At 60.6% G+C, this 115,343-nt stretch carries 99 protein-coding genes, 1 tRNA gene and 2 pseudogenes (1 of these 102 running past the window's edge); 56 read left to right on the forward strand and 46 right to left on the reverse strand.

The window, feature by feature from the left end; translation table 11 throughout:
- From C0V97_RS11195 to bdcA, 4 genes are all read right to left on the reverse strand, one after another.
- Positions 1 to 540 (reverse strand): NAD(P)-dependent oxidoreductase (locus tag C0V97_RS11195; RefSeq protein ID WP_148114936.1); only part of this gene is annotated, 540 nt, incomplete at its 3' end.
- Complete coding sequence (locus C0V97_RS11200) at positions 537 to 1,538, reverse strand: alpha/beta hydrolase (protein ID WP_127102682.1); 1,002 nt, start codon at positions 1,536 to 1,538, stop codon at positions 537 to 539. The genes C0V97_RS11200 and C0V97_RS11195, both read right to left, overlap by 4 nt.
- Before the next feature lie 9 nt (positions 1,539 to 1,547).
- Positions 1,548 to 1,853, reverse strand: coding sequence for an EthD family reductase (locus tag C0V97_RS11205; protein WP_127102683.1), 306 nt, complete (start codon positions 1,851 to 1,853; stop codon positions 1,548 to 1,550).
- Positions 1,850 to 2,563: an SDR family oxidoreductase gene (gene bdcA, locus C0V97_RS11210; protein WP_127102684.1), complete on the reverse strand. Its 714-nt coding sequence runs from the start codon at positions 2,561 to 2,563 to the stop codon at positions 1,850 to 1,852. The genes C0V97_RS11205 and bdcA overlap by 4 nt, the downstream gene beginning before the upstream one ends.
- 70 nt (positions 2,564 to 2,633) lie before the next feature.
- On the opposite strand from bdcA, the gene C0V97_RS11215 reads away from it, so the two are divergent.
- Positions 2,634 to 3,266, forward strand: a complete 633-nt coding sequence (locus C0V97_RS11215; RefSeq protein ID WP_127102685.1) for a TetR/AcrR family transcriptional regulator — start codon at positions 2,634 to 2,636, stop codon at positions 3,264 to 3,266.
- Positions 3,267 to 3,642: 376 nt separating this feature from the next.
- On the opposite strand, the gene C0V97_RS11220 is transcribed toward C0V97_RS11215, so the two are convergent.
- Positions 3,643 to 4,416: a class I SAM-dependent methyltransferase gene (locus C0V97_RS11220; protein WP_127102686.1), complete on the reverse strand. Its 774-nt coding sequence runs from the start codon at positions 4,414 to 4,416 to the stop codon at positions 3,643 to 3,645.
- Positions 4,417 to 4,505: 89 nt separating this feature from the next.
- Here C0V97_RS11220 and C0V97_RS11225 point away from each other — a divergent pair, with 89 nt between their 5' ends.
- Positions 4,506 to 5,354 carry an AraC family transcriptional regulator gene (locus C0V97_RS11225; RefSeq protein ID WP_127102687.1) on the forward strand — a complete coding sequence of 283 codons (849 nt, stop codon included), beginning with the start codon at positions 4,506 to 4,508 and terminating at the stop codon, positions 5,352 to 5,354.
- Between the two features lie 100 nt (positions 5,355 to 5,454).
- On the opposite strand, the gene C0V97_RS11230 is transcribed toward C0V97_RS11225, so the two are convergent.
- From C0V97_RS11230 to C0V97_RS11240, 3 genes are all read right to left on the reverse strand, one after another.
- Complete coding sequence (locus tag C0V97_RS11230) at positions 5,455 to 6,561, reverse strand: purine nucleoside permease (RefSeq protein ID WP_127102688.1); 1,107 nt, start codon at positions 6,559 to 6,561, stop codon at positions 5,455 to 5,457.
- Between the two features lie 14 nt (positions 6,562 to 6,575).
- Positions 6,576 to 8,087, reverse strand: coding sequence for an adenosine deaminase (locus tag C0V97_RS11235; RefSeq protein WP_127102689.1), 1,512 nt, complete (start codon positions 8,085 to 8,087; stop codon positions 6,576 to 6,578).
- A gap of 361 nt (positions 8,088 to 8,448) precedes the next feature.
- Positions 8,449 to 8,727, reverse strand: a complete 279-nt coding sequence (locus C0V97_RS11240; protein WP_025884597.1) for an HU family DNA-binding protein — start codon at positions 8,725 to 8,727, stop codon at positions 8,449 to 8,451.
- A gap of 188 nt (positions 8,728 to 8,915) precedes the next feature.
- Between C0V97_RS11240 and xdhA the strand changes: the two genes are divergently transcribed.
- From xdhA to C0V97_RS11260, 4 genes are all read left to right on the forward strand, one after another.
- Positions 8,916 to 10,427 (forward strand): xanthine dehydrogenase small subunit, encoded by a 1,512-nt coding sequence (gene xdhA, locus C0V97_RS11245; protein ID WP_127102690.1) that lies wholly within the window; start codon positions 8,916 to 8,918, stop codon positions 10,425 to 10,427.
- Positions 10,428 to 10,551: 124 nt separating this feature from the next.
- The gene (gene xdhB / locus C0V97_RS11250) at positions 10,552 to 12,846 is read left to right on the forward strand and encodes a xanthine dehydrogenase molybdopterin binding subunit (RefSeq protein ID WP_233582134.1); all 2,295 of its coding nucleotides are present in this window, start codon (positions 10,552 to 10,554) and stop codon (positions 12,844 to 12,846) included.
- A 38-nt stretch (positions 12,847 to 12,884) separates the two neighbouring features.
- The gene (gene xdhC / locus C0V97_RS11255) at positions 12,885 to 13,721 is read left to right on the forward strand and encodes a xanthine dehydrogenase accessory protein XdhC (RefSeq protein ID WP_233582114.1); all 837 of its coding nucleotides are present in this window, start codon (positions 12,885 to 12,887) and stop codon (positions 13,719 to 13,721) included.
- Positions 13,718 to 14,395: an HAD family phosphatase gene (locus C0V97_RS11260; protein ID WP_127102693.1), complete on the forward strand. Its 678-nt coding sequence runs from the start codon at positions 13,718 to 13,720 to the stop codon at positions 14,393 to 14,395. The genes xdhC and C0V97_RS11260 overlap by 4 nt, the downstream gene beginning before the upstream one ends.
- A 48-nt stretch (positions 14,396 to 14,443) precedes the next feature.
- Here C0V97_RS11260 and C0V97_RS11265 read toward each other — a convergent pair whose 3' ends face one another.
- From C0V97_RS11265 to C0V97_RS11280, 4 genes are all read right to left on the reverse strand, one after another.
- A complete protein-coding gene (locus C0V97_RS11265) occupies positions 14,444 to 14,629 on the reverse strand; it encodes a hypothetical protein (protein ID WP_127102694.1) in 186 nt (61 codons plus the stop codon).
- A gap of 5 nt (positions 14,630 to 14,634) precedes the next feature.
- Entirely contained in the window at positions 14,635 to 16,497 is a 1,863-nt protein-coding gene (locus C0V97_RS11270) for a ferrous iron transporter B (protein ID WP_127102695.1), read from the reverse strand.
- Between the two features lie 7 nt (positions 16,498 to 16,504).
- Positions 16,505 to 16,744, reverse strand: a complete 240-nt coding sequence (locus C0V97_RS11275) for a FeoA family protein (protein WP_127102696.1) — start codon at positions 16,742 to 16,744, stop codon at positions 16,505 to 16,507.
- A gap of 145 nt (positions 16,745 to 16,889) precedes the next feature.
- Positions 16,890 to 17,204 (reverse strand): helix-hairpin-helix domain-containing protein, encoded by a 315-nt coding sequence (locus C0V97_RS11280; protein WP_127102697.1) that lies wholly within the window; start codon positions 17,202 to 17,204, stop codon positions 16,890 to 16,892.
- A gap of 321 nt (positions 17,205 to 17,525) precedes the next feature.
- Here C0V97_RS11280 and C0V97_RS11285 point away from each other — a divergent pair, with 321 nt between their 5' ends.
- A complete protein-coding gene (locus C0V97_RS11285; protein WP_158625406.1) occupies positions 17,526 to 19,070 on the forward strand; it encodes an NAD(P)/FAD-dependent oxidoreductase in 1,545 nt (514 codons plus the stop codon).
- A 190-nt stretch (positions 19,071 to 19,260) separates the two neighbouring features.
- Positions 19,261 to 20,961 (forward strand): adenine deaminase, encoded by a 1,701-nt coding sequence (ade, locus tag C0V97_RS11290; protein ID WP_127102699.1) that lies wholly within the window; start codon positions 19,261 to 19,263, stop codon positions 20,959 to 20,961.
- An 89-nt stretch (positions 20,962 to 21,050) separates the two neighbouring features.
- On the opposite strand, the gene C0V97_RS11295 is transcribed toward ade, so the two are convergent.
- The 3 genes from C0V97_RS11295 to gluP form a co-directional block, all read right to left on the reverse strand.
- A complete protein-coding gene (locus C0V97_RS11295; RefSeq protein ID WP_233582115.1) occupies positions 21,051 to 22,568 on the reverse strand; it encodes a carbohydrate porin in 1,518 nt (505 codons plus the stop codon).
- A gap of 146 nt (positions 22,569 to 22,714) precedes the next feature.
- Positions 22,715 to 23,845, reverse strand: coding sequence for an N-acetylglucosamine-6-phosphate deacetylase (gene nagA, locus C0V97_RS11300; RefSeq protein ID WP_127102700.1), 1,131 nt, complete (start codon positions 23,843 to 23,845; stop codon positions 22,715 to 22,717).
- A 4-nt stretch (positions 23,846 to 23,849) separates the two neighbouring features.
- Positions 23,850 to 25,130 carry a glucose/galactose MFS transporter gene (gene gluP / locus C0V97_RS11305; protein ID WP_127102701.1) on the reverse strand — a complete coding sequence of 427 codons (1,281 nt, stop codon included), beginning with the start codon at positions 25,128 to 25,130 and terminating at the stop codon, positions 23,850 to 23,852.
- Between the two features lie 716 nt (positions 25,131 to 25,846).
- Here gluP and C0V97_RS11310 point away from each other — a divergent pair.
- The 3 genes from C0V97_RS11310 to C0V97_RS11320 all read left to right on the forward strand — a co-directional run bounded on the left by C0V97_RS11310 (position 25,847) and on the right by C0V97_RS11320 (position 30,050).
- Positions 25,847 to 26,983, forward strand: a complete 1,137-nt coding sequence (locus C0V97_RS11310; RefSeq protein WP_127102702.1) for an ROK family transcriptional regulator — start codon at positions 25,847 to 25,849, stop codon at positions 26,981 to 26,983.
- Between the two features lie 95 nt (positions 26,984 to 27,078).
- Complete coding sequence (locus C0V97_RS11315) at positions 27,079 to 27,831, forward strand: copper homeostasis protein CutC (RefSeq protein WP_233582116.1); 753 nt, start codon at positions 27,079 to 27,081, stop codon at positions 27,829 to 27,831.
- Between the two features lie 26 nt (positions 27,832 to 27,857).
- On the forward strand, positions 27,858 to 30,050 hold the full coding sequence (locus C0V97_RS11320; protein ID WP_233582117.1) for a beta-N-acetylhexosaminidase: 2,193 nt from the start codon (positions 27,858 to 27,860) through the stop codon (positions 30,048 to 30,050).
- Between the two features lie 74 nt (positions 30,051 to 30,124).
- Here C0V97_RS11320 and nagB read toward each other — a convergent pair whose 3' ends face one another.
- Positions 30,125 to 30,892 carry a glucosamine-6-phosphate deaminase gene (nagB, locus tag C0V97_RS11325; protein WP_127102703.1) on the reverse strand — a complete coding sequence of 256 codons (768 nt, stop codon included), beginning with the start codon at positions 30,890 to 30,892 and terminating at the stop codon, positions 30,125 to 30,127.
- A 326-nt stretch (positions 30,893 to 31,218) separates the two neighbouring features.
- Here nagB and C0V97_RS11330 point away from each other — a divergent pair, with 326 nt between their 5' ends.
- From C0V97_RS11330 to C0V97_RS11345, 4 genes are all read left to right on the forward strand, one after another.
- Positions 31,219 to 33,726: a TonB-dependent receptor gene (locus C0V97_RS11330; RefSeq protein ID WP_233582118.1), complete on the forward strand. Its 2,508-nt coding sequence runs from the start codon at positions 31,219 to 31,221 to the stop codon at positions 33,724 to 33,726.
- 94 nt (positions 33,727 to 33,820) lie between these two features.
- Entirely contained in the window at positions 33,821 to 34,774 is a 954-nt protein-coding gene (locus tag C0V97_RS11335) for an N-acetylglucosamine kinase (protein WP_127102704.1), read from the forward strand.
- 146 nt (positions 34,775 to 34,920) lie between these two features.
- The gene (locus C0V97_RS11340; protein ID WP_127102705.1) at positions 34,921 to 35,709 is read left to right on the forward strand and encodes a deaminated glutathione amidase; all 789 of its coding nucleotides are present in this window, start codon (positions 34,921 to 34,923) and stop codon (positions 35,707 to 35,709) included.
- 225 nt (positions 35,710 to 35,934) lie between these two features.
- Positions 35,935 to 37,440: an aldehyde dehydrogenase family protein gene (locus C0V97_RS11345; RefSeq protein ID WP_127102706.1), complete on the forward strand. Its 1,506-nt coding sequence runs from the start codon at positions 35,935 to 35,937 to the stop codon at positions 37,438 to 37,440.
- Between the two features lie 90 nt (positions 37,441 to 37,530).
- On the opposite strand, the gene C0V97_RS11350 is transcribed toward C0V97_RS11345, so the two are convergent.
- The 6 genes from C0V97_RS11350 to C0V97_RS11375 form a co-directional block, all read right to left on the reverse strand.
- Entirely contained in the window at positions 37,531 to 39,030 is a 1,500-nt protein-coding gene (locus tag C0V97_RS11350) for a S10 family peptidase (RefSeq protein ID WP_127102707.1), read from the reverse strand.
- Positions 39,031 to 39,316: 286 nt separating this feature from the next.
- Positions 39,317 to 39,961: an MAE_28990/MAE_18760 family HEPN-like nuclease gene (locus C0V97_RS11355; RefSeq protein WP_127102708.1), complete on the reverse strand. Its 645-nt coding sequence runs from the start codon at positions 39,959 to 39,961 to the stop codon at positions 39,317 to 39,319.
- A gap of 5 nt (positions 39,962 to 39,966) precedes the next feature.
- Entirely contained in the window at positions 39,967 to 41,073 is a 1,107-nt protein-coding gene (locus tag C0V97_RS11360) for a DUF262 domain-containing protein (RefSeq protein WP_127102709.1), read from the reverse strand.
- 312 nt (positions 41,074 to 41,385) lie between these two features.
- Entirely contained in the window at positions 41,386 to 42,789 is a 1,404-nt protein-coding gene (locus tag C0V97_RS11365) for a lyase family protein (protein ID WP_127102710.1), read from the reverse strand.
- 1 nt (position 42,790) lies between these two features.
- Positions 42,791 to 44,443 (reverse strand): NAD-dependent malic enzyme, encoded by a 1,653-nt coding sequence (locus tag C0V97_RS11370; protein ID WP_127102711.1) that lies wholly within the window; start codon positions 44,441 to 44,443, stop codon positions 42,791 to 42,793.
- Positions 44,444 to 44,603: 160 nt separating this feature from the next.
- Entirely contained in the window at positions 44,604 to 44,963 is a 360-nt protein-coding gene (locus C0V97_RS11375) for an L-rhamnose mutarotase (protein ID WP_127102712.1), read from the reverse strand.
- Positions 44,964 to 45,086: 123 nt separating this feature from the next.
- Between C0V97_RS11375 and C0V97_RS11380 the strand changes: the two genes are divergently transcribed.
- From C0V97_RS11380 to C0V97_RS11405, 6 genes are read left to right on the forward strand one after another with little or no spacing between them, the layout of a single operon-like run.
- The gene (locus C0V97_RS11380; protein ID WP_127102713.1) at positions 45,087 to 46,391 is read left to right on the forward strand and encodes an L-fuconate dehydratase; all 1,305 of its coding nucleotides are present in this window, start codon (positions 45,087 to 45,089) and stop codon (positions 46,389 to 46,391) included.
- A complete protein-coding gene (locus C0V97_RS11385) occupies positions 46,388 to 47,164 on the forward strand; it encodes an SDR family oxidoreductase (RefSeq protein ID WP_127102714.1) in 777 nt (258 codons plus the stop codon). Before C0V97_RS11380 ends, C0V97_RS11385 begins: the two co-directional genes overlap by 4 nt.
- A 39-nt stretch (positions 47,165 to 47,203) precedes the next feature.
- Positions 47,204 to 48,526: an L-fucose:H+ symporter permease gene (fucP, locus tag C0V97_RS11390; RefSeq protein ID WP_127102715.1), complete on the forward strand. Its 1,323-nt coding sequence runs from the start codon at positions 47,204 to 47,206 to the stop codon at positions 48,524 to 48,526.
- A 15-nt stretch (positions 48,527 to 48,541) separates the two neighbouring features.
- On the forward strand, positions 48,542 to 49,405 hold the full coding sequence (locus tag C0V97_RS11395) for a fumarylacetoacetate hydrolase family protein (RefSeq protein ID WP_127102716.1): 864 nt from the start codon (positions 48,542 to 48,544) through the stop codon (positions 49,403 to 49,405).
- Positions 49,402 to 50,130: an SDR family oxidoreductase gene (locus tag C0V97_RS11400; RefSeq protein WP_127102717.1), complete on the forward strand. Its 729-nt coding sequence runs from the start codon at positions 49,402 to 49,404 to the stop codon at positions 50,128 to 50,130. The genes C0V97_RS11395 and C0V97_RS11400 overlap by 4 nt, the downstream gene beginning before the upstream one ends.
- Positions 50,127 to 51,035 carry an amidohydrolase gene (locus tag C0V97_RS11405; protein ID WP_127102718.1) on the forward strand — a complete coding sequence of 303 codons (909 nt, stop codon included), beginning with the start codon at positions 50,127 to 50,129 and terminating at the stop codon, positions 51,033 to 51,035. The genes C0V97_RS11400 and C0V97_RS11405 overlap by 4 nt, the downstream gene beginning before the upstream one ends.
- 7 nt (positions 51,036 to 51,042) lie before the next feature.
- Here C0V97_RS11405 and C0V97_RS11410 read toward each other — a convergent pair whose 3' ends face one another.
- Both C0V97_RS11410 and C0V97_RS11415 read right to left on the reverse strand, forming a co-directional pair.
- Entirely contained in the window at positions 51,043 to 52,101 is a 1,059-nt protein-coding gene (locus C0V97_RS11410) for a P1 family peptidase (protein WP_233582120.1), read from the reverse strand.
- Between the two features lie 307 nt (positions 52,102 to 52,408).
- Positions 52,409 to 53,542, reverse strand: a complete 1,134-nt coding sequence (locus tag C0V97_RS11415) for a type III PLP-dependent enzyme (protein WP_127102720.1) — start codon at positions 53,540 to 53,542, stop codon at positions 52,409 to 52,411.
- A 564-nt stretch (positions 53,543 to 54,106) separates the two neighbouring features.
- Here C0V97_RS11415 and C0V97_RS11420 point away from each other — a divergent pair.
- Positions 54,107 to 55,123, forward strand: coding sequence for a YihY/virulence factor BrkB family protein (locus tag C0V97_RS11420; protein ID WP_127102900.1), 1,017 nt, complete (start codon positions 54,107 to 54,109; stop codon positions 55,121 to 55,123).
- Between the two features lie 103 nt (positions 55,124 to 55,226).
- Here the strand turns inward: C0V97_RS11420 and C0V97_RS11425 are convergent, their stop codons facing one another.
- Positions 55,227 to 55,880, reverse strand: coding sequence for a septal ring lytic transglycosylase RlpA family protein (locus C0V97_RS11425; protein ID WP_127102721.1), 654 nt, complete (start codon positions 55,878 to 55,880; stop codon positions 55,227 to 55,229).
- A gap of 327 nt (positions 55,881 to 56,207) precedes the next feature.
- Between C0V97_RS11425 and aroQ the strand changes: the two genes are divergently transcribed.
- From aroQ to C0V97_RS11445, 4 genes are read left to right on the forward strand one after another with little or no spacing between them, the layout of a single operon-like run.
- Positions 56,208 to 56,663: a type II 3-dehydroquinate dehydratase gene (gene aroQ, locus C0V97_RS11430; RefSeq protein WP_023979560.1), complete on the forward strand. Its 456-nt coding sequence runs from the start codon at positions 56,208 to 56,210 to the stop codon at positions 56,661 to 56,663.
- A complete protein-coding gene (locus C0V97_RS11435) occupies positions 56,660 to 57,115 on the forward strand; it encodes an acetyl-CoA carboxylase biotin carboxyl carrier protein subunit (RefSeq protein ID WP_127102722.1) in 456 nt (151 codons plus the stop codon). The genes aroQ and C0V97_RS11435 overlap by 4 nt, the downstream gene beginning before the upstream one ends.
- Positions 57,116 to 57,141: 26 nt before the next feature.
- A complete protein-coding gene (gene accC / locus C0V97_RS11440; RefSeq protein WP_127102723.1) occupies positions 57,142 to 58,488 on the forward strand; it encodes an acetyl-CoA carboxylase biotin carboxylase subunit in 1,347 nt (448 codons plus the stop codon).
- Between the two features lie 26 nt (positions 58,489 to 58,514).
- Positions 58,515 to 59,084 carry an NIPSNAP family protein gene (locus C0V97_RS11445; RefSeq protein ID WP_127102724.1) on the forward strand — a complete coding sequence of 190 codons (570 nt, stop codon included), beginning with the start codon at positions 58,515 to 58,517 and terminating at the stop codon, positions 59,082 to 59,084.
- A gap of 171 nt (positions 59,085 to 59,255) precedes the next feature.
- Here C0V97_RS11445 and C0V97_RS11450 read toward each other — a convergent pair whose 3' ends face one another.
- From C0V97_RS11450 to ccmA, 3 genes are all read right to left on the reverse strand, one after another.
- A complete protein-coding gene (locus C0V97_RS11450; protein ID WP_127102725.1) occupies positions 59,256 to 62,549 on the reverse strand; it encodes a S41 family peptidase in 3,294 nt (1,097 codons plus the stop codon).
- 170 nt (positions 62,550 to 62,719) lie between these two features.
- The gene (gene ccmB, locus C0V97_RS11455; protein WP_127102726.1) at positions 62,720 to 63,391 is read right to left on the reverse strand and encodes a heme exporter protein CcmB; all 672 of its coding nucleotides are present in this window, start codon (positions 63,389 to 63,391) and stop codon (positions 62,720 to 62,722) included.
- Positions 63,388 to 64,023 (reverse strand): heme ABC exporter ATP-binding protein CcmA, encoded by a 636-nt coding sequence (ccmA, locus tag C0V97_RS11460; protein ID WP_127102727.1) that lies wholly within the window; start codon positions 64,021 to 64,023, stop codon positions 63,388 to 63,390. Before ccmA ends, ccmB begins: the two co-directional genes overlap by 4 nt.
- 132 nt (positions 64,024 to 64,155) lie before the next feature.
- Between ccmA and acnA the strand changes: the two genes are divergently transcribed.
- The 3 genes from acnA (at position 64,156) to C0V97_RS11475 (ending at position 69,150) form a co-directional block, all read left to right on the forward strand.
- A complete protein-coding gene (gene acnA / locus C0V97_RS11465) occupies positions 64,156 to 66,849 on the forward strand; it encodes an aconitate hydratase AcnA (protein WP_127102728.1) in 2,694 nt (897 codons plus the stop codon).
- 70 nt (positions 66,850 to 66,919) lie between these two features.
- Entirely contained in the window at positions 66,920 to 67,612 is a 693-nt protein-coding gene (locus C0V97_RS11470) for an amino acid ABC transporter ATP-binding protein (RefSeq protein ID WP_127102729.1), read from the forward strand.
- 20 nt (positions 67,613 to 67,632) lie between these two features.
- Positions 67,633 to 69,150 (forward strand): ABC transporter substrate-binding protein/permease, encoded by a 1,518-nt coding sequence (locus tag C0V97_RS11475; RefSeq protein ID WP_127102901.1) that lies wholly within the window; start codon positions 67,633 to 67,635, stop codon positions 69,148 to 69,150.
- A gap of 79 nt (positions 69,151 to 69,229) precedes the next feature.
- On the opposite strand, the gene C0V97_RS11480 is transcribed toward C0V97_RS11475, so the two are convergent.
- The 4 genes from C0V97_RS11480 to C0V97_RS11495 form a co-directional block, all read right to left on the reverse strand.
- A complete protein-coding gene (locus tag C0V97_RS11480; RefSeq protein ID WP_127102730.1) occupies positions 69,230 to 69,817 on the reverse strand; it encodes a DUF7010 family protein in 588 nt (195 codons plus the stop codon).
- Between the two features lie 207 nt (positions 69,818 to 70,024).
- Complete coding sequence (locus tag C0V97_RS11485) at positions 70,025 to 70,852, reverse strand: hypothetical protein (RefSeq protein ID WP_127102731.1); 828 nt, start codon at positions 70,850 to 70,852, stop codon at positions 70,025 to 70,027.
- A 167-nt stretch (positions 70,853 to 71,019) separates the two neighbouring features.
- On the reverse strand, positions 71,020 to 72,288 hold the full coding sequence (locus tag C0V97_RS11490; RefSeq protein ID WP_127102732.1) for an AAA family ATPase: 1,269 nt from the start codon (positions 72,286 to 72,288) through the stop codon (positions 71,020 to 71,022).
- Positions 72,285 to 72,932 carry a hypothetical protein gene (locus C0V97_RS11495; RefSeq protein WP_127102733.1) on the reverse strand — a complete coding sequence of 216 codons (648 nt, stop codon included), beginning with the start codon at positions 72,930 to 72,932 and terminating at the stop codon, positions 72,285 to 72,287. Before C0V97_RS11495 ends, C0V97_RS11490 begins: the two co-directional genes overlap by 4 nt.
- 228 nt (positions 72,933 to 73,160) lie before the next feature.
- On the opposite strand from C0V97_RS11495, the gene rimP reads away from it, so the two are divergent.
- The 11 genes and pseudogenes from rimP to C0V97_RS11545 all read left to right on the forward strand — a co-directional run bounded on the left by rimP (position 73,161) and on the right by C0V97_RS11545 (position 86,520).
- Positions 73,161 to 73,787, forward strand: a complete 627-nt coding sequence (gene rimP / locus C0V97_RS11500; protein WP_127102734.1) for a ribosome maturation factor RimP — start codon at positions 73,161 to 73,163, stop codon at positions 73,785 to 73,787.
- 111 nt (positions 73,788 to 73,898) lie between these two features.
- On the forward strand, positions 73,899 to 75,443 hold the full coding sequence (gene nusA, locus C0V97_RS11505) for a transcription termination factor NusA (RefSeq protein ID WP_127102735.1): 1,545 nt from the start codon (positions 73,899 to 73,901) through the stop codon (positions 75,441 to 75,443).
- Positions 75,355 to 76,125 (forward strand): RNA-binding protein, encoded by a 771-nt coding sequence (locus C0V97_RS11510; RefSeq protein ID WP_127102736.1) that lies wholly within the window; start codon positions 75,355 to 75,357, stop codon positions 76,123 to 76,125. Before nusA ends, C0V97_RS11510 begins: the two co-directional genes overlap by 89 nt.
- Positions 76,122 to 76,560 (forward strand): annotated as a pseudogene (locus C0V97_RS18945) (translation initiation factor IF-2 associated domain-containing protein); the annotation flags it as partial. The gene C0V97_RS11510 and the pseudogene C0V97_RS18945, both read left to right, overlap by 4 nt.
- Before the next feature lie 206 nt (positions 76,561 to 76,766).
- Positions 76,767 to 78,932: pseudogene (infB, locus tag C0V97_RS11515) on the forward strand (translation initiation factor IF-2); the annotation flags it as partial.
- Complete coding sequence (rbfA, locus tag C0V97_RS11520) at positions 78,929 to 79,354, forward strand: 30S ribosome-binding factor RbfA (RefSeq protein WP_127102738.1); 426 nt, start codon at positions 78,929 to 78,931, stop codon at positions 79,352 to 79,354. The pseudogene infB and the gene rbfA, both read left to right, overlap by 4 nt.
- A 15-nt stretch (positions 79,355 to 79,369) precedes the next feature.
- On the forward strand, positions 79,370 to 80,323 hold the full coding sequence (gene truB / locus C0V97_RS11525) for a tRNA pseudouridine(55) synthase TruB (RefSeq protein WP_127102739.1): 954 nt from the start codon (positions 79,370 to 79,372) through the stop codon (positions 80,321 to 80,323).
- Positions 80,307 to 80,576, forward strand: a complete 270-nt coding sequence (gene rpsO, locus C0V97_RS11530) for a 30S ribosomal protein S15 (protein WP_127102740.1) — start codon at positions 80,307 to 80,309, stop codon at positions 80,574 to 80,576. Before truB ends, rpsO begins: the two co-directional genes overlap by 17 nt.
- Before the next feature lie 249 nt (positions 80,577 to 80,825).
- Positions 80,826 to 82,979, forward strand: coding sequence for a polyribonucleotide nucleotidyltransferase (gene pnp, locus C0V97_RS11535; RefSeq protein WP_127102902.1), 2,154 nt, complete (start codon positions 80,826 to 80,828; stop codon positions 82,977 to 82,979).
- A gap of 60 nt (positions 82,980 to 83,039) precedes the next feature.
- A complete protein-coding gene (locus C0V97_RS11540; protein ID WP_127102741.1) occupies positions 83,040 to 84,470 on the forward strand; it encodes a nitronate monooxygenase family protein in 1,431 nt (476 codons plus the stop codon).
- A gap of 34 nt (positions 84,471 to 84,504) precedes the next feature.
- Positions 84,505 to 86,520 (forward strand): FUSC family protein, encoded by a 2,016-nt coding sequence (locus C0V97_RS11545; RefSeq protein WP_127102742.1) that lies wholly within the window; start codon positions 84,505 to 84,507, stop codon positions 86,518 to 86,520.
- On the opposite strand, the gene C0V97_RS11550 is transcribed toward C0V97_RS11545, so the two are convergent.
- The 5 genes from C0V97_RS11550 to C0V97_RS11570 form a co-directional block, all read right to left on the reverse strand.
- Entirely contained in the window at positions 86,458 to 86,880 is a 423-nt protein-coding gene (locus C0V97_RS11550) for a DUF1489 family protein (RefSeq protein WP_127102743.1), read from the reverse strand. The genes C0V97_RS11545 and C0V97_RS11550 overlap by 63 nt on opposite strands.
- A gap of 3 nt (positions 86,881 to 86,883) precedes the next feature.
- Positions 86,884 to 87,969: a nucleoside hydrolase gene (locus C0V97_RS11555; RefSeq protein ID WP_127102744.1), complete on the reverse strand. Its 1,086-nt coding sequence runs from the start codon at positions 87,967 to 87,969 to the stop codon at positions 86,884 to 86,886.
- Positions 87,970 to 88,316: 347 nt separating this feature from the next.
- Positions 88,317 to 89,474, reverse strand: coding sequence for a radical SAM family heme chaperone HemW (gene hemW / locus C0V97_RS11560; protein ID WP_127102745.1), 1,158 nt, complete (start codon positions 89,472 to 89,474; stop codon positions 88,317 to 88,319).
- The gene (locus tag C0V97_RS11565) at positions 89,471 to 91,459 is read right to left on the reverse strand and encodes a potassium transporter Kup (RefSeq protein WP_127102746.1); all 1,989 of its coding nucleotides are present in this window, start codon (positions 91,457 to 91,459) and stop codon (positions 89,471 to 89,473) included. The genes hemW and C0V97_RS11565 overlap by 4 nt, the downstream gene beginning before the upstream one ends.
- Before the next feature lie 156 nt (positions 91,460 to 91,615).
- On the reverse strand, positions 91,616 to 92,293 hold the full coding sequence (locus C0V97_RS11570; protein ID WP_127102747.1) for a YggS family pyridoxal phosphate-dependent enzyme: 678 nt from the start codon (positions 92,291 to 92,293) through the stop codon (positions 91,616 to 91,618).
- A 78-nt stretch (positions 92,294 to 92,371) separates the two neighbouring features.
- Between C0V97_RS11570 and C0V97_RS11575 the strand changes: the two genes are divergently transcribed.
- From C0V97_RS11575 to C0V97_RS11590, 4 genes are all read left to right on the forward strand, one after another.
- Complete coding sequence (locus tag C0V97_RS11575) at positions 92,372 to 93,634, forward strand: RsmB/NOP family class I SAM-dependent RNA methyltransferase (protein ID WP_127102748.1); 1,263 nt, start codon at positions 92,372 to 92,374, stop codon at positions 93,632 to 93,634.
- Positions 93,635 to 93,667: 33 nt separating this feature from the next.
- Complete coding sequence (gene rpe / locus C0V97_RS11580) at positions 93,668 to 94,342, forward strand: ribulose-phosphate 3-epimerase (protein WP_127102749.1); 675 nt, start codon at positions 93,668 to 93,670, stop codon at positions 94,340 to 94,342.
- A gap of 27 nt (positions 94,343 to 94,369) precedes the next feature.
- Positions 94,370 to 96,226, forward strand: coding sequence for a heparinase II/III family protein (locus C0V97_RS11585; protein ID WP_127102750.1), 1,857 nt, complete (start codon positions 94,370 to 94,372; stop codon positions 96,224 to 96,226).
- Positions 96,227 to 96,327: 101 nt separating this feature from the next.
- Positions 96,328 to 97,398, forward strand: coding sequence for a glycosyltransferase family 4 protein (locus C0V97_RS11590; RefSeq protein ID WP_233582137.1), 1,071 nt, complete (start codon positions 96,328 to 96,330; stop codon positions 97,396 to 97,398).
- Here the strand turns inward: C0V97_RS11590 and C0V97_RS11595 are convergent, their stop codons facing one another.
- The 5 genes from C0V97_RS11595 to C0V97_RS11615 form a co-directional block, all read right to left on the reverse strand.
- The gene (locus tag C0V97_RS11595; protein ID WP_127102752.1) at positions 97,399 to 98,013 is read right to left on the reverse strand and encodes a response regulator transcription factor; all 615 of its coding nucleotides are present in this window, start codon (positions 98,011 to 98,013) and stop codon (positions 97,399 to 97,401) included.
- Positions 98,010 to 99,089, reverse strand: a complete 1,080-nt coding sequence (locus tag C0V97_RS11600) for a sensor histidine kinase (RefSeq protein ID WP_127102753.1) — start codon at positions 99,087 to 99,089, stop codon at positions 98,010 to 98,012. The genes C0V97_RS11595 and C0V97_RS11600 overlap by 4 nt, the downstream gene beginning before the upstream one ends.
- A complete protein-coding gene (locus C0V97_RS11605; RefSeq protein WP_127102754.1) occupies positions 99,086 to 99,691 on the reverse strand; it encodes a hypothetical protein in 606 nt (201 codons plus the stop codon). The genes C0V97_RS11600 and C0V97_RS11605 overlap by 4 nt, the downstream gene beginning before the upstream one ends.
- A 283-nt stretch (positions 99,692 to 99,974) precedes the next feature.
- Positions 99,975 to 101,231 (reverse strand): tyrosine--tRNA ligase, encoded by a 1,257-nt coding sequence (gene tyrS, locus C0V97_RS11610; RefSeq protein WP_127102755.1) that lies wholly within the window; start codon positions 101,229 to 101,231, stop codon positions 99,975 to 99,977.
- 302 nt (positions 101,232 to 101,533) lie between these two features.
- Positions 101,534 to 102,199, reverse strand: coding sequence for an alpha/beta hydrolase (locus tag C0V97_RS11615; RefSeq protein ID WP_127102756.1), 666 nt, complete (start codon positions 102,197 to 102,199; stop codon positions 101,534 to 101,536).
- Between the two features lie 473 nt (positions 102,200 to 102,672).
- Here C0V97_RS11615 and C0V97_RS11620 point away from each other — a divergent pair, with 473 nt between their 5' ends.
- From C0V97_RS11620 to C0V97_RS11650, 7 genes are all read left to right on the forward strand, one after another.
- A complete protein-coding gene (locus tag C0V97_RS11620; protein ID WP_127102757.1) occupies positions 102,673 to 103,761 on the forward strand; it encodes a cysteine desulfurase family protein in 1,089 nt (362 codons plus the stop codon).
- Positions 103,758 to 104,906 (forward strand): cysteine desulfurase family protein, encoded by a 1,149-nt coding sequence (locus C0V97_RS11625; RefSeq protein ID WP_127102758.1) that lies wholly within the window; start codon positions 103,758 to 103,760, stop codon positions 104,904 to 104,906. The genes C0V97_RS11620 and C0V97_RS11625 overlap by 4 nt, the downstream gene beginning before the upstream one ends.
- A 23-nt stretch (positions 104,907 to 104,929) precedes the next feature.
- A complete protein-coding gene (locus tag C0V97_RS11630; protein WP_127102759.1) occupies positions 104,930 to 105,244 on the forward strand; it encodes a ferredoxin family 2Fe-2S iron-sulfur cluster binding protein in 315 nt (104 codons plus the stop codon).
- Positions 105,245 to 105,282: 38 nt separating this feature from the next.
- Positions 105,283 to 106,347 carry a tRNA 2-thiouridine(34) synthase MnmA gene (gene mnmA, locus C0V97_RS11635; RefSeq protein ID WP_127102760.1) on the forward strand — a complete coding sequence of 355 codons (1,065 nt, stop codon included), beginning with the start codon at positions 105,283 to 105,285 and terminating at the stop codon, positions 106,345 to 106,347.
- Between the two features lie 15 nt (positions 106,348 to 106,362).
- The gene (locus C0V97_RS11640; RefSeq protein ID WP_127102761.1) at positions 106,363 to 107,022 is read left to right on the forward strand and encodes a glutathione S-transferase family protein; all 660 of its coding nucleotides are present in this window, start codon (positions 106,363 to 106,365) and stop codon (positions 107,020 to 107,022) included.
- Positions 107,023 to 107,475: 453 nt separating this feature from the next.
- Entirely contained in the window at positions 107,476 to 107,889 is a 414-nt protein-coding gene (gene dksA, locus C0V97_RS11645; protein WP_127102762.1) for an RNA polymerase-binding protein DksA, read from the forward strand.
- A 69-nt stretch (positions 107,890 to 107,958) separates the two neighbouring features.
- Positions 107,959 to 108,033: transfer RNA gene (locus C0V97_RS11650), tRNA-Thr, on the forward strand.
- Between the two features lie 159 nt (positions 108,034 to 108,192).
- Here C0V97_RS11650 and C0V97_RS11655 read toward each other — a convergent pair.
- Both C0V97_RS11655 and C0V97_RS11660 read right to left on the reverse strand, forming a co-directional pair.
- Positions 108,193 to 108,567 (reverse strand): type II toxin-antitoxin system HicB family antitoxin, encoded by a 375-nt coding sequence (locus tag C0V97_RS11655; RefSeq protein ID WP_370265615.1) that lies wholly within the window; start codon positions 108,565 to 108,567, stop codon positions 108,193 to 108,195.
- 130 nt (positions 108,568 to 108,697) lie between these two features.
- Positions 108,698 to 109,255, reverse strand: coding sequence for a hypothetical protein (locus tag C0V97_RS11660; RefSeq protein WP_127102763.1), 558 nt, complete (start codon positions 109,253 to 109,255; stop codon positions 108,698 to 108,700).
- Between the two features lie 510 nt (positions 109,256 to 109,765).
- Between C0V97_RS11660 and C0V97_RS11665 the strand changes: the two genes are divergently transcribed.
- Together C0V97_RS11665 and C0V97_RS11670 are read left to right on the forward strand one after the other, a co-directional pair.
- Positions 109,766 to 110,869 (forward strand): histidine kinase dimerization/phosphoacceptor domain -containing protein, encoded by a 1,104-nt coding sequence (locus C0V97_RS11665; protein ID WP_127102764.1) that lies wholly within the window; start codon positions 109,766 to 109,768, stop codon positions 110,867 to 110,869.
- Complete coding sequence (locus C0V97_RS11670) at positions 110,869 to 111,315, forward strand: response regulator (RefSeq protein WP_127102765.1); 447 nt, start codon at positions 110,869 to 110,871, stop codon at positions 111,313 to 111,315. The genes C0V97_RS11665 and C0V97_RS11670 overlap by 1 nt, the downstream gene beginning before the upstream one ends.
- A gap of 58 nt (positions 111,316 to 111,373) precedes the next feature.
- On the opposite strand, the gene C0V97_RS11675 is transcribed toward C0V97_RS11670, so the two are convergent.
- Together C0V97_RS11675 and C0V97_RS11680 are read right to left on the reverse strand one after the other, a co-directional pair.
- The gene (locus tag C0V97_RS11675; protein ID WP_127102766.1) at positions 111,374 to 112,174 is read right to left on the reverse strand and encodes an SDR family NAD(P)-dependent oxidoreductase; all 801 of its coding nucleotides are present in this window, start codon (positions 112,172 to 112,174) and stop codon (positions 111,374 to 111,376) included.
- A 134-nt stretch (positions 112,175 to 112,308) separates the two neighbouring features.
- A complete protein-coding gene (locus C0V97_RS11680; protein WP_127102767.1) occupies positions 112,309 to 113,100 on the reverse strand; it encodes an SDR family NAD(P)-dependent oxidoreductase in 792 nt (263 codons plus the stop codon).
- Between the two features lie 317 nt (positions 113,101 to 113,417).
- On the opposite strand from C0V97_RS11680, the gene C0V97_RS18695 reads away from it, so the two are divergent.
- From C0V97_RS18695 to C0V97_RS11695, 3 genes are all read left to right on the forward strand, one after another.
- Entirely contained in the window at positions 113,418 to 113,693 is a 276-nt protein-coding gene (locus C0V97_RS18695; RefSeq protein WP_127102768.1) for a DUF333 domain-containing protein, read from the forward strand.
- 217 nt (positions 113,694 to 113,910) lie between these two features.
- Entirely contained in the window at positions 113,911 to 114,495 is a 585-nt protein-coding gene (locus tag C0V97_RS11690) for a hypothetical protein (protein ID WP_127102769.1), read from the forward strand.
- A gap of 538 nt (positions 114,496 to 115,033) precedes the next feature.
- Positions 115,034 to 115,343, forward strand: the 5' portion of a protein-coding gene (locus C0V97_RS11695; protein WP_127102770.1) for an HAD family phosphatase. Its footprint extends 431 nt past the window's final position; only the first 310 of its 741 coding nucleotides appear in the window; it begins with the start codon at positions 115,034 to 115,036; its stop codon lies beyond the right edge, outside the window.

The following is a 115,343-nucleotide window of genomic DNA, read 5'->3' on the forward strand; positions in this document are numbered from 1 at the left end:
CTCGGCCATTGCCTGGATGGCCATGGTAATCATCATATTGCAGGCGATCTTGGCCGCGTAAGCTCCGGAGGGATCTTCCCCCATTGGCCAGACACGCCTGCCCAGAACCGCAAATACGGGTGCAAGCCTGTCCAGATGGACTGCGCCGCCAGCCGCAAGTATCTGCAATGCGCCTGCTGCCGCAACATCGGGCCTGCCAAGGACAGGGCTCGCTACGTAGGCCATTCCATATAGGGCGTGAAGCTCTGTCAGTTCGCGTGCAAATGCGACCGATATCGTGGACATGACGACATGGATCACACCGGAGGGGGCGCGTGACACCAAACCCGGATCGACGATCACCGAGCGGATGGCCGCATCATCCGACAGGAGCGTCAGAACGACATCGGCGTTGAACGCCTCCTCCGGTGTCTGCAACGCAGCCACGCCTTCAACCGTGCGGCCCGAGCGCGTCCAGGCACAAACGTCATGGCCGTCATGCACCAGATTGGTGGCGATGGCGCGACCCATCGCACCAAGGCCGATCAGGGCAATTTTCATGCTGACACCTCTAAATTCGATGCAAGCCATGCCAGCACAGGAGCCAGCGCCGCGTCGGAGTTTTTCTCGTAGATCAGCCCATGCCCGTTACCATGCACCCCATGATCCGGAAGATGCATCACTGTGGCAGAGGCCCCCGCGTCATTGAGGAATGCGGCGGTCGGCGGGCTTGCCGCTGCAAACGCGCTGGCCTCGGCGGTGACGATCAGGATCGGCTTCCCGGCCAGAGATGGTAGACGATATGTTCCGGGCTCTGATGCGTGCAGCATTGCCGCATCCTGTACGGGCGGTTCGAAGGCGAGCGGCGCTGCGGCGATGCCCCAGCTCATCGGACCAATATTGGGGATGGTTGCGAAGGGCGGTCCCATCGGCTCGATGGCGATGATGCCCTGTACGAGATCGGGCCTTCTATCGGCGACGAGCCAGCCATCCGGGCCCGAGGCTGAATGTGTCAGCAGGATCGCGGGACCGATCCTGTCCAAAAGCGCCGCGATCCGGTCGGCGTCCATCGTCTGGGAGGTACAGAGATCAGCAGGCAACGGCCCGTAGCCTGCAACGAATGCGTCGAGCGCGCCCTCATCATCCGCGTCAAACGGCCATTGCGTATGGCGCGGGTCGGCTTGGGGAAAATAGATCTGACGCGCGGCTTCATAGGAAAACGGCGGTCCCATCGCACCGGTGATTTCCGTATGCAGGGGAGAGCGCCCATGTCCCGGCCGGTCGATCACGAGGGCGACGTAGCCTGCCTCGACCAGACGCTGCGCCCATCCCGGCCGACCATCAGGCGTGTCGAACCACTCCGTGCCCTGAAACCCGCCTCCATGCATCAGGATGATCGGATAGGGGTGAATGACGTGTTCGGGTGCCTCCCACTCCACATACATGGGCGCGCGCTGATAGCGCCGCCCGGAATGGGTCACGCGCTCTCCCGGGATCCAGAAATGCCCCCGGCGAATATTGCGCAATGGCGCATGCGACCATGGTTTCTCATCACTCATGTCAGGTCCTCAGAGAGGGATTGCGCGCAGGCGGGACGGTAGGAGATCAGTAAACCGCGGAATATCGGCCATGACGGCCGAAGCCTCCGGACTGCCGAATGCGCGCTCCATGCTCGACGCATCTGCGAAGCGACATTCGCACAGGGCGATCGTCCCGGGATTATCCTGCGCCGGATAGAATGCGGCGAGCGACACGAGCCCATGGGGCGCAAAGGCGCCCCTCACCAGAGGCAGGTGATGAGCGCCGTAATATTCTCGGTCGAAACGATCATCTGAAGCACCGCGATAGATTACAAAGAGCACCGCCTCGCTCATGCGCCGAAACCGCCATCGATCGTGTGCATGGCGCCCGTTATCCCGCGCGCATGCGGACCCGCGAGATAGGCGACCAGATGGGCTACGTCCTCTGCTGTGCCGTGGCGCTTGAGCGCCATTTCGTCATGCATTGCTTGTGCGAGGAGGCCATCATGGGGGTTCATATCCGTGTTCGTTGGCCCGGGCTGCACCACGTTTACCGTAATATCGCGCGCGCCAAGATCCCGGGCGAGACCGCGCGCAAGGCCCTGCAATGCCGATTTGCTCATTCCATACGCTGTGATCCCCTCGAATGGCATACGGTCCCCGTGCACCGAGCCGATCAGTATGATCCGTCCGCCCTTCTTCATCTGCCGCGCCGCCTCGACGGAGGCGAAATACGGGCCGCGGATATTCACGTCGAACAGATGGTCGACGGAATTGGGCTCCAGGGTCAGTGGATCGCCCGGCAGCAGTACGGCGGAATTATAGACGAGAACATCGAGCGGGCCCGTATCGCGCAACAGGGTGATCGTTGCATCACGGTCCGAGGCATCGCTGCGGATGGCGCGTGCGCCGGTTCGGGCCGCGACTGCTTCTGCCGCTTCCCGCGAGCCCGACCAGGTGAACGAGACGTCGTCGCCTTCCGCCGCAAACCTCCCGACGATTGCTGCCCCGATCCCTCGACTACCGCCGGTGATCAGGACTTTTCGTGCTGTCGAACCTGACATGAGGCGCTCCTTGAATTTATTGATCGAACGCTACATAATTAATGCAGGATTATCGTCAAGGGTTTTTTGAGTGACCGATCAATTATCGTCGAAGGCCGTACGAGGTCGTCCCCGCCGGTTCGACCCGCAAGAGGCTCTCTCCGCTGGGCGCGCGCTGTTCCACACGCATGGCTATGAGGCGCTGGGCATTGCCGCCATCACTGAGGCAATCGGTATCAGACCGGCCAGCTTCTACGCCGCGTTTGGCAGCAAGGCCGCCTATTTCGAGAGGATCGCTGAGGCCTATGCCGCTGAGATCTTGCCTCTCGACATCTTCTTCCGCGACGACCGTCCGGTCATCGACAGTATTGCCGAGTTGCTGGGGGACGCTGCGCGTACTTACACAGCCTGCAGCGATCGGGCCGGGTGCCTGATCCTTGAGGCCTTACGTGCCGATCGCAGCGATGAGGGGAGAGGCATCGCCCTGCGTATCGCCCGGGCTCGTCGTGAAAAGCTTGAGGCCCTGATCGCCCGCACGGCGCCACAGGTAGCGTCGATGGTAACCGATGTCCTGACCGTGACGATGGCTGGTATGTCGGCTGCGGCCCGTGATGGCGCGAGCTGCTCAAGCCTGGAACAGGTCGCGGCGGTTGTCATGGTCGGGCTGCGCTCACTCATTGGGGGGAACACCTCGGCGAGAGCGCTCCACGGCCACGCGCCGTGACCGACACACCCTTCCAGCCAGGCAGGTTTTTCGCGCAAGCAGGCCCGATCATATGGATGACCAGCGAGGCTTGTTCGTCACCGCATGCCGATACGTGTGCCATCCCTCTCCGACAAAGCCGATCATATGACCCGCAGCCCCCTCTTCCGTGCGCTGGCGTAGGTCATTGCGGTTCGCGAAGATGATCCCGCTCCTCTGGCAGGGGGCGATATATCGTAGTGAGATGTTTGAGAGAGGCCACCAGACGCGCCATGAGCAGGTGCGGCAGTCGACGCAGATCAACTCAATGCCAGTTATTGCCCAGCACCTCTGTCAAGGTGCCCATGCCGAAGCAACAAGGTTCGAGCCTCAGGGGCCGCCCTCTGTTCCGTCCGCTTCAGAGTGGCGCAGGTTTCTTCCATGCGACGATCGACAGGGGAAAAGTAAAGCGAATGACGTTATCGATCTCACTGGCACGCATACCAGACCGGTCTTGACCGCTTGCAATTTCCTCTCTGAATAACGCGGTCAGAGCCGGCAGATCTTCCTGTGCCACCTGATCGGTCAGTTGCGACTCCAGGCGGTATTGATGAACCATCAAAGCCGACAGCCCCGCCTCGTTTCCGAGAGCTTCGAGCTCAGCCAGCGTTAGGGCGCGGGTATGAGAGGCGTCACGCAGTTTCTCGGCTTCGTCATAGCGCTCCCGACATTCGGGCGTGGGCGTGGCGTCGATCACGATCACCCGCCCACCGGGACGACAGACCCGAACCATCTCCTGCAGGCAGAGCGCCGGGGTCTCCATGTGATGGAAACTGTAGCGCGTCACGACACGATGGAACGCGCCGTCAGCGAAGGGGAGGGCGCGTGCATTGCCAATCTGGAAGCAGGCAGTCGTGCCGGTTTGCCGGGCACGCTGTTGGGCCTGGTCGATCATGGCGGGTGTGAGATCGATGCCGGTCACGACCCCGCCTTCTCTCGCCAGGGCACAGGCGACAATCCCGGGGCCGCATGCCACATCGAGCACGCTCATCCCCGGTTCAACAGCGCAGGCGGCTATCGTGTGCGCCATGCTCTCGGCCTCGGCATGGAGAGGGAGCGCAGCAAACGGGGAGGCCCAGCGCGTGAACTGGTCGATTATCCGTGTGTCATGAGGGGATGCCGCATCGGTCATGATTGTTCCTTTCCTTACCCCGGCAGGTTAAGGCACAGAACCCTGGCCGACTAACGATGCGCGGTCATAAAATAGCGGGAAACGGCCAGATGAAGACCCTGACAGACGAGGAGACGCGCGTCATTCTGGCCGAGACTGGTCTGGATGCGCCGTGCAATGCAGCTTTCGCCCTGCGCAAGGTGACGGAGCCGGTGGCTTATGGCTGGCATGAACACCCCTACCACCAGATCATCTATGCACGGAAAGGGACGACTCAGGTCGAGGGGCGGGACGGGGTGCATCTTCTGCCTGCGGGGCACGCCGTCTGGATATCAGCCCATGTCCCGCACAGGACGATGATCCGCGATCTCGATGGCGTATCCCTTTTTTTCAGGGTCTCTCAGGGGGATGAGAAGAGTGGCAGGATCGAGATTTTTCCCGTCGCGCCCGTACTGCGCGAGATGGTGTTCTATGCCCTGCGCTGGCCTGGGGGCGAAAGGGAGGAATGCCCGATCGCAGCGGTTTTTTTCAGGACCTTGCTGCTTCTGGTGCGGGAGCAGTGCGACGCGGTCCGCGCCGGCAATTTTGTCCTGCCTCGGGCGCGTCACTCCGGGCTCGTCAGGGCCATGGATGCAGCGCGCGCTGATCCCGGCTCGGTTGGACTGGACGCAGTTTTGCGGGTGGCAGGGATGTCGGAACGCAGCTTTCGAAGGCATTTCCGAGAGGAAACCGGCATGAGCTGGCAGCACTGGATCACGCAGGCGCGGTTATTTCACGCGGCGATTCTGCTCGGTCAGGGGGAAAGGGTGACGTATGTCGCGGCTGAAGCCGGCTATGCGTCCATGAGCGCTTTCGCCAAATCCTTCACGCGAGTCATCGGCCTTGCTCCGCTGCAGTATCAGAAGCGAAGCCGGGGAATGGATGATGAGCCGCCTCCGGGAGGAGGGGAGTCATTCTGACGCCCGGACCAGCCAATTTCGCGGAGTTTAGGTCCGGGATGGGGTTTTCAGAGGGCGACGCCCTCTCGCCTAGCCCGCATCCCGGCCTCTCCTGTTCGGCTTACTTCCCTGCAGAGGGAATCGTATTCTCGTAGCGGTCCCAATGGGTGGCAAGTTCACGCACGACGACGCTGCCGATCTGATAGGCGGCGTTTACCGAGGGGATGAACGCTGAATAGCCCTTCTCATTCGCTTCATCCGAGAGAAGCTGCGCGGCGGTCTGACCCGGAGGCGGCATGTCGAAATTGCTTGCGGTGCGCAGAAGCAGGGCGCGATCGGGATCGACGCGTCCGGCCTTGGCCTGAAGCGCCAGGGCCTGACAGAAAGCGATATCCTCTTCGGCGGTCGTGGCCATGACGCCCTTGTTATCGGTCCAGTAGCGCACCCAGCGTTCGGCCCAGCGGTTCATGAGCTTGCCAACCCAGAAGGTTTCTCCCGAGATCGTGTCGCCGATCACAACAGAAGGGGGCTTCTGGGCGGGGGCATAGCCGCGATAGCGGGCGCGGCTCTGTTTCATGCCATCGCTGTCGGGCAGGGAAATCGATCTGGTGAGGGCATAGGCCCAGTTCGTAAGGCCGGGATTGAGCGTGTAGACCATGTCGCCTGACAGCGAGTGCAGGGGCGGGCGGGGCGACTGATCGGGGCGGCTGCCCTGTACGGGTGTAAAGCCATCCGGCCAGTCTTTCGGGATCTCGCGTGGGTCGACCAGATGCGCGAGGCCGCCATTGATCACTCGGGGGGCCCAGACGGCAGAGCCGATCGTTCCGAAATCGGGGTCGATCCCTGCAATGCCGGCGAGGACGAAATAGCTGTGACGCAGGTCGAAGCGAGGGTCGAGAATGAGTGCCGTCATGGCAGAGGCCATGTGCTGTGGACCTTCACCGGAAGCGATGGCGAGGACCTGCAACTCCGGGTTGTAGTGCATCACCTCATGATCGGTGCCCGGTGCGGGTAGCGTCTGGCTCAAGGGGAGCTTTTCGATCCAGTTCTGATACTCGCCCGGGGTGTCGCCCGTGTCCTTGCCAATCTCGAACGTGGTTACAACCACAACGCGAACTGGAATTCTGGCGGGGCTGGACTCGGCGGCGGCTGGGAGGGAAAAAGCGGGCGCGATGAGCGCCGTGCCGCAAAGGGAGAGGGCCGAGAGGGCAAGAAGGCGCTTGAGCATCGGGCGAAGGGTCCTCACTGGAAAAGGGGCTCGTGGCTGACAGTGTTTTCAAAAGCGGCGAAGTTCTGCTCGAGCTGAAGCTGGAGGCGGGCTTTCTGGCTTTTTTTCAGGAAATCCGCACAGGCGAAGCTCTGCGGCGCCTTGCAGAGTGTGGTCACATGATCCCCGTCCCAGAGCGATGTGCCGGGAATGAAGGCGTAGGTCAGACTGTTGCGAGACAGGGTTTTCAGATCGGCATAGCTCAGTGATGTGGTGGTAAGCGCCCTGAGGTAGTCTTCGGTCAGATTGCTGCGCGATACGCCTTCATCGTCGGTCGAAAGCACGACGGGTACATGGGCGCGGCGATAGAGACTGAGCGGATGCTCTGCGCCGCTCACTCCCAGGATCTGGGCATTGCTGACCAGATTGACCTCAACCGCGATACGGCGCTGCGCCATCTCGTTGAGAAGGCGTATGGCGTCTTTCTCCCAGGTGATATCCACGCCATGGCCGATGCGCTCGGCACCCGCGATCTCGACCGCGTCACGAATGTGGCTTTGCAGGCCGCTGGCGGGAACGAGGGAGGGGGTCAGTTCGCCTGCGTGAAGGCTGAGCCGGACATCGGGGTAGAGCGCGCCCAGCTTGGCGAACATCTGCATATGCAGTTCGTAATCGGCCATGGCGGTACTGTTGTCTTCGGGGGCGACGAAATTGAGCCCGACAAAGCGCGGATCTTCATGGGCAAGAGCATAGCCTGCATCGAGCTGGGCAAAGACCTGGGCCGGGGTCATCGTGCGGATGGCCTGGAACAGATACCGCACCGTCACCGAGCACCCAGGATGCGCGGCAGGGGTATCGCATTGCAGGATGTCGCGGGCCTGATGCTCCATGTCGTCCGTATCGCGTCTGGCTTCAGCCACCAGACGGGGACGCTCGTCCTTGAGTGCCTGATGCGCGGCGTCAAGGTCGAGATCATGCAGGGGGTGCTGGTCGCCCGTCTTGACCATGCTGCCCAGAGCCGGGGAGATCATCAGTTCGAGATAGACCACGTGATCGGCGGCAGCCTGATCGCGAGCCTGGGCGAGCATCTCGCCCTGGTGGGCTGCGAGCACAGGAGCGAAGCGTCCGAAACTCGAGAAAAAGTGATCGTGACCGGAGTGATCGGCGGGCGTCGGAACGAAATCATGCATCGATAAGGAATCGATCATGACCGCGCGGGCGTCGTCACGCGCATGCAACTGGGCGGCGGGAATATCGCCGGGCGTTGCCAGACGGCACTTTGTTGGCAGGATGCGTCCCTGCGAAAGCGAGACGCATAATCCGTCTCCTGACGCCCATTCGAGAAAGCTTTCGGCCGAGATGGCCCCTGCGAGATGGTTATGAAGATCCCCACCTTTGGGAAAATTGCGCATGAACAGGGTCATGCGCGCGGGGTCGCTGCGCAGATGATCGAAGATGCGGGCCGTCGCCTGTCCCTCCGGCGTTTCGGCCTGGGCGGAGAAGAGCGGAATAGCGAGGGCTAGGGCGGGCAGGAGGCGAGGCAACATGCCGCGAAACGTGACGAAACCTGTTTGCTTTTGCAAGCGGGCGGGCGAGAGCCGAGAACGTTTTTTAACGGAGAAGGCGCCGCATGATCGCGGGGAGGTGCAGGTCGGGCGCAAGCTTTGGCGACGAGTGCGAGCCGGATGGGCAGGACTGCCCCGGATCCGCCAGGGAAGATGGCCGTGCCAGGAGAGTTTTGGGTGAGGCGGGATTATATTTCCATGCACGGGGGCATGGGCGGCCTCGGGTCGGACGGATGGTCCGGAGGGAGGGGCACCTGACGATTACGCTAGGGCAGAAGTCAGGGCATCCCATGACAGGCCATGCCACTGCGGGATCCCGCAGTGGCATGGCCTGTTGATCGGCTTACTTGCCGGCCAGAGCGTCCTTGACGTTCTTGGCAGGGGAGTAGCTGAGCTTCTTGGACGCAGCGATTTCGATCGTTTCGCCGGTCTTGGGGTTGCGGCCTTGGCGAGCAGCGGTGGAACGCACCTGGAACTTGCCGAAGCCCGGGATAGACACTTCGTCACCCTTGGTGGCGGCGTCGATGATGCTGGCCCAGACGGTGTCGAGGGCGGTCTTGGCGTCGGCCTTGGTGCCACCGGTGGCGGCGGCGATGCGGTCGATCAGATCAGTGGACTTCATGGTGATCCTCTTGCGTTTGAAATGGCCGTGGAGCCTTAGGCGCAGTTCGAAGCGATAACAAGGCAGGAAATGCAATATTCCTGATTGTTCTCTGCCGTCGAATCTCCCAATCATACAAGAGTTTCCGGAAATGGCGAAGGGGCCACCCCCATTCATTCAACCAGTTTCCATCATGCGGGGGGTCATTCATGCGCGAGACGATACGCTTCTTTCTGGGGGACCGCCTCGTCACGCTCGATGATGTTGCTCCTGATCGGACCCTGCTGGACTGGCTGCGTCATGAGGGGCGCACCGGCACCAAGGAGGGCTGTAACGAAGGGGATTGCGGCGCGTGCATGGTGATCGTGGCGCGACGCCGCTCCAGCAGCGAAATCTCTGGCGCGGGAGGGGAAACGGGCCGTGGACGCGCCATGCCATCCGGGGTGAGCCTGCGCGCGGTCAATGCCTGTATCCAGCTTCTGCCCATGCTCGATGGCGCGGCAGTTTTCACCATTGAGGATGTCGGCTCCGCAGAGGCATTGCACCCGGTCCAGCAGGCCATGATTGCTCTCAATGGCGCGCAATGCGGCTTCTGCACGCCGGGATTTGTGATGTCGATGGTGGCGTATCGCAATACCGATACCCCTTCAGATGACGATAGCGCGATCGATTCCGCTCTTGCGGGCAATCTGTGTCGCTGCACCGGCTACGCGCCCATCGTAAGGGCCATGAAGCAGGCGCTTGCGGCCCCGGATTCAGCTTTCGAAGAGCGTGTCCAAGCGCTGGACGATCGGCTGGCGGCGCTTGAGGATAGGGCAGATGTTGAAATCGAGACCGCACAGGGCAACGTGTTTCTGCCAGCCTCGGCGGAGTCTCTGGCGCATCGGCTCATGGCATATCCCCAGACGCTCATCGTCGCCGGGGCGACGGATGTTGGGCTGTGGGTGACCAAGGCGATGCGCTCCCTGCCGCGTGTGGCCTTCATCGGGCAGTGCGCCGACCTCGCGACGATCGAGGAGACAGAGGATGGGCTGCGTATCGGGGCAGCGGTCACCTATGAGGCTGCGCGTGCAGCACTGGCGCGCATCCTGCCCGATTTCGGCGTCCTGATCGGTCGTATCGGCTCGACGCCGATACGCAACAGCGCCACGCTCTGCGGCAATATCGCCAATGGCTCGCCTATTGGCGATGGGCCGCCAGCCCTGATTGCGGCTGGAGCGACGCTCCATCTGCGTCGGGGTGAAACACGGCGGAGTCTGCCTCTGGAGCAGTATTTCCTCGCCTATGGAAAGCAGGATCGTCGGGAAGGAGAGTTTGTCGAAGCGGTGAGCGTGCCTCGTCAGAAGGAGGGGACATTCTACCGCAGCTACAAGATCTCCAAACGCTTCGACCAGGATATCTCCGCGGTTCTTGCGGCCTTCGCCCTTTGCCGCGATGGCTCCGGGCGGATCATCGAGGCGCGTCTCGCCTTTGGCGGTATGGCGGCGACACCGTGTCGTGCGCCCAGAGCAGAGCAGGCGCTGCTGGGTCAGCTATGGAACGAGACGACGCTCGAAGCCGCCCGAGATGCCCTGGCCGAGGATTTTACGCCTCTGAGCGATATGCGGGCCAGTGCCTGGTATCGGCAGACAGTGGCTGCCAATCTGCTGACGCGATTTTATGAGGAAAGCCAGGGGGAAACCATGCGCCTCGCCGAGGCCGGGAGCCTCACCCATGTCTGACCGCATCAACACGTCTGACTGCATCGGGACCCTTCCGACCGAGACAGAGAGCGCCGGAGACGGGAAGGGCCGCCCGGAAGTGGCGGCTGACGCCTCAGCGTTCAAGGCTGGGAAAACCCGGTCCATGAAGCATGAGAGCGCAATGCTGCATGTGACCGGGCGCGCGCTCTATATTGACGACATACCTGAGCCCAAAGGCTTGTTGCATGTCGTGCCGGGGCTCAGCGCAAAGCCGCATGCGCGTCTGATCTCGATTGATCTCGATGCGGTCCGCGCCGTGCCCGGTGTGGTCCGGGTGATCACCGCTCAGGACATTCCGGGCGAGAATCAGACAAGTCCCGTTCATGCCCATGATGAGCCGCTTCTTGCGACCGATCTCGTGCAGCATGTCGGCCAGCCGATCTTTGCCGTTGTCGCGACCGAGCGCGCGATTGCCCGGCGCGCCGTGCGTCTGGCACGTATCGTTTATGAGGAACTCCCGGCGGTTCTCGATATCGACTCTGCAATCGAGAATGGCGGCGCGCTGGTATGGCGCCCCCTCACCATGGAGCGTGGCGCAGTAGAACCTGCGCTCGAGGCCGCGCCGCGCCGCCTCAAAGGACGCGTGACCATAGGCGGGCAGGAGCATTTTTACCTGGAGGGTCAGGTCGCCATGGCCCAGCCTGGCGAGGCGGGGGAGATGCGTGTCTGGTCCTCCACCCAGCATCCTTCCGAAACGCAGCATCTTGTCGCGAGCGTGCTGGGGCGCCCGCATCACCTCGTCACGACCGAGATCAGGCGTATGGGGGGCGGCTTTGGCGGCAAGGAGTCCCAGGCCAATGGATGTGCCTGTCTTGCGGCGCTCGCGGCGGAACTGACCGGTCAGGCAGCCAAGATGCGCCTTGATCGCGATGATGACATGGTCATCACGGGCAAGCGTCATGATTTCAGGGTTGATTATGAGGTCGGTTTTACCGATCAGGGCGATATCCTTGCCGTGGACATGCAGCTTGCGGCGCGTTGCGGCTGGTCGGCCGATCTCTCGGGCCCGGTGACCGATCGCGCCCTGTTTCACGCAGATAACGCCTATTTCTACCCTGACGTGCGGTTTCGTTCTCTCGCCCTGAAGACCAACACCCAGTCCAATACGGCCTTTCGTGGTTTTGGCGGCCCTCAGGGGATCGTGGCGGCAGAGCGTGTCGTCGAGGAAATCGCTTTCGCGACCGGGCGTGATCCGCTCGATATCCGTCTGCGCAATGTGTATGGCACAGGCACACGAGACGTGACGCCCTATCACATGGTGGTTGAGGATTCGATCAGCGATCTCGTCATGACCCAGCTGGCCGAACGCTGTGCGTACCGCGCCCGGCGCGACGCGCTGCGTGCGTTCAACGCGACCAGCCGCACCTTGCGCAAGGGCATTGCGCTCACGCCGGTCAAGTTCGGTATTTCGTTTACCGCAACCCACTATAATCAGGCCGGTGCCTTGGTTCATGTCTATACCGACGGTTCGGTACAGGTGAATCACGGCGGCACGGAAATGGGTCAGGGTCTGCACACGAAGATGGTGCAGATCGTGATGAACGAGTTTGGTCTCGACGCGCAGAATGTGCGTATCACGGCCACCACAACCGGCAAGGTGCCCAATACCTCGGCCACCGCTGCCTCATCGGGGGCCGATCTGAACGGCATGGCGGTACTCGACGCGGTCAGTCAGATCAAGGCGCGTATGGTCACCTTCGCTGCCGAGAAATGGCAGGTTGCACCAGAAGCGATCCGCTTTACCTCGGAAGGGGTACGCATGGGCGAGGCCCTCGTACCATTCCGTGATCTGGTCTGGCAGGTCTATTTCGCCCGCATCTCGCTCTCGGCCAGCGGGTTTTACAAGACGCCCAAGATCTCCTGGGATGCGGCAACCGGGCGCGGCCGGCCCTTTTATTATTTCGCCTACGGCGCCGCCTGCGCTGAAGTCACGCTGGATCTGCTGACTGGCGAAAACAGCATCGACCGGGTCGATATCCTGCATGATGCTGGGCAATCCCTGAATGCGGATATCGATATCGGCCAGATCGAGGGGGCCTTCGTTCAGGGCGCAGGCTGGCTCACCACCGAGGAACTGGTCTGGGACAAGGAGGGCAGGCTGCGTACTCATGCCCCGAGCACGTACAAGATCCCTGCCTGCTCAGACCGCCCTGCTATTTTCAACGTGACCCTGCTCGACGACGCCCCCAATCGCGAGGCGACCATTTACCGCTCCAAGGCGGTCGGAGAGCCGCCTCTCGTTCACGGCGTGGCCGTACTGCACGCGTTGTCCGATGCCATCGCCAGTCTGGACGGGTATCGGCGCTGCCCCGGGCTCGACGCCCCGGCAACCCCTGAACGGCTGTTGCGCACGATCATGCAGGTGCAGGCCCGCGCCGCGCAGGGAGAGCCCTCCTGATCGACCTGGATCTGGTCCGAAGCTGGCAAGGCTCGGCCGTGGCGGTACTGCGCGTGGTGGTGGCCGAGACAAGAGGCTCGACCCCCCGCGAGACAGGCGCCTTCATGCTCGTGACCGAGACTACCCAGACTGGCACGATCGGCGGCGGAGATCTGGAATTCCAGTGTCTGGAACATGCCCGGCTGATTCTGAGGGGAGAGGCTGTGCGCGAGGATCGTCGCTTCACTTTGGGGCCTGAATCGGGGCAGTGTTGCGGCGGCGTTGTCCTGATCCGGTACGAGCCCGTCTTTGATCTCGATGAGGAACTGCGCCGACTTGAGCAACGTCGCCTCGATTGGCCGACGCTAAGTGTTTTCGGCGCGGGGCATGTGGGACGTGCTCTGGTCAGGGCGGCCGCGCTCCTGCCCCTGTCACTCCGCTGGATCGACCCGAGGCCGGAGGAGTTCGGCCCGGTCCCCGAAGGCGTCATGGTGCAGGTCAGCACAGCCTGGGAGAGCGAGATTGCCTCATTGCGTCCGGGGGATGGCGTTCTGGTCATGACACCGAGCCATGCTCTGGATGCGCTGATCACCGGGGCAGCACTCGAGCGGGGCGATCTGGCCTATGTCGGGTTGATTGGATCACACACCAAGAGACGGCGTTTCGAGTCCGGGTTCAGAGAGATCGGTCTCGCCCAGAGCAGGATCGATGCCCTGGTCTGTCCGATCGGAGATCAAGGCCTGCGCGACAAGCGACCCGAGATCATCGCGGCTCTGGTGGCGTCGGAGCTGGCAAGGCGATTGGTGCCGCGCATTGATCATGGCAGACAGACAAGCGACAGCAATGACGCGCAGCATGATGCGGCTGCAGCACTGGATCAAGGAGAGAGACGATGACGGGACCTGGGCCCATCAAGGGTATTCTGTTCGACATGGATGGCGTGTTGCTCGATAGCGAGACCCTGTCTCTCGAGGCGTTCGTTAGCGCGGCGCGTGAACTGGGGCATGATATGCCTCTCGACTTTGCCCGCCAGATGATCGGTTTGCCGGGCGATGCCTGTGCGAAGCTGGTGACGGATACCTATGGTCCCGATATCGATCTGGGTCGCCTGTTCCGGACCCAGGATGTGCACATGCACAAGCTGGTTGAGGCAGGCGGTCTGGTGATGAAGGAGGGGGTGGTCCCCCTGCTCGATTATCTTGACGCACGCGGCTTGCCACGTGCCATAGCGACATCGTCAGGACGGTCCCGCACCGAGACCCATCTGCGCCATGTCGGTATTTATGATCGCTTCGATACGATCATCACGCGGGATGATGTCAGCCGCGGCAAGCCCGACCCCGAACCCTATCTCAAAGCGGCACAGGCGATCGGCGTCGAGCCCGCATTCTGCCTGGCGATCGAGGATTCCCATAACGGCGCGCGCGCTGCCCATGCGGCAGGGATCAGGGTGATTGTGGTGCCCGATCTGATGACGCCCAACGAAGAGATCATCGGCAAGGCGCATGAAATCATGAACGACCTGCATCAGGTGCGTGAATTCATCGAGCGTGCGGATCATACCACCTGACTCTCGCTCGAGTGCGGGGTCGTTACCCCGCGCTCCTATCGGCTGGCGTCAGTGGCAGCCGCCGCCCTTACAGCCCGAGCAACCGTTGCAGCCCTTCTTTTCTCCTGAGGCAGGAAGGGCCTTGGCGAGGCCAAGCCGTGCCTTGAAAGAAGCCGCATGGGCTGGGAACAGCCTGTTCAGCCAGAACAGGAGGGCAACGGTCACAAGGGCGATGACGATAAGACTCTGCATCATGGCGATCATCCGGTCAGGGCGCGTGTCACATGATAGGTAAGAAAGGCCGCGGCATAAGCAAGGCCGAAGAGATAGGCCGCAGCTCCCAGAACCACTTTGAGCGAGCGGGTCTCGCGACGCATGACTGCAAGAGTCGAGATGCATTGCGGCGCGTACACATACCAGGCCAGCAACGCAAAGGCGGTTGCCATGCTCCAATGCGCGCTGAGAAGCGGCATGAGCTGGTTCGCGGCATTGTCATCCGAGGCTCCCAGAGCATAGACCGTGGCCAATGCGCTGACGGCAACCTCGCGTGCGGCCAGACCAGGAATGAGCGAGACGCAGATCTGCCAGTTGAAGCCCAGCGGCGCAAAGATGGGCAGCATGAAATGGCCGATATGGCCAGCGAGACTGTAATCGATTGCGGCGCCCGTAGCATTGGCCGGCGGCGCAGGGAAGCTGGAAAGTGCCCAGAGAAGCACATTGAGCGAGACGATGATCGTGCCGACGCGCGACAGGAACATGATGGCCCGCTGCCAGAGCCCCAGCGCCACGCTTTTCAGATTGGGGGTGCGATAGGGAGGCAATTCGAGCATCAGGGGATGCTCGTCTGATGCAACGCCACGCGTCATGAGTCGGGCTGCGATGATGCCGCTGATAATTGCAACCAGATACAGCCCGAACAGGACCAGCCCCTGGAGCCCGAGAAAGCCGAGCACGGTGCGATGAGGCACGAAAGCCGCGATCAGCAGCGTGTAGACGGGAAGCCGCGCCGAGCACGTCATGAGCGGTGCGATCAGGATCGTCACCAGCCGGTCGCGGGGATTCTGGATCGTGCGCGCTGCCATGATGCCTGGAATGGCGCAGGCAAAGCTCGAGAGCAGCGGAATGAAGGAGCGCCCGCTCAACCCTGCAAGCGCCATGATCCTGTCGAGCAGGAAGGCTGCGCGTGGCAGGTACCCTGTTTCCTCCAGGGTGAGGATCCACAGGAACAGGATCAGGATCTGGGGCAGGAAGACGATGACCGTTCCTGCACCCGCGATCACGCCGTCGGCCAGAAGGCTGCGCAGCAGCCCCGGAGGAAGCGGAGAGACGACGATCTGCCCGAGCGAGGTGATGCCCGCTTCCAGCGCGTCCATGATGGGCTGGGCCCAGGCGAAGACCGTCTGGAACATGAAGAAGAGAACGACCAGAAGGATGATCGGGCCCCAGACCGGATGGAGGAACCAGCGATCGAGGCGATCGGCCATCCGGTCGCCCCTGAGCGTGCCTTCATTGGTGAAGCGGGTGATGAGCTGGCCGACTTCACCATGGACGTCGAGGTCCGTCTTCATGGCAGGTGGCGGCAGGAATTCGGGCTGATCGAGCGCGTTCAGCAGATTGGCAATGCCGCTCTTGCGCAGGCTGATGGCGGGAATGATAGGTAGGCCAAGCGCTGCGGCGAGGCCCGGTACGTCAATGGTGAGCCCGAGTCGTTCGGCCTCGTCCATCATGTTGAGCACCACGATCATGGGGCGGCCGAGTTGCATGAGTTCCAGCAGGAAGCGCAGATGCAGCCGCAGATTGCTGGCCGAGACGACACAGATGATCAGATCCGGCTGCTTTTCGACCGGATGCTGCCCCATGCAGACGTCACGGGTGACGTCTTCATCCGGGCTTGTGGCACTCAGACTGTAAGCACCGGGCAGGTCGAGCAGGCGAATGGCTCTGCCATTGGGGGTCGTGAGATACCCCTCCTTGCGCTCGACCGTGACGCCCGCATAGTTCGCGACTTTCTGGCGACTACCTGTCAGCTGGTTGAACAACGAGGTCTTGCCGCAATTGGGATTGCCCACGAGGGCGGCGCGCAAGGGTCTGGTGGCCGTCTCCGGCAGTGTGACGGCGTCCATATACAGATCAGAGATCGTGTTTGAGCGTGATACGCGAGGCCTCACCACGGCGGAGGGCAAAACAGGTCGAGCCCAGCCGCACGGCAATGGGATCGTGGCCCACGGGGCCTGTCGCCACGATTTCGACCGGAGCACCCGGAATGAACCCCAACTCGCCCAGTCGCGTCGCGATCGGATCATTGGCCATACGCGCGACGACCTGGCTGATGACCGCGTGAGCGCCTTTGGGCAGGGTGTCGAGTGTCATGAGGAAAGCCCATCTATAGCCGGAAAATGGCGTTCTGTGAGAACGCTTCTCAATTGCCTAGATAGTCCTTCATGTTTTCTTAGGGAAGGGGGCGGGGGTGAAATCCTTTGTGACAGAACCCCGTCATGGGCAGGAGGCCGTTCCATCAGGAGGTCTCGTCGGGTTTCTCACTGCTGATAAAGGGAAACGGGCTGGGGGGCGAACTCTCCTTCCGCGCAATCGTGATGGCGGCCACGATGGCATCGCGCGCGCGAGGGCTGTTGTGCCAGCAACGTGACCCGAGATGTGCTGCGATGCGCAGGCATAAATCTTCCGGCTCATGGCGGGAAAGGGCGGACAGAGAAGCGATACCAACCTGCTCAAGACGCAGGATAACCGTGGGACCAATATGCTTTCCCCGCAGGAGTTTCAGTCTCTCGTCTGCGCTGAACTGCGGTGCGGATGGTGTATCACTGCTCACGATGATTCTCCCCTATGCCTGCAAAGCCAATGGACCATTCGGGAAAACCACAAAAGAAGCCATCTACCTTGCGAAATTGATGCTTTTGAGCGGCTTGCCAAGAAGGATTTCTGGTTTGTGGACGTAAAACAATACGTTTGGAGAATAACATGGCGATGATCGCGAAATACAGGAGCTGTGTCGTCGATTATATCAATGTGTTGTGACGTTGATTTGATGTTGATTAACGGTGTTTGGTCAATTAGGTACCCATGATCCGAACCTGGCACGGTTTTCGTGCTTGCGCATCGCAATTCACCTTTGAAATCGAGTAGATGTGTCTTGTCTGAACACGCACCGCACGATGTCCTGATCATTGGCGCAGGACTGGCTGGCCTCACTCTGGCGAAGCAGTTGCTCGACGCCGATCCGGCGCTTGGGATCTGTATCGTTCACAACCGCAAATTCCCGTACCCCGAGCGTATCCACAAGGTGGGAGAGTCTACCGTGGAAATCGGGGCCTATTATCTGGCGGAAATCGTGGGGTGCAAAAGACATCTCGAGACTGAGCATCTGCGCAAAATGGGGCTGCGCTTCATCCAGACGCAGGGCCTGACCGGCGATGCCCCGTATCGCGAGATCGGGCTCGGCTATTATCCGCATCAGCCAACCTATCAGATCGATCGCGGCAAGCTGGAAAACCACCTGCGCGACGCGTTGGGGGAGCGTGTCACCCTGATCGAAAACAGCCGCGTCATGGAAATCGAGCGCGAAGGCGACCTGAATAATGTGGCGGTGCGTGACCATGACGGTGTCGTGGCACCGGTCGCAGCGCGCTGGGTCGTGGACGCCTCGGGGCGCGGGCGTGTGCTGATGAAGAAATTCGAATTGCAGCGCCCTGCGGGGATCAATCACTCAGCCATCTGGTTCCGTGTTGCGGGCAAGGTGGATATCAACGAGTTCCTGAGTTCGCAGGATGAGGCTAACCCGTTCGGTCATGCGCGCGAGCGTGGGCGGAGCACGACCCATCTGATCGGGCGAGGCTATTGGGTCTGGATCATTCCCATCAGCGAACAGACCACCAGCATCGGCATTGTTTTCGATAATGGCATCCACAGTCTTTCAGAACTGAGTTCGCATCCCCTCGCGACTTCCTGGCTCGCCAGGCATGAGCCGCGTTTCCATGCTTATATGCAGCGTGAGGCATTCGAAGTGATCGACTTCGTGATGCTGCGCAATTACTCCTATCTGTCTGCACAGTTTCTGTCGAAAGAGGGATGGGCGCTGACCGGAGAGGCCGCAGGATTCGTTGATCCCATGTATTCCAACGGCACGGATATGATCGGGCTGGCGAATACCATGATCACCAACGCGATTACCCAGCCCGACGGGCTGGAGCAGATCGAGCGGATGAACGGCGTCATGGCGGAGGCCTATGCCGGTTTTGTCGATACCCACAGGGAGTCCTATGCAGGTTTCGACGACTGGAACTATGTGTTCGTGAAGACGAACTGGGATGCGACCTTCTATTTCCTTTTCATGAGTGTGCTCTTTATGAACGGCAAATTCGCCGATATCGGGTTTATCGAGAGCATCCACAGCGAGATCTCGGCTTTCTACAAGCTGCATCATCAGGTCATGACCTATCTCAGGCAGCCGGGCGCCGTTTCCGATGATTATGCATTGCCGGAATTCATCAATCTTGTCGGTTCGATACAGGACTATGCCAATCGCTCGATTTTCCTTGCCGACAAATCGAATGACGCGGTCAGGGCCCTGCTTGAGAAAAACATGGTGATTCTGCGCGAACTGGCTGACTCGATCATGCAGAACAAGAGCTTCGACGAGAAGTTCTTCACCATGGCGGCGAGACTCGACGCTGCCTGATACCTCCCGAGGTCTGTCTGCCGGCGCTTTCCGGCATCGCGAGCCCAGGCGGGCGCGTTGAAAGGCGCGCTCGCTTCGTTTCGCCCTGGGGCCTCCCGATATCGGCCCGTTCCATCCTGAGGCCTATCCTATATAGTGAGCTCATGATGCCGGGCCGGATCGGTCGGCCTGTGCCGTCGGGGAGACAAGGATGCGGGATGAAATCGTGCGGCGCGTGCGTCAGGGAGCCGGAGCCGAGCCTGCTGATCTCGTCATACGCAATGTCAGACTTTTCGATCTGGTCACGGGGGAGCTGATCCCGACCGATATCGCCATCACGGGTGACCGGGTGGTGGGCGTTCTGGATTGCTATGAGGGGCGTGAAGTCATTGACGGTCAGGGCCGCATTGCGGTGCCTGGCTTCATCGATACGCATCTGCATGTCGAATCCTCGTTGATCACGCCCTTCGAGTTCGATCGCTGTGTGCTGCCGCATGGCGTGACCACGGCTATTTGCGACCCGCATGAAATGGCCAATGTCCTGGGGCGGGCGGCGTTCGATTATTTCCTGAACTGCGCCAATCGGACGGTGATGGATCTGCGCATCAATCTCTCGAGTTGCGTGCCCGCTACGGGGCTCGAAACCTCGGGCGCCGTACTGGATGCTGCCACGCTGGAGATCTACCGCCATAATCCGAAAGTCATCGGCCTTGCCGAGTTCATGAATTTCCCCGGTGTCCTGTCAGGGCAGCCGGATTGCCTCGACAAGCTCGTGGCGTTCGCCAATGGGCATATCGATGGTCATGCGCCTCTGCTGCGTGGCAAGAGACTGAGCGGCTATATTGCCGCCGGTATTCATACCGATCATGAGGCGACCACCGCAGCAGAGGCGCTTGAGAAGATCCGCAAGGGGATGACGATCCTTATCCGCGAGGGGTCGGTATGCAAGGATCTGACGGCGCTTGCGCCTCTCCTTACGCCGGAAACCTCGGCTTTTCTGGCATTTTGCACCGATGACCGGAATCCGATGGAAATTGCCCATGAAGGGCATATCGACTTCCTCATTCGCAAGGCCATCTCGCTCGGAGTTGCGCCGCTCGCAGCGTATCGGGCGGCGTCCCTTACGGCAGCAAGGGCCTTTGGCCTGCGTGATCGGGGTCAGATCGCCCCGGGGCTTCGCGCCGATATCGTGCTGCTTGATGATCTGGAGCGCTGTGCCGTTGCTCAGGTCTTTTCGGCCGGGCGTCTCGTGAATGATGCGCTGTTTGCCAGCCGGGATATCGTACCACCGCAAGGCTATGGTTCTGTGAAGCTCGCCGCCCCGATCGCGGCCACGGATTTTCATGTGCCGGGGACCGGGCAGAACCAGGCTGTGATCGGTATCATTCCGGATCAGATCATCACGGAGTTTCGCCGGGCGACTCTCGACGTGACAGAGAACGGCGTCCAGCCAGACCCGCAACGTGATATTGCCAAGATCTGCGTGGTCGCGCGCCATGGCAAGAACGGCAATATCGGGCGCGGTTTCGTGCAGGGCTTCGGTCTTTCCACGGGTGCGCTCGCCTCTTCCGTCGGCCATGACAGCCACAATCTTTGCGTGGTGGGCATGAATGATGTCGATATGGCTCTGGCGATCGCACGATTGACCGAAATGGGGGGTGGGTTCGTCGCTGTTCGGCAAGGCAAGATCGTGGCTGAGCTGGCGCTGCCCATAGCAGGGCTGATGAGCGATCAGCCCTTCGAGACTGTCAGACGAAATCTGGAATCCCTTCGTGAAGCGGTGCGTGACATGGGCGGAAGCCTGGAAGAACCTTTCCTGCAACTGGCTTTCCTGCCGTTGCCGGTCATTCCCCATCTGAAGATCACCGATCTCGGGATGATTGATGTGGACACGATGAGCCTCGTTTCCTGACGCGCCTCACAGGAAGCGTATCGGGGCCGTCTCTGTGAGCGCCCAAAGCGGAACACGACCCCGCGCCCGAGAGGCGCGGGGATATGGGCTCAGAAATTGGTTGTGAACTGCCCGCCGATGATGGCAGCATCGTTGAAGGTGGTTGTGGCTCCGGGATGTTGCAGATACTGGAAGTCGAATTGCAGCGCTGTCGCCGCGGCCAGATGCAGGCTGTAGAAGGCTTCATAGACCTGCTCCCAACGCTGCACCCCGTAGACATTCCCCCATTGATTGGAGACGAAAGGCAGACCGAGCGCGACGGAGGATTCCTGTTGCAGACGCACGGAGCGGCTCATGGTCATATGCTGGAACATGACACCAATCTGGTCGAGCGGGCGATGCCAGGGCGTGCCACTCTGCAACAAGCCGATCCATTCATGATCACGCATGGCAACGACATTGCCTTGTGCGTAGCCGAGTCCGCCGATCACGATCAGACCATCCGCCAGGCCCTTGCCGCTGCGTACCAGCATCTGGTCGAACATGAGCCAGCTGGACCACATGCCCGAGGCATTGCGGGCGGGCAGACCGCTCGCCTGGTAGGAGCCGCCATAACGATCCTCGTAAAGATGAGGATAGCGCGAATTGTCGTAATAAAAGCCGATCTTGTAATGGCCGAGCAGCTTGTCCTTGCCGAAAGCCGGGTCCCAGCCTGCCTCGAATTGCGAGCTCAGCTTCCCTAACCCGTCCTGCGCGAGTGCCCAGCCTGACACGCCGCCATTGAAGGCGTGGGGGCTGACGGCAAAGAGCCCGCCCATCAGATAGGTGCGCTCGGTGGGGCGGACACGCAGCACGGCGCCAATATTGGCAGACGGCCAGTCGCGGCCGCCAGGCGCATATTTGCCGGGTGCAAAATTACCGCAAACGCTGACATTCATGAAGGAGCAGGCGAGCGCATCGAAATCGAAGAATGTTCCGGTCGGGATGACACCGGCCGAGACCACGATCCGATCATGCAGAAAGGTCTTGTCGGCATACATCGAGACGAGATGCGCGACGACATTGCCGCGCGAGCCGTAGATCTGCTCAGGGTTTGAGACATAATCTCCCAGGGAATAGCTGAAATTCCGCCCATGGCCGTTCACGACCAGAAGATGGGTCCAGAAGCCCTGAAAGCCTGCGAGCTTCTGCCAGTCGATGTCCAGTTCTGCGGCGACCTGACCGGCCAGGACATTGTCGCGTGTCCGCCCGCCTGTGACATTGCCCATATATTCCTCGTTAAGGGCAATATTGAGGAAGATACCGCGGTTTTGCATCCAGCTCTGGGCGCCGCCCCAATCACCGAAAAGATGCGGATTGCCGTAGAGCGACGGCACGAGAGGGCCGATGGGCACAGCGCCCTGGCCCGCGATCGGAAAACCGATGGCCTTATAGTCATCGCCCTCAAGCGTCTTGGCGGTTTCGGACTGAGCCTGAGCGTAGGACGTTATGGTCCCGCCGCAAAAGGCGGCAAGGGCGAGGGCGGTCCACACCCCGCGCCCACCGCCCTTGCGCGGAATTCTTCCCGCTCGGGTTTTGGGGCGGCGGGCGGAATGCAGGTCCCGATCGTTGGCGATCTCTCTTGTCACTATCGTTTCGTCCAGATTTCTTGCGTGAGTGCCCGGATGGGCCAGTGACAGAGGGATTAACAGAAAGTCATAATGGAGCAACACCACGGGCAACTACAAAACTACGTGTGATATTGTTACAAAAGGGTGATAGGATTGAGCCCTATTTAACGAGACTGCGGCGTTCTCTCATGGACCTTGCGCCCGTTCACCCATACTTGCTCGATATCCAGATCCCGATTGAGGACGACGAGATCGGCCAGACGCCCCGGCGTCAGGCTGCCGCGATCGGCGAGGCCGAGATAGCGGGCCGGGTTGGTGCTCACCAGCTTGCTGGCCTCGCTCAGCGACGCACCATGCGTCACCGCGTTGCGCACTGCCTGGTCGAGGGTGAGGATGCTGCCCGCCAGCGAGCCATTGGGCAGGCGTACGACGCCCTCACGAATGAGGACCTCCTGGCCGCCGAGTGTGCTTGGCCCGTCGGGTTGCCCGGCCCCCCTCATGGCATCGGTCACAAAGAGCAGCCGCTCCCTCATGATACGTGAAGCGAGCCGAAAACTGGCCGGATGCACGTGATGTGTATCGAAGATCATCTCGGCATAGCTGGTGTCATGGCACATCAGCGCGGTCACGGGGCCGGGATTGCGGCCTTCGATGGCCGACATGGCATTGAACAGATGGGTGCCCCCCGCCACGCCACCACAGCTACAGATGCGATTCAGGGCGGCCCAACTCACCTCGAAATCGGCGGTGGTATGGCCGATACTGACCCGGACGCCCGCGTCCGCAAAAATCCTCATGGCTTCGTCGGCGTGATCGATCTCGGGGGCGAGGGTGACGACACGGACGCAGTCACGCGCCAGAATTTCGGCAAGGCGCTCTGGTGTGGGGGCGATCGTGAATGGCGGCTGGGCGCCGAGTTTATGCGGGCTGACGAAGGGGCCCTCAAGATGCACCCCATGGATGCGGGAGCCATCCTCATCGGGGGTATTCATCACTGAGGCGGCGCTGTCGAGCGCGTAAAGCACGTCCTCCCAGGGGCGGGTGATGGTCGTGGGCAGAATGGTCGTGGTCCCGTGCTTCATGTGGAACCGCGCCATGTGGCGTATGGCTTCGGGTCCATCCATTGTGTCGGCGTCATCGCCGCCATGCACATGTCCGTCGATGAAGCCAGGGAGAATGAAGAAGGGGGCATCGGCCCCGTTCTTGTCGATGGCCCTGACATGCGTATCGAAATGAAGCGTGCCGGCCACGATCCGATCAGGGAGTACGATCTGGCCAGCAAGTTTTTCGGTCATGAATTCAGTCCTGCGTTGTCAGTCCGACCCGACCGTAGCGACGGGCATAAGCCAGGATTACCAGATAGGCCGGAATGACGATCATGGCGAACATGCCCTGAAAGCCGAAGACCGGCTTGAGCCACACATAGAACTGCGGAACGATCGCCCCCCCGCTATAGGACATGACCATAATGGCCGAGGCCATGGCGGTCATATGTGCCGCACCACGAATGGCGATCGGGAAGATGGTGGGCATGATCATGGCATTGGTCACGCCAAGCAGGGCAACACAGAACACGGAGGTGTAGCCTTGCGTCAGCACGGCCATGATTGTCAGTGCGCATCCGACCAGGCAGGAAATCTGGATGTAATTCTCCTGACTGATGAAGCGCGGTACGATGATGAAACCCATGATATAACCGATGAGCATGCCGGTCAGTGTCAGGGCCGTGAAGAACTTGGTTTCATCGAGAGGAAGACCGAATCCCTGGCCGTAAGTGCCGATGGCGTCACCCGCAATGACCTCGATTCCAACATAGAGAAACATCGCGACGAAGCCGAAGACGAGATGCGGCTTGAAAAAGCTTGGCTGCGAGCCTTCGCCCGTCGTGATCGCGGGAGCTTCCAGATTGGGAAGCGGGGCGAGGGCGACAATCACGGCAATCAATACAAGGATGCCGGCCATGCCCATATAGGGCGCATACAGGGCCTGGACGAAATTATTGAGCAGCGTCTCACGCACGGCGGGGTCGGTTGCCGATTGGGCTTTTTCTGCTACGGCGCCGATATTGCGCATGACGAGCAGCCCCAGCACGATCGGGGCGAGAATTCCGGCCGTCTTGTTGCAGATCCCCATGATGGAGATACGCTGTGCGGCGCGATCAGCCGGACCGAGCAGGCTTACGAGCGGGTTGATGACAACCTGCATGAGGGAAATGCCCGCACCCAGGATGAGCAGCCCGGTCAGCGCGCCAGGATAGATCCGCCATGAGACGAATTGCCCGAAAACGGCGACGCCGAGCGCAGAGACCAGCACAGAGAGGGTGAGGCCGGTCTTGAGACCAAGCCGTCTGGCGATCAGAGAGGTCGGGATGGAAAACAGGAAAAACGAGAAATAGAACGCAAGCGGAATGAAGAACGCGCTGAACTCGCTCAGGGAAAAAGCGACGCGTACGAAGGAAATCAGCGGGCCATTGAGCCAGGTGACAAATCCCATGGCAAAAAAGATGAGCGCTGCGACAGCCAGCGCGCCATAACCGTAAGAACCAACCAGCCTGTCCTGGGGGGAGGGGACCTTGGTCATTTTCTGGGATATCCTCAAAGGGATTCGGGGAATTGTTTATTTCAATTTCTGAACTATGTGGATTATAAGCTGGGTTTCCGCGTCGAAGCCAGCGGGATTTTGAAGTTTCGCTTTCACAATAATCGGAACCCCTCCCAGGCGCAGGCGTGGCCCTTCACCGACGGGTGTACCCTTGGCCACGATGACAGATGGTCATGGGGGTGACCAGGTCACCTCGGGGCGCGAGGGGTAGTTGTTTTTGCGCCAACCAATCGGACTCAGTGGCGCCGGTTGCGGTCAGGCGCTGCGCGTTGCAGCGACCTCATTACTCTGATTTTTCAACCGGTGGTCGTGGGTTGTCTGGTGCAGAACCGGTCCATCTCGATGGCGTGACAATGTTTGCCAATATCCAACATTGAGGACGCCTACCACATTCGCAGAAATCGTCATCGATGGCTATAGGCTCTATTTAGTTTATAGATATGTATTATTGGGTATAATCTCGATATATTATTGATTGCGAAAACTAAGCAACGAGTCTCAGAAAACATTCACTATTTTTTCAAAAATTAGTAGAATTTTAATACCTGAGGTAGACAATCGGATAGACTTGTCGCTACTATGATTTCTGTCCGTAAAGTCAAAAAGGAGGCGCGTGAGTGAGCGTCATTCCTTCTCTTTGGCGTTGTGAGTTCAATAAGCAAAATTATACAATTACTTCAGAGAATGAATAAAGAATGTTCTCGACAGGTCATCATCGCATTCTGAGTGCGCTCAGTCGTTCCGGGCCGCAAAGCCGTACCGATCTTGCCCGCGCGCTCAATCTCAGCAAGGCAAGCGTTACGGCGCTGGTTCGCGAGCTGATCGAACAGAATATCCTCGACGAGCGCGAACGTGTATTCGGTTTCGGTCGTCCGGCAGTCATGCTGGGCCTCAGGCAGGACGCAGCCAGTTTCATCGGGGTTTCCCTCCAGTCCGATCCGGCCCATGTGGTCCTGACCGATCCGCATGGCCACGTGCATATCGAGATGACCATTCCGCTCATCTCCGATGTCGACGCCTGTATTGCGGCCATCGTCGATGCCGTCGGGGCTATCCGCCGGGACTATCCATCGGGCATCGGCGCTCTGGCTGGTATCGGGGTCGTGATCGCCGGGATCGTGTCCGGAGACGGCCAGACCTGTCTGGCCTCCGCCACGCTCGGCTGGCATGGGGTCAATATCGGACAGCGCCTTGCGGATATGACGGGGCTGCCGGTTTTCGTCGAGAACGATGCCAATGCCCTGATCATCGGTGAACAGCTTTTTGGCGATTCCGGCGATCTGAGCGATTTCAGCCTGGTATTCGTGAGCGAGGGGATTGGCGGAGCGCATATGGTCAACGGGCGTCTGCACAGGGGGCGGCATGGCGGGGCAGGTGAATTATCGCATGCACCGATCGCCATTGACGGTGAAGCCCTGCCTTGTCGATGCGGCAATCGGGGCTGTCTCGAGACGCTCGCGGCTTTGCCGGCCATTCTGGGGGCGGCCCGACGCGCCGGTCTCCCGGATGAAATCGGGCGGGTAGTAGAAATGGCCGGGGACGGACAACCCGAAGCGCTCTCCATTCTGCATCGCGCAGGCACGGCGCTTGGACTGGCGCTCTCCCAGGTCATCCAGTTCGTCGATCCGTCGCGCATTGTTGTGAGGCTCGACCCCAATCTGGTGGAAAGTGTCTTCGCGCGTGCGCTCCGTCAGGCCGTTGAGGCTCATGTGCTTCGCCGTGACAGTTATCAGACGGAACTCGTCCTCGGTTCACTGCACCCGCGCGATTTCGCGACGGGCGCGGCAAGCCTTGCTGCGCAACATTTCCTGTTCGGTAATTCCAGTCTGTAACTCCCGGTTTGTGTTATCCGAGGGGCATCAGGTCAGGAGACAAGCATGGGTGTTCTCGCGCGTTATCGCATGACACGTCGTCCTGACGGCACGATATGAACCCTATCATCGGGATGCACGGCATGCCGACGCTCGAGATCTGCGTCGACGATGCGGAAGGTCTGCATAGCGCCGCGATGACAGGGCTGGCCCGTATCGAGTTATGCAGCGCGCTTGATCTGGGTGGGCTGACGCCTGGATACGGGCTTGTTCAGCAGGCGCGCTCATGCGCGGTGCCAGTCTTCGCGATGATCCGACCGCGGCCGGGCAATTTTTGCTTCACCGCGCGTGAGGAAGCGCAAATGCTGGCCGATATCGCATTGATGCGTGATTCCGGGCTGGCTGGCGTTGTTCTCGGCGCCGCCCACCCGGATCACACCCTCGATCTCCGCATGCTGGAGCGGCTCTCTGCTGCCTGCTGGCCGATGCGCCGACAACTCCATCGTGTTGTCGATCTCGCGCCCGATCCTTTCGCTGCACTCGATGCGGCGATTGCGCTCGGTTTCGAGCGTGTGCTCAGCTCAGGGCAGGCCTCTGATGCGGTCAAAGGCGCGGCGCGGCTCAAGGCTATGCATGACTATGCTGAGGAACGCATCGAAATCATGGCCGGGAGTGGGGTTCGGCCTGGTAACGTTGTCGCTCTGATGCGGGAAACAGGAGTGAGAGCCGTTCATGCCTCTTGCCGGAAACAAATTGCGATGCAGGATGAAAGACTCGTTCATTTCGGATTCGCAGCGTCGAATGCTGTGACATCCGCTGCGGAGATCAACCAGTTGCTTGTGGCGATGGCGTCTATGCAGCGGGGGTGAGCCGTTACAGAAAAGGATTGGGCCCGATGTTTCTTCCCAGAAGGGCGATGAGCTGTGGCGTGGCGCTGGCTGCGCTCTCGCTCGGTCTCGCCGATGCAAGGCAGGCCCAGGCCGCTGCGCTTGTTCCCGTTTTCATGCCGCAGCCGGCTCAGATGGCGTTGAACGGTCAGTCCCTGGCGCTCACCGGACTCCCCAGAATTGTGTGGTCGCAGCCGCCTTCGCCGTTGCTCAAGCGCGCGCTCGCGCGTTTCGAGGCCCGTTTGCGTCAGGCGGGCGTATCGCCGCGTCGCGGCGCTGGACCGGTTTTGACCATACGCACCGGGCGTGACCCCAATTATCTTACGCTGGACGCCAAGGAGTCCTACAGCCTGGATGTTTCATCCAGAGGCATAGCGCTCGAGGCTGATGGCCCGGCGGGCGTGCTGCATGGATTGGCGACCCTGTTGCAGATGCTGGATACACGAGAGGCCGTCCCGGCGCTTGAACAGGGACAGGTGCATGATGCGCCACGCTTCAAGTGGCGCGGGCTGATGTTCGATGTCTCCCGGCATTTTCAGTCAACGGACACGATCAAGCGGCAGCTTGATGCAATGGAACTGACCAAGCTCAATGTGATGCATTGGCATCTGAGCGATGGGACGGGCTTCAGGGTCGAAAGTAAGCGCCTGCCGCGCCTGCAGGAGGTCGGCGGCCATAGTCGCTACTACACGCAGGCGCAGATACGGGAGATCGTGGCCTATGCCGCCGATCGTGGCATACGCGTCGTGCCGGAATTTGATGTGCCCGGCCACACCCTGGCCATTCTCACAGCCTATCCCGCTCTGGCCGCGCGTCAGCCAGTGCCGACGGTCAAGGACTGGCAGCAGGATTGCCAGGTCGCTTCGAGCAATGGCGAAACCACCACGCATTGCACCAAGCATCCCGATCTGAATACCCCGGCCATGGATCCGACAAATCCGAACGTCCTGGCCTTTGCGAAAGTGCTGTTTGCTGAAATGGCCGAGCTCTTTCCGGATCGCTATTTCCATACGGGCGGGGATGAAGTCGTCTCAGCGCAATGGAACGATAATCCGCAGATCGCCAACTATATGAAGGCACATGGCTACAAGGATGCGCCCGCCCTTCAGGCGGCCTTCACAGCGGAAATCGAGAAGGTGCTCGCTGCGAATGGCAAGGTCATGATGGGATGGGACGAGGTGAGCGAAGCGCCGATCCCGAAGAATGTGGTGGTGGAGGCCTGGCGCGGCTCCAAATGGGTTGGCACGGCAACGGCGCTCGGCCATCCGGTCGTAGTCTCCTCCGGCTATTATCTGGATCTGCTGAACCCGTCAGCCACGCATTATGCGGTTGATCCGTTCGATACACGGGCCGATGGGCTTGACCCCAACCCGCCCGGTCAGGCGCCCAGGCCGCTCGATAATGCCTTCACGCGCGATCCGAATGCTCCACCGCTCAGCGCGGCGCAGGAGGCGCTCGTCCTGGGGGGAGAGGCGCCGCTCTGGACCGAGATCGTGTCTGATGAGATGGTCGATTCCCGCCTGTGGCCGCGCTCTGCGGCCCTCGCTGAGCGGTACTGGTCGTCCCAATCGGTCAGGGATATCGCAGGGCTCAATAAGCGCTTGCCAGGGGTTCAGAATTTTCTCGAAACCTTCGGGCTCAAGGCCTCTGACCATCAGGCACGCATGATTGCCCGACTGACGCCCGAAAATGTGGCCCCACTTACCCAGTTGGTCGCCATTACCGTTCCGGTAAGGAATTACGCGATCAATCGTCTTGCCGAGCGCAAGGGGGAAGATATCCTTCTTTCTCCCGCGGCCATAGCGGCTCCAGACAGTTTCGAGGCCAATGAGTTCAATGCTCAGGCCGCGCGCTATGCGGCGGGGGATCGAAGCCTGCTCGTACCGCTGCAACAGCGTCTCGTGCGGTATATCGGCAATGACGAAGCATTCCAGAAACTGGCAGCGCCGCCCTGTGTGGAGGAGGTCAAACCCGTTTCAGCCCAGATTGCGGCGCTGTCACGTGCCGGGCTGGACGCTCTTCAGGGCCGGCCTCTGGGCAAGAGCTGGCATGATCACGCTTCCATGCTCCTGACCGAGCAGGATCAGGCCTTTGCAGCGAGCGCCGATCATGATGCGTCCAACCATATGAAGCAGCCCGCAGGTGGGTTGCTGATCGCCATCCTGCCCGGACTAAAATCCCTGATCGCTACCGCACGGTGATGGGCATGGCTCCGGGCCTGAAAACCCGGAGCCGCCATACCGATTGCCCCTGAACCCGGGACGTCGGGGGGCTATCAGCCCCGCGTATAATCCGCTTTCTCCCTCGTTTCCGCACTGAGCAGGGCCGCGCTCTCTTCATCGAGAATGACAGTGCATCGATCGTGCAGGCGGATGGCTGACGCGCTGACTTCAGGGCCTACCTCTCCCTCGAGCGCCTTTGCGATGATACTGGCCTTGGCGTCTCCCAGCGCCAGAAGCAGCAATTCCCGGGCCTCGAGGATCGTTCCCACGCCCATCGTCAGGGCTTCGGCTGGAACCTGCGCCGGATCTCCACCAAACATGGCCGCATTCTGCTGCCGGGTTCTCTCATTGAGGGATACGCAGCGTGTGCGCGTATCGAAGGGCGAAGGAGGCTCATTGAAGCCGATATGACCGGTATCGCCAATCCCGAGCAGTTGCAGGTCGATTCCGTCATGCTGCTGAATGGCATTTTCATATGCAACGCATTCGGCCGCGAGATCAGAGGCCACGCCGTCAGGCAGGTAGGTTGAACGGGGGTCGATATTGATGTGCGAGAAGAGCAGGTCGCGCATGTAGTAGTGATAGGAGCGCGTGTCCTCGGCACGGAGGCCAACATATTCATCGAGATTGAAGGTTGTCGTTCGCGAGAAGTCCAGCCCCTGATTGTCGTGCAGGTGGCGAAGATGCCCATACACGCCCTCCATGGTGCGACCAGTGGCAAGGCCGAGTACAGGCTTGGGGAGGGCATTCATCAACGTGGCGATTTCGTTCGCGGCGAGTCTCGTGGCGGAATGCTGGTCCGGCATGATGATAAGGCGCATGGGCAGGCGTAATCCCGTCAGGTTCGAGTCATGATCCGGCTTCAAAAAAGCGGTGTTGATCCTGCACTTAGAAACTCAGACTTAGTTTTTCGACATAAATTAAGGGTATATTGCATTCAGATAATATTTTCGTTCGTTAACAATGACTTGAGTCGATAAACTGCCCTTGAGTCGGACAGGGCAATTAGTTTTTAGAATAAACTATTGCGCCAGTGTAATCACCCGTCTAACGTCCGGGAAATACGATAGATCGATGCGATACAAAAACGAAAATCACTGTATCCATCATTCTATACAACCTTAAATCTGTCCGGCAGGAGTAGACCATGCGGCATCTGAGACGTGATCTCCTTCTTTTCTGTTCCGCTATCGCAACGAACTATGCCCTGTCGGCCCCTGCTGCTGAGGCGGCGTCACCGCATCAGCGCCTTGCTGGGCATCATGGCGCACAAACGCATACAGGTTCTTCCCCCTCGCAGGGTTCGGTGCAGAGCAAACCAGGTATGGGAGCCCCTACGCCTCGGAAGGCGAATAGCGCTACCGAGGGCTCAGTACTTGGTCCGAACCCCCAGGCCGAGGAAATTTCGGTACGTTCTGCCGGTCGTCACGCGGATGGCACCAGTAACACGACAGCGGGCGGCGGCTTGATGCCCCGTCAGACGGCGCCGCGATCACAGAGTGGCGTGACGCGTGATTTCATCGCCAAGCAGGCACCGACTGGCAATATCTCTTCGATGATCGCCACTCTGCCGGGCGTCGTCTACGCCAATCAAAGCCCGCTCGCGACAGCGGGCGATAACATCACCATGCGTGGCATGAACCAGAGTCAGATCGGGTATCTGTTCGAGGGGGCCCCTCTGGCAGATCCGATCAATTACGAGCCTTATACGGCCATGCTGGTCGATACGGAGAATCTGGGCTCTGTCACGGTCTCCCAGGGCTCACCCGATCTGAATGCGCCCACGTTCAACGCGGTAGGTGGCCAGATATCGGCGACCGCGATGAACCCCGCCCATAAATATGGCGGCTTCATCAATCTGATGGGGGGCAATAAGAGCGCGAACAAGGAATTCTTGCGTCTGGATACCGGAGATATCGGGAATACCGGCATACGCGGTTTCATGTCCTTTTCCCATCAGTCCAATAACAACTGGCGTGGCCCCGGTGGTCTCAAGCGCTACCATGTCGATTCGAAATTCGTGAAAGAATGGGGCGATGCCAATTCGGTCACAGCGGTCTTTGGATATAATCGTCAGGAGCAGACCCCTTTTCGAGCACCAAGCGCTGCGCAGTGGAAGCAATGGGGAGAGGGACTAAGTTACAGCGATCATTACACGCCGGGCGATGCCAATTACTACAAGCTCCAATTGAGCAATCTGAATTCGCTCGATGTCGTGGTCCCGACCCATTTCACGCTCGCCCGTGGGCTGAAGCTGAGCGTTACCCCCTATTATGTGCATCAATACGGCCCGGCTGTGGGGGGCGAGAATATTCCTGCGTCTGGCGGTACGTTCGGCACTCAGGTTTATGGCGATCTGAACCAGCCCTATGTTACCAATGGCAAGGTCACGACCGTGGCTGTCGATCCGTGGAACCAGAAGGTGGGGGCGGTCAATACATCGCTGGACTGGACCTCGGGGCATAACACCCTCTCAGGCGGCTACTGGTATTCCTACGCCATGCACGAGGAGCACTCCACCTTCGCGACGGTCGATTTTTCAGGCAAGGCAGCCAATTCCTATGGGGCTTATGGCATTCGCGTACCGGGGGGCGATCTGCTGAGCGGGTATAACCTGAACTTCATGCAGCAGATCAATGCCCTCTTCATTGCCGATACGCTCAAGCTTCTGAATAACAAACTGACCCTGAGCGCCGGGTTCCGAACGGTCATGGTCTCGCGTCAGGGGACGAATGACGTGCCGGGCGCCGATCCCTACAAGACCGTGCGCAATTATTTCGCGCCGCTTCCGCAGCTTGCGGTCAGCTACGCCCTGACCTCCAAGGATCAGATCTATATCAATGGCACGACGTCCTTTCGGGCGCCCGCTTCGGTACAGGCCTATAGCCAGATTTTCGATCCGAATGCAGTGGGTGCCACCTCACAGCCCGGCAACCTGAATGGCGAATATGGCATTGGAGAGGAAATTGGCTACCGCCATAACGGGACGCTCATTCATTTCCAGGTTTCGGCCTTTAATATGAACCTGACAAATCATCAGGTCAGTTCGACCGCCTATATCCCGGGGACCAATACGCTCGTCTCGATGCCGATCAATGTGGGGGGGGAAACGATCCGGGGTATTCAGGGCGAGTTCGGGCTGAAGCCCTGGCACCATATCAGCCCCTATGTGTCGGCCCAGTATCTGCATGCCACGACGGATAACAATCTGCCTGTTTCGGCTACCAATGCGGCGGGGCAATCGGTGATCGATTATCTGCCAACTTCGGGCAAGACGATGGTGGCGAGCCCCCATGTTACAGCCTCGGTGGGGCTGGCCTATGACGATAACAAGCAATTCTTCGGCAATTTCAGCCTGCGTTATATCAGCTCGCAGTTCTCGACCTTCATGAATGACGAGCGCATCCCGGGTTATGTTCTGTCTGACATCACTCTGGGCTACAGGCTGCCGCGTGTGCCGCATCTGAGCGGGCCGAAAATCCAGCTGAATCTGGTCAATATCGGCAATAACATCTATCGTTCCGCCCCGGCCAGTTTCGTGACGAGCGCCAAGACACGGACCGGGATTTACGGCAACAAGACGAGTGCGGGGGCGCCGCTCTATCTGGTGGGCGGTAATTTTGCCGCGCTGGTTTCCGTATCTACCGGGTTCTGACCCATTCCGGGCGCCATGCCCGGCAGAGCTTGACTCATGGCGGGCGCCCGGAGAATGTCCGGGCGCGTTTCAACGGCTTGAAGACGGGAACAACGTGCAGAAAACCGATATTGTCGCGATCGATGGCGGCGGCACGAAAACACTTCTCCTGCGCGTCCGCCCGGACGGCAGTATTGCCGAGATGCGCAAGGCAGGCGGCTCCAATCCATTCGATGTTCCCGAATGGCGCAGCGTTGTCACGTCACTTCTGCAGGATCAGTCGTCGCATATGTGTGCCGCTGCTCTGGGCATGGCGGGTTATGGAGAGAGCCGCCGCCTGAGCCAGGAACTCGCGGCTCTCGTGGCTGGTTTGTGCCCTGTGCCGCATGTCATTCATAATGACGTGGATATGGCCTGCCGTGGCGCATTTCTGAATCAGCCCGGCGTGCTCCTTCTGTCCGGCACGGGCTCGATGGCCTGGGGCCAGGGGAAAGACGGGCAAACGGCGCGCGTGGGCGGTTGGGGCAGTCTTTTTGGTGATGAAGGCAGTGCCTATGCGATCGGTCGCGCCGCGTTGTTTCATCTCGCGCGCGCGCTGGACGGGCGCGAAACCGACGAGAGCGATTATGTCACCCGTTTTGCTGCGCTCAGGGGGTGGCCTGAGGATCATGAGGAATGCGGTGCGGCGCTACTGGAATGGTATGCGACCCTCGGTGAGGCCCGCCCGGCCGTGGCGGCACTGGCCATCGACACCGGGAAGCTTGCGGAAATGGGCTGTCCTGTTTCTCTCGGGATCATGGAGCGCGCCGCGCATGATCTTGCCCTGCATGTCGAGGCTTTGCGGAATCGTCTCGCTTTTCCCGATCTCCCCTGGAGCTATGCGGGGGGCACCATGCGCAGCGCGGTCTTGCGCGATGCCATTGCGCATCGATGCGGATTGCCGGTTGATCCTTGCTTGCCGCCTATTGGGGGAGCGGTCATCACCGCTGCTGCTCTGGCCGGTTGGTCCGTCGATTCAGGCTTCGTGGACCGTTTGGGGACCAGCTTTCGGGCTGCCAGCCTGATCTGATTGCGTTCCGGATTTTCGTCCTGTTCCTGCGCCCTTTTCTCTGGAGCGAGGCCACTGGCCGCGCTAGCCTTTACGCCGCTTTGGAGCGGACAGGATAAACCTGCCAGCGCCACCCGAAGCGCCTCGGGCAGGAGTGGAACACCATCATGCGTATGGCTGCGGGGCAATTTGCCGTCTCTGCCGATTGGGAAGATAATCTGGCGCGGGCGACTGCGCTTATTGGGCAGGCGCGCTCCGAGGGCGCGAGGCTGCTCGTGCTTCCGGAGGGTATTCTCGCCCGGGATGCGCAGGATCCCGATCATGTGCTGCGCACGGCGCAGCCTCTGGATGGTCCCTTCATAACCCGGCTCTGCGCAGCGGCGCAGGGGATCATGGTCGCCTTTTGCGTCAATGTGCCGGACGGTGAGGGACGATTTTTCAACACGCTTGTCGTGGCGCAGGACGGGCAGCGTCTGGCCTGCTATCGCAAGCTGCATCTTTACGATGCCTTTGCGATGCAGGAATCCCGACTGATCGCGCCGGGTCATGACCTGCCACCCGTTCTTACGCTCGACGGTGTGAGGATCGGCTTCATGACCTGTTACGACGTGCGCTTCCCGGAGGTGGCGCGGTCTCTCGCGCTGCAAGGGGCCGAGGTGATTGTGGTGCCGGCCGCCTGGTTGAAAGGCCCCGGCAAGGAGCGGCACTGGGAAATCATGCTGGCTGCCCGCGCGCTGGAAAATACCTGCTACGTGATCGGGGCGGGGGAATGCGGGACGCAGAATATCGGCAACAGCCTGATGATCGATCCGCTTGGCACCGTGATTGCCGCGAAGGGGTATGCAGCGGGGCTGATCTCTGCCGTATTCGATCCGGCGCATCTGGGCCAGACCCGGCAGGCTCTGCCTGTTTTGCAAAACCGCCGGTTTGCGCCGCCTGTCCTTATTACGCCCTGACTGCCTATGCTCGGGGCACAATTTGACTTCACGCTTATATTTCACGAAGCGGTGACCTCGCGTTGGCTTGAGCCCTGATGCGAGGCAAACCATGCTCTTATCACCCTGAGTGTGAGACATCACAGAAAATGTGTTTTGTGGGGTCGCACAGGTCTGGCGATGCAGTGCCTGCGGCTTCTATGACAGGCAGGAAAAACTGCCGCCTTGTCTGGAAGGGTCGGTATCATGACGGGTTCGAAGGCAGCACCTCCTTTTCGCGAGCGCTATGGCAATTTCATCGGCGGGAAGTGGCGTGAGCCGGTTGCCGGGCAATATGTCGATAATCATTCCCCCGTTGATGGGCGGGTGCTGTGTCAGGTCCCGCATTCCACCCCCGCCGATATCGAACTGGCCCTGGATGCTGCCCATGAGGCGCGTGAAGCCTGGGGCAAGACCTCGGTGGCCGATCGTGCGCTGCTTCTGCTCAAGGCAGCGGATCGCATGGAGGCAAATCTCGACCTGATTGCGCGTGCCGAGACTTGGGATAATGGCAAGCCCATCCGCGAGACGCTGAATGCCGATATCCCGCTTGCCATCGATCACTTCCGCTATTTTGCCGGCTGTATCCGCGCGCAGGAGGGAAGCCTTGGCGAGATCAATGACAGCACGGTAGCCTATCACTTTCATGAGCCTCTGGGTGTGGTCGCGCAGATCATCCCGTGGAATTTCCCGATCCTGATGGCGGCCTGGAAGCTCGCCCCCGCGCTTGCTGCCGGCAATTGCGTGGTCATGAAGCCGGCCCAGACAACGCCCGCCAGTATTCTGGTCGTGCTCGATATCATCGGCGATCTGTTTCCGCCCGGTGTGCTGAATATCGTCAATGGTACGGGACGCGATGTGGGAGATGCGCTGGCCAAGAGCCCGCGCATTGCCAAGGTGGCCTTTACCGGCTCGACCGGCGTGGGCAAGACCATCGCCCATGCAGCCGCCGAAAGCCTGATTCCGGCAACGCTGGAACTGGGCGGCAAGTCGCCCAATATCTTCTTCGCCGATGTGATGGACCGCGATGACGGGTTCCTGGACAAGGCGATTGAGGGGTTTGCCATGTTCGCGCTCAATCAGGGGCAGATCTGTTCCTGCCCGAGCCGCGCTCTGGTGCATGAGTCCATCTATGAGCGCTTCATAGAGAAGGTGTTGCCGCGTGTGCGCGCCATCAAGCAGGGAGATCCGCTCGACCCGTCAACGATGATGGGGGCTCAGAACTCACAGATGCAGCAGGACAAGATCCTGTCCTATATTGCCATCGGCAAGGAGGAGGGCGCGCAGCTGCTGACAGGCGGTCACGAGGCGCAGTTGGGGAGCGATCTGAAGGACGGTTTCTACATCGAGCCGACCGTGTTTCGCGGCAATAACAAGATGCGCATTTTCCAGGAAGAGATTTTCGGCCCGGTTCTGGCCGTGACGACCTTCAAGACCGAGGAAGAAGCCCTGGCTATTGCCAATGACACGGAATTCGGTCTGGGTGCGGGCGTATGGAGCCGTGACGCGAATATCTGCTACCGCATGGGGCGCGGTATTCAGGCGGGGCGTGTGTGGATCAATTGCTACCACGCCTATCCTGCCCATGCGGCCTTCGGTGGCTACAAGAAATCCGGCATCGGCCGCGAGACGCATAAAATGCTGCTCGACCACTACCAGCAAACAAAAAACCTGCTGGTCAGCTACAGCGAAACGAAACTCGGTTTTTTTTGAAGTAGGAGGGAAGGGGCTTCCGCCCCTTTCCGGGGGGCGGAGCAATGCCCCGCCAGGGCACGGGGCATATAAACCCCGCGCCCGACCGCCTTACTTAGACGTGTCGTTATAAAATGCCGAAACGTCATGCGTGAGCGCAGCGCGGCTGGCTGGGCGGGTATAGAGCATATGCCCGCCTTCATAGAGATGTAGCGCAATGCGATCGGCCCCGACCGGGATATGGTCCTTGGTCCAGCGCGTGGTGCCGAACGGGCAGGCCATATCGAAATAGCCATTGGCGATGAAGATATGCAGGCTGGGGTCAAGCGCCAGCATCTTGCGCAGAATACCGACCTGATCGGTCAGCTGTGAGCCGGAGCTGGTGAATTTCCAGGCGCCGTTCACTTCCATGCTCAGCAGATCATAGGTGAGGTCGGTCTTGTAGCCGAGTTCATTGGCCAGATAGCCGCTATAGGCATTGCCATAGGCACGACCGAAGCCGGACAGCGTCATTTCCGGGCTCTGACCGTTCTCGATGCCATCGGCATAAGGGTCAGGGATCGACTGGGTGAAGTCGTAAATGCCATACAGGCGGCCATCGCGGCTGCGCACGTCATGCGCGAACGGGTTAGGCTCGCCCATTTCCTTGGTGATGACATCCACCGGCAGGCCCGTGCGGGCGGCGAGATCGGTATAGAATTTCTTCGCGTCATCTCCCTTCGGCGGGGCATTGGCGATGGTGGTCAGATACGGGCCGAGCGCATAGTGATAGGCCTCATCCACCGCCTGCGGCGTCAGCTTGCCGGTTTGGGACAGATGCGAGGCGATAAAGGTGGGCAGCGCCATGGCCGAGGCCATCGGGTTATTCGTGTTGTCCAGGAACTGCATCTGGATGGCGGGTGAGATCATCACGATGCCATTGACGATGAGGTTCTGCTGCTGCTGTAAGGCATCGGCTACCTGTGCCGAGCGAATGCCGCCATAGCTCTCGCCCACCAGATAATGCGGCGAGCCCTGACGCCCGTTTTCACCCACCCAGAGCGCAATGGCCTTGGCGAAAGCCTCGCCATCCTTGGTCACGCTATAGAACTGCTCGGCGGCCTTTTTTGGGTCGGTCGGCTGCGAATACCCCGTGCCCACGGCATCGATGAACACCATGTCGGTGGCAGGCAGCCAGCTATCCGGGTTGTCGGCCAGATGGGCGCGCGCACCATCTTCCGGGTGATCCGCCGGGAATTGCAGCACGCGCGGGCCAGCCGCACCGAGATTCAGATAGGCCGTGCCGGCGCCGGGGCCGCCATTGAAGAAGAACGACACCGGGCGCGTCTGGGCATTCGCCCCGTCCTTCGTATAGGCCACATAGAAGACCTTGGCGGAGGGCTTGCCCTCCTTGTCACGCAGCGTGACCGTGCCCGCATGGGCGGTATAGGCAATGCTCTGCCCGCCTGCGGTCAGGTGATGCTTGGTGATGGAATCCGCAGGCAGCAGCGCGGCCAATCCCTCCTTCGGCGCCTCGCTCTTGGCAGGCTCAGCCGCGTAGGCGGCGGGGAGAAGGGGCAGGGCGAGGCAGGCCGAAGCCAGCAACGCCGCAACAAGAGTCTTGCGCGACATGCAAAGTCCTTTCGAGTTTGGAACAGTATAACAATCTCGGAAGGGGGTGCAATGAGGAGAGGCTTCAGGGCGCTGCCCTGAAACCCGCCAAAGGGCCGTCGCCCTTTGGAAACCCGTTCCACGCATGATCTTGGGAAGTTAGTTGTCGCCTCTCGGTGGTAATCTGTGGCCTATAAAAGCCTCCCCTATCGCGGACACGACCACCCCACCCACCTACCAGCAAGTTGGTCTGATTGTGGGCGGGTGAGTCGTTCATTGAGAGCCGGAAAACCGGACACTCTCACTCTTAGATTGATCGCCTGTAGGACTCCAGACTTGCCGCATTTTCAAGGTCGGTTTTGTATTGTCGCATCAATTCGAGCACTTCTGTGACTAGAGTGCTAAAATCGGCTCCACTGAGAATGAGGTACTCGCCGTGTGCGATGGCATTGCGTTGCTCTACAAGCTTTTTGTCGATCAGATTGAAGCGAGTATCGTACGGCGTAGTGTCTATAGCCAAAGAATTCGCAATGTTGCAGAAAACTTTTGAGGACAGGTTCGATTGGGTGTCAACTGCTGATGCCAAGTCAAGCTTGGCGGTATTATAGATTTCTTTAATAAGAAATTCAAAAGCATCAATATTGGAAACTGATTTCTTTGAGTTTACGAGGGTAGTCAGGCGACTCTTAAGTCCGAACACTGCGAAGCAGGTTTTTAGATCTCGGTAAGAGAGGTTTTTGTGGTCCACATATTTGATATATATTTCGGACGATTTTTTGATAAATCCCTCCCAGTGCGCATAGGTAAGCGCAACACCTGCACGAATAAAAGGCTTATTTTCTGGACTATTTCTCCGGGAGGCAACTTTGAACACTCCGATTTCCTTTACCCTCCAACTCATTTCTTTGTCGAGGGCATCCTGGAATTGACCCAAAGTCCTCACATCCGCCATGTCTGTTAGGGCTTCATAAGATCGGCTGCGATAGGGAGCAATTTAGACAGCCTGGTGGTACCCCGGACTCCTGCACCAGAATTCTGGGTAAAGGCAGGGTTTTTCCACAAACACTGAGCTTTTTCTTGAATGAAGCTTTTTTGGCGATCTTGTTGCATTGACTCGATTGCCGCCAAGTTGCGCGAGACGCCAGTGGACATTACTTCGTAGACGGACATCAAAAACATGCCTTTGAAGGCGTTCCCATCCCATTTCTTGAAGGCTGCAGTGCCGAGGGCGTTATTGAGAATCTTGAAGGTTCGCTCGAAGACCAAGCCCTCCGATATCATATCGAATTTAGGATCGCTGGCGAGAGTCATGAGAGCTTCATCAAGGTACTCGTGAACGTCAAGCCCGGGTTGATATGCAACATTTCTAAATGCCAAAAATCGTAGAGCAAGCTCAACACCCTCTTGAGCATCTAGCGCTACAGGAGTCTGAGACGTAGCGTTCTTGAAATCCTGATTGTTAGACTGTGCTATGATCCAATCATAGAACGATCTATTAATTGATACGGCTATGCTATTGCGCACTTCTTGCTCTGATAGCTTGGCACCCCCAGTATTTAATCTTTGGAACAGTTCGAATTTAGCTGACACATCGCTCTCAGCCTTCAGGATTTCAACGCGGATTCTGGAGCGTTTTATTTCAATCTGCAGGGCTTGGCCTAAACCATCTCCGGCACCCTGAGCGGATTCGTTCCAGCGTTTGCCATCAAGGCTAGGAAGAAATCGGGTGCCATTCAGGACCAATGCGCCGAGTTCTTGGGCGCGAACTCCCTGGAGATCTCCAGTTAGTTGTAGAATAGTCGAAACCCTTTGTAAGCCATCCACTAGTTCCCATATCCCATCCTTGTCTTGGTAGACGAAAATAGGAGGAATCGGGATGCCGAGAATAACAGACTCTATGAATCGCGTCTTGCGCTCATCACCCCAGCGAAAGAGGCGTTGAAAAACTGGATCTATGACGAGTTCCTTGTCTCGGTAAAGATTGACCACTTCACCTAGTGACATCTCATACCCGTCAGTAACGACTCTTTTTCTGGCTTTCCCTATTTCATCTGCCAGTGTCATGCACATTCCCGCTTTCGAAGATCCATAAGAGCCTAAAGTGGCACATCCTATGTTGATCGCTCAACGGAAATGTTGGAGGAAAAGGAGAAATCGTGTTTATCTCAAAATATTCTCATATCATTACTCAATGACTGTATGGGGCGTATTGCGCTCTTTACATGCCTTTAATGAAAGGCAGGGTATTCTTTATGTGAGCTGAAAGACGACCATACTGTTTCCCTTCGAAAAGGAGATTCACAGTTGCGCTAATCCTAGCGGGATGAAAGGGGCTTCCGCCCCTTTCCGGGGGGCGGGGCAGAGCCCCGCTTTCCCTTACTTCCCCTTCAAATTCGGTGTCAGCATGGTGCGCGGGTCGACCAGGCGGTCGAAATCGGCCTCGCTGACGGCATTCAGGGCTAGGGCGGCCTCTTTCAGCGTGCAGTCATGATCCATGGCGTGATGCGCGACCTTCGAGGCCGTGTCGTAGCCGATGGTGGGGGCGAGGGCCGTTACCAGCATGACGGATTCTGCCACATAGCGCTCGATGCGGGCGAGGTTCGGCTTGGTGCCTTCAATCAGGAAGGTGCGGAAGTTCTCGCTGCCGTCATGCAACAGGGTGATGCTCTGCATGATGTTCTGAATGATGAGCGGCTTGTAGACGTTCATTTCCAGCAGGCCACCGGCGCCGCCGAACCCAACCGCCACGTCATTGGCCATCACCTGCACGGCCAGCATGGCCAGTGCCTCGGCCTGGGTCGGGTTGACCTTGCCAGGCATGATGGACGAGCCGGGTTCGTTCTCGGGCAGATGCAGCTCGGCGAAGCCCGCGCGCGGGCCGCAGGAGAGCAGGCGGATATCGTTCGCGATCTTGTAAAGCGCGCCTGCCGTGGTGCGCAGCGCGCCAGAGAAATGCACGAGCGCATCATGCGCGCCTTGCAGGGCGAACTTGTTCTCGCCGCTGATGAAGGCCGCATCGCTCAGGCGGGCGATTTCGGCGCAGGCGCGACCGGCAAAGGGGGCGTCGGTGTTAATACCTGTTCCAAGCGCTGTGCCGCCAAGGGCGAGGGGGTAGAGACCCTTCTCGGCTTCCTGAATACGGGCGATATTCTCGCGCAGCATTCCGGCATAGCCGTGGAACTCCTGCCCCAGCGTGACCGGCACGGCATCCTGCATATGGGTGCGGCCAATCTTGACGATGTCCTTCCACTCTTCGGCCTTGGCCTCGATGGATTCCGCCAGACGGGTCAGGGCAGGGATCAGCCTGCGACGGCTGCCCAGCACCACCGCCACATGCATGGCGGTGGGGAAATTGTCGTTGGAGGACTGCGACATGTTGACGTGGTCGTTGGGATGAACCGGGCGCTTGCTGCCCAGAGCCTCGCCGGAAAGCTGGCAGGCGCGGTTCGAGATAACCTCGTTGATGTTCATGTTGAACTGGGTGCCTGAGCCGGTCATCCAGACATGAAGCGGGAACATGTCAGCGTGCTGACCGGCAAGGATTTCATCGCAGACTGTGGTGATCAGCTTGTACTGCGTCTCACCCAGACGGCCGCTCTGATGATTGGCACTCGCGCAGGCACGCTTGACGATGGCATAGGCCTCGATCATCTCGCGCGGCATCAGCTCGCGGCCGATGCTGAAATAGTGAAGCGAGCGCTGCGTTTGCGCGCCCCAGAGCTTGTCGGCCTGGATTTCGATTTCGCCGAGGCCGTCGCTCTCGATCCGTGTATCGCTCATGTCAGATCTTCTCATAAGTACAATAATCGGGCGTCCAGACGATGGACTGGATGCGCTCATGCAGTTCATCGTCGCTGAACGCATGACATACGCCATCTTCGCGCGCCTGTCTGGCCGCGGCTTCCGCCACGGCAAGGGCGACCTTGCGCAATTGCGTGACCGGGGGCAGCAGATTGCCATCCGGGTTGCTGCGCAGCGGCGAGAGCGAGGCAAGGCCGCGCGCGGCAGCCATGAACATGGAGTCCGTCACGCGGGTGGCGCCGGTGGCAAGCAGGCAGAGCCCCAGACCGGGGAAGATATAGGCGTTATTGGTCTGGTCCACCCGGTGGGTACGGCCATGCAGGTCCAGCGGGGGGAAGGGGCTGCCCGTGCTGACCAATGCGCGCTCATCCGACCAGGTCATGATGTCCTCGGGCGTCGCTTCGGAATGTGAGGTGGGATTAGAGAGCGGGAAGATGATCGGGCGTTTACAGTTCTTGGCCATCTCCCGCACGATTTTCTCGCTGAAGAGCCCTTTCACACCGGACACGCCAATCAAGATACTCGCTTTGGTCTCACGCATGACGCTCTCGAAATCGGTCGCGCGATCCTTCCAGTCCTTCCGGGCAAAGAGCGCCTGACCCTCATTCAGCCCTTCGCGTCCATCCAGCAGCAATCCATCCTGATCAAGCATGTAAAAGCGTGAGAGAGCCTCTTCCTCACCGGCGCCCTCATCAAGCATGACCTGAAGCAGGAGCCGCGCAATGCCGACGCCAGCCGAGCCGGCACCCAGCATGACGATCGTTTCGTCCTTGAGCTTCCCGTCATGGGCAGCATTGGCGCTTAGAATGGCGGCAGTGGTGACGGCGGCTGTTCCCTGAATATCGTCATTGAACGTGCAAAGCCGGTCGCGATAACGCTCCAGAATGGGCGCGGCATTCGCCCCGCTGAAATCTTCCCAATGCAGCACGACATGGGGCCAGCGTGTCTGGACGGCGGTGACGAAACGCTCGATGAACGCGTCGTATTCCGCACCACGAACGCGCTCATGACGCCAGCCGATATAGGCCGGATTTTGCAACAGGTCCTGGTTGTTGGTGCCGGTATCGAGCACGATCGGCAGGGTGTGATCGGGTGAGATCCCCGCACAGGTCGTGTAAAGCGAAAGCTTGCCGATGGGGATGCCCATACCGCCCGCGCCCTGATCCCCGAGGCCAAGAATACGCTCGCCATCGGTTACGACGATCACGCGCACATCGTCATAGGCGGGGTTGGCAAGCACGTCTTCCAGAGAGTCGCGCTCCGGATAACTCAGGAAGAGGCCGCGCGGGCGACGCCAGATCTCGGAAAAACGCTGGCAGGCCTCGCCGACGGTGGGCGTGTAGACCAGAGGCAGCATGGCGTCGATCTTGCGGGTGAGCAGGGCATAGAACAATGTTTCATTTGTGTCCTGCAATTCCCGCAGATGCACATGGCGTGCAAAGGGCGAGGGAAGGGCATCAAGGAATTTCAGCGCCGCCTCAACCTGTTGGTCGAGGGTCTGTATGGCTCGCGGCAGGAGGCCATGAAGCTCGAACGCGTCGCGCTCTTCGGCAGAAAACGCCAGTCCTTTATTGAGAAAAGGATGGTCGAGCAGATCCTGCCCGGTCAGGGCAACGGATAGCGACTTGTTCATGAATGGTCTCCCGGCAGGGTTATGCACACATTCGTGCCAGTCATCCTGGGCGGGGAGTGAAACACAAGCCCAACCGACGCGCGAGCCCCCCTGACCCGGATGTGACCAACCCGGATGTGATCACGGCCGTTAACGCCTGAGGCGGGGCGCGGGATTTGCATCAGCCATGATCGGTATGTGCCGCACGCTGCCCGGCCAGATCGAAAATGCGCGTCATGGCACGCCACTTTGTTCCTTCCGGCGTGCCGGGCAGGTGGCGCTGATAGCGGTCCATTTCCGCCTCCCACTTCCGTACGATAGGGGGAATGACGTCCGGCCCGGAATGGTCGCTCTCGATTTCCGCAATCATGAAAAGGCGGTCCGCGCAGCGCCAGATCTCCATGGCCGCAATGCCGCGATCACGCATATCGGCAAGAATTTCCGGCCAGACCGCGCCTGGGGCATGCCGAGCCTCGTATTCGGCAATCAGCCTTGAATCGGACACGAGGTCCAGTGCGAAGCAGCGGCGTTCAAGGGGCATATCGAGTCTCTCCGGGAGGGTTGCTCTCGGTTATGTGTCATATCACGCCAAGATAACAATGTTAGTGAGACAATCAACAAAGAATAACAGCGAGTCGTCAGTGCGGCTCTTGTGGAGTTCGATGTGACCAAAATTACCTCACTCACCGTCAGGGACATCCGTTTTCCGACCTCAGCCGGTCTTCACGGGTCGGATGCCATGAATCCCGATCCCGATTACTCCGCTGCCTATGTGACTCTGGGCACCGACCGTCCCGATCTTGCTGGCTATGGGCTGACCTTCACCATCGGGCGGGGCAACGATCTGTGCTGCGCGGCCATCAGGGCCCTGGCGCCTCTGGTGATCGGGCTGGAGCTGGAGGCGATCAAACGCGATGCAGCTGCCTTCTGGCGCCATGTAACCTCCGACAGCCAGCTACGGTGGGTCGGGCCTGATAAAGGGATCATGCATCTCGCTACAGGCGCGGTGGTCAACGCGGTATGGGACCTCTGGGCGCGTGACGAAGGCAAGCCGCTCTGGGCCCTGATCGCGGACATGACCCCCGAGCAACTGCTGAGCACTATCGACTTTCGCTATCTCACGGATGTGGTGACCCGGCAGGAGGCGCTCGCTTTGCTGCAGCAGCGGGCGAGAGGGAAAGAGGCACGTCGCACGACACTGATGCAGGGCGGTTACCCCTGTTACACCACCTCGGCCGGATGGCTCGGTTATGACGATGAGCGGCTGCGAACGCTCTGCCAGCAGGCCATGGCGGAGGGATTTTCTCACATCAAGCTCAAGGTCGGGCGGGATCTGCAGGACGATATCCGGCGCGTCACCATCGCGCGTGAGGTGATCGGTCCCGAGCGCCAGCTGATGCTCGATGCCAACCAGGTATGGGAAGTCGACGATGCCATCGCCTGGATGAAGCATCTCGCTTTTGCCAGACCCTGGTTCATCGAGGAGCCAACGAGTCCGGATGATGTTCTGGGTCACGCCAAGATCAGGCGCGGACTGGACGGTATCGCGGTGGCGACGGGCGAGATGTGCCAGAATCGTATTGTGTTCAAACAGTTCATGGAAGCCGGGGCGATCGACGTGGTGCAGATCGATGCCTGCCGCGTCGGCGGGGTCAACGAGGTTCTGGCCATCCTGCTTCTGGCCGCGAAATTCGATCTGCCAGTCTGCCCGCATGCAGGCGGGGTGGGGCTGTGCGAATATGTGCAGCATCTGGCGATGGTCGATTTTCTCTGTTTCTCGGGCACGACGGAAGGGCGGGTGGCCGAGTTCGTCGATCATCTGCACGAGCATTTCGTCACGCCTTGCGTGGTGCGAGGGGGCGCTTATCGCGCGCCAGCGGCGCCGGGATATTCCATCGAGATGCATGCGGAGAGTCTCGCTGCCCATGAATTCGACGCTTGTGTTTCCGCGCAGGGAGGGCGGCCATGAATCTCGATCTGCTGGGCAAGACTTTCCTCGTCACGGGCGGGGGGCAGGGTATCGGCGGGGCGATCACCCATTCTCTTGCCAAGGAGGGGGCTTGCGTTGCCATCATCGCCCGGCGCCCTCCCAGCGCCGGGCTGACAGAGACGCTCCAGGCGATGGGCGCGCGTTATCTCTACGTCCCTTGCGAGCTGCGCGATGATCAGGCCTGCCATGATGCCGTGGCCCATGTGCTTCATGAGTGCGGGGCCATTCACGGGCTCGTCAATAATGCCGGTGCCAATGACAGCGTGGGGCTTGAGGCCAGCACGGCAGAGTTCCTGCGCTCCGTCCAGAACAATCTGGGGCATTATTTCTCGATGGCGCATCATGCTCTGCCTGCGCTCAGAGCGACGCGCGGGGCTATTGTGAATATCTCCTCCAAGACTGCGGTGACAGGGCAGGGCAACACAAGTGGTTATGTGGCTGCCAAGGGTGCGCAGCTTGCGCTGACACGCGAATGGGCCGTGGCCCTGCGTGAGGACGGTATTCGTGTGAATGCCGTCATCCCGGCAGAGGTCATGACGCCCCTTTACGAGAACTGGCTTGCCCAGTGCGATGACCCGCAGACCCGCAAACAGGAAATCGAGGCACGCATCCCGCTTGGCAGGCGTTTCACCGAACCCGAGGAGATAGCGGACACGGTCGTGTTTCTCCTTTCTGAGCGCGCCGCGCACACCACGGGCCAGTTCCTGTTTGTGGATGGGGGCTATGTGCATCTCGATCGGGCGATCGATTGAGTTCTGGCAACGTCCCGCTAGCGGGGAGGACCCTTCTTCATGACCACCAAGCCGCATAACGGCCAATCCCCAACGCCCCCGTCATCCACAAGCCAGACGCCAGCCAGCCAGAACGCCTATCGTGTTGCTATCGCCTTTGTGGTGCTGCTGTTTTTCCTCTGGGGAATGGCGAATAATCTCAATGACATTCTGATTGCCCAGTTCAAGAAAGCCTTCGCCCTGTCTGATTTCGGCACGAGCTTCGTGCAGCAGGTTTTTTATTTCGGCTACTTCCTGTTCTCGCTTCCCGCCGCGCTGCTCATGCAGGGGCGCGGCTACAAGAGCGCCATCATGACCGGGCTGGGATGCTATGGCATCGGCGCGCTCTTGTTCTATCCTGCAGCAGAATTCGGGCGGTATGAGTTTTTCCTCGTCGCCCTGTTCATCATTGCCGGGGGCCTCGCCTTTCTGGAGACGGCCGCCAATCCGCTCATGACCGAGATAGGCGATCCTGCAGGCGCGGCACGGCGCCTCAACTGGGCACAGGTTGCCAATCCGATCGGCACACTCTTTGGCATTCTGGTCGGAAAATATTTCATTCTCTCCGGCAGGACGCTCGACCCGACAGATCCCGGTTTGACCGAGGCTGCCAAAGCCCTGTTTTACCGGCAGGAGATTCTTTCGGTACGCGGCCCCTATATCGCACTGGGCCTGGTCGTGCTGGGGCTGGCTGTGCTGGCGGCGTTCATACGCTTTCCTCAGGGGCAGCATCATGCGGGAGAGGCGCCGGAGATGAGGCATTTCTGGGGTCTGTTCCGGCGCGCAAGACTCCGCTTTGCCGTGATTGCACAGTTTTTCTATGTGGGCGCGCAGATCGGTGTCTGGAGCTACACCATCCGCTATGCCGAGGCGAACGCCCATATGAACGAGGCCGCAGGGGCCAATGCGTTGCTGATCAGCCTTGTGCTGTTCGCGCTCGGGCGCTTTTGCGGCACATCGCTCATGGCGCGCATCAGACCCAATACGATGCTGACATCATTTTCGGCGATGAGCCTGCTACTTGTCTTCTGCGCTTCGGCCCTTTCGGGACATGCCGGGCTCTATTGCCTCGTTCTGGCGAGTTTTTTCCTCTCCATCCAGTTCCCGACGATCTTCGCGCTCGGGGTGGAGGGGCTGGGGCGGGAGCGTCGGCTCGGCGCATCGCTCATCATCATGGCCATTATTGGCGGCGCATTTCTGACCGGGCTGATGGGGCATGTTTCCGATCTGCTGGGCATACGTCTCGCCATGCTCGTGCCGTGCCTGTGCTTTGCCGTGGTCCTGTCCTTCAGCCTGTACGTTCGGAAGGCCGACGTCAGAAGCGCTCACGAACCAACCCTCTGACTTAGGGAGACCCTCATGAAACTCGCCAGACTCGGCCCGATCGGGCAGGAAAAACCAGCGCTCATCGACAGCCACGGGCTTGCGCGCGATCTGTCCTCGATCACGCCAGATATTTCGGGTGAGGCCCTGGCAAACGGGCTGACAGCGCGTCTTTCCACCATCGATCCGGCCTCTCTTCCCCTTATTCCTGAGGGAACGCGCATCGGAGCCGCGATATCGGGTGTGGGGAAGTTCATCTGTGTCGGGCTCAACTATCGCGACCACGCCGAAGAATCCGGGATCGCCCCGCCCGATGAACCGGTGCTGTTCATGAAGGCGACGAGCGCGCTTTGCGGCCCGAATGACGCCATCATCATCCCGCTCGGTGCGCAGAAAACCGACTGGGAGGTCGAACTTGGTGTGGTGATCGGCCAGACGGCGCGCCACGTGCCGGTCGAGACGGCGCTCGATCATGTGGCGGGCTATATGGTGATCAATGATCTGTCTGAGCGTGCCTTCCAGCTCGAGCGGGGCGGTCAGTGGGTCAAGGGCAAGAGCTGCGATACTTTCGGCCCGGTCGGGCCCTGGCTCGTCACGACCGATGAAATTCCCGACCCGCAGGCGCTCTCGCTCTGGCTGGAGGTCAACGGGACGCGTCATCAGAACGGGCACACACGCAACATGGTGTTCGATGTGGCTTATCTGGTGAGCTATATCAGCCGGTTCATGACCCTCTGCCCCGGCGATATCATCTCGACCGGTACGCCAGCCGGTGTGGGGCTGGGGTTCAACCCTCCCGTATACCTCAAGCCGGGTGACCGTATGGTGCTTGGTATCGAGAGCGATACAGGCGTGTCGCTCGGGCGTCAGACACAGACCTGTCGGGCCTATGAATCATGAGCCGCCTCGCAGGAAAACGCGCGATCGTTACAGGAGCGGCGCAGGGTATCGGTCGCGCCGCAGCGGAACTCTTTGCTCGTGAAGGGGCCGTTGTTTTCGCGGTAGACAGAAACGGTGAGGCGCTGGCCTCCCTCGCTTCCTGCCAGCCGATCGTGCTCGATCTGCTGCAAGCAGAGGCGATCGCGACAGGCCTGAGCGCGGTCGGGGCGGTCGATATCCTGTTCAACTGCGCGGGGTACGTCGACTCCGGCACGGTGCTCGACACGAGCGATGAAGGGTATCGCCTGTCCTTCGCGCTCAACGTCCACGCCATGGTCGATGTCATTCGCGCCGTTATGCCCCGGATGCTGGAAAATGGCGGATCGATCATCAACATGGCCTCGGTCGCGAGCTCTGTCATCGGCGTGCCCAATCGTTTTGCCTACGGTGCTTCCAAGGCCGCCGTGATCGGGCTGAGCAAATCCATCGCTGTGGATTACGTGTCGCGCGGGATACGCTGCAATGTCATCTGTCCCGGAACAGTGCAATCACCCTCTCTCGATGAGCGGCTTGTCGCGACAGGCGATGCAGAGGCTGCGCGCAAAGCGTTCATCGGTCGTCAGCCAATGGGGCGTATCGGCACAGCGGAGGAAATAGCCGAACTTGCACTCTATCTCGCGAGTGATGCCTCCGCCTACACCACGGGCAGTGTACATGTGATCGATGGGGGCTGGACCGCAGCATGAGCGCGATCGCGCATGGGGAGATTCCTGGTTCGGTCCCGATCAGGCGCGACATTGTCGACGCGCATCAGCATGTATGGTCCCTTTCCAATCCCTTCCATCACTGGCCCGGCGCAGGACAGGGGACGCTCTATCGCGATTATGGCGTGCAGGACTGGGCATCGGTTGCGGAACCGTCGGGCGTTACGTGCAGTGTTCTGGTGCAGGCACAGGAAGACTGGCGTGAAACACTCTGGTTGCTCTCTCTTGCGGCGCATACGCCGACGATTGCCGGGGTGGTTGTCTGGGTCGATCTGGCTGATGCGGAAGCACCGGCGCGCATTGCATGGCTGGCGGCTCAGCCGAAGCTCAAAGGGGTGCGCCCCATGTTGCAGGACATGGCAGATGAGGATTGGCTTTTGTCGTCAGATCTGCGCCCAGCCCTGAACGCCCTCTGCGGTCACGGGCTGCGTCTGGACGCCCTTATCCGCCCGAGACATCTGGATATGCTGCAGCGCTTTCGTCGTGAATGGCCCACATTGAGCCTGGTGATCGATCACGGGGCGAAGCCTGACATGACAGGGAGCGGCTTCGCTTTCTGGCGGGATGCAATGGCGCGGCTCTCGGACCTGGGTGTGGCCTGCAAGCTCTCGGGACTCCACACGGAACTTCCGCCAGGGAGTGATGATTCACGTCTTGCGCCGTTCATCGAGACGCTTTTGACCCTCTTCCCCGATCGTCTTCTCTGGGGCAGCGACTGGCCAGTATGCCTCCTCGCGGGCAAAACCTATGGCGAGACCCTCGCTCATGCGCGCGCCATCGTGGGCAGGCTGGCTCCGGTGCGAGCGGGATCGATCTTTTCTGAAGCAGCTCGGCGCTTCTATGGGCTCGATGGGCCGGGAATTCTGCCCGGCTTCATCAGGATGTGAGCCCGGATCAGGGCGAAGCGGGCAGGTTGGACCAGAGCGTTGCGTTGCCACCGGGGGGCTGGGTAGCCTGATACACACCGCGCGCTACAGCGCGGGACAGGACATCGGCGGCGACGCTGCCCAGATGCGCCACGAGCAAGGCGCGTCCGTCTGAAGCGACGGACCGGGTGCCGGTGGCGAGAGCGAAGATCGTATCGCCGTCAAAGGGTGAGTGGATCGGGCGAATGGCCCGGGCGAGCCCGTCCTGCGCCATCATCGCGACACGCTTGAGTTCATCCTGATCGAGAGCAGCGTCGGTAGCGATGCAGGCGAGGGTGGTATTGGCGCGTGGATTCGGGTCGAGCTTGGTCCCTGTCCAGTCGTCCGGCGCGACGAGGGAGGGTGAAACGCCCAGTCCACCGAATTCCTGTCCCTGCTCGAAAGGCGCAGCCCAAAAACGCCGGTCGTGAGGGGGCGTGACGGCGCCAAGACTGTTCGTGGCCACAATTGCGCCGATCGTATACCCTTCGGGGGTGACCCAGGAGGCAGAGCCGATCCCGCCTTTCAGTCTTCCCGCCATTGCCCCGTATCCGGCTCCTTGCGTGCCTAACGCGACATTTGGTCCCGCCTGACTGACGGCCTCCATGCCGAGTGCGCGGTAAGGCGGTGTCTCACCCCATCTCTTATCACCTCCATTGTCGAGATCGTAGAGGATCGCGGCAGGGACGATGGGAGATGGCGGAACATCCTTCACGCTGCGCATGGCAAAGCCCCTGCCGCGTGCCCCAAGCCAGGCCGCTACGCCGTCAGCGGCGGCCAGCCCATAGACAGAGCCGCCGGAAAGAGTGAGTGCATCGATACGGTGCACCAGATTCCAGCTGTTGAGCGCGTCGGTTTCACGGGTTCCGGGGCCGCCGCCGCGCACGTCGACAGCACAGGGACAGGGTGAGGCTGGCAGGATGACCGTCACGCCGGTTCGTACCTGGCTGTCTTGCGCCTGACCCACGCGAAGTCCGCTTACGTCGGTCAGGCTGTTTTTGTCTCCTACGCGTCCTCTTGCCGTCGCAAAAGCAGGGCTGCGTATCATGCCCAACGCGGCCCCCGTCATCAGACTTGAGCGAATAAAGCTACGACGAAGCATGGGGCGTCCAGTCTTGGAGGGGAACGACGCAGGCAGCATGCCATAAAGGCGGTGCAGACGGGAGCCAGCATCCGGTTGAGAGCGAAATCTGCTGACATCACCTGACAGGACGGCTCATAACGCAAAAAGCGCCTGAATCCCGGTGAGGGGACCAGACGCTTCCTGTAGCTTGTCTCTATTTTCGGAAGGAAGCGATGTCAGAGCCCCGTCGGTGTTTCGACTGGGGCGACTGATGTGCCGACCCGAACCGCGCTCAGATATAGTGTTCGCTGAGGGGAGCAAATCCGTTGAAGCCGGTGGAACAATAGGTGGTGACATAGGCTCCGGTGGTCAGAAGCTCGATGCGATCGCCCGAGCTCAGTGCATGAGGCAGTTGTACGCGGTTCTTCTCATACATGATGTCGACACCATCACAGCTCGGACCGGCCACGACCGTCTCGCCCGTTGCCAGCCCGTCATGGGGCGTGCGGAAGCGATAGCGGATGGCTTCACCTTCGGTCTCGGCAAGGCCGCCGAAACGTCCGATATCGAGATAGACCCAACGCGGATCGCTTTCCTTGCCGCCGCGACGGCTGACAAGCACGACCTCGGTCGAAACGACACCGGCCTCGGCCACCATGAAGCGACCGGGCTCGATCAGCATCTGCGGCAGGGCGTTACCGAAATGCTCCGTCATCGCGCGTCCGATCGCGAGACCGAACTGTTCGATCTCGGGAATGTCGTCACGGTAACGCACGGGGAAACCACCACCGAGATTGACCATTTTGAGGTCGATTCCCGCTGCCGAGAGGTCGGTGAACAGCATGGCAACCTTGGCGATCGCTGCCTCATACGCTGCGGTGCTGGTCTGCTGGCTGCCCACATGAAAGGACAGGCCATAGGGTTCCAGACCCAGCTCGACCGACTTCAGCAGCAAGTCCTTGGCATGAGATACGGTGGTGCCGAACTTGCGTGACAGAGGCCAGTCAGCGCCTTCATTCTCGACCGCGAGGCGGCAAAAAACGCGCGAACCGGGCGCATGCTCGGCCAGCTTGGCCAGTTCCTCTTCGCTGTCGAACACGAACAGGTCGACGCCGAGGCCGAAAGCCTCGCGGATGGACGAGACTTTCTTGACCGTGTTGCCGAACGAAATCTGGCTGGCCTGCGCACCGGCATCAAGGCACTGATGGATCTCGCCGATGGAGGCTGCGTCGAAAGACGAGCCGAGACGCACCAGACGCTCGAGAATCGGCGCGGCAGGATTGGCCTTCACGGCATAATAGATGTGAGCGAGCGGCAGAGCATCACGCAGGGCGTGGTAGCGCTCTTCCACATGGTCGACATCGACGACGAGGCAGGGGGTTGCCGGCTGCTGTTCGGCAAGATAGCGGACGATTTTCGGAGTCATGAGTCACTCCTCCCGAAATCCGCCCGAAGCTGCACGGGCGGGTTTGTTGCGAAACGGTCGAACGGACCGGCGATCAGGACGAGGCTGGTTGCTCGAAAGTGAGCAGGATCAGCCCGATTGCCAGAACGCTTGACGTCGTTGCGTAACCTACAGAGGGCCAGTGGCACGTGCGTTGCTGCGTGGGGCGCATATGGGACCAAACCCCCCCTGTTGCAACTAAAAAATTGATGGTGTCTTTTTTTTCTTCGACCGGGGCGAAGTTGTGGCCCTGTAACGCTATACGCAGTGCAACGTTTCGGGAGTCTGAGCGTCATGATGGGGCAGTCTCCCTTTTCGTTTCGGGGCTGCGCGGGCAATAAAGAGCCCGCCTGACCCCAGGCAGAGCCTGAACCGCCTCAAGGGCGCCGAAGTGGCATGAACAAGGAGATCTTTGTGGACGAGTCCCCGACATCGGATAGTCAGGCCCGAAAAATTGCCCTTGAATCGGGTGGTGCCGTCGATGCGTCGAGACCGTCTGAGTCTCTGGCGAAGATCGCCGCCGAGACACCCCTTGCCGAGGAGGCGATGGGGCGCGAGGCACCCGGTACCGGCGCCAAAAGCCCTATCCATATGCCTCTGGGTGGGTGGAAGCTTGTCCTGCGTCAGACACTGAGCAATCTCGGATCGAGTCAGACCAGCCTCTCGGCTGCGGGATGCGCGTTCTACGCCACGCTTTCCCTGTTCCCGGCCATCTCATCGCTGATCTCGCTCTACGGACTGATCTTCGATCTGCAGACTGTGGAACCCCAGCTGAATGTCCTGCGCAATCTGCTGCCCGCGACCGCTTTCGAGCTCATCGCCTCGCAGATCCATACGCTGATTGCCCAGCCCCATGCCTCGCTCACGGTTGGACTGATTTTCTCGACAGCCATCGCCCTCTGGTCAGCCTCGGCGAGCACCAAATCGGTTCTTTCAGCGCTCAACCTTGCCTATGACGTTCTGGAGACGCGCGGGTTCTTCCGCTTCCAGTTTCTCGCGCTTGGGGTCACGTTTGGAGCTGTGGTGGGGGCCTGCATGACGCTGGCGCTCATGGTGGCTTTCCCGGCATTGATCGACTACATGCCAGACCTGCTCAACCGGTTCGGTCTGCGGAATCTGCCGCCCGAAATCCTGTATCTTACCGATTACCTCATGAGCTACAGCACCCGCTATATCGTCCATTTCGGCGCACCTGCCTTGATGCTGCTCTTCGTATTCATCGCGGTGACGCTTCTGTTCCGCTATGGCCCCTGCCGTGACAAGCCGGATTGGCGATGGATCGTTCCGGGCTCCCTGGTGGCCACGCTTCTCTGGGTGCTGACCTCGCTCGCTTTCTCCTATTACGTCAGTCATTTCGCCAGCTACGGCTCGACCTACGGCCCGCTAGGTGCTGTTGCCGCGATCATGATGTGGTTCTTCGTCGGCACCTATGTCGTGCTGTTCGGGGCCGAGTTGAATGCCGGGCTCGAGGATCGCATGAAGGGGTTCAACCCTAAGGTGCCAGGTGTCACGCGTGTGCAGGAGGGCAGCGAGCCCACGGTTGCAGTCGCCTCGGAAAGCTAGGTGCTGGTAATCGACTGTCAGGCCATAAAAAAGGGCGTGTGGCCAATGACCCACGCCCTTTTTTTTGTATCTCGCTCCAAAGAAGAAGTGACGTAGGAGCGGTTTACTTGTGGTGATGCACACGGCGCGTAGGGGCTGCTCGGCGCGCATGAGGCTTCACGACCGGAGTGACAGCATCGAGGGCTTGCTCGTTGGTGTCCTCAGCTTCCGCCTCGGCCACCTCAAGCGGCTGGTCTTCCTTGATGGCGGTATCGGCAGGAATAGGGGCGATCTTCACGTGAGCCGTACCACTGCCCAGCATACCGATTTCTGCTGCAGCTGCGTGAGAGAGATCGATGATGCGGCTGTTGAATGGTCCGCGATCATTGACGGTCACGATGACCGAACGACCCGTATCTTCGTTCTCGACCAGAACCTTCGAGCCCATGGGCAGGGTAGGATGCGCGGCCGTCAGGGCCTGGCCGTCCAGCCGCTCGCCGCTGCTGGTTCGATGACCGGCGAGGCGACGGCCATACCAGCTGGCGACGCCATGCTCAGACCATGAGAGCACATTATGGCTGGCTAGAGCGATACGATGGGCACGCTTGGCGAGCGCAAGGCGCACCGAGGAGGCCCAGGGGGCGTTCTCAGCGCTGGGTTCGGTCACGATCGTGGTCTGGGGCGCGGCCTGCGAGGCCGTGGCCGCGTGAGCGCCATGCTTCGGTGCGAATGCCGTGCAAAGCAGAGCGAGACCCCCGATTCGGGCGCGGAGACGCATCTTGCATCGTTCCGTGGAACTGAATGTCAGTTTTCTGCTTCTAGAAGATATCACGACAGCTTGCAGCCTTTTGCCCAGTTACTCCGAACGAACGAATGCCCCGACGATCCGGGGCGGCGAACGACGTGTGTATCACAGCCTGCCACGATTGCGAAATCGTGATGCCCGAACCTGCGCGAAAGAACCCTCAGAAGCGCATGAGACGGGCGAGAGGCTGTCTCATGAGGGGCACAGAAGCCGAGAAACGCGGCAGGAATGAGGCGTAAACCCTCTGCGCCATGCGGGAAGGCTTTTACGGCCCATGCGAAAGTGCTACGGGCTCCTTTCATGATTCGCCCGATGATTGCCGTGCTGAACGGCCCCAACCTCAACATGCTCGGAATGCGCCAGCCGGAAATATACGGCCATGCGACACTGGACGACCTTGAACAGGTTTGCATCCAGGCCGCCGAGCAGCTCGATGTCGCCATCGATTTTCGCCAGACGAATATCGAAGGGGAACTGGTTTCCTGGATTCAGGAATGCCGGGGAAGGGCGCGTGGTATCGTGATCAATCCGGCGGCCTATGGTCACACATCCATCGCATTGCTCGATGCGTTGCTCGCCACGGGCCTGCCGACGGTGGAGGTTCACATCTCCAACATCCATCGCCGCGATGCCTTTCGCCATCACACCTATACCTCCCAGGCCGCCATTGGCGTAATCTGCGGGTTTGGCGTGCGTGGCTATGCCATGGCATTGCGTGCACTCTATGACATGATCGAAGACGAGGACGAACGATGAGCCGTATGCTCGTGGACGCGGATGCCATCCGGGCATTGGCCGATATTCTGACTGAAACCGGACTGACCGAGATCGAGGTCGCGGAAAAGGACAGTCGCATTCGTGTGGCACGCAATGCCGGCGGCCAGGTGGTTCATGCCGTTGGCCCGGCACCCGCTGCTGCGGCGCCTGTTGCCGCACCTGCTCCGGCAGCTGCCCCGGTCGACGCTGCCAACCATCCTGGCGCTGTCAACAGCCCGATGGTCGGTATTGCCTATCTGGCACCCGATCCGTCGGCTCCCCCCTTCGTGCAGGAAGGCCAGGCTGTGACGGCCGGTCAGACCCTGATGCTGATCGAGGCGATGAAGACCTTCAATCAGATCAAGGCGCCGCGCGGCGGCACCCTGAAGCGTCTTCTGGTTTCCAGCGGTGACCCGGTTGAATTCGGCGAAGCGCTCGCCATCATCGAATAAGCATTACTGACTGAGTCTGGAACCCGATGTTTTCCAAGATCCTGATCGCCAATCGCGGCGAAATCGCGCTTCGCATCCTGCGCGCCTGCCGTGAACTGGGCATAGCGACGGTTGCCGTGCATTCAACGGCCGATGCCGATGCCATGCATGTCCGACTGGCGGATGAGGCGGTCTGCATCGGGCCGCCCTCTTCGCGTGACTCCTATCTGAACGTGGCTGCCATTCTTTCGGCCGCTACGATCACCGGGGCCGAAGCCATCCATCCCGGTTATGGCTTCCTTTCCGAGAATGCCGATTTTGCCGAGACGGTCGAGGAGCACGGCTTCGTGTTCATCGGCCCGACCGCCCATCATATCCGCACGATGGGTGACAAGATCATGGCCAAGACCACCATGCGCGAGCTTGGCGTGCCGCTTGTGCCGGGTTCGGATGGCGCATTACGCGATCTGGCCGCGGCGCGCGAAGTCGCCGCCAAGGTTGGTTATCCCGTGCTGATCAAGGCTGCAGCAGGCGGTGGCGGTCGTGGCATGAAGGTGGCACAGACTGAAGACGAGATCGAGGAAGCCTGGTCGGTAGCCCGCACCGAGGCCCGCGCGGCATTCGGTAATGACGAGGTCTATCTCGAAAAATATCTCGACAAGCCGCGTCATATCGAGCTGCAGATCATGGCTGATACGCATGGCAATGTCGTGCATTTCGGCGAGCGTGACTGCTCGCTGCAGCGTCGTCACCAGAAGCTTCTGGAAGAAGCTGGATCGCCCGTTCTCTCGGCTGAGGAGCGCGATGCGATCGGGGCGACTGCAACGGCAGCACTCAAGAAGATGGGCTACCGCAACGCCGGTACGCTGGAATTCCTCTATCAGGACGGCCAGTTCTGCTTCATCGAGATGAACACGCGTCTTCAGGTCGAGCATCCCGTGACCGAAATGGTGTGCGATGTCGATCTCGTTCGTGAGCAGATCCGCGTGGCAGCCGGTCAGGCGCTCGGCTATGAGCAGTCGGACATCACCTTCAGTGGTCATGCCATCGAATGCCGCATCAATGCGGAAGATCCTGAAACCTTCATGCCGAATCCCGGCACGATCAAGGTCTTTCATGCACCGGGTGGTCTGGGTGTGCGTATCGACAGCGCCATCTATGCCGGGTATCGCGTTCCGCCCTATTATGACAGTATGATCGCCAAGCTGATCGTCCATGCCCCGACACGTGCCGAGGCGATTGCACGCATGATGCGGGCTCTGGACGAATGCGTGGTGGATGGTGTGAAGACGGTCATTCCGCTGCACCGCAAGATCCTTGCCGACCCGCAGTTCCAGAAGGGTGACTACACGATCCACTGGCTCGAGAAGTTCGTCGACTCTCTCAAGAAATAAGAACACTGCACAAGGAATCTCCTCCGATGCCGGTATGCGTTGAAACCTTCGTTCTCACCTGCCGCTCGGGGAGCGTCCCCGCTATCGTGGGCGCCCTTGAGGCGCCCCTCGTGGGTCGCGCTGGATTTCTGGGCTGCTGGACTACCGATCTCGGTGCTCTGAACGAAATTGTCGTTCTTTTCAGCCAGACTCCTCAGGATATCGTCTGGCCCGACCATGCGGCGGGCGTCGAGCGTATCGACCGTCAGCGCTGGACACTGATCGGCGGGACGCAGCCAGCTCCGGGTGCTTTCGGGGGCGCCTATGAATGGCGTGTCTATGATATCCTGCCAGGCCGCGAAGCAGAGGTGACGGCGCTGATGGAAGGCGCACTCCCAGCGCGCTCGGCTGTCTCACCAGCCTATCTCGTCATGACTTCGAGCGATGGTGTGTCGCGTCTGGCCCATGCCTGGCCGTATGCCGATCTTGCGGAGCGCGCAGCCAGGCGCAAACAGGCGGTTGAAACAGGCGCCTGGCCGCCCAAGGGTATTCTTCCGCTCCTGGGCGCCATGAAGAGTGCTATCCTCGTGCCTGTAGGTTATTCCCCCAGCTGCTGAGCAGGCCAGGCGCAACGCCACCTGGTGCCCGCCAAAGGATCATCAGCCTCTGCCCCCCCCGCTGGGAGGGATGAGTCGGGTGTGCGCCCGCCCGGAGCCGGGCGCAGCGCCCTGGATGCCTCTTATTGAAACCCGAAGCCCTCCGCATGAATGCCTCAGCGGACGGTCGTATCAATGCGGTTTTGCCTCCGCCGTGCCGTTGAAAGCTTCGGGCGCCATGGGGGCAATCGGGTGTTGGTCCAGCAAGGTGTTAAGTGTCTCGAGTGCCTTGTCGAGCTGTTGATCCTGACCGTTGAAGGTGGCGACAGGCATGTTTTCCACCGTGATGTCGGGCTCGACGCCGTGATTTTCGACCAGCCAGTGGCCTTTCATGTCGAAATAGGGACGCTCCGCCGTCCGGGGCAGACCGTTATCGGCCAGACGATCGGTATCGGACAGCCAGACGCCCGCGCCAGCAGTACGCACACCGATGAGAGGGCCTAGACCGAGGGATTTGGCTCCCTGGGAGAAGGTCTCTCCGTCGGAATAGGTGAAGGCGTCGCACAGCACGACAAGATGCCCGCGGAAAGTCTGCTGCATGTTGCCCTGAGGCGCCTTGCCATGATCGGACCAGAACATCCACACCTTGCGCAGCAACTCCGACAGGACCCATGAATCGATATTCCCGCCCAGATTGCGACGCACATCGATCACGAGGCCGTCTTTTTCGGTCTGGCTGAAAAAATCGCGCGTGAAACGAGCGATGTCGTCCTTGCCCATGGCGCGCAGATGCACGTAGCCGATCCGTCCATGGCTGGCATCGGCAACATAGCGCGCGCGCTCGTTTTCCCAGGCCTGCAGGCGCAAGGACGCATCCTGTTTGGCGCCGATCGCCGTCGTGACAATCTGGAACTGGCGGTCCTTGCGCTTGAGGGTGAGAAGGATCTGACGATTGGCCTGGTTGGCGAGAAGGGCGGTCAGATCGGGCTGATCGGCGAGGCTCTGTCCGTTCAGGGCAATGATCAGGTCACCGGGGCGAGCATCGACGTCTGGAGCTGCCAGCGGCGAGCGATCATCGGGTAGATCGGGGTCACCCTCATAGATGCGATCGATCAGGAATCCGCCCGGCTGACGGGTCAGATGAGCGCCAAGGCTCGCAATCAGGACCGCGTTGTCGCGCTCGGGGGTTTGCGGCGCGCGAAGCTGGGAATGAAGCGCATTGAGTTCGCCCATCATCTGGCCGAGCAGATCGTCCAGATCGGAGCGATCGCCGACGCGTGACAAGAGCGGGCGATAGCGTTCACGGGTTGCGTTCCAGTCCACCCCGTGCAGCGCGGGGTCATAGAAATGATCGCGATGCAGGCGCCAGGCATCGTTGAACATATCCTGCCATTCGGCCCCCGGGTCGACCCGCAGGCGGAAGCCGTCGAGTGTCACCGTGGTATTGGCGCCACTCACGCCACTCATCGAGCCCGTGGCGGGTACGAGCTGGATCTTGGGGCGCGCATCCTCCTTGCCGGAGACAAGCATGAGTGTCTTGCCATCCGGGGTAAGGGACATGTCGCGCAATCCCGTCGCGAAATCACTGGGCTTGATTTCGCCCGGCTCGATCTTGATCGCACGAAGCGTCAGGTCGTCATCCTTGCTGACCGGCTGATCGGGTTTGTGAGCCAGAACGTACAGCGTGTCAGGGCCCACCGCGATCTTGCTGAATGTTCCTGCCGGAAAAGGAAGCTGGTAGAGGCGGTTCGGCAGGTTCTCGACATCGAGGATGGCGGCAGGCTTCTTGCCAACCGATTTTCCCGGCGCATCGGTCGTCTTTGCCGGTGCGGGCGGTAGGAGTTCGGTGACCGGGGCAAAGGGAAAACGTCCGTCCTTTTGCAGCGCGAGGGCGAAAACCCCCGTGCGCTGCGTAAACACGGGGGCAGGCGCACGGTCGCCCCATGGGCTTCCGTTGTTCAGGCTGAAATGCCTGTCGGAAAGAAACCACAGGAAATGCCCGTCCGGGCTGAAACTGGGCGCATAGGATTCATAATCGGGAGTGGTCGCCCAGAGTGTCGTGCCGGTATCGAGCGCATAGAGCGCGATCTGACGGCGTATGTTCTCTCCCCGGGCCCTGACGAAAGTGAGTAGGCGTCCGTCATGCGACCAGGCAAGGGAATCATATTCGCTCTGTCCGTCCAGACGCGCATCGTCGATCAGCTTGTCGGTATGAGTGGAGAGATCAAGGAGATACAGATGCCCTGAAAGATCAGTATGGGCGATATGGCCGCCATCGGGTGAGACCCAGAGGCCTGTCGGTTCTCCCTTGGTGCCATGGGTGAGCTGTGTTCCCTCGCTGCCACCGGCAGCAGGAAAAGCCCAGAGTTCTGATTCCCCGCCCTTGTCGCTGAAGGCATAGAGCGTCTTGCCATCGGGGGAGAGCGCAGCATGACGCAGGCGTGTGGTCGGTGCCGTAGCCAGGGTGATGCGACGCAAGGGGCCGGGTGCGGCTAGCACGGCGTGGCCTCGGATGGTCAGGGCCACCTGCTTGCCGTTCTGGGCCAGGGCGATATCCGTGAGGAAGGGATAGGGATTGTCCAGCCAGAGCGGGCGGCGGGCGGCACGATCACTCGCAATCTCGACAGGGATGAGGGTTTCCGATCCGGTCTCGAGGTCGAGATGATACAGATCCGCGCCGAGTTGGTAGACAATATCATGGCCGCTCAGACTGGCCTCGCGCACGCCGAAATCGTCGTGATGGGTCAGGGCGTGTCCCTCTGTCCCGTCCAGCGCATAGCTCCAGAGATTATCCCGCCCGTCACGGTCGCTGATCACGATCAGCCTGTCTTTCCAGAGCATGGGACGCCGCATATTGGCGTCTGTGGGGCCGATCCGCTCTGCCTCGACCCCGCCCTTGAGCTTATAGCGCCAGAGCTGGGCCATCGCGCCGCCGCGATAGAGCCGCAAATGATCGTGGCTCACCGCCGTACCGAAACGCACGAAGTAGATCCACTGGCCGTCGGGGCTCAGGGTGGCGTCATTGGCATCTGCCAGCGGATAGACCCGGCGTGTTCCGCTGACCGGATGAATGGCGACGACGATATGGCTCAGCCCGGGGCCGGTGGGCGGGGCGGTGCTGTACAGAATACCCGCCTTGCGGTCCCAACCAATAGGTGTGACGCTCTGGTTCTCATAGGTCACGCGCTTTGGCGTGCCGCCTTCGATGGGCATGACGTAAAGCTCGGTCGGGCCATCGTAATTGGCCAGGAAGGCAACCTGCTTGCCATCGGGCGAGAGAATGGGGTGCGGGTCGGTGCCGATGGGTGCGGTGAGGCGGCTGGCGGGGCCTCCCTGCAGGCCGACGCTCCAGACTGATTGCTCTGCGTCGAACACGACCTGCGTGCCGGAAAGCGCCGGGTCGCGCAGATAGCCCGGTGCGGCCTGTGCCGTCAGAGGCGCCAAGGCGAGAAGGGCGACACTGGCGAGGAGCGGGGAGAAACGCATGAGCACCTTCCGGATAAAACACAAGACCCGTTAGAGAACGGGGAGAGGGCAGATGGCAAGCCCTGCCGGTCTTTTGGCGCCGGGACTTACGCGGCTTCAGCGCGCCTGTTCGGGCACGCCCCACGGAGTTTGACTACGAGGCACCCGACGGAAGCCTCCCTCCTGGCCCTTCAGGCGGTTGCGGCCTTCAGGCCGGCGCCAGCAGCGAGCGGGCAAAGGGGAAGCGCAAGGGCAAGGAAAGCCCCCAGAAAGTCGAGTTCCGTGGCAAAGCTCCGCCCGTTGGTCGCCGCATCGGCGGCGGCGGCACCGAAGATCAGCACCGGCGTTGCCAGAGGCAGCACGAGCAAGGGCAGCAGGACGCCGCCCCGCCGCGCACCCAGGACGAGCCCAGCCGCCATGCCGCCCAGAAGGGAGAGCAGCACCGTGCCCAGAGCCAGCCCAGCCAGAATGGGCGGTATATCCGCAGGAGTTCCGCCGAGCATCAGCGTCAGTGGTACGGTGGCCATCAGGAGTGGTAAGCCGGTGGTCAGCCAATGCGCGAAGATTTTCGCCAGAGCGAGCAGGCCGGGAGGCAGGCCGAGCATCAGCAGATGATCGAGTGCCCCGTCTTCCAATTCGGCTCCGAAAACACGATCCAGAGGTAGCAGGCTTGCCAGAAGGGCACAGACCCAGATGATACCGGGGGCCAGGCGATGCAGCATTGCGGGGGAGGGACCAAGCGCGAGCGGAAACAGGCTGCCGCAGAGCAGGAAAAAGAGCAGGGCCGCGAGAGTGTCTGACCCGTGACGCACTGCCAGACGCAACTCGCGTCTGACCAGAGCGAGAAACGCACTTCCGATCATGACAGGCCCTCAGAGGGATTGAGGGCGAGGCTACGCGCATCGGGCAGAGGAAGAGGTACATGGGTTGTGGCGACGATCATCCCACCCGCGGCACGATGCGCCGCCATGAGGGTGCCGAGCCGGGCGATCGCGCGCTGATCGAGGCCGAGGCTCGGCTCATCAAGCAACCATAGCCGCGCGTGGCGCAGCAGGATGCGGGCGAGAGCCCCACGCCTCTTTTGGCCGGCAGAAAGCAGCCTGGCGGGGAGGTCGGCAAGATCGAGCAGATCGAGAGCATTCAGCGCCCTTTCCATATCGCTCTCGAAAAGCCTCGCTTCCAGCGTGAGATTCTCCCGCAGGGTCAATCCGGGTTTGAGCGCATCTGCGTGGCCGAGATAGGCGATATCCAGAGCTTGCTCTGGGTCATGCCCGTCACGACCGCCCATCGTGAGGCGGCCTCCCTGGAGAGGACAGAGCCCGGCCAGAACGCGCAGCAGCGTCGATTTGCCCGAACCGTTTGGTCCCGTCAGCAGCAAAGCCTCACCGGCAGACAACGCGAGGCTTGTTCCGTCCAGAACAAGGCGCATTCCGCGAATCACGGTTACGTCATGCAAGACGAGCCAGGGTGCATGAGACGAGGGAAAACCTGACATTGTGCGGAAATAACATCTTCCTGAGAGAGTTTCATTCGACTCTGTGCGAATAAGGGTCGAGACTGTATAGAAGGGCCAGCCCGCAAGGGCCAGTTGACAAGGCAGCCAGTTGACAAGGCAGGAGGACAAGCCATGAGAACCGTTGGACGGGATTCCCTGGGCGTGATGCGGGATCTGGAGGTTGATGGCCGGAAGTACCGCATATTTTCCCTGCCTGAGGCGGCGAGCAAGCTGGGCAATCTGTCCCGCCTGCCGGTCAGCCTCAAGGTCCTGCTCGAAAACGTACTCCGCTTCGAAGACGGGCTGAGCTACCGCACGGAAGATGCGCAGGCCATTGTCGACTGGACCGCGAAGGGCCACTCGGATCAGGAAGTGCCCTTCAAACCGGCGCGTATCCTCATGCAGGATTTCACGGGCGTTCCCGCCGTGGTCGATCTCGCCGCCATGCGCGATGGCATCATTGCCCTCGATGGTGACCCGGAGAAGGTGAACCCGCTGGTGCCGGTCGATCTCGTGATCGATCACTCGGTCATGGTCGATGTGGCGGGCAGCGCCGATGCGCTGGAGCGCAATGTCGAGATCGAGTTCGAGCGCAATGGCGAGCGTTACGCCTTTCTGCGCTGGGGCCAGGGCGCGTTCGAGAACTTCCGCGTCGTACCGCCGGGTGCAGGTATCTGCCACCAGGTGAACCTCGAATATCTGGCGCAGGCCGTCTGGACCGGTACGGTCGATGGCAAGGACTATGCCTATCCGGATACGCTCTATGGCACGGACAGCCACACCACCATGGTGAATGGCATGGGTGTGCTCGGGTGGGGTGTGGGCGGCATCGAGGCCGAGGCCGCGATGCTCGGCCAGCCGATCGCCATGCTGATCCCGGATGTGATCGGCGTGCGTCTGGACGGCATGCTTCCTGAGGGGGCTACCGCGACCGATCTGGTGCTGACCATCACCGAAATGCTGCGCGCCGAAGGCGTGGTCGGCAAATTCGTGGAATTCTTCGGCCCCGCCCTCGATCATCTGCCGGTGGCCGATCGTTCGACCATCGCCAATATGGCCCCGGAATATGGTGCGACCTGCGGGTTCTTCCCGGTCGATGCGCTGACGCTGGACTATCTGCACCAGACGGGCCGCGACGAGCATCGCATTCGCCTCACAGAAGCCTATCTGCGTGCCCAGGGCATGTTCCGCGATGCCGACACCCCCGAGCCCGTATTCTCGAAGGTGCTGTCGCTCGATCTGTCGACCATCATCCCCTCGCTGGCGGGCCCCAAGCGTCCTCAGGACCGCGTCGCGCTGACCGATGCGACCTCGGCTTTCGAAGAAGCCCTGACCACCACACTGGGCGTCAAGCCCGATGACGTGCGTAAGCGCGCCATCGTGGCCGGTTCGGATTACGATATCGGTCATGGCGATGTGGTGATTGCGGCCATCACCTCCTGCACCAACACCTCCAACCCGGCCGTTCTCGTGGCAGCTGGTCTGGTGGCGCGCAAGGCCCGTGCCCTCGGCCTCAAGCCCAAGCCCTGGGTCAAGACGTCGCTGGCGCCCGGCTCGCAGGTGGTGACGGATTATCTCGACAAGGCCGGACTCAGCGCCGATCTTGACGCGCTTGGCTTCGAGACGGTCGGCTATGGCTGCACGACCTGCATTGGTAATTCGGGCCCCATCGCCCAGCCGATCGTGGATGCGATCGAGGGGAATGGCCTTGTCGCCACGTCGGTATTGTCGGGTAATCGTAACTTCGAAGGGCGTATCTCGCCCAACGTGCGTGCCAATTATCTCGCCAGCCCGCCGCTTGTGGTGGCCTATGCGCTACTTGGTACGCTGCGCAAGGATATCACGAAAGAGCCGCTTGGCATCTCGACAGAGGGCAAGGAGATCTTCCTGCGCGATATCTGGCCCAGCAATGAAGAGATTGCGGCGCTCATCAAGTCCTCCGTCACGCGTGAGAGCTTTGTAGAGCGTTATGGCAGCATCTCGAAGGGGACGAAGCAGTGGCAGGCTCTGGCCGTCGCCAGTGATGCCCGTACTTTCGCCTGGTCGGACAGCTCGACCTACATCCAGAAGCCGCCCTATTTCGAAGGGCTGACCAAGGAGCCGGGCGAGACACATGACATCGAGAATGCCCGTATTCTTGCGCTGTTGGGCGATAACATCACGACCGACCATATCTCTCCGGCAGGCGCCATCAAGCCGTCTTCACCGGCAGGCAAATTCCTGAGCGAGCATCAGGTATCGGTGGCCGATTACAACTCCTACGGATCGCGCCGTGGCAATGACCGCGTGATGGTGCGTGGCACCTTCGCCAATATCCGTATCCGCAACGAGATGCTGCCCGGTGTCGAAGGCGGCATGTCGAGATATCTGCCCGACGGGACCGTCGCATCGATCTATGACGTCGCACATCGCTACCAGCAGGATGGCACGCCGCTGGTCGTGATCGGCGGCCGCGAATACGGCATGGGCTCGTCGCGCGACTGGGCGGCCAAGGGTACGAACCTGCTGGGCATCAAGGCCGTGATCGCTGAGAGCTTCGAGCGTATCCATCGTTCCAATCTCGTGGGCATGGGCGTTCTGCCTCTGACCTTTCGCGAGGGCACGACCCGCAAGACGCTGGGACTGGATGGGACCGAAACGATCACCCTGGGTGGGCTCGATTCCATTACGCCACGGATGACCGTGCCGATGACCATCACCCGCGCCAGCGGCGAGACCGAGCAGGTCGAGCTTCTCTGCCGCATCGATACGCTTGATGAAGTCGCCTATTACAGGCATGGAGGAATTCTTCCTTATGTCCTGCGCGGGATGACCGAAACTGACTGATCACGCCGAGACCGTTCTCGACGCCAGAAACATCACCAAGAGCTTTGAGCGACATGTCGTGCTTCACGACATGTCGCTTCGCGTTAAGCGCGGTGATCTGATCTCCATCATTGGCCCCTCGGGCTGCGGCAAATCGACCTTTCTCCGCTGCCTGAACTTCCTGGAAATTCCCGATTCCGGATCGATTCGCATCCGGGATGTCGAAATCGACAAGAGCGATGGCCAGGGCTGGAACCGGGCCCAGGAGCGTCGCGCTCACAAGCTGCGCGCCCATGTGGGTATGGTTTTCCAGTCTTTCAATCTGTTTCCGCATCGCACCGTGCTCGATAACGTCATGATGGCGCCGCGCGCCGTTAAGAAAATTTCTCCCGCCGAGAGTGAGCCTCTGGCACGCAGCCTTCTGGCCAAAGTCGGTCTGGAAGGTCTGGCGGGGCGCTATCCTGGAACCCTTTCGGGGGGGCAGCAGCAGCGTGCCGCCATTGCCCGGGCATTGGCCATGAAACCAGCCGTGATGCTGTATGACGAGCCGACCTCGGCGCTCGACCCGGAACTGGCCGAGGAGGTTCTTCAGGTCATGCGACGCCTGGATGAAGAGGGGATGACGCAGATCGTGGTGACCCATGACATGCGCTTCGCCCGCGCCGCCTCGGATCGCGTTCTCTATGTAGAGGGGGGCAGGATCATCGAGAGCGGCGATCCCGAAGAGCTGTTTGCTGCTCCCGAAGATCAGAGAACACGTCGTTTCCTGAGGTCTCTCCTGTGAGCGCAGGTCTGACCGCCCGCATGAGGCTGCTCATCCTGCTTTGCGTCGCGCTCTTTCTCCCCGGTCCCCGCGCCTTTGCGGCTCCGGCATCAGCCGTGCATGAATTGAGCTGGGCGTCGGATGGCGAAGCCAATGTGCCTTATGTGTTTCATGATCCTGCCGATACGACCCGACTTGAGGGGTTCGAGTTCGACATGGTCCAGGAAATCGCCCGACGTCTGGGGCGAGAGGCACGTTTCGTCCAGAATGACTGGGACGGGCTGATACCGGGTTTGCAGCGCGGCATGTACGATATGGTGGTTGATGGCATCGAGATGACGCCCGACCATTTGCAGGCGGCCTTGTTTTCGCGTCCCTATTACGTCACCGGTGATCGTATCGTGGTGCGTCGCGATCGTCAGGAGTTGAACAGCTTCAGCGCGCTGCGTGGTCATGTGGTCGGGACGATCAAGGAAACGCTCGCCGAGCGCCTGTTGCAACGGGAACCGAGTATCAGCGTGCGCTCGTACGAGGAGGAGACCTACGCCTTCTCCGATCTGCGCAACGGGCGGCTGGATGCCTTGCTGCTGGATGGTCCTATCGCGCTCTATTATGCAGGTGTGACCGATGATCTTGTGATCGTAGGCGATCCGATAGGCCAGACACGGTACGGGATTGCTTTTCGCCAGGGCAATCTGGCCCTTCATGACGCGGTTGACCGTGCTCTGGGCGAGATGATGCAGGATGGTACCCTGCAGGATATCCTCGGACGCTGGAATCTCTGGACGCCCGAGATGGCCCAGATGACGGGCGATCATACGCAGCGCCATGTCGCGCCAACGCAATGGCTGCGCTACCGCGACGCCATGCGCAGTCAGACCGGCTGGATGGGGCAGATGCGGCGCTATGTGGGGTTTCTGCCGATCATTGCCGAGGCCGCGGGACTGACGCTCGTGGTTTCCGCCCTGGCCATGGTGCTGGCCGTCAGCCTGGGCCTTCTTCTGGCCCTAGGTCGCCATTACGGCCCGGGTCTCGTTCGGGGCGCCTGCGGGCTGTACATTGAAATCGTCCGTGGAACGCCATTGCTCATCCAGGTATTGTTCATTTTTTATGGCTTGCCGGGACTGGGTATCAAGCTCTCACCGTTCTTTGCCGGTGTCCTCGCGCTCGGCCTGAACTACGCTGCCTATGAAGCCGAGAATTATCGGGCGGGCTTGTCTTCGGTGCCCAGAGGGCAGATGGAGGCCGCGATTGCCCTCAACATGACCCATGGGCAGGCAGTGCGACTCGTGATCATTCCGCAGGCTTTTCGTACCGTGCTGCCTGTCATGACCAACGATTTCATTGCCCTGCTGAAGGATTCCTCGCTCGTCAGCGTCATCACCCTGACCGAGCTGACCAAGACCTATATCCGCCTGTCCTCAACCTACTACGATTACATCGGTACGGGGCTGCTGATCGGGGCGGCTTACCTGCTGCTCGGTCTGCCTTTCGTTCGCTTCGCGCGCCATGTGGAGCGCAAGCTGGGCCAGAGCGTCAGGCGCTCCGGTCACCACTGACGGGCAATGTAACAAAGCAAGGGGCGGTCTGGGGCACGAACGGCGATATCTTCGCGGGAGACGAGGCATTCGGAGCGGGTCATGACTTTCCATCACGCGCGCTTGCGGGCTTCTTCATGGCGATGAGCTCGTAGAGATAACTCACAGCGACCGCCGCTGCGATTGCCGGCTGCCGGGCCCAGCCTGGCGTCAGAAGATAAGCGGCGTAGCATAGGGCAGCGCGCAGAATGAAATGGATGAGCCCAGCCCGATCATCCGCACCCCACCCATGAGGCACCCAGACAATCCCGGCATAGAGGCCTACGCCCAGCATGAGCAGGCTTGGATCATGCGCTGCTATCCCGGCCAGGATTGCGAAGGGGATGAGCAGTCCCGTAACGGTGATGCAATTCATGAAAAGCTGGGTAATGGGGTTGTGGCGCGCGCTCCTCTGAAGGCCGGGAGCGCCGAACATCCTGTCAAGAATGATCGACAGGGGGAGTGGGATGGCTGCGACGATCAGGTAGGCATAATAGGGCAGTCGAGGGCCGAGTCCGTAGCTCGCCAGCGCGAGGCACGCCCAGGCGAGAAACCCTGAGACCGGCATGGACTGGCTGCAACTTGCCAGGTAACGCCTGCGCAAGATGTCGAGCGGTAGGCCGGGCTCATCGCAAGATAAAGACTTCATGAGTGTCAGATCCTGTCCGTATTGCAGGACAGGATGGCAGAAGATGTTGAGATAGAGGCAATAAAAGAGGCAACGCGAGTGGTTTTTTTTTGGAGGAATTCTTTTGGCGCGTCTGATCGTGTGCATTGGTGGGAGCCCATTCAGCATGGGCAACGGATGCCGCCTCCCCAGTCGCGCCCAATCCGAGGCTACTACAACAAAAAGGCCTTATTGCGGTGGTGCCGCTGGATCACGAGACAAATCGACTGGCACGGGGGTTGTCGTGGTATCCTGCGTCATGTAGCGCCTGAGCAACGGTATCCACTGGTTAAGCCACCGATCTGTCTTGCGTACGAAGGTTTCTGCGCTCGGTACCTGAGCGAGGGTTGCCTTATCCCAATAGGGTTGGGGAGCAAGAAGCTGCACCGTCCCGGTCTTCGTCGGGGAAAGCAGATAGGTGACAGCCGAGGTGCCCTTGTTGCTATCCATTGCCCCGCTGCTCTGAATCCAGTTGGCGACGATGAAGAGCGAAGGCATGGGAAAGCCGAGGGCCGAGAGACGCTTGAACGCGAGCTGGATCAGTTCGTCAGACGAGATGACGCCGTTGGGTCCCATGACCGCGTTGGCGACGAAGGCGCATTCACTACGACCGTCAGCGCGATCAGCGAATATCTGCGCGCTGTAATTGCGGTCGTCATGGCAGTGGCTGGTGGCCTGCTGCACGATGTCGATAGGCAATTGCTCGGTGGCTGTGCGAGCCACGATGACGCCTGTGACGACCCCGCGATCGGTTCTGACCAGGATATTGATCAGCATCTGCCCACCGGGCCCGTACTGACCTGTCAGCACGGGATGCCAGATTCCGGCAGGCAGCGGCAGGGTGTGACCGCCAAACGGGATCGAACCGACCATGGCGGTTGTGATATCCGGGGCGATTAGGCGATTTGTCCCGTTGTCAGGCGCATCCTGTTGTCCAGGGTTTCCCTGCGGGGCAGAAGCGTTTCCGTCCGCAGAGGCCTGAGCCTGAGGCAACGCTGTGCCTGCGGGAGGCTGCATACCCGGTATCCGGCTTAACCAAGGTGCTTTAGCAAGCATCCAGGGCATTGGAAAAAGCAAGCCAAGAACTGTGAAGACGATCATCACGTAGATCGTGAGTCGCCAGACAGGCGCCCGGCGCCACAAGCGGGGAAAAGCTGACACTGTTTTTATGGTCCCGATTGCGATCAGGGGCTCAGGCGAGCTGTAAGGGATTTGCTGTCATCGGCGATCTCGGCCTTGACCCCGTCATTTCCCATGACGAGGCGGACAAGCTTCGCATCGTTCTGGCGCGCGAGAATCAGGCTCTCGCTCACCATATCCTCGATGGAGCGAACAAGATCACGGGCGGAAGCTCCGGCACCGAGCTTTTGCTGCCGCTGCATGAGCTGGAACAGGAGATAGGCGTCGATGCCACCCGCCTCGACATTGAGGCCATAGCCCTTGATCATGGCTTCAATCTCAAGGGCGGCTACACGCGCCAGATCAAGATCGCGCAACTGGCGGAAGACGAAGATGCGGTCGAGGCGGTTGAGCACCTCAGGCGCAAAGCCGGCCTTGCGCAGGGCCTCTGTCGATTCCGCGCGCATACGATCAGCGTCGTCATGAAGTCGATCTGCGATTTCTGTCAGGGCCTCGGTGGCAATATTCGAGGTCAGCATGAAGATGGCGCGGGTTGTTGAGATCTGAGCGCCGGTGGAAGCCTCGGTAACATGGCCATCATTCCATGCTGTAAGGAACTTCTTGAAGACGTCGGGATGCGCCTTTTCGATCTCGTCCAGCAGAACGATAGCATCGGGCTTTTCCTGCAGCCCTCCAGTGAGTTTGCCAAAGCTGTCGGAGCCCACATAGCCTTTCGGTGAACCGAAGAGCATGGTGGCAGCGTGCGGGCTCGACATCTGGGTCATGTCGAAATGCAGGAGGGGCCGCTCCATCTGGCGCGCAATCTGCTTAGCGAGATAAGTCTTACCTGTCCCTGGTGGCCCCGCCAGCAGGAAGATCCCGACGGGCTTGTTGCGGACTGTCAGCGCCAGACGTCTACGCAACTGCTGCGCAATGTCCTCGCAGACCTGATCCTGCCCCACCACCTTCGCGCGCAGGCCGGCGGCAAGTTCTTCGGCGTTAATCGCGACCTCCTTCTGCTCCTGGGCCAGAAGCTCCTCGAGAGCGACGCGGTTTGTGAGGCGGGCGAGAATATCCATGACAAAGCCTTTGCGACGACGAAGTCCCTTGCGGGCCAATTTTGCGGAACGAACTTCGTAAAGGAGGCCGGAAACAGTGAGGAAAGCTGCGAACCCCGCAACAGGAAGGTAGGCGTCTCTCGCCCAGGAGAGAAAGCGAATCAGCATCCCACCGGAGAGATGGAGCGAGACGGCAGCCTGAATGCTCGCGAGGATCAGGAAGATAACCATCATCACGGGCATGAGACGGTTTAGGGCGGGCAGCAGGGCTTTCATTGTACGATAACGTCCAGGACAATCTGCTGGTTGAGGCTCGTAATGAGCGGCAGGATCTGCGGTCCGAGGGTGGTCAGGATACCCGTTCCCAGACCTCCTGTCGGCGGTGGGGTCAGGGGATCGATCGTGACTTCTCCAGCTAGGTAGATTGGCAGAACGACCGATTGCAGATCAGGTTTGAGCACCAAGTTCTGCCTCAATCCACCTGAGGTGATGGCGACCGACTGTCCGATGGCGCCGGAAACCTGCGCAATCGGCATGCGGACGAGGCGCATACGTCTATTTTTAACCGCAGCCAGGATCTGGGCGCGCTGTTGCTCGTCAAAACCGGTCGAGGCGAGCGCTGATGCGGCCTTGTCCGTCGGGACGAGCGCGAATTGCGTGTCGAAATGCATGGCATCCGGACGGATCTGAGGCTCCGCATTAGGTTGCTCTGCCTGCATTGCAGAGGTGAGAGAAGACGATGGCGGCGCTGAAGTAGAAGATGATTTGTTCCATATGACGCCGCCCAGACACGCAGCCATGACGGCGGTCGCCATCACAAGCTTGGGGGTCAGGCTCATACGCTCATTGTCGGATTGTCGGACAGAGTTACCCGACCCGTCGAGAAGCGGTCTGAGTTGTGGCTCGGGGGTGTCGTTCATTGGGTCAAGTGTGACAGGATTAGAAGCGTCTGGGCAAGAGGCGTGTTACATGAGGAGTGTAATCAAGAGTTACGCTTTCGCGGTGACGCCATGTGGCGTGGTTCGCAGGTCCGAAGATCGGCGTATGCTACGAGTCTTGCATCTGACCGGACATTGGCCTACACAGCCGGTATTCCTTTCATCTTTCGTCTTATCGGGGGGTGGCCTTGACCGGCCGCCTTTTTTGTCTTGGCCATAGAAATTCCCAGCCTGAACGGTCTTGAAGCGCGCATTGCGCAGCAGATCGAGCCGACCCTGACCGATCTCGGTTACGAGCTCGTGCGCCTGAGCGTGCTGGGCCGCGAGACGCCTACCATCCAGATCATGGCGGATCGCGCCGATGGGTCGCTTATCGGCATCGAGGATTGCGAGCAGATCAGCCACGCCGTCGGTGCTGTGCTGGATGTGGACGATCCGATTCCGGGCGCCTGGACGCTCGAGGTTTCCTCCGCCGGGATCGATCGCCCTCTGACGCGCCTCAAGGACTGGGACCGGTTTGCCGGCCATCTGGTGAAGGCCGAACTGGATCTGCCTCTCAACGGACGCAAGCGTTTCTCCGGCATCATCACCGGCACGCGCGAGAACTCTGCCGTAATCCGTCTGGACGACGGCGAGGAAGCCGTTCTTCCGGTTGACACCATTCGCAAGGCGCGCCTCGTCCTGACTGATGCCCTGATCGAGGCCAGTGCCGCCATGATGGGCATTGCGTCCGAGGAAGAAGGGGCAGAAGAAGAGGAAGCGCCGCGTCGCAAGACGCCGAGGCTCAACCCGGCCAAGCCTGGCAAGGGGACGAAGCCGGGGCGCAAGACACACTGATCTGGCGCACCGAGTTCCGGTACGCCCATAACTGGACATACCGAGTTTACCGCTTATTCCGTTTCTGCTGGTCTGCGCGGCATCGCGCTCCGTATTTGAGGATTTCGTCTGATGGACACCTCCGTTACCCGTCCTGAGCTGCTTCTGGTGGCAGACGCTGTTTCGCGTGAAAAGAACATCGATCGTGAAGAAGTGCTGGAGGCGATGGAGCAGGCCATCCAGAAGGCAGGGCGCGCCAAATATGGCCATGAGAAGGATATCCGCGCGACGATCGATCGCCGCTCCGGCGAGGTGCGTCTCTCGCGCTGGACCGAAGTGGTCGAGACGGTCGAGAATGAGGATACCCAGATCCCGCTCACCATTGCTGTGAAGTTCCAACCCGAAATCAAGCTTGGCGAGCATCTGGTCGACCCGCTGCCGCCCATCGATTTCGGACGTATCGCCGCCCAGACCGCCAAGCAGGTCATCGTGCAGCGCGTGCGCGAATATGAGCGCAAGAAGCAGTACAACGAATTCAAGGACCGCGTGGGCGAGATCGTCAACGGCACGGTCAAGCGCACGGAATACGGTAACCTCATGGTCGAGATCGGCCATACCGAGGCGCTGCTGCGTCGTGACGAGCTGATCCCGCGCGAGTCTTTCCGCAATTCCGATCGCGTGCGCGCCTATATCTACGACGTGCGCGACGAGACACGCGGCCCGCAGATCTTCCTGAGCCGCACCCACCCCGCCTTCCTGGCCAAACTGTTCGCGCAGGAAGTGCCTGAGATCTACGACGGTATCATCGAGATCAAGGCTGTTGCCCGTGATCCCGGATCGCGTGCCAAGATGGCCGTCGTGTCCAAGGACGCCTCGATTGACCCGGTCGGCGCCTGCGTTGGTATGCGCGGCTCCCGTGTCCAGGCGGTTGTGGCCGAGCTGCAGGGCGAGAAGATCGACATCATCCCCTGGAGCCCGCAGGCCGCCACCTTCGTGGTGAACGCCCTGGCCCCCGCAGAAGTGACCAAGGTGGTCATGGATGAAGAGGCCGGTCGCGTGGAAGTGGTTGTTCCGAACGAACAGCTCTCCCTGGCAATCGGTCGTCGTGGCCAGAATGTACGTCTGGCCAGCCAGCTCACGCGCTGGGATATCGATATCCTGACTGAAGCCGAGGAATCGGAACGTCGTCAGGAAGAATTCCGCAAGCGCACCCAGCTCTTCGTCGATGCGCTTGATGTCGATGACGTGATCGCAGGCCTGCTCGTCACCGAGGGCTTCCACACCATCGAGGAACTGGCCTACGCCGATCCCGATGAACTGCATGCGATCGAAGGGTTTGATGAAAGCGTGGCAGAAGAGCTGATGCGCCGTGCCGAGGAATTCCTCGTGCAGAAGGAGCAGGAGCTGGATGACAAGCGTCGCGGATTGGGAGTCGAGGATTCGATTGCCGAGCTGGGCGTCTTCACCAATGCCATGCTGGTCACCCTGGGTGAGAAGGGCGTGAAAACCCTCGACGATCTGGCTGATCTGGCTGGCGATGAACTTGTCGAAATGCTGGGTAGTGACAATATAGACGAAGATGCTGCCAATGAGATCATCATGGCAGCGCGTGCCCACTGGTTCGACGGTGAGCAGGCCGAGGAAGCCCCCGAGGAAGGGGAGGCTTCCGACGTCTGAGCTCCACGAAACACGCACACCGAGTCCCGACTCCGAAACCGATGTCGATCTGATCGAACTCGATGACGAGAAGGGGCCGCAGCGGCGCTGCATCGTGACCCGCAAGAGCGGAAATCCCGATGGAATGCTGCGTTTTGTCATCGCGCCGGATGGCACGGTCGTCCCCGATCTGGCGGTAAAGCTGCCAGGGCGGGGAATCTGGTTGAGCGCCAACCGGGATGTGCTAGAAACCGCGCGGACGCGTCATCTGTTCTCCAGAGCAGCGCGTCAGCCGGTAAAGGTGCCTGAGGATATTGCGCAGGTACTGGTTTCAGGAATAGAAGCGCGGCTGGTGCAGGGGCTGGGGCTCGCGCGCCGGGCCGGTCAGGCTCTCTGTGGGTTTGTTAAGTGTCGCGAATGGATTGCCGCCGGCAAGGCAGGGCTGGTGATCCAGGGATCGGGCGGAAGCCCGGATGAGTTGCGGCGTCTGATATCGGGAAACAACAAGCTTCCGGTACTGACGTTACCGGCCCAGATGCTCGCGACGGCATTCGGGCGGGAACATGCGGTCTATGTTGTGATAGCGCCCGGGGCGCTGGCGCAGCGTCTGATGGCTGAGCATGAACGATTTTTGGGGCTGACCGATGGGTTGGTTCCTGAGCCGCACCAGGGGCGGCTCGGACGGGAACAGGCAGGTATATGAGCGAAGGCAACGAACGGAACCAGGGCACTCAGGCTCAGGGCGGTCAGACAGATGGCCAGAATGTCCAGGATCAGGGCGCCCAGGCTCAGGGTGACCAGGGTAAGGGACGTCTGTCCCTGCGTCCGGGCGGGCGCATGGAACTCGGGCGGACGGTAGACGCAGGCTCTGTGCGTCAGAGCTTCAGCCACGGCCGCTCGAAGGTGGTCCAGGTGGAAGTGCGCAAGAAGCGCGAGACAACTGAGCGCAAGGACGGTCGTGGTGCCGCGGGCGGTCGTGGCGGTCGTGCAGGTGCAGGTCGTGCCCTGACCCCGGCTGAACTCGCGATCCGCCAGCGTGTGCTCGAAGAGCAGCGCAAGGAAGCAGCCCGCGAGGCCGCGCGTCTCGAAGAGGAAAAGATTCGCATTCTCTCCGCTGCCGAAGAGGCAAAGCGTGAAGAGGAAGCCCGTGCCGAAGCCGCGGCTCGCGAGGTCGAAGCGATCCGTGAAGCGGAAGAGCACGAAAAACAGATGGCCGCTGCTGCCGAGGATCAGGCAAAGCAGGAAGCGCTGGAAGAGCAGCGCAAGGCGCGTGCCGCTGAGCGCGAGCGTGAAGAGGCTGCCCGACGTGCGCCGCTAGAAGCGGCCGATACCGCCCGTCGTACCGGTGGCGTCCAGCTTGCCGCTCCGATGGAGCGTCTGCGGCCGCTGGCTGAACGCGCTGTCATGGCACCGCGTCCCGTCACGCCCAAGCCTGCGCCTGCATCGGGTTCGGCTGCGCCCGCGCCGCGTAACGAGACGCTGCATCTGCGTCGTGGCGGTGCCGGAACGGGGACCGAGACGGAGGATGACCGCCGCGCTGGTCCGCGTCGTGCTCCTGCCGCACCGCCGCGTCGTGGTGCCCCCGCGGCTCCAAAGAAGAGCGGGGATTCCCGTCGTTCCGGCCGTATCGACGTGCGCGCCGCAATCGAGGGAGACGACGACAAGACACGTTCGCTCGCTTCGGTTCGCCGTCAGCGTGATCGTGAGCGCCGCCAGGCCGAGCTCGAGCGCCTGCGCGCGGATCAGGTCCGCGTGGTGCGTGACGTGATCCTGCCGGAATCCATCACGGTGGCTGAACTTGCCAACCGTATGGCGCTGCGTCAGGCCGAAGTGGTCAAAGCGCTCATGAAGATGGGTGTGATGGCTACGGCCACGCAGCTCATCGATGCCGACACGGCCGAGCTGGTCATCAGTGAATTCGGCCATCGTGTCCGCCGCGTTGCCGAAAGCGACGTCGAGCTGGGCATCGAGGGTGTGGAAGATCGCGAGGAAGATCTCGTGACACGCGCTCCGGTCGTGACCGTCATGGGCCATGTTGACCACGGCAAGACCTCGTTGCTCGACGCGCTGCGCACCACGGATGTGGCCGCGGGCGAAGCCGGTGGCATTACCCAGCATATCGGCGCCTATCAGGTGACCGTGCCCAGCGGTGCTAAGATCACCTTTGTCGACACGCCGGGTCACGAAGCCTTCACGTCGATGCGCGCCCGCGGTGCTTCGGTCACCGATGTGGTCGTGCTCGTGGTGGCTGCCGATGACGGTGTGATGCCGCAGACGATCGAGGCCATCAAGCATGCCAAGGCTGCCGATGCCCCGATCATCGTGGCGATCAACAAGATGGACAAGCCGGGTGCCAACCCAGACCGTGTGCGTCAGGCTCTGCTGAGCCACGAGATCGTGGTCGAAGCCCTTGGCGGCGACGTGCAGGATGTCGAGGTTTCGGCGCTCAAGCGTACCGGGCTGGACAAGCTGGAAGAGGCTATCCTGCTTCAGGCGGAAGTCCTTGATCTCAAGGCTAATCCGAACCGTGTCGCCGAAGGTTCGGTCATCGAAAGCCGTCTGGATCGCGGTCGCGGTCCGGTGGCGACGGTGCTGGTCCAGAAGGGCACGCTCAACCGCTCCGACATCGTCGTCGCGGGGGCCGAATGGGGCCGCGTGCGAGCCATGCTGGACGACAAGGGACGCCAGCTCAAGGATGCCGGTCCGTCCATGCCGGTCGAGCTTCTGGGTATCACGGGCGTTCCCGGCGCTGGCGAGCCTTTTGTGGTCGTCGAGAACGAGAACCGCGCTCGCGAGATCTGCGAGTTCCGTCAGCGCAAGCAGAAGGACAAGATGGCAGCAGGCCGCGCCGCCGCGCGTGGCACGCTCGACCAGATGTTGGCCCGCATCCAGGCGGGTGAGCAGAAGGAAGTCGCGCTGCTCATCAAGGCCGATGTGCAGGGCTCTGCCGAGGCGATCGAGGCATCGGTGCTCAAGCTCGAGCATGAGGAGGTTCGCATTCGCGTGCTGAACGCTTCTGTCGGCCAGATCACCGAGAGCGACATTCAGCTGGCCAAGGCATCGAACGCCATCATCGTGGCCTTCAACGTCCGCGCCACCACGCAGGCCCGTGAAATGGCCCAGCGTGAGGATGTGGATATCCGCTACTACTCGATCATCTATCAGGTGACCGACGACGTGGAGCAGCTGGTCAAGGGCAAGGTTGCACCCAAGCACCGCGAGAAGTTCCTCGGTTACGCCGAGATCCGTCAGGTCTTCAATATCACGAAGGTCGGCAAGGTCGCGGGTTGCTATGTCACCGAGGGCGTGGTCAAGCGTGGCTGTGGCGTGCGTCTGCTGCGTGACAACGTGGTGATCCATGAAGGTGATCTGAGCCAGCTCAAGCGCTTTAAGGACGACGTCAAGGAAGTTGCACGCAACTATGAGTGCGGTCTCTCCTTCGCCGGCTACAACGACCTGCGCGAAGGCGACATGGTCGAGTGCTTCGAAATGGAAGTCATCCCTGCATGAGGGGTTCGCGTTCCAAGGTGCCGGGCTTTTCAGGGCCCGGTGACGCGGGTGGCCCGTCACAGCGTCAGTTGAGAATGTCTGAAGAGGTCCGTCGCGTCCTCTCGGATCTTTTCACCCGCACCGAGTTCCGTGACCCGGAGCTCGCCGGTGTGCATGTGACGGTCACGGAAGTGCGTATCTCCCCCGATTTCCGCCACGCGACAGCTTTCGTCAGCCGTCTGGGGCGCAGCGATATCGAGGAGGTTCTGCCCGCACTCAAGCGTGTTGCGCCGTTCCTGCGTACAGGTCTCTCCAAGACCCTGCGTTCGCGCATCGTGCCGGAAATTCATTTCCAGCCCGATACCGCGCTCGAACATGCGATGGACATGGATGCGCTGATGCGCACACCCGAAGTCCGTCGCGATCTCGATTCCGAAGATTGAGTGGAGCGACCCGTCATGGGACGCAGGAAAGGGCAGGAAATCGACGGCTGGCTGGTCGTCGACAAGGACTTGCATATCGGTTCGACCGATGTGGTGAACAAGGCGCGTCGCCTGTTCGATGCCAGGAAGGCCGGACATGGCGGTACGCTCGACCCTCTGGCGACGGGTATTCTCCCGGTCGCCTTCGGTCAGGCCACGAAGACAATCCCCTATATCATGGATGCGACGAAGCGTTATCGCTTTACGCTGTTCCTCGGTGAATCCCGAACGACGGATGATCGTGAAGGGGAGGTGGTGCTGACAAGCGACCACCGCCCAAGCGACGAGGAATTGCGGGCAGCCTTGCCCGCACTCACCGGCGACATCATGCAGGTGCCCCCCGTTTATTCCGCGCTCAAGGTGGATGGCGAACGGTCTTATGATCTGGCTCGGGCCGGACGGCCGCCCGATTTGCCGCCCCGGCCTGCGCGCGTGGACTCTATCACGCTTGTCGAGCGCCCCGATCGCGATCACGCCGTTTTCGAGGTTCAGTCTGGCAAGGGGGTCTATATGCGCAGTCTGGCCCGCGACATCGCGCTGGCCTGTGGCACTGTCGGTCATATCGCCGTTCTGCGTCGGACCAAATGCGGTCCGTTTGATGAGACCCATGCGATAACACTGGACAAGCTGGTTCAAAATGACGACAAGGCCGATGCACTTTCAGCGCTTCTGCGCCCGGTCTCGACCGCGCTGGCCGACATCCCGGCTCTGGCCGTGACCGAAGCAGAAGCACAGGCCTTGCGCTATGGACAGAGCCTCGCTTTGTCCGATCGTGCGGATCTGATGCTGACAGCGCAGGATGGTGACGTCCTGCAAGCCCAGGAGGGGGGGTGTCTTGTCGGTTTATGCCGCGTCCTTGAGGGGCGGTTGAAGCCGATACGGATATTCGAGTCGTTTAAATACGGAGACAGAGATGTCGATTACAGCTGAACGCCGCACGGCGCTGATCGAAGAATACAAGACCAATCCGACCGACACCGGGTCGCCGGAAGTCCAGGTTGCCCTGCTGAGCGAGCGCATCGTCAATCTGACGGGCCATCTGCAGACGCATAAGAAGGACTTCCACTCCCGTCGTGGTCTTCTGATGCTCGTTGGCCAGCGTCGTGGCCTGCTTGACTACCTCAAGCGCAAGGATCAGGGCCGCTACCAGACCCTTATCGAGCGTCTCGGCCTGCGCCGCTAATCACGCTCGGGCGGAGGGTCAAGCCTCCGCCGCCTCCCGTTGCCATTCTGGCGACGGGACTACAGGCTGCGTCACTGGACGCTGAAGCTGGAGACAGAACCGGCCTTCGGCGTTTCAGGCCACATGGTGACAAGCCGGTCCGATCCCGGCCATCCTTGCCATGCCGTCCGAAACGCTGCCAGCCAGTCAGGGCCCGTTCCCTCCGGATCATCGCGCCTCGTGCCAAAGCCCCCTACTCAGGACAGAATGATGTTCAATTACTTCCGCAAGGAAATCGACTGGGCCGGACGCCCGCTCATTCTCGAAACCGGCAAGATCGCCCGCCAGGCCGATGGTGCGGTCGTTGCGACTTACGGCGATACTGTCGTGCTCTGCACGGCGGTGGGCGCCAAGTCGGTCAAGCCGGGACAAGACTTCTTCCCCATGACTGTCAACTATCAGGAAAAGGCCTACGCAGCTGGCCGTATTCCCGGTGGTTTCTTCAAGCGTGAGGGCCGTCCTTCCGAAAGCGAGACGCTGATCTCGCGTCTGATCGACCGTCCCATCCGCCCGCTCTTCCCGGAAAATTTCCGCAATGAAGTGCAGGTCACGGCGACCGTTCTCAGCCATGACATGGAAAATGACCCGGCTCTGGTCGCTCTGATCGGTTGTTCGGCTGCGCTCACCCTGTCTGGCATTCCGTTCTACGGCCCTGTGGGCGTGGCGCGCGTTGCCCGCATCAATGACCAACTCGTCATCAACCCGACCATTGCAGAGATGAAGGAGAGCGCGCTCGATCTCGTCGTTGCAGGGACGAGCGAGGGCGTACTGATGGTTGAATCCGAAGCCTCCGAGCTTTCGGAAGAGATCATGCTCGAAGCGGTGACCGCCGGTCATGCCGCTTTCCAGCCCGTTATCGATGCGATCATCGATCTGGCCGAGCACGCAGCCAAGCAGCCCTGGGACCTCGAGGGCCCCACCAAGGAGCAGATCGCCCTGCGCAAGCGCGTAGAGAAGATCGGCACCAAGCTGATGGCCGACGCCTACAAGGAAAAGGCCAAGCAGGCTCGTTACGAGAAGATCGCAACCGCCAAGGCACGCATCATCGAAGGTCTGGTCGAGGAAGGCCTGGACGTCGATATGGCGAAGCCGATGCTCAAGGAACTCGAGGCCCAGGTCGTTCGTGGCGCCATCCTGAAGACCGGCATCCGTATCGATGGCCGCGACACCAAGACGGTACGCCCGATTGTGTCCGAGGTCGGCATCCTGCCGCGCGCCCATGGTTCTGCGCTGTTCACCCGTGGCGAAACACAGGCTCTGGTCGTGGCCACGCTTGGCACCACGCAGGATGAGCAGATCATCGACGCGCTTGAGGGCGAATACCGCTCTAACTTCATGCTGCACTACAACTTCCCGCCCTACTCGGTCGGTGAGTGCGGTCGCATGGGCAGCCCGGGTCGCCGCGAGATCGGTCATGGCAAGCTGGCATGGCGTGCACTCCATCCGCTGCTGCCGGGGAAGGATCGCTTCCCTTACACCGTGCGTATCGTGTCTGAGATCACCGAAAGCAACGGGTCGTCCTCGATGGCAACCGTTTGTGGTTCGTCACTCGCGCTGATGGATGCCGGTGTGCCGTTGCCGCGCCCGGTTGCCGGTATCGCCATGGGTCTGATCAAGGAAGATCGTGGCTACGCCGTGCTGTCCGATATTCTCGGTGACGAAGATCACCTTGGGGACATGGACTTCAAGGTAGCGGGTACGGAATCCGGTATCACCGCGCTCCAGATGGACATCAAGATCACCTCGATCACGCCGGAAATCATGAAGGTGGCGCTCGAGCAGGCCCGTGACGGCCGTATTCACATCCTTGGTGAGATGGCGAAGGCCCTCGATGAGGGTCGTGAAGGTGTGTCGCGCAATGCGCCGAAGATCACCACGATGAGCATTGCCAAGGAAAAGATCCGCGACGTGATCGGCTCGGGCGGCAAGGTCATCCGCGAGATCGTCGAGTTCTCCGGCGCCAAGGTCGACATCAATGATGAAGGCGTCATCACCATTGCTGCCTCGAATGACGAGCAGGCCCAGAAGGCCATTGCGCGCATCGAAGGCATTGTGGCGGAGCCGGAAATTGGCCGCATCTATGACGGCAAGGTAGTCAAGACGGCCGATTTCGGCGCGTTCGTGAACTTCCTTGGCCCGCGTGACGGTCTGGTCCACATTTCCGAGCTGACCGACGGGCGCGTGGCCAAGACCACCGACGTCGTCAAGCAGGGTGATGCCGTAAAGGTGAAGGTCGTCGGCTTCGACGATCGCGGTAAGGTCAAGCTGTCGATGCGTGTTGTCGACCAGCAGAGCGGCGCCGATATCTCGGAAAGCGTCGGTGCGAAGCCGGCCCGTCCGTCCAGGCAGCGTGACGCTGACTGACCTACCGTTTCAGGAGGAAGGTCCTCGTGGTCCTTCCTCCTTCGGAGTACAACATAGATTATGATGTCGATTGATACCGTCCGTATGGCTGGCCGGGATGTCCTTCCCCTCGTTGAGGGCGGGAAGGGCGTTTCGGTATCGACTGGTATTTCCGCCGGCCATTGGGCCGCTGCCGGTGGCGTCGGGACGGTCTCTGCCGTCAATGCCGACAGTTATGACGAAGATGGCAACCGCATTCCGCAAACCTATTCAGGCCGCACGCGGCGCGAACGGCACGAAGAGCTGATTCGCTACGCCATTGATGGCGGTATCACCCAGGTGCGTATAGCCCGCGAGATTGCGGGGAAGAATGGTATGATCAATGCCAACCTTCTTTGGGAAATGGGCGGTGCAGAGCAGGTCATCGAGGGCATCCTCGAAGGTGCTCCCGGCATGCTCGATGGTCTCACCTGCGGTGCGGGCATGCCCTATCGCCTCTCGGAGATCGCGGCGCGCCACAACGTCCATTACTACCCGATTGTCTCCTCCGCACGTGCCTTCAATGCACTCTGGAAACGGGCCTATCACAAGACAGCCGAGCTCCTTGGTGCCGTGGTTTATGAGGACCCTTGGCGCGCGGGTGGCCATAACGGCCTCTCGAACACGGAAAATCCGCTGAAGCCGGAAGATCCCTATCCGCGCGTTGCCGCTCTGCGCAAGGCGATGAACCAGTTCGGTCTCGAGAACGTGCCCATCATTATGGCGGGTGGCGTCTGGTGGCTCGAGGAATGGGCGCATTGGTTCAATAATCCCGAGATCGGGCCGATCGTGTTCCAGTTCGGCACACGTCCGCTCCTGACACAGGAGAGCCCTATTCCCGATGCATGGAAGCGCCGCCTGCGCCGCCTGCATGAGGGGGATGTGTATCTTAATCGCTTTTCACCCACCGGATTCTATTCATCGGCGGTGAATAACAGCTTCATGCTGAACCTGCGTGGTCGCTCGGAGCGTCAGGTAGCCTATAGCAGCGAGCCCGTGGGTGAGCATGATACGGCTCATGGGATTGGTGCGCGCAAGCGCGAAGTCTGGATGACAGCGACCGATCGCGAGCATGTTCTGGCCTGGGAGGCTGCGGGCTACACCGAAGCCATGCGCACCCCGGACTCCACGCTCGTCTTCGTCACACCTGAGGAAAGTCGCATCATCGTGGCCGATCAGGTGGCCTGTATGGGCTGTTTGTCGGAATGCCGCTTCTCCAACTGGAGCCAGCGCGGGCCGAATTATACAAACGGCGCCAAATCCGATCCGCGCTCCTTCTGCATCCAGAAGAGCCTGCAGGATATCGCCCATGCGGATGACAGCCTTGGTATCGAGGCTGCTGATACGCTGGTCGATAATAACCTGATGTTCGGCGGGACCAATGCATGGCGTTTCGGTTCCGATCCGTTCTATGCTGAGGGCTTCACACCGACTGTCCGACAGCTTGTCGAGCAGATCATGACGGGGCGCTGAAAGCCCCGTTCCAGAAAGGGAGCGCTGCGGCATCATGAAGGGGATTTCCCGGGTTTCTTCCTCTCGCCCCTTCGCCGCGCTTCTCACGACCTCCACCAATCATCTCGCCCGCTACGCCATCACGCTGAGCCCGGAACAGCTCAGCCTGTATGAGGGCGGCCGCGCCGCGCTGGTCACGGCGCTGGCCCTCACCCCGTCGCTCTTCTTCGATCAGCCTTTGCTTGCCTGGATCGCTTTTGCCTGTTTCTGGGCCTGCCTGATCGATCCGGGTGGGCCGGATCGCGAGCGGTTCCAGGTTTTGGGTGGGTTCACCCTGGCCGGTACGGGGTTGGTCTTCGCGGTCTCGGCCCTGAGCGTGTTCGGAGCCTATGCCACGGTGCCAATGGTCGCGCTTATCGGTCTGGGCTGTGGTCTCGCGCGGGTCTTTTCGCCGGCCGTCATGCAGCTCTGGGCGCTGGCGGGGTGTGCCGCCGTTGCAGCCACGGGCTTTCCGGCATCGCCTGTACAGGCGCTCTTCATCGCCGGATTGTTCTTTGCCGGTGGTGCACTGGCCACGCTTTTCTGTCTTGTTCTCTGGCGCCAGCAGCCCTACGGCCCGGCGCGCCGCAGCCTTTCCGCAACCTATTACATTCTCGATCTGATGGCGCGTGAACTCGCAGCCGGGCGGCTGCGGGAGACTGTACATCGTCAGGCCGCTCGCAACGCGATCGAGCGCGCGCGCCTGCTTCTGGTGATGCTCGATGCACGTCACGGCAATCTGCGGCTGAGACGCCGCATGGAGGCAGTCCTTGCGACGGCCGAGCGTGTTTTTACTGCGCTGCTCGCTCTCGAGCATGTGGCGGAGGCAGGCCCTTTGGCGTCAGAGTTGCGCGCGCTGCTCCGGCGCCTCGGCACCGCCTGTCATGAATGCATGCGACAGGCCGCACGGCCCGAGCCAGATTTCAGGATATTGGGTCAACTTGCCCGCACGCTTGACCGTGAGTCCCGCATGGGGGGCGTGGTCAATGCAGGGCCCATCCTCGCCTGTGCCGAGGCCTTCACGCGCATGATCGGAGCATTTGCGCGCCGCCATCAGCAGGAGGAGACGACGCGCGAAGGGCCCCGTCTCACGCTTACCCCCACGATCTGGCATCACGCCTGGCGTCTCTGTCTCGCGCTCACCCTGACTCAGCTCGTCTGCCTGTATGGCGGAGAGGGGTTTTCCTATTGGGCGCTGATTGCAGCCCTTCTGGTCCTGCAGCCTGCGGGAAATGTCACGCTTGTCCGGAGCATGGAGCGTGTGATCGGCAGCGTGGGAGGCTCTCTCTTGGCGGCGCTCTGTGCGTTCATCCTGCCTGGGAAGGCCGCACTCCTTGGTGTGGCGGTGTTCATGTCACTCGCCGCCATCGCCACGCGCGCCGTCAATTATACCATGCTGGTGTTTTTTCTGACCGGGCTTGTCGTGGTCATTGCCGAGGCCTTGATGCCGGGCGGGGGCATCATCTGGGCGCGGGTGCTCGATAATCTGATCGGTAGCGGCATTGCGCTCCTCTGCGTGCTCATTCTCTGGCCCGACCGCGGCAATACCGATCGGGATCATCTCCTGCGGCGCGCCATGGAGGCTCATTGTCGTTATGCCGCGCTCGTTCTGTCAGGGGATGTTCGCCCACAGGATACGGACAAGGCCCAGAGGGAGGCGGGGATGAGGAGTATCGCGGCGGAGTTTTCCCAAGGGGGTTTGCCCCTTTTTGGCGGACTGGTCACGCAGTTGCGCGAGCGCGAGGGTCTCAAGACACAGGAGACGTTGAGAGCCCTGAGGCGGCTGAGCGGCGAGATTACGCTTTATCGCTTCGACATGCAGAACGGGTTGCGAGAACCCGACCCGCAGGAGGCCGCCCGCTTCGGGCAGTGGCGCGAGGCGCTGCGCAATGGGGGGGAGTTGTCTGGCATAACAAATGCCCTTGGTGACGAGGCGCTCGTGATCCGCCTTGGCAATCGTCGTGGCTGTTCAGATGAGGCAGAGTTCGGACAGGCTGCGGCGCAGAGCAGGGGGGAGAGCCTCGAGGCCTGACACGGCGGCAGAGCCGCTCAGATCGCCTGGCGCGTCCTCGGACCTGAGATAACGCCAGCCTTGAAAGGGGCGCATGGCTCTTGGCTGGACGGGAATGATCTCGTCATTGACCAGAATATGGGTGCCGAGCTGGCCGTCCGGCCGGGTGAAGGGCCTGAACCCCATGATGGGCTGGCGGCACAGGACCAGCCCCCCCATGACCCGATAGAGCGAGCCCTGACCTGCAATCTCGTCTGCCTGTTTCGGCATGGTCCGGGTACGGATGACGCCATATCCGTCAACGCGCTCGCCGCGCTGCATCCAGGCGGCGAGTTCATCGAGCGTGGTGCAGCCCACCACGAGTTTGATCATGTTCAGCAAGAGTCAGTGTTTTCCCTCGAAGCCCTGCGCCCATCCGGCATAAAGCTTCTTGAAACGATCGACATCGATAGCCTGGACAATACGCACCTTGCGTACGCCCATCGCCCTGGGGGCGAGGCTGTCCGGCCAGACATAAGCGTGACCATAGCCGATACCCTTGCCTGTCTCGACGTCCATATAGGCATCCTGCGCCTTGGTGATCAGGCTCGGCTCGGCGGCAACCGCGCTCGTGACTTCGTCCCACATCGCAAGAGGCACGTAGTATTTCACAAGGTACTCCGTGACCGGGCTCTTATGGGCCTTGGCGATGGCTCCAACCTCGTCTTTCGTCAGCATGACGTCATTCGAGACATTCGCGATTGACGTGATCCGCGACCATGGCGCCGTCAGGGTAATATGAGCGGCCTCGGGATCGAAGATCAGGTTGAAATCCGATCCATTATCCGCGTTACCCGTCACGGACATCATCGACAGATCGAGATAGCCTCCCATGAAGATGAGTTGCTTTGCCGTGCTGGCAAAGCTGGGATCGAGCCTGATGGCCAGCGCCAGATTGGTCATCGGGCCGGCTTCGATGATCGTCACCTGATGGGGATGGGCATGGACCTGCTGGATCATGAACAGCGCAGCAGGTACGCCCTGTGGCTGCAGGCTCGGCTTGCCGTCCGGGGTGTCTGCAACGGCGGGCTGGGTATCGGGCGTCTTCTCCATCGATCCAAGCCCGCCCCATGCCCCTTTCCAGGGCAGGGTACCGAATTGCTGTTCCCGCAGACGGGTGAGCGCGACCGTATTGATCAAAGGTTGCGTTGCGCCGTCATAGACGGGTACGTCGCGATGGCCGGAAATTTCCAGAAAGCGGCGGATACGGGCGCTTTCGGCATTTTCCCAATCATCTCCGGCGACGACTGTCAGCCCAAGGACCTTCAGCTTCGGATTGTTCAGCAATGGCAGCACAGACTGGATATTCGAGCCGCCCGGGCCCAGATAATCGTTGTCGGCGATAACGAGTTCGGGTCCGGCATTCGCCTGAGCCGCATGCGACCCGATGGTGAGGGCGGCGAGCGCCAGGCTGGCAAGGAAACGACGCATGGAAGGCTCTTACTCCGGAAAGGCGGGTTGGTTCCCACCAAACACATACTGGTAGGATTGCGCAGGGCTGAAAAGATCGCCCGGGCTCACGACATCACGAAAGGCCTGAATTTTTCGCCAAGAAGGCGCCGGGTCGCTGAAGCGGAGAGTTCCACACAGGGTCTGGCCTGACCGCAAAAATTACGGGGGGGAGAAGAGCGTCTGGAAGGGGCTGGCTGGAGTAAGGCTGATCAGGTGCAGCTCGACCCTGATTTCCGGGTTATCTATCTGGCGTTTGCCGGACTGCCGGACTGCCGGACTGCCGGACTGCCGTCTCGGCTGTCTGGGGGGCATCCAGGTCAGGACGCTCAAAGAACCAGAGCGCCCAGAAGGGCCTCGAGCCGGACGCGCCCTTCATCCGTAGCGATCAATCGAGTGTCATCCAGAGTGAGGTAGCCCTCCTCGCATGCGGCTTCGAGAATGAACGAGTTCACGCTCTCCTTCAGCACTCGCCCCGTGCGGGTGGTGAACCAACCGAGATCGATCCCTTCGCGGAGGCGTAACCCCATCAGTAAGGCCTCGCGCGCACGCTCCTCGTTCGAGAGCGGGGTTTCCTCTGTTGAGCCACTGCCGCGTTGTTCCACGCGTTCCGCCCAGATCTCGGGCGCACGGTGGCGGCGCGTGGCGAGCAGCGTGTCACCCAACGTGAGTCTTCCATGGGCTCCCGGGCCGATGCCGATATAATCCTGATAGCGCCAATAGGTCAGGTTGTGACGGCTCTCGGCACCCTGGCGCGCATAATTCGAGATCTCGTAGTCGCGCATCCCGAATTCCCCGGCTATTTCCGCGGTCTTCTCGTAAAGACGCGCCGCGTCGTCCTCTTTCGGGAGGACAAAGCGACCCTGACGATGCAGGGATTCGAATTTCGTCCCTTGTTCGATGGTGAGCTGGTAGAGCGAGAGATGATCCGAGGCGAGGGCGAGCGCCGCACGCAACTCGGCCTCCCAGGCACTCAGGCTCTGTCCGGGGCGCGCATAGATAAGATCAAAAGAGAGGCGCGGGAAAAGCGTGCGCGCTGTTTCCAGAGCCTGAATCGCCTGGGATGCCGAATGCTCGCGGCCCAGGAAACGTAGGGAGTCTTCCTCCAGACTCTGGATGCCGAGCGAAATCCGGTTGACCCCGGCCTCGGCAAAGGCGGCAAGCTTTGCTCTTTCGACGCTGGTCGGGTTGGCTTCGAGCGTGATTTCAAGATCGGGAGCAACGTCGAAATGACGTCTCGCGTCATCGATCAGCTGCGCGACAGTCTCAGGGCGCATGAGCGAGGGAGTTCCCCCGCCGAAAAAGATCGAGCGCAGAGTGCGCCGCCCGGCGCGCGCGGCGTCATGGGCGAGTTCCTGACGCAGTGCAGCGGTGAAGCGCTCATGGGGAATGACGTCGCGGACATGGGAATTGAAGTCGCAATACGGGCATTTGGCCAGACAGAATGGCCAATGTACGTAGAGAGAAAGCGGAGGCGCTGCGCTCAGATCGCGATCCTCACGCCCAGCTCGACCACGCGGTCCGGCGGAATACGGAAGAATTCCGTGCTTGGCACGGCGTTACGCACCATCACCAGGAAGAGCCACATACGCCAGATGGAGAGTTTTGGCAGGGTCGAGCGCACGACCAGTTCACGTGATACGAAATAGGAAGCCTGGATCGCGTCAAATTCGACCCCTGCGGCATTCAGCTCCGAGAGTGCCTTCGGGAGATTGGGCATCTCCATGAAGCCATAGCGTACGATCACTCGATGAATGTTCGGCGCCAATTCCTGCACCATGGCGCGGTGGCCACGCTCGGCTTCGGGCTGATCGAGGTTCTGCACAGTCACAAACAGGACGTGATCGTGCAGAACCTTGTTATGCTTGAGGTTGTGCAGCAGGCAGGTCGGTACTGTGTCGGGATTGGCTGTCAGGAATACCGCCATGCCGGGGACGCGCACGGTGCGCGATTGCGGCAGCCTGGCGAGGAATGAGGCCATGGGCAGCGAGTCCGCAAGCTGACGCGCGCGTATCAGGCTGCGTCCCCGGGCCCAGGTGGTCATGAGAATGGTGGCCGACACGCCGATGGCGAGCGGCACCCAACCCCCATCGGGAATTTTCAGCACATTCGCGGCAAAGAACGTGCCGTCACTGAGCAGGAAGAACCCGAAAACCAGCCCCGCAAGCGGTGCGCTCCAGTTGAAGACGCGACGGAACACCACCATGGCCAGAACGGCGGTGCACATGAAGGTGCCGGTCACGGCAATGCCATAGGCTGCGGCAAGAGCCGAGGAAGAGCGGAAGGAGAGCACCAGCAGGATGGACCCGAGCGCCAGTACCCAGTTGAAGACGGGCAGGTAGATCTGGGCCTCTTCTTCGGCATTGGTATGCGTGATCCGCATACGCGGCAGATAACCGAGCTGTATGAGCTGGCGGCAGAGCGAAAATCCACCCGATATTCCGGCCTGGCTTGCAATCACGGTGGCCATGGTAGCGAGAAGCAGGAGCGGGATCTGCGCCCACCCGGGAGCGAGATGATAGAACGGGTTTTGCAGCGCTGCCGGATCGCGCAGCAGCAGCGCTCCCTGGCCGAGGTAATTCAACGTCAGGGAGGGGAGGACGAAGAACAGCCACGCATAGCGGATGGGCGCGCGTCCGAAATGCCCCATATCGGCGTAAAGCGCCTCGGCCCCTGTTACGGACAGTACAACGGACCCCAGCGCGATGAAGGCGAGCCAGCCGTGATACAGCACGAATTGCGCCGCGTAATACGGTGACAGCGCCATGAGGATGCCTGGCGTCTGCATGATCGAATGGACGCCCATGACGGCAAGCGTCAGGAACCAGATCATCATGATCGGACCGAAAGCGCGGCCGATCTTGCCCGTACCGAGTGCCTGGGCGCTGAACAGCGCGATCAGAATGATGATGGCGACAGGGATGATGATATGGGAGGCGGATGGGACCGAGACTTCGATACCCTCGATGGCCGAAAGCACTGAAACGGCGGGGGTAATGATGCCATCGCCGAAGAAGAGGCAGGCGCCCCCGATACCGACAATGCCGAAGAACCAGCGATACTGGGGCGATTTGCACACGCGCTGCGCCAGAGACATCAGCGCGATGATCCCACCCTCGCCATTATGATCGGCGCGCATGACGAGCATGACATATTTGATGGTGACGACCAGCATCAGAGCCCAGAAGATCAGGCTTTCGATGCCCATGATCTCCCAGCTCTCGGCCGGATGACGAATGGAGCCCACAATCTGCACCGACGCCTGAAAGGCATAGAGCGGGCTCGTGCCGATATCGCCATAGACGACCCCAAGCACGCCCAGCAGACCGGCCAGACCGACCGGTGCCTTCTTGTGCAGGTCTTCAGCCGCGCCGAACTCACGGATCGAGCCCTGTCCGGCGGTCGCCGTCTTCGCAGCCGGGGCTGCTGCGGCGTTGGTCGAACCTGGCTGACCGTCAGGCCTGTCTGTCATTTCTGTTCCAACTCATGGCAAGCGGCAGGGGTGGAGCGCCGGGGGTAGTTGCGACGGCAAGCACGATAGGTGGCACACACAGATGTGAGCGATCACTGACATAAACTTTGCCATACGATCATTACTCGCGTGACCGCAAGCATCGCATCGTTGAAATCAGAGCGCCGGGCGGTGGCCGAAGATGGCGGTGCCCACCCGCACCAGCGTGGCGCCATGCGCTATGGCTGTCTCGAAGTCAGCCGACATCCCCATCGAACAATCGATTAATTTATGTTCATGTGCGAGCGCGGCCAGAAAGGCGAAATGCGCTGTCGGGTCCTCGTCCTCGGGCGGAATGCACATGACCCCCTTCACGACCTCGCCGAAACGGGCCTTGCACAATGCGATGAACGCTCCGGCTTCCTCTCGCGCCACGCCGGATTTTTGAGCTTCGTCGCCCGTGTTGACCTGGATGAACAGATCCGGAAGGCGCCCTAGCCTGTCTGATGCCCGTGAAAGAGCATCGACCAGGGCAGGGCGATCGACTGACTCGATGACGTCTGCCAGTCGGCAGGCCTCCTGCGCCTTGTTGGTCTGTAATCCGCCGATGATATGCAGACGCAGATCAGGCCAGCGTTCACGCAGAGCGGGGAATTTCTCTTTCGCTTCCTGAACGCGGTTCTCCCCGAAAAGCCGTTGGCCCGCTTCCAGTGCCTGCTCGACGGCGGCTGCCGGGTGGAACTTGCTGACCGCTACCAGTTTTACGCTCTCCGGGGGGCGTCCGGCCGCGACACTGGCCTGCGTGATCCGGGCGCGAATCTGGTCCAGGCGGGAAGAAAGCGTGTCATCTGACATGGCCGGTTCCATAACTTGTTGTGGTTCGAGTGCGAGAAGGGGTAGCGCGGCGCTTCGCGAAATGCCATTGGCAAGGCAATGTCCAAAGCACCTTCTCAGATTCCCGCCGATCCGACACGCGATCTGGCCTTTGATATTCTCTGCGGTGTCGTCGAGCATCGACGCATGCTGGAGACGACGCTCGACCGCAGCACGTTGACCGATCCGCGCGATCGCGCCAGCGCGCATCGGCTCGCCGCGACCGTGCTGCGACACATGGGGAGCATGACCGAACTGCTCCAGCCCCTGCTGCGGCGTGAGCCTCCGACGCCAGTGCGTTGCGCCCTGCTTATGGGCGTGGCGCAGCTGCGTCATCTCGAAACCCCTCCGCATGCAGCGGTCGGCACGATTGTCTCGTTGTTGCGCCGCCGGGGACTGGCGCCCTTTGCCGGGCTGGCCAATGCCGTGCTGCGTCGCGTCGCGCGTGATGGCGACGAACTGGCCGAAGGTCTGGATGCGGATCGCCTGGACGTGCCGGCGTGGCTCTGGACGGCTTGGGGACACAGGGCGCGCGATATCGCCGCCGGCCTGCATCGTGAGGCACCGATCGACCTGACGCTGCGCCCGGGTGCCACCGCGCCCGAAGGCGGCGAGACACTGCCCAATGGCAGCGTGCGTTTTGCGCCCGGTACGCGCGTGACCGAGCTGGAGGGGTTCGATCAGGGGGCGTTCTGGGTGCAGGATGCGGCCGCCACCATGCCGGCGCGACTGCTGGGTATCCAGCCCGGCCAGAGCGTGATTGATCTTTGCGCGGCGCCGGGCGGCAAGACGGCGCAGCTGGCGGTGGCCGGGGCCAAGGTGGTTGCGGTCGAGCGGGAAGAAACGCGCGCAAGGCGTCTGAAGCAGAATCTGGAACGTCTCGATCTCGAGGCGAGTGTCGTGGTGGCGGATGCTCTGGTCTGGCAGCCAGAGGACAAGGCCGATGCCGTTCTACTGGATGCGCCCTGCTCAGCCACAGGCACGCTACGCCGTCATCCGGATGTGCTCTGGGTCAAGCGCCCGCGCGACGTTCTGGCGCTTGCGAAGGATCAGGACAAGCTGATCGATGCGGCTGGCGCCATGCTCAAGCCGGGCGGCGTGATGCTCTATGCCGTCTGCTCGCTTCAGGATGAGGAAGGTCCCCAGCGTGTGGCTGCGGCGCTCAAGCGCGGCTGGGCGCTCGAGCCATTCACGGCGGAAGAGCTCGCCTCCATGCAGGAAGCCCTCACGAAACAGGGAACATTCCGCACGCATCCCGGCATGTGGGCCGAGCGCGGTGGCATGGATGGATTTTTTGCGGCAAGGCTGCGCAAGACCAGCTGAAACAGATCGGCTCACCAGAGAGAAGGTAGGATTATGCCCCAGTTGAAGACGCCCCTGATTGCACCGAGCATTCTCAGCGCCGATTTCGCGCGGATGGGAGAGGAAGTCGAGGCCGTGGTGCGCGATGGGGCCGACTGGCTGCATCTCGATGTGATGGATGGGCATTTCGTCCCGAACATGACTTTTGGCCCGGGCATGGTGGCGGCCCTGCGCAACCGGACAGACAAGCCTTTCGATGTTCATCTGATGATCGAGCCGGCCGATGCCTTCATCGAGGCTTTTGCGAAGGCGGGAGCCGACCATATCCATGTGCATGTGGAGAACAACCCGCATGTGCATCGGACGCTGCAGCACATCCGTGCCCTGGGCAAGAAGCCCGGCATCGCCATTTGTCCCGGTACGCCCCCTGAGGCACTCGACTATCTGCTCGATCTGGTGGACATTATTCTGGTCATGACGGTCAACCCGGGGTTCGGCGGTCAGAAATTTCTCGAAAGCCAGGTGCCCAAGATCCGCAAGCTTCGACAGATGGCCGACGCCACGGGTCGTGATATCCGTATCGGGGTCGATGGCGGTATCGATCTCGCCACAGCCCCCCTCGCGACGGGTGCCGGTGCGGATATGATGGTCGCAGGGACTTCCATCTACGGCCAAGACGACTATGCTGCAGCGATCACATCTCTGAGACAGGCGGGGAGCCTGTCCTGATCATCTGACCAAGGGGATCCTACCGGCATGTTCGGACGCTGGGCGCGTGAAGCTCGTCTTTCATTTGCCCGGCTTCCATCGAGCGTGCCGGGTATTGCCCGCGCGCCCGATCGCCCCGTTCATGCCATACGCGATATCTGGCCGGGCAATCCGGATCATGGCGCGCGTCTTGTCAGTGGAATTGCACGGTTCGAGGGGCGGAATATTCCGCTCCGTGCGCATGACTGGGAATATGCCGATCTCGCAGGGCCGGTGCGCGACTGGCTACAGGGCTTCACCTGGTTGCGCGATCTGCGTGCTCTGGGCAGCGATGAAGCCCGACTCTATGCACGATCCATCGTCGCGAGCTGGCTGGACCAGCCTCCAATCGACCCGCTCGTCCTCAACGCTCCGGCAGCGGGAGCGCGTCTGGCGTCATGGCTGGGGCATTTCGATTTTTATGGGGCTTCGGCCAGTGAGGCTTTTCGCCAGAGCGTGATGGACCGTATTCTGGTCGAGGGCAGGCTGATTTCGATCATGCTGCCCTTGCCGGAACAGGGCTGGAAGAACTTCACCGCACTCAAGGGCTTGCTGGCTGTGGCTGTGGCCATTCCCTCCCAGACCGGATTTCTGCATCGCTTCCATCGTTTCCTGGAGCAGGAACTCGATCGTCAGATCCAGCCTGATGGCTCGCTGCGCGAACGTAGTCCGCAGGCCCAAATGGAAGCGGCGCGCGAACTGGCCGAGATCAACGTTTTCATGCGCATGGCGCAGCTTGATCCGTCCGAGCGTGTGCAGGGTGCCCTTGCACGGGTCTGCCCCGTTCTGCGCGCGCTGCGCCATGGCGATGGCGGCCTGGCATTGTTCAACGGAAGCAAGGAGCAGGATGACCGTCAGATCGACCGGATCATCCAGTACGGCGCGCGACAGAGATTATTGGCCGCCTCCATGCCCGATGGCGGCTTCTGGCGTATTGCAGCAGGCAAGGCTCTGCTCTTTGTCGATGGCGCAGCACCGCCTGCGACCGGTTATGATCAGAGTGCCCATGCGGGTGCGCTTGCACTTGAGTTTTCTCATGGTCGGCAAAGGCTCTTCGTTAATTGCGGTGGCGCAGCCAGCGGCTCCTGGAAGCGCGCGCTGCGCGAGACAGCGGCTCATTCCTCGGCTGTGATCGAACAGACCTCCTGTTGCGATTTCGACCCTGCGGGAAGCATTGCCAGACGCCCGGCTCATGTCACTCTTACCCATCAGACCCAGGATGGGGCGCATTGGCTCGATGGGCAGCATGATGGTTGGTATCCGGGCTTTGGTGCGAGCTGGCGTCGTCGCCTTTATCTTGGCCCATCGGGAGAAGATCTGCGCGGTGAGGAATGTGTGGATGGCGAGCGCCGCGTTGCGTTTGCGTTGCGCTTTCATCTGCATCCCACTGTGCAGGCCGAGCTGGCGCCGGATGGGGACGAGGTGCTGATGCATGCGGGTGGTATGATCTGGCGCTTCAGGCAGGAGGGTGGTCTGCTCTCTCTTGAGAAAAGTGTCTATGCGGGGGGTGATAAGCCCGTGCCCTCCCTTCAGATCGTTGTCCGCCCCGCCTCTTTGCGCGCGCCTCTTCCCGTCCAGGCGGATCCTGACGCCGATGACCCAGTGGCTGCGCACGAGGCGGCCGATTTCGAGAACGGCTCGGAGCCGCTGGGAGGCGCAGAGAGGGCTGAACAGGGTTCCTCCACCGCAGATTCTGACATCTCCTCCCCGGAAAACCAGACAGATGATGCCGGGGAGCCGGCCTCGGGGCCGGGATCCGCTGGCAACGATGCCGGTTCGACGAGGCTATCTGCCCCAGCCAGACCCATCGAGCCGCTGCCTGCGCGTCAGGTGATACAATGGGTGATGGAGCGTGTACCGGAATGAGCAGGAGGCGATCGCGCAGAAGAGGAACCTCGCCGGGCGACACCCTGCTGCCGAATGAGGGGCCTCGGCGCATTCTGGAAATCACCAATGTCGATTTCTCGATGCGGCAATTCCTGCATCCACTCATGCGTGCCCTGCGCGATGCCGGCCATGTGGTCGAGGGCGGTTGTGCCGAGGGGCCGCATCTTGCGGTCCTTCGTGCGGATGGTTTCGTCGTCCATCCCCTGCCAATGGCGCGGTCCTTCTCACCTGTCGCGCAGATACGCGCCCTGATTGCCCTGATCAGGCTGATTCGGCGTACCCGGCCTGATCTTGTTCATGGGCATATGCCTATCAGCGGATTTCTGGCGCGGCTGGCCGCGTGGTGGTGTGATGTGCCGTGCATCGCCTATACCTGTCACGGCTTCCTGTTCAATCAGCCGGGCAAGCGTCGACGTCGACTCCTGTCATTTCTGGTCGAATGGCTCGCAGGTCAGATCACTGATCGCTACATGACTGTCTCGCAGGAAGAGGCTCGGGATGCACGCCGACTGCGCATTCATCCCTGGCCGGAAGCTGTGAGGAATGGACGCGATCCTGCGCTCTACCGCCCCGATGCTGACGCCCGTCAGGCGATGCGTCGTGAACTCGGACTCTCTGACGAGGCCGTGGTGGTCATCGCCGTCTCCCGTCTGGTGCGGCACAAGGGATATCCGGAATTGCTGCGGGCCATGGAGTATGTGCCCGACGCTGTGCTGGTGATCGTGGGCGAACGTCTCGCTTCGGATCATGGCGACAGGATGGAGGCCGAGTTCGCCCATGCGGCTCTGGTACTGGGCGATCGGTTGAAAATGCTCGGTTACCGCGAGGACACGGCGCGATTGCTCGCCGGGGCCGATATCTTCGTGCTGCCGAGCCATTTCGAGGGGTTGCCGATGTCAGTCATCGAGGCGATGCTGACAGGGTTACCCGTAATTGCCAGCGCGATACGTGGCCCCAGAGAACAGGTCGTGGAGGGAGAAACAGGATTTCTCGTCCCGCCTGGGCTCGCAGCTCCTCTGGGCGAGGCGCTGGTTCAGCTTGTCCGCAATCCTTCGCTTCGGTCTGCGATGGGCATGGCCGGACGCGAGAGGGCCAAGAGTCTCTATGCCGAAAATCGTGTCCTGGCGCGTGTGGTAGCGCTGTTGGATTGATCAGAGCCAGCCATTCTGGCGGGCGATACGGCTGGCTTCGACGCGGTTGCGCGCGCCGATCTTCTGTATGATATCCGAAAAGCAGTTGCGCAACGTGCCGGGAGACAGATCGAAAACCGAGGCGATCTGTTCGCTTGACTGACCGGACTCGACCAGCCGCAAGATGGCCCGGTCGCGTGGGTTCAGCGGATCATGGCTCGCATCCCATACCTGCTGGGCGAGACTCGGCGCTATGGCCCGACCGCCACGGCCGATATTGCGCAGCGCATCGCTCAGCTCCGCGATAGGGGCATCCTTGAGAAGATAGCCCCGCACGCCGGCATTCAGCGCACGCTTGAGATAGCCAGCCCGCGCGAAGGTGGTCACGATGACCACAACCGTATGGGCACGCATGGTATGAAGCGCTTCTGCCAGTTCGATCCCGCTCATTTCTGGCATTTCGATATCTGTCAGAACGATGTCGGGTCTGTGTGCCCTGACCAGAGTCAAAGCCTCCTGACCGTCACGTGCCTTGCCCACGATCTCGAAATCAGGCTCGAGCGCAAGCAGCGCCGCAAAGGCGTCGAGAAGCATGACTTGGTCTTCAGCGACAACGAGGCGCAGCTTCTGCCTCATGATGCGTCTCCGAGCGTAATGACGAGCGTCGTTCCATCCGGGCGATGAAGGATGGACAAGGTGCCATCGATCTCGGCCAGACGCGCGCGTATGCCGCTTATACCATTTCCTTCCCGAAATGACAGGACGTTTTCGGAGGCTGAGTCGCGAGCGTGGTAATCGGAAACCTCGAGCTGTGCCGGGCCTGAGGGCGGATTTTGGAACCTGATCTGGCAAGAGGCCGCCTTGGCATGACGCAGGATGTTCGTGAGGCTCTCTCTCAGGGCCATTGCCAGAACCCCCTCGCTGCGCGCCGGCATGAGCTCACTCTCCCCCGAGATCTCCGTGCGTATGCCCGCCTTGGTCAGGGCATCGACCCCGGCACTCAGTTCCTGTGCCAGTCCCGTGACCCGCATGGCTGTGACAGCCAGGCGCGTTTCGGCCAAGGCTTGCCGGGCCTTGAGGCCAATCTCTGCAATCTCCTTGTCTGCCATCTCGGGAGCATGGGGAAGGTGACGTTGGGCAAGCTCCGATTTCAGCGCAATCAGGGTCAGGGAGTGACCCAGCGTGTCGTGCAGATCCCGGGCGAAGCGCTCCCGCTCGGCAATCAGGGTCAGCGCCCTTATCTCGTTCTGCGCTGCGGAGAGTGCCTCGTTCTGACGATGCAGATCCATCGACAGACGCATCGTAACGAAGGTTCCGACCGCGACGATGAGCGTTATCAGGCCGCCGATCACCTCTTCCCGAACCGCCCAGGCGATCAGGATATAGGCGGCGAGTATGGCGCCGAGTAGGGTAAGACTGCGTGGGCGTCGAGTGATCGCGCCGCAGGTTGCCGCGGCCGAGATGAAGAACACCCCCCAATATCCCTGGAAGGGGATGAGGGCAGCGCCAATTGCGGCATAGGCGAATGCGCGTATCTCGATGGCCGGACTCAATTTGCCGGGGAGTAATGGCAAGCTGAGGAAGACGATCACCCCGGTGATGAAGGCGATGCCCCCCCAGGGGGGAATACCGCGCGCGAGCCATGGTAGCGGATAGAGCAGCAGATAGATGGCGAAGGTACTGCGCCGGAAGACGAGGCTTGCCCTCTTCATGGTGCGGCCCTCCCGGGAGAGGTCATGGTTTCAACTCCCGTGCTCTCCTCGAGGCTCGTGCGATCCGGAAGGTCTGTCGGATAGGTGCTGCGTAACAGGCGCATGACCGCACCGAGCCAGCAGGAAAGCGCCGTACCCAGCCCCGCGACCGCCAGATGATAGGGAGGGGGCAGGGGTAGCGAGCCAAGCGTGATGATCATGATGGCCATGCCCGTTGCCAGGTGAACCGGCTCGTTCATGGCCCGACCGAGAGGCAGATAGGAGCCGCCAATGATCATTCCGGCCGCAATGATCATCAGATTGGGGCGGTGCAGCATGCCAGTGATCGTCCCGGCAAGAAACAGGAGAATGATCCGTGCGCGCCTTGCCCGTTTGGCCAGCGCGTGATCGATCACGATCTCGGGCCGGGCGAGAGCGAGATCACGGGTGAGAAAACCCCAGGCCAGCGGCGCGCTGATGATCCCGATTGCCGCCAGTGAGTAGCTGGGTGAAACGGAGAGGGCCGAGAGACCGCGTGAAGCCCAGATCGCAGCGAAGGCGAGGCCTGTCAGATCGGTCGCGGCGTAGCGCAGCAGGTGCTTGCGGGGTGAGGCAGGTGTCATAGCGAGGCTCCCATGATCAGGACATCATGGAGCGATCATGGGGCAGCGCCAGCCCGGAAAGAAGTGTGCGTCGTCACGCCGTGATTCTGACGCGACGTGACATTTTGTTCAGCTGCGCAGGAGGTAGCTCGCCAATCGCTTCTGTCCGCGCCACATTCGGCGTTTGTCCGGAACGGGCGCGTCAGACCGGTTGAAGTTCATCCCGCCAGGGTTCCATAAGGAAACGGCGGCAGGGAGCCCTCACGGAGCTCCCTGCCATAGGCATTCGCGGTGCAGCGCAGCTTCAGACGGGGCGAATCAGGAGGTGGCGCTTCTTTCCCGAAGAGAGCTTGAGCGCGCCCTCAACGAGATCCGAGATGCCGATTACCTGGTTCTCGTCGTGAATCGCGCGATCATTGAGGCGCGCCCCGCCGCCACGGATCAGACGACGTGCCTCGCTATTCGTGGCGACCAGACCTGATTCGCCGAATAGACGAAAGGCCGGAATACCTGCTTCCAGATCGGCACGGGGAAGATCGCGCGACGGCAGATCCGCAGCGAGGCTGCCTGCCTCGAAAGCCTGTCGTGCTGTCTCCGCCGCTGCAAGGGCGGCGTCGCGACCATGGCAGATTGCGGTGGCTTCGGTGGCGAGGATTTTCTTGGCCTCGTTGATTTCGGCCCCTTCAAGGGCACCCAGCCGCTCGCATTCCTCGACAGGCAGATCGGTGAAGAACTTGAGGAAGCGTCCCACATCGGCATCCTCCGTGTTGCGCCAGAACTGCCAGTACTCAAATACGGGTAGTTTTTCGGCGCTCACCCAGGTGGCTCCCTTTGCCGACTTCCCCATCTTGACGCCGGAAGCGGTGGTAACGAGCGGGGTAGTCAAGCCAAAAACCTGCTTGCCATCTGTCCGCCGTGCCAGATCGATCCCTGCCACAATGTTCCCCCACTGATCAGAGCCTCCCATCTGCAGGACGGCACCATGGCGCCGATTCAACTCGCGGAAATCATAGGACTGGAGAATGGAGTAGTTGAACTCCAGAAAGGTCAGTCCCTGTTCGCGGTCCAGACGCTGCTTCACGCTGTCGAAAGAGAGCATGCGGCTGATGGAGAAATGGACGCCCACATCCTGGAGCAGTTCAATATAGGAGAGGCGGTCAAGCCAGTCGGCATTATTGACCAGCATGGCATCGCTGGCGCCTGTGCCAAAGCTCAGGAACTGGCGCAGGCTGATCTCGATCCCGGACAGGTTATGCGTGAGCTTTTCGGGGCTCATCAGGGCGCGTGCCTCGTCGCGAAAGGACGGATCGCCGATCTTGGCCGTGCCGCCCCCCATGAGCGCGATTGGGCGATGGCCATGTTTCTGCATCAGGCGTAGCATCATGATCGAGAGCGCATTGCCCACATGCAGCGAGTCTGCAGTGGGGTCGAAGCCGATATAGCCTGTTACAATGCCCGCGAGCATCGCCTCATCGAGGGCGACCAGGTCGGTACACTGGAAAATATAGCCCCGAGCGTCAGCCTCTTTCAGGAAGGGACTTTTCAGCACGTATTCAGCCATATCGGTTTCATCCACTCAAATCGGGTTGGCTCGGCGTGAGATCACGCTCTGGGCAAAACCCCGTCTCATCGAATTGACCCACGCATGCTTCCTTGAAGCGAGCTGGGCGCACAGGGAGTTGACTGCCGTTCGGTTCCTTGCGGCAGGGGGGGTGCTCTAGCATGAAATTGGGGGAAAGCCGACCTGTCGCCGAAGGCGCGCACCAATAATTCCACCCAGGATAACAAAAAAGGCGGGGACAGCCCCCGCCTTTTCTGCATTTCGTCTGGCCCGGTTCCGCTCCGGGGAGTCGGGATCGTCTCTTAGTCGGCGGCAATCGCAAGAACGCGACGATTACGCATGACCGTCACATGATCTTCCAGAGCAAACGCCACCTTATCGGCTTCGCTGGCAAAAATATGGTTGGCACCTTCGAAGACGCGGTAATCGACTTCCACGTTCTTCTGGGTGTTCAGTTTGTCCACTAGCTTGCGAATGCCGGGCTCGGGAGCCATGTCGTCCTTGTCGCCTGCGATCATGAGTCCACCACAAGGGCAGGGGGCGAGAAAGCCGAAATCATAGTCATTGGCGGGGGGCGCAACGCTGATCCAGCCACTGATTTCAGGGCGACGCATGAGCAGCTGCATCCCCACGAAAGCACCAAAGGAATACCCCGCAATCCAGAGCTCGTTCGAGTTCGGATTGACCATCTGCATCCAGTCGAGCGCCGCGGCTGCGTCGGAGATCTCGCCGATACCGCCATCATAGCGGCCCTGCGACCGTCCGACGCCACGCGAGTTGTAGCGCATGACAGAGAAACCCATTTTCTCGAACGACCGGTACATCGTGTAGGTGATGCGGTTGTTCATGGTGCCGCCATGAAGCGGATGCGGATGCAGGACCAGAGCGAGCGGCGCATTGGGCTCGTCAGAATGGTGGTAGCGACCCTCCAACCGGCCATCGGGGCCGGCGAACATGACTTCTGGCATCAAAATGCTTCCGAATTGACCTCCTGCTGGCGGAAACAAGCCGCAGGAGAGACGTGTTTTTATTGGGAAATCGGACCTGCTCCAATGTCAGGAACCTGCACAGGGGCAGGCGGTCCCGGGGGGATCAGGTCAGGAAGAACGGCGAGGAAGCGTCAGCCGTGTCGCACCGTGCGCGCTGGTATGGGGGGAGCGGCTGGCCGAGCGTGAAAACCACGAAGGGATTCGACAGGCGTTGAAACGCACATGGACTGGCTCCTCGACGATGAGGGGATATCGAGTGGATATTCCCTGACGCGGCGTGGGCTCGGTCGGACTGCCCAAAAGGCCTCCCATGACGGGGGCACCACGCCATCATTGGCGGAGTGTATAACGAGGCTGAAGGGTAAAATTCCACAGAAATCGTCAGGGGGCATCATTTCCCGATTCTGCGCTTTTGACTTGCACTCCCTCGAATCAGGCCGATTTATAGGCGCATGACGGTTTATCTCGACGCCAATGCTACCGAAATTATGCGTGATGAGGCCATGGCCGCCATGGTGGACGCGCTCAGTCTGGCTGGTAATCCGTCATCCGTTCATGGGCCGGGTCGCATCGCGCGACGTGCGCTCGAGGCGGCGCGCGACCAGGTCGGTCGGTTCTGGAAAGCCGGGCCGGAGCAGGTGATCTTCACCTCGGGGGGCACAGAGGCAAATAGTCTGGCCATCCATGCTTTTGGCGCGGGGCGTCGTCTGCTTGTCGGTGCAACGGAACATGACGCAGTCCGTATGGCCGCAAATGAGATTGTGACTCTGCCTGTTCTGGCTGATGGCCGTTTATGCCTTGAAACTCTCGAGGCCCAGCTCAGGCAGGACGGTCATGCGTTGGTTTGTGTCATGGCGGCCAATAACGAGACCGGTATCCGCCACCCTGTTGAGGCTGTGCAGGCGCTATGCGCCCGTCACGGGGCCCTGCTTCATGTCGATGCGGTGCAGATTGCCGGGCGTGTGCCTTTCAGTGTCGAGGGGCTAACCAGCCTCGCTGTCTCCGGGCACAAGGCAGGGGGCAGCAAGGGAGCGGGGGCGCTCATTCTGGGAGCCGAGGGTCATGTCGCCCCCATGATGCGCGGAGGAGGGCAGGAGCGCGGAAGACGGGGGGGCACCCAGGCACTCCCTGCTATCGTGAGCATGGCTGCCGCGTTCGAGGCCGCAGGGGCACAGGACTGGAGCCCGGTCGCGGCGCTGCGCGATCGCATCGACAATGCCGCCCTGGCGTGCGGCGCGCGTGTCACTGGAGACAGGCTGGCGGCCCGTCTGCCCAACACAACCTCCCTGATACTGCCCGGCGTTTCTGCCCAGACACAGCTGATGATGCTGGATCTGGCCGGATATGCTGTTTCGACCGGGTCGGCCTGTTCGTCAGGGAAGGTCACGGCCTCTCACGTCCTCGAAGCGATGGGGCTGGGTGCGGTGGCGGCCAATGCCATCCGGGTTTCGCTGCCCTGGAATATCGATGAGGCGGCGATCGAGGGTTTCATCGTGGCTTATCAGGCCATGGCTGCCCGGCTGGGAAAGAATGCGGCATGATCTATCTCGATAACCAGGCAACGACACGTTGCGACCCGGATGTGCTGGCCAGGATGCTCCCCTGGTTCAGCGAGGATTTCGGCAATCCGCATAGTGAAGGCCATGCGGCAGGTCATCGCGCAGCCGAGGCTGTGGAAACCGCGCGGGAAGAAGTGGCCGCGCTGATCGGGGCAATGCCGCGTGAGGTCGTTTTCACCTCCGGCGCGACCGAGGCCAATAATATGGCGATCAAGGGGGCGGCGCGCTTTCTGGCGCGGCAGGACAGCCCGAGGAAGCGCCTGATCACCGTAGCGACCGAGCATAAATGCGTCCTCGAATCGGTACGGGAACTGGCAAATGAAGGGTTCGACCCCGTCATCTTGCCCGTCTCGTCCAGCGGTCTTCTCGATCAGGCGCATCTGGCAAAGGCCCTCGAGACGCCGACGGCACTCGTCAGCGTCATGACTGCCAATAACGAGACCGGGGTCATTCAGGATATTTCTGCCCTATCGGCCATGGCTCGCCAGGCCGGGGCGCTGTTCCACACCGACGCTGCCCAGGCGGCGGGCAAGATGGCGCTGACTTGTGAGGGCGTCGATCTCATGTCGCTCTCGGCGCATAAGTTCTACGGCCCGAAGGGAGTTGGTGCGCTCTATGTCAGGCATCGCCCCCGCGCGCGGCTCCTGCCGCTCTTCTCTGGCGGTGGTCAGGAGCGCGGGCTGCGCTCGGGCACATTGCCCACCCCGCTCATCGTGGGATTTGGACGCGCCGCCCAGCTGGCCCGAGCCAGCCTTGAGGAGGAACAGGTGCGGCTGCGATCCCTGCGCAGAACGTTGCTCGAAGGGCTCGAGACGCTGTTTCCCGGTATCGGCGTCAATGCGGAGTCAGCGCCAAGGCTCGCTGGCGCGCTTAATCTGATCTTCCCGCCAGGCTATCTGGCGCGGGACGTCATGGCTGCTCTACCGGAGGTGGCGCTTTCAACGGGCTCGGCTTGTACCTCTGCAGAGGTGTCCCCTTCTTATGTTCTGACGGCCATGGGGCTCGAAGCGAAAGACGCTGCACGATGCTTGCGTCTGTCTCTCGGACGCTTTACCTCCACGCCCGAGATCGTGCAGGCACTCAGGCAATTCGAGGGCGCTGCGCGCAAGGCCTATAAGGCTGCGTAACGAACAAGCAGGGTAACAAGAACATGCCACATATGATTTTCGTCGAGCAGGACGGGTCGCGCAAGGAAGTCGATGCCCCGGTCGGCCTGTCGGTCCTCGAGATTGCCCATAAGCATGATATCGAACTCGAGGGAGCCTGCGAGGGCTCGCTGGCCTGTGCGACCTGCCATGTAGTGGTCGATCCGGAATGGGCGGACAAGCTCTCGGCGCCGACGGATGACGAGGAAGACATGCTCGATCTCGCATTCGGTCTCGAAAAAACTTCCCGTCTCGGGTGTCAGATCGTTATGACAGACGCGCTGGATGGTCTGGTTGTGCGTCTGCCCAAGACGTCCTGACCTCCGCCTGACGCTTTTTCCAGAATAAGAGAGATCTCATGCGTATCCTTGTTGCCATGTCGGGAGGCGTGGACAGTTCTGTTGTGGCCGCCCTACTGAAACAGGAAGGGCATGAGGTCATTGGTGCGACGCTGCAGCTTTATGACCACGGTCAGGCTGTGTCGAAGCCAGGCGCATGCTGTGCCGGGCGCGACATCCTCGACGCGCGCGCTGTCGCCGATCGGCTGGATATCCCCCATTACGTGATCAATGCGGAAGACCGTTTCCGCAGCAGCGTCATGGCGAGCTTTGCCGATAGTTACGCGCGTGGCGAAACGCCTGTGCCCTGCGTCGCCTGTAATCAGGGGGTGAAGTTCACTGACCTGTTGGCCATGGCACGCGATCTGGGCTGCGAGGCAATGGCGACTGGCCATTACGTGCGCCGTCTGGAAGGGGAGGGGCGTGCCGAACTGCATCGCCCGTCCGATGTCTCACGTGACCAGTCCTGGTTCCTCTTCGCGACCACCCAGGATCAGCTTGATTATCTGCGCTTCCCTCTGGGGGACATGCCGAACAAGGATGCCGTGCGCCGGAAGGCCGAGGAGTTTGGCCTGGCTATCGCGGCCAAGCCCGACAGCCAGGATATCTGCTTCGTGCCGTCAGGTACGTATGCTTCGGTCGTCGAGAAGCTGCGCCCTGAGATCCATGGATCGGGCGAGATCGTGGATGAGACAGGCCGCGTGCTTGGCCAGCATGAGGGCATTGCCCGTTACACTGTCGGGCAGAGCAAGCGCTTGGGCGACATTCATACCAAGGATGGGCGTCGCCAGATCGTCAAGCGTATCGACGCCACGACGCGCCGCATCATCGTCGGCCCAAAGGATAATGCCGGGAAGCTCGAATTTTCCCTGCGGGACATGAACTGGCTGATCGACCCGTCATCTGAAGGCGTGCGCTGCCACGTTCAGATCCGAGCCCGCGAGATCACCCGGGAGGCCTGGGTCTATCCTCTTGCCGGGGGGGCGCGCGTGGTATTGGATGAGGCGGCCATGCCCGCGCCGGGTCAGGCCTGCGTGCTGTATCAGGGCAGCCGCGTTCTAGGCGGGGGCTTCATCCTTTCCTGAGAGGAGCCGGGTCTTATGGACCGTCTTGTCATTGGTACACGCCGCTATTCTTCCTGGTCCCTGCGTGGCTGGCTTGCCGTACGCGCGTCGGGGCTTACCGCACCCGATCAGGTGATTGCGCTGCGTGGCGGCGGACAGACCACCGAAATCCATGACCTTTCCCCGAACGGGCTCGTTCCTTTTCTGGAACATGACGGGGCGCAGATCTGGGAAAGCCTCGCGATTTGCGAGTATTGCGCCGAGTTCGCTCCGAGCCTCTGGCCCGAGGAGCGCAAGGCGCGCGCCCATGCACGCAGCATCGCTTCAGAGATGCATTCCGGGTTTCGTGCCCTGCGTCAGGCCCTGCCCATGAATCTTGGCCGCGAGGGGCGCGCGCTGCCTGAGATGAATGCCGAGGTGCTCAGGGATATTGCCCGTATCGATGCGCTTTGGGTCGATACATTGGCGCGTTTCGGCGGGGAAGGGCCCTATCTGTTCGGGACCGTTCTGGGTAATGCGGACATCATGTTCGCTCCGGTCGTTTCCCGTTTCGCGTCCTATGCGGTGGCGCTCTCCCCGCGGGCAGCGTGTTATCGGGATGCTGTGCTCGCTCATCCGCTCATGAAGGAATGGACGGCCCTTGCAGCCGCAGAGCCCGCGTCCTGGCGTCTCGATCCTTATGAGTCACTAGGCTGATTTTGTACGATCAGCCGCACGACGTCGCCTGATACCGCCCGATCGGGCGGTATCGACACAGTATGGCGATGCAGCGGCCAGATCAGGCGCAACGCCGACAAGAAAAACGCGCACGCCGATCAATAACGCGTCGCACGCCTCCTATGTCAGGCTTTGGGCAAAAAATTCAAAGTTCATAATACAGGATTATTGTTATCTACCGCATAGGTGCAAAGACAATGCGGTTATGTCATTTTCATTACACAGACAGGATTTATAGAGTTTTGAGCTTTATTCAGTCCTTTCGCTGCGGTTTATGGCAAATCGGGCTTGGCTTATCAGCCCTGTCCTTGTATAAGCCGCGCCAAACCAGCCATACCGTTTTGCTCAGGATACGGGTTTGGGCCTGTGTCCTTCTCAGGGCTTCTTGCGGAGCGGCAAGGTTCAAGCGATTTGCGTTAAGGACAGACGTGCATGATCACGCTCCCCCCGGATTATCGGCCCTCTGACGAAGAAGAGTTCATGAATCCGCTCCAGGTGGAGTTCTTCAGACAGAAATTGCTCCGCTGGCGCAATGATCTGCTCAAGGAAGCCAATCTGACGCTCGCCAGTCTCTCGGAAGGGGGGATACACGAGGCGGATGTGACCGACCGCGCCAGCGTCGAGACCGATCGTGCGCTGGAACTGAGGACGCGTGATCGCGCCCGCAAGCTCATCGGCAAGATCAATCTCGCGCTGCAGCGCGTGGAAAACGGGTCATACGGTTACTGCGAGGAAACGGGCGAGCCGATCGGCCTGCGGCGTCTTGAAGCGCGTCCGATTGCAACCATGTCGATCGAGGCGCAGGAGCGTCATGAGCGCATGGAAAAAATTCATCGCGACGACTGATTCTTTTACAAAAAAAGCGCTTTCGGGGCTTGCAGCTTTCAGGCTGAGAAGCTACGAAGCGCTCCAGTTGCTGCTGTAGCTCAGTGGTAGAGCACTCCCTTGGTAAGGGAGAGGTCGCGAGTTCAATCCTCGCTAGCAGCACCACGATTTTCCTGACAATTCGATTGAGACGCTTGAGCGATTTTTCGGCCTCCGGGACGAGAAAGCGTTTTGGTGATCGCGTCCTCAGCGGAGCAGCCGTGCTACGGATCTGCTCGTTCGACACCCTCTCATGGGCTCAAGCCATCAGAGTAAGCCAAGCAATCATGCCGGAGCGCGGTTCGTTTCATGCGCTGGTGCGTCTGCCCGGACGGGCCACAGCGCGGCGCCGTGATCGTGGTGTGCACATCCGACTCTCCGAACAGCACCGTATTGAGAGGCGAAACCCCAAACCCATACCGGCCCGGCCCAATCGCGCCCGGCGCGGAGGTGAACAAGCAACGATGGGCGGAGCACGTTATGCCCGTTCTCGATGGCGTCCTTGATCCATTGGGTGAGGGCCTTGGCCGCGCGGCTTAGTGCTTCATCGGATGTGTCTCCTCCCGTGAAGCAGCCAGGCAGATCAGGCACAATCGCGCCGAATGCCCGAGTTTTCGAGCCCATCTCGATGACGACTGGAGAGGTTATGCACGTCTCCAGTCACTGGCTATATGCGCCGGGCTCGTTCTTTCCCTGCGCGCGAGGGGTTCACGCCGCGTCCTCCCTTTCCACGACCAGTCTGGGTCAAGAGAGGGGGGCAGGACCGTCCGTCTTCTGTCAGGTGTCGACCTCAGGCGGAGGCTTTTTCGCCAGACCGAAGCCGGGTATTCGCCAACCGATCATGGCGAGCCGTGCGGTCTGATAGATCGGTGGCGAGGAAAAGGCCGCCTGCAAGATAGCCTGTCATGGAGATCGCCGGAACTGTCGGGTTCAGCGCTGCGGCGATCACGGCAGCGATCATGCTGGCTACAAGGATAATGATTGCCGAGACGAGACCGACGATGCGGGCCTGGATGAGACTCTCGCCTTGCCTGTCATCCGCCCGGGCAATGAACGCGGAGAGGCTGTTCATAACGAGGCTCAACCATATCAGGGGCGGAAACAAGGCGAAAATCGGAACGCTGATGAAACCGATCGGGCATCGCAGGAATAGAAAGGCGTCGAGTGCGAGAAAGAGCCACGCGATACTGGTCGAGAGGCGCAGATCACAGCGCAGCGGAGCTTTGCTCTCGGTGTCGAGGCTCTGGTCCAGCGCAAGCGCTTTTGCGACGGGCTCCACAAGCAAGTCGAGAGTGGCGCCTAGGGAACGCGAAGATTGTTGCGCCCAAGGGGATGGCTGCCGGGTCATGACGCGTTCCCAGGTGGAAGAGCGCGTCGGATGAGCGTCCGGAAATAGTTGAGCAAAAACATCTGTTCATCCTCCTGGAGGCAAGTACAGCGGGTCTTTGGCAAACATGCAGGCGTGAGTTCTTGCGATCATAAACAAGATGATCATCGCCCTGGCGATAGCACAATGCAGCGGGCAAGACATGATCGTTTATCGGCACCTCATCCTGATGCGGCTGTCGGGCAGTTGCATTTTTTTTCTCTGCTGGTTGGGATCTGGAGCGCTTGCGCGAAGGCGCCGCGGGCCTGGAAGGTCCGATATCTCCCCGCGCCTCTGTATCAAGGGCCATTGGATGGTCCAATTCCGGGCTGTCTATTCAAGGGGCGCGTGTACGCCCGGACTTCGGTCCTGCATCTTTCAGAAAAGCGACACATACCCCTGTTTTTCAGAAGGGACTTCCGTGAAACCCTCCCTTGAACATACCGTTTAACGCCGATGTGATGCCCTCCGGCAGTCACCGGAGATGAGAGAGTGAAGCAACGCGACGACTGGCACCTGACCGATGCGCTAGACTACGAACATGGGCGTGGTGACCCGTTTGCAGCAGCCGTGCGTGCCACGCGTATGCCCATGGTGATTACCGATCCGCATCAGGATGATAATCCCATTGTCTTCTGCAATGTCGCTTTCCAGGAACTGACTGGCTACGACCGCGAAGAAATCATGGGTAAGAATTGCCGTTTCCTGCAGGGGCCGAAAACTGATCCTGCCTCCGTCGCGCAGGTTCGTGCGGCCATTGAGCAAGGCCACGATATTGATGTCGATCTGTTGAATTATCGAAAGGATGGATCGATATTCTGGAACGCGCTCTATCTGTCTCCGGTCCGAGACGCTGCGGGCGCGATACGTTTCTTTTTTGCCTCTCAGCTCAATGTGACGGAGCGCGTCGAGGCGCAGCAGATCATCAATCAGCAAAAGGCCCTCGTGGAGCGCGAGGTCGAACGTCGCACGGCCGATTTGCGTGACGCGCTTGAGGCCAAGACGATCTTGCTCCATGAGGTCGATCACCGGGTCAAGAACAACCTGACCATGATCGGCTCGCTCTTGCGCTTGCAGGCCCGCAGCATCGATGACCCGGCCATCGTGGCGAAGCTCGACAGTATGCTCGAACGCGTGGACGCCCTGGCAGTCGTTCATCGCCAACTTTATCAGTCCGATGACATTGCGACCTTCGATATTGGAATGTTTGCCGAAAGTCTGGCTCGGGATGTCATCGGGTCGAGCGGTCGCAATGATATTGAGCTGGCGCTTCGGACGCGCTCGCTGATGGTCGATTCGGCTCATGCTTCGGCGCTTGGATTGATTCTGAACGAGATCCTGACCAACGCGATCAAACACGGTTTCGCCGATGGAAGATCCGGAATTCTCGCGCTTTTCGCGGGGGAGGAAAAAGGGCAGGGCACAATCAGGATTTGCGACGATGGACCGGGGATGCCCGCTGTCAGGCGTACGAAAAGTATTGGCGCGGCACTGATCACAAGGCTCGTTCGTCAGGTTCAGGCTCAGGTGAGATGGAGCGATAATGCGCCAGGGACCTGCGTGACGATCACCTTTCCCAAAAGCGAGACGCCTTGATGGCCGCGCCTCTGGATGTGCTGATCGTGGAGGATGAGATGATCATCGCCATGGATATGGAGGCCCTCATCGTGGATTGCGGCCATGAGGTGGTGGGGGCAGCGGTCTCGCTTCAGGAGGTCGAGGCCCTGCCAGCGGATCTCAATCCACAACTCGCGTTGGTTGATCTCCATCTGGCGCAGGGATCGAACGGTTTCGAGGTGTGCGAACATATCAAGGAGCGCTGGCCCGAAGCGCTTATCGTGTTCATGACCGCCAATGTTTCAAAGATACCGGAAGATTACTCAGGGGCGCATGGCGTAATCGCGAAGCCGTTCTCCCATGCTGGCGTCGTCAGCGCGCTGCGCTACCTTTCTGAGGGTGTATTTGATCCACCCCCTTCGGTCCCCAGACCATCAAGCCTTCGAACCTCGGAGCATTTGCGCCGCCGTTGGTGCCTGGGCTGAGACCTACCCAGGCAAAAAGGCGAGACGATGCAGCACCGTCTCGCCCGAGTTCATCCGATCAGAGAATGCCGCCGGAAATGGGTAGCGTGACACCCGTGATGTAGCTCGAATCCTCGCTGAGCAGAAAAGCGACTGTGCCTGGTATCTCCTCGATATCGCCCAGACGACGCATGGGCACGCCGGCAACCATCTCCTTCTTCACCGTCTCGGGATTGGTGGAGAAGTACTGGGTGTTGGTTGCCGCCTGCAATTCGGTCTGGCGATCCCACATGAAGCCCGGCCCCATCAGGGCAGGAGCGATACCGTTGACGCGGATATTATGCGGGGCGAGATCCTTGGACGCCACCTGCGTCAATCCGACCACTCCAAATTTCGACGATCCATAGGCGCCCATATTCGGAGGGCCCTGCAGCCCGGCCATGCTGGCAGTATTGACAATGCTGCCGCTACGACGAGCCACCATGCGGCGCGATACGGCACGCAGAACATGGAAGGCGCCCACGAGATCGATATCCACCACACGCTGGAAGTCCTCCACAGGGTATTCGTGGATCGGGGCAAAAGCCCCTTGATAGCCGGCATTGTTGAAGAGCAGGTCGATTGGGCCGATAGTCTTCTCAGCGTAGTCGATAGCCTCTTCGACGCTGGTGTAATTGGTTACGTCGCAAACGACGGTCTTTACCTTGACCCCGTGCTCGGCAAGCGAGCTGGCGGCAGTATCGAGCTTGCCTTGATCCAGATCCAGCAGCACGACATGACTGCCTTCCTTTGCAAGGCGACGCGCGACGGCGAGCCCGATATTGCCTGCGGCCCCCGTCACGAGCGCCGTTTTTCCGGCGAAGCGTTTCTTGTCACTCATCGGTCTTGTTCCTTGCGGGATGCGGCAGAAAAATCCAGCCATTCCCTTAAAACGGGCCTCCCCTTCCAGCCAGGAAAGGGGGGCTTTTCTACCCTATCGATACCACATTGCGGGTAACTTCGCATTGCTATGCATCAAAGGGTTTTAAGCATACCGCCATCGACGAAATAGGAAGATCCTACGCTGTAGGAGGCTTTGTCCGAGCACAGGAATACGAAGAAATTCGCCAGCTCTTCAGGTGTGCCGAAGCGTTTGATCGGGGCGTGTTCATCGGCTACGGATTGGAGATAGGCTTCCCAGTCACCGCCGCTTTCGCTGGTAAGCTGCTTGGCGGTCTTGATCCAGTCCGGCGTCAGGATCAGGCCCGGATTGACGCAGTTGACGCGGATATTATCCTTGATCACCTCGGTCGACAGGGTCTTGGAGAACATCATCAGGGCGGATTTCGTGACGTTGTAGATCGGCTCATACCACAAGGGCTGGGCAGCGCAGATCGACGCATTATGGATGATGGCACCGCCACCGCGCTTCTTCATGCCAGGCACCAGACCGCGGGCAAGACGAATGGCGGCCATGACGTGCAGGTCCCAGTAGAACTGCCATTTTTCGTCTGTGGCTTCCATGATGGTCTCGTTGGACCCGGTGCCTGCATTGTTGATCAGAATATCGGCGCCACCGAACGCGGCCTCGGTCTGGTCGATGATCGCCTGAACCCCCTCGAGCGTTGCGACATCGGCGGCGACGGGCAGGCAGCGCACGCCATGCGTCTCGGCAAGATTTGTGGAAGCCTCGTCCAGTCGCGCCTTGTCACGGGCGACCATCACGATATGCGCCCCTTCGCGGGCAAGCCCCTCAGCGACGGCGAGCCCGATACCGACGCTCCCGCCAGTGATGACCGCGACCTTGTCCTTGAGACCCAAATCCATAGCATTTACTCCTGTCAGCTGAACGCCCCTGCTCAAGATGAGCCGGGTCGGGAAGCGAGACTGAACGAGGGAATGATCTGGCGAGGAAGAGGGGAGGTGGCTCAAATTCCGGTGTGGTCGGACACGCTATGGTGAGATGCCCGCTTCCCCATCTGAGGGGTCAGGGATCTCGTTCTCTTTGATGTTCTCTTCAGTCGGGGCGGATCGATCGTCCTTGCTTCTGAATGAAGGAGGCACTGCGCGGTCAGTCCTCGACGTATCGATGGGCATGGGTCATCTGTGAAGCTGGGTCCATCGTTCTTCGGGAGGAATTCACAATGAAAGCATCACGCGCAATCTCCGGGTATGTCTGTCTAGGCTGTGTGGTTGCTCTGACCCTCGTGGGCTGTGACGCAGGGGGTGACTCCCCGCCCTCGGTCGCTATGGCCAATCCCGCCTCGGTTTATTGCAAGCAACAGGAAGGGAAGCTCGAGATCAGGCATGAGAAGGAGGGAGATGTCGGGTACTGCCACCTTGCTTATGGGCGCGTCGTTGAGGAGTGGGTGCTGTATCGCGCAGCCCATAAGCAGACCACGACAGCGGCCTCGAAATAGTCATCATGAAGGGTGAGAGACGGGGAAGGCACAGTCTGACTAGCGTGGTTGTGAACTGATGAAGTGAACAGCCTGGTCCGCTATCCGTTCTTTTGCGGGTGAGAGAGTTGCTTGGCGCACTCAGCCTGCCTCTCGATCACTGCGCCGCGCGCGATAATAACGCGTCCGGACCCGAACGTCGCAAGACCATATTTCAGCCCAGGGAAAGGGGATAGTCATGCCCGCCCATATCCTGCCGGATCACCTTGTCTCAACGCCGCAAACCCCGGTTCGAGGGGTGATTCTTGCCTTGGGAGGGGTGCTGGCGGACTCCTACCCGGCTCTCGCAGAGCGCTCATCGGGCCGGACGCCCGCGCTTGAAGCGGGCGTCCTGTCACTGTTCGATTTGCTGGATAAGCGCCACGTACCACGGGCCATACTGACGTGCGATGAGGGCGCGGGGAGCCGTGCGGCCTTTGCGGCGAAAGCGCTCGCAGACCGGTTCGATGTCCTGATCAGGTATGACAGATCCAGTAGTGTCGCATCGATCGGCGAAGCATTGAACGAGGCGGCTCGGCGCATTGGCGTCGCGCCCGAGCTTTGTCTTTTTGTCGCCTCATCTGAAGCGGAGGTCCGAGCGGCGCTGTTGATTGGCCTGCGCGTGATACGGGTTGGCGCAGAGGACAGTCAGGTGGCTCACGTCAAATCCGGGATGGGCGAAGTCGAGGAGGGCGCTTTCGCAATGATGGATAGGCGCGACATGCTGGCTGTCGTCTCGGATCATGCAATCGCCTGTGACTATCTCACCCGCTATGCCCGGTAACGAGACACTCTGTTTTCTTGTTGAGTGCGCGCGCCTGCTCAGAACCGTTCCACGACGCAGGGAGATGACGGCCAGGCTACCGATAATTCACGTGTTCATTGCGAAACCGCAAGGCTATCGGCACGCTCTCTGTTCAAGTTGATGGAAGGTCCAGTTCGGACAAACTGTGCCCAGCTCTTCTCCTTTGCTTTAGGCATTTCGATTATAGATCCGGACAGACAAGTAAGAACGAGAACTCTGCTGCGGGTCCATAAGTCTTTTCCAGGATCGTCATGTGTTTGTCATATGAGCGCGCAATCAAGTGGCATATAGCTGATTAACATGGGGGGTGTTATCCATGAGGATATTCATGTGATTGATCCCTAATAGAGCGCGTGATGCTCTCTCCTCCCCTTTTTTGACATTATTTGTCTTTTTTTCCTTGCAATTGGCTCGCCCATGCCTATTTTAGGGTCATACACACGATTTCGTGATTGCCCAAACCCTGAGTGCAGGACGTGCTGATCGGCGCGCGCACGCAACGAGAGAGGACAATGTCATGACCGTAGCACCCTCACACGCTACTGATATCCCCGCTGCCCTGCGTGAAGATGGCGCCCTTAAGCTCGTCATTTTCGACTGTGATGGCGTCCTTGTGGATGGAGAGCATCTTTCCACCGCCAAGATGGCGGAAGAGGCCCGTAATTACGGCTGGAACCTCTCGAACGAGGAAGCACACAAGATTTTCACCGGTGGTGAGCTCGTCAAGATTGGCGAGCGCATCGGACGCGAGACCGGTAAGGAAATGCCAGCGAACTGGGACATGATGATGCAGGACCGCATTGTCAAAATGATGGAAACCGAAGCCG

Origin of the sequence: Asaia sp. W19, from assembly GCF_003994335.1 — a bacterium.
Classification (GTDB): domain Bacteria; phylum Pseudomonadota; class Alphaproteobacteria; order Acetobacterales; family Acetobacteraceae; genus Asaia.

Coding starts and splice junctions, on each gene's coding strand:
- xdhA (WP_127102690.1), top strand. CDS start 8,916: ATGCGCGAGACGATACGCTTCTTTCTGGGGGACCGCCTCGTCACGCTC.
- C0V97_RS11220 (WP_127102686.1), bottom strand. CDS start 4,416: ATGACCGATGCGGCATCCCCTCATGACACACGGATAATCGACCAGTTC.
- C0V97_RS11585 (WP_127102750.1), top strand. CDS start 94,370: ATGTTCGGACGCTGGGCGCGTGAAGCTCGTCTTTCATTTGCCCGGCTT.
- mnmA (WP_127102760.1), top strand. CDS start 105,283: ATGCGTATCCTTGTTGCCATGTCGGGAGGCGTGGACAGTTCTGTTGTG.
- xdhB (WP_233582134.1), top strand. CDS start 10,552: ATGAAGCATGAGAGCGCAATGCTGCATGTGACCGGGCGCGCGCTCTAT.
- C0V97_RS11495 (WP_127102733.1), bottom strand. CDS start 72,932: ATGAACGACACCCCCGAGCCACAACTCAGACCGCTTCTCGACGGGTCG.
- C0V97_RS11395 (WP_127102716.1), top strand. CDS start 48,542: ATGAAACTCGCCAGACTCGGCCCGATCGGGCAGGAAAAACCAGCGCTC.
- C0V97_RS11225 (WP_127102687.1), top strand. CDS start 4,506: ATGAAGACCCTGACAGACGAGGAGACGCGCGTCATTCTGGCCGAGACT.
- C0V97_RS11415 (WP_127102720.1), bottom strand. CDS start 53,542: ATGACTCCGAAAATCGTCCGCTATCTTGCCGAACAGCAGCCGGCAACC.
- C0V97_RS11490 (WP_127102732.1), bottom strand. CDS start 72,288: ATGAAAGCCCTGCTGCCCGCCCTAAACCGTCTCATGCCCGTGATGATG.
- nagA (WP_127102700.1), bottom strand. CDS start 23,845: ATGACCGAAAAACTTGCTGGCCAGATCGTACTCCCTGATCGGATCGTG.
- rbfA (WP_127102738.1), top strand. CDS start 78,929: ATGAGGGGTTCGCGTTCCAAGGTGCCGGGCTTTTCAGGGCCCGGTGAC.
- C0V97_RS11625 (WP_127102758.1), top strand. CDS start 103,758: ATGATCTATCTCGATAACCAGGCAACGACACGTTGCGACCCGGATGTG.
- C0V97_RS11540 (WP_127102741.1), top strand. CDS start 83,040: ATGATGTCGATTGATACCGTCCGTATGGCTGGCCGGGATGTCCTTCCC.
- C0V97_RS11310 (WP_127102702.1), top strand. CDS start 25,847: ATGTTCTCGACAGGTCATCATCGCATTCTGAGTGCGCTCAGTCGTTCC.
- C0V97_RS11595 (WP_127102752.1), bottom strand. CDS start 98,013: ATGAGGCAGAAGCTGCGCCTCGTTGTCGCTGAAGACCAAGTCATGCTT.
- C0V97_RS11200 (WP_127102682.1), bottom strand. CDS start 1,538: ATGAGTGATGAGAAACCATGGTCGCATGCGCCATTGCGCAATATTCGC.
- C0V97_RS11660 (WP_127102763.1), bottom strand. CDS start 109,255: ATGACCCGGCAGCCATCCCCTTGGGCGCAACAATCTTCGCGTTCCCTA.
- C0V97_RS11605 (WP_127102754.1), bottom strand. CDS start 99,691: ATGACACCTGCCTCACCCCGCAAGCACCTGCTGCGCTACGCCGCGACC.
- nagB (WP_127102703.1), bottom strand. CDS start 30,892: ATGCGCCTTATCATCATGCCGGACCAGCATTCCGCCACGAGACTCGCC.
- C0V97_RS11265 (WP_127102694.1), bottom strand. CDS start 14,629: ATGATGCAGAGTCTTATCGTCATCGCCCTTGTGACCGTTGCCCTCCTG.
- C0V97_RS11360 (WP_127102709.1), bottom strand. CDS start 41,073: ATGACACTGGCAGATGAAATAGGGAAAGCCAGAAAAAGAGTCGTTACT.
- C0V97_RS11365 (WP_127102710.1), bottom strand. CDS start 42,789: ATGAGCGATACACGGATCGAGAGCGACGGCCTCGGCGAAATCGAAATC.
- C0V97_RS11620 (WP_127102757.1), top strand. CDS start 102,673: ATGACGGTTTATCTCGACGCCAATGCTACCGAAATTATGCGTGATGAG.
- C0V97_RS11510 (WP_127102736.1), top strand. CDS start 75,355: ATGAGATCATCATGGCAGCGCGTGCCCACTGGTTCGACGGTGAGCAGG.
- C0V97_RS11205 (WP_127102683.1), bottom strand. CDS start 1,853: ATGAGCGAGGCGGTGCTCTTTGTAATCTATCGCGGTGCTTCAGATGAT.
- C0V97_RS11420 (WP_127102900.1), top strand. CDS start 54,107: ATGGGGCGCGAGGCACCCGGTACCGGCGCCAAAAGCCCTATCCATATG.
- C0V97_RS11235 (WP_127102689.1), bottom strand. CDS start 8,087: ATGTTGCCTCGCCTCCTGCCCGCCCTAGCCCTCGCTATTCCGCTCTTC.
- C0V97_RS11555 (WP_127102744.1), bottom strand. CDS start 87,969: ATGCGTCGTTTCCTTGCCAGCCTGGCGCTCGCCGCCCTCACCATCGGG.
- bdcA (WP_127102684.1), bottom strand. CDS start 2,563: ATGTCAGGTTCGACAGCACGAAAAGTCCTGATCACCGGCGGTAGTCGA.
- C0V97_RS11600 (WP_127102753.1), bottom strand. CDS start 99,089: ATGAAGAGGGCAAGCCTCGTCTTCCGGCGCAGTACCTTCGCCATCTAT.
- C0V97_RS11575 (WP_127102748.1), top strand. CDS start 92,372: ATGTCCAAAGCACCTTCTCAGATTCCCGCCGATCCGACACGCGATCTG.
- C0V97_RS11370 (WP_127102711.1), bottom strand. CDS start 44,443: ATGAACAAGTCGCTATCCGTTGCCCTGACCGGGCAGGATCTGCTCGAC.
- C0V97_RS11590 (WP_233582137.1), top strand. CDS start 96,328: ATGCGGCAATTCCTGCATCCACTCATGCGTGCCCTGCGCGATGCCGGC.
- C0V97_RS11375 (WP_127102712.1), bottom strand. CDS start 44,963: ATGCCCCTTGAACGCCGCTGCTTCGCACTGGACCTCGTGTCCGATTCA.
- ade (WP_127102699.1), top strand. CDS start 19,261: ATGCGGGATGAAATCGTGCGGCGCGTGCGTCAGGGAGCCGGAGCCGAG.
- nusA (WP_127102735.1), top strand. CDS start 73,899: ATGGACACCTCCGTTACCCGTCCTGAGCTGCTTCTGGTGGCAGACGCT.
- C0V97_RS11425 (WP_127102721.1), bottom strand. CDS start 55,880: ATGCGTCTCCGCGCCCGAATCGGGGGTCTCGCTCTGCTTTGCACGGCA.
- C0V97_RS11545 (WP_127102742.1), top strand. CDS start 84,505: ATGAAGGGGATTTCCCGGGTTTCTTCCTCTCGCCCCTTCGCCGCGCTT.
- C0V97_RS11330 (WP_233582118.1), top strand. CDS start 31,219: ATGCGGCATCTGAGACGTGATCTCCTTCTTTTCTGTTCCGCTATCGCA.
- C0V97_RS11410 (WP_233582120.1), bottom strand. CDS start 52,101: ATGATACGCAGCCCTGCTTTTGCGACGGCAAGAGGACGCGTAGGAGAC.
- accC (WP_127102723.1), top strand. CDS start 57,142: ATGTTTTCCAAGATCCTGATCGCCAATCGCGGCGAAATCGCGCTTCGC.
- C0V97_RS11275 (WP_127102696.1), bottom strand. CDS start 16,744: ATGACACTCGACACCCTGCCCAAAGGCGCTCACGCGGTCATCAGCCAG.
- C0V97_RS11385 (WP_127102714.1), top strand. CDS start 46,388: ATGAATCTCGATCTGCTGGGCAAGACTTTCCTCGTCACGGGCGGGGGG.
- C0V97_RS11230 (WP_127102688.1), bottom strand. CDS start 6,561: ATGCTCAAGCGCCTTCTTGCCCTCTCGGCCCTCTCCCTTTGCGGCACG.
- C0V97_RS11350 (WP_127102707.1), bottom strand. CDS start 39,030: ATGTCGCGCAAGACTCTTGTTGCGGCGTTGCTGGCTTCGGCCTGCCTC.
- C0V97_RS11680 (WP_127102767.1), bottom strand. CDS start 113,100: ATGGATTTGGGTCTCAAGGACAAGGTCGCGGTCATCACTGGCGGGAGC.
- C0V97_RS11320 (WP_233582117.1), top strand. CDS start 27,858: ATGTTTCTTCCCAGAAGGGCGATGAGCTGTGGCGTGGCGCTGGCTGCG.
- C0V97_RS11485 (WP_127102731.1), bottom strand. CDS start 70,852: ATGCAGCCTCCCGCAGGCACAGCGTTGCCTCAGGCTCAGGCCTCTGCG.
- C0V97_RS11240 (WP_025884597.1), bottom strand. CDS start 8,727: ATGAAGTCCACTGATCTGATCGACCGCATCGCCGCCGCCACCGGTGGC.
- C0V97_RS11435 (WP_127102722.1), top strand. CDS start 56,660: ATGAGCCGTATGCTCGTGGACGCGGATGCCATCCGGGCATTGGCCGAT.
- C0V97_RS11260 (WP_127102693.1), top strand. CDS start 13,718: ATGACGGGACCTGGGCCCATCAAGGGTATTCTGTTCGACATGGATGGC.
- C0V97_RS11565 (WP_127102746.1), bottom strand. CDS start 91,459: ATGACAGACAGGCCTGACGGTCAGCCAGGTTCGACCAACGCCGCAGCA.
- rpsO (WP_127102740.1), top strand. CDS start 80,307: ATGTCGATTACAGCTGAACGCCGCACGGCGCTGATCGAAGAATACAAG.
- C0V97_RS11630 (WP_127102759.1), top strand. CDS start 104,930: ATGCCACATATGATTTTCGTCGAGCAGGACGGGTCGCGCAAGGAAGTC.
- C0V97_RS11450 (WP_127102725.1), bottom strand. CDS start 62,549: ATGCGTTTCTCCCCGCTCCTCGCCAGTGTCGCCCTTCTCGCCTTGGCG.
- C0V97_RS11470 (WP_127102729.1), top strand. CDS start 66,920: ATGTCGCTTCGCGTTAAGCGCGGTGATCTGATCTCCATCATTGGCCCC.
- ccmB (WP_127102726.1), bottom strand. CDS start 63,391: ATGATCGGAAGTGCGTTTCTCGCTCTGGTCAGACGCGAGTTGCGTCTG.
- C0V97_RS11405 (WP_127102718.1), top strand. CDS start 50,127: ATGAGCGCGATCGCGCATGGGGAGATTCCTGGTTCGGTCCCGATCAGG.
- aroQ (WP_023979560.1), top strand. CDS start 56,208: ATGATTCGCCCGATGATTGCCGTGCTGAACGGCCCCAACCTCAACATG.
- fucP (WP_127102715.1), top strand. CDS start 47,204: ATGACCACCAAGCCGCATAACGGCCAATCCCCAACGCCCCCGTCATCC.
- C0V97_RS11615 (WP_127102756.1), bottom strand. CDS start 102,199: ATGCCAGAAGTCATGTTCGCCGGCCCCGATGGCCGGTTGGAGGGTCGC.
- C0V97_RS18695 (WP_127102768.1), top strand. CDS start 113,418: ATGAAAGCATCACGCGCAATCTCCGGGTATGTCTGTCTAGGCTGTGTG.
- C0V97_RS11570 (WP_127102747.1), bottom strand. CDS start 92,293: ATGTCAGATGACACGCTTTCTTCCCGCCTGGACCAGATTCGCGCCCGG.
- C0V97_RS11475 (WP_127102901.1), top strand. CDS start 67,633: ATGAGGCTGCTCATCCTGCTTTGCGTCGCGCTCTTTCTCCCCGGTCCC.
- tyrS (WP_127102755.1), bottom strand. CDS start 101,231: ATGGCTGAATACGTGCTGAAAAGTCCCTTCCTGAAAGAGGCTGACGCT.
- rpe (WP_127102749.1), top strand. CDS start 93,668: ATGCCCCAGTTGAAGACGCCCCTGATTGCACCGAGCATTCTCAGCGCC.
- gluP (WP_127102701.1), bottom strand. CDS start 25,130: ATGACCAAGGTCCCCTCCCCCCAGGACAGGCTGGTTGGTTCTTACGGT.
- truB (WP_127102739.1), top strand. CDS start 79,370: ATGGGACGCAGGAAAGGGCAGGAAATCGACGGCTGGCTGGTCGTCGAC.
- C0V97_RS11315 (WP_233582116.1), top strand. CDS start 27,079: ATGAACCCTATCATCGGGATGCACGGCATGCCGACGCTCGAGATCTGC.
- C0V97_RS11675 (WP_127102766.1), bottom strand. CDS start 112,174: ATGAGTGACAAGAAACGCTTCGCCGGAAAAACGGCGCTCGTGACGGGG.
- ccmA (WP_127102727.1), bottom strand. CDS start 64,023: ATGTCAGGTTTTCCCTCGTCTCATGCACCCTGGCTCGTCTTGCATGAC.
- C0V97_RS11670 (WP_127102765.1), top strand. CDS start 110,869: ATGGCCGCGCCTCTGGATGTGCTGATCGTGGAGGATGAGATGATCATC.
- C0V97_RS11640 (WP_127102761.1), top strand. CDS start 106,363: ATGGACCGTCTTGTCATTGGTACACGCCGCTATTCTTCCTGGTCCCTG.
- pnp (WP_127102902.1), top strand. CDS start 80,826: ATGTTCAATTACTTCCGCAAGGAAATCGACTGGGCCGGACGCCCGCTC.
- C0V97_RS11355 (WP_127102708.1), bottom strand. CDS start 39,961: ATGGCGGATGTGAGGACTTTGGGTCAATTCCAGGATGCCCTCGACAAA.
- C0V97_RS11400 (WP_127102717.1), top strand. CDS start 49,402: ATGAGCCGCCTCGCAGGAAAACGCGCGATCGTTACAGGAGCGGCGCAG.
- C0V97_RS11690 (WP_127102769.1), top strand. CDS start 113,911: ATGCCCGCCCATATCCTGCCGGATCACCTTGTCTCAACGCCGCAAACC.
- acnA (WP_127102728.1), top strand. CDS start 64,156: ATGAGAACCGTTGGACGGGATTCCCTGGGCGTGATGCGGGATCTGGAG.
- C0V97_RS11445 (WP_127102724.1), top strand. CDS start 58,515: ATGCCGGTATGCGTTGAAACCTTCGTTCTCACCTGCCGCTCGGGGAGC.
- C0V97_RS11270 (WP_127102695.1), bottom strand. CDS start 16,497: ATGGACGCCGTCACACTGCCGGAGACGGCCACCAGACCCTTGCGCGCC.
- C0V97_RS11345 (WP_127102706.1), top strand. CDS start 35,935: ATGACGGGTTCGAAGGCAGCACCTCCTTTTCGCGAGCGCTATGGCAAT.
- C0V97_RS11340 (WP_127102705.1), top strand. CDS start 34,921: ATGCGTATGGCTGCGGGGCAATTTGCCGTCTCTGCCGATTGGGAAGAT.
- dksA (WP_127102762.1), top strand. CDS start 107,476: ATGATCACGCTCCCCCCGGATTATCGGCCCTCTGACGAAGAAGAGTTC.
- C0V97_RS11480 (WP_127102730.1), bottom strand. CDS start 69,817: ATGAAGTCTTTATCTTGCGATGAGCCCGGCCTACCGCTCGACATCTTG.